Annotated in this window: 115 protein-coding genes (2 of these 115 only partly in view); 27 read left to right on the forward strand and 88 right to left on the reverse strand. The window is 38.3% G+C overall.

Annotation, left to right across the window (positions count from 1 at the left end; genetic code table 11):
• Nucleotides 1-482: the 5' portion of a hypothetical protein gene (locus tag AC4NPH_RS21775; RefSeq protein ID WP_074896293.1), read on the reverse strand. 199 nt of this gene lie to the left of the window's left edge; only the first 482 of its 681 coding nucleotides appear in the window; its start codon is at nt 480-482; its stop codon lies off the left edge, out of view.
• A gap of 331 nt (nt 483-813) precedes the next feature.
• Here AC4NPH_RS21775 and AC4NPH_RS21780 point away from each other — a divergent pair, with 331 nt between their 5' ends.
• Nucleotides 814-2,211 carry an amino acid permease gene (locus tag AC4NPH_RS21780; protein ID WP_491938923.1) on the forward strand — a complete coding sequence of 466 codons (1,398 nt, stop codon included), beginning with the start codon at nt 814-816 and terminating at the stop codon, nt 2,209-2,211.
• Between the two features lie 37 nt (nt 2,212-2,248).
• Here the strand turns inward: AC4NPH_RS21780 and AC4NPH_RS21785 are convergent, their stop codons facing one another.
• Complete coding sequence (locus AC4NPH_RS21785) at nt 2,249-3,961, reverse strand: high affinity choline transporter 1 (RefSeq protein ID WP_098196945.1); 1,713 nt, start codon at nt 3,959-3,961, stop codon at nt 2,249-2,251.
• A 618-nt stretch (nt 3,962-4,579) separates the two neighbouring features.
• Here AC4NPH_RS21785 and betB point away from each other — a divergent pair.
• Both betB and gbsB read left to right on the forward strand, forming a co-directional pair.
• Nucleotides 4,580-6,070 carry a betaine-aldehyde dehydrogenase gene (gene betB / locus AC4NPH_RS21790; RefSeq protein WP_170959546.1) on the forward strand — a complete coding sequence of 497 codons (1,491 nt, stop codon included), beginning with the start codon at nt 4,580-4,582 and terminating at the stop codon, nt 6,068-6,070.
• A 21-nt stretch (nt 6,071-6,091) separates the two neighbouring features.
• The gene (gbsB, locus tag AC4NPH_RS21795) at nt 6,092-7,294 is read left to right on the forward strand and encodes a choline dehydrogenase (RefSeq protein ID WP_016765895.1); all 1,203 of its coding nucleotides are present in this window, start codon (nt 6,092-6,094) and stop codon (nt 7,292-7,294) included.
• A gap of 42 nt (nt 7,295-7,336) precedes the next feature.
• Here the strand turns inward: gbsB and cudC are convergent, their stop codons facing one another.
• The 15 genes from cudC to AC4NPH_RS21870 all read right to left on the reverse strand — a co-directional run bounded on the left by cudC (nt 7,337) and on the right by AC4NPH_RS21870 (nt 19,225).
• Nucleotides 7,337-7,891 (reverse strand): choline uptake/conversion transcriptional regulator CudC, encoded by a 555-nt coding sequence (cudC, locus tag AC4NPH_RS21800; protein ID WP_013059759.1) that lies wholly within the window; start codon nt 7,889-7,891, stop codon nt 7,337-7,339.
• 228 nt (nt 7,892-8,119) lie between these two features.
• Nucleotides 8,120-8,350, reverse strand: coding sequence for a carbon storage regulator CsrA (gene csrA, locus AC4NPH_RS21805; RefSeq protein WP_013085431.1), 231 nt, complete (start codon nt 8,348-8,350; stop codon nt 8,120-8,122).
• Nucleotides 8,351-8,374: 24 nt separating this feature from the next.
• The gene (gene fliW / locus AC4NPH_RS21810; protein ID WP_013059761.1) at nt 8,375-8,797 is read right to left on the reverse strand and encodes a flagellar assembly protein FliW; all 423 of its coding nucleotides are present in this window, start codon (nt 8,795-8,797) and stop codon (nt 8,375-8,377) included.
• Between the two features lie 81 nt (nt 8,798-8,878).
• Nucleotides 8,879-9,760, reverse strand: a complete 882-nt coding sequence (gene flgL / locus AC4NPH_RS21815) for a flagellar hook-associated protein FlgL (protein WP_025752533.1) — start codon at nt 9,758-9,760, stop codon at nt 8,879-8,881.
• Nucleotides 9,761-9,762: 2 nt separating this feature from the next.
• Nucleotides 9,763-11,286 carry a flagellar hook-associated protein FlgK gene (flgK, locus tag AC4NPH_RS21820; protein WP_098196943.1) on the reverse strand — a complete coding sequence of 508 codons (1,524 nt, stop codon included), beginning with the start codon at nt 11,284-11,286 and terminating at the stop codon, nt 9,763-9,765.
• An 18-nt stretch (nt 11,287-11,304) separates the two neighbouring features.
• Nucleotides 11,305-11,766, reverse strand: coding sequence for a flagellar protein FlgN (locus AC4NPH_RS21825; protein WP_223269021.1), 462 nt, complete (start codon nt 11,764-11,766; stop codon nt 11,305-11,307).
• A 21-nt stretch (nt 11,767-11,787) separates the two neighbouring features.
• A complete protein-coding gene (gene flgM, locus AC4NPH_RS21830) occupies nt 11,788-12,042 on the reverse strand; it encodes a flagellar biosynthesis anti-sigma factor FlgM (protein WP_029319359.1) in 255 nt (84 codons plus the stop codon).
• Nucleotides 12,043-12,201: 159 nt separating this feature from the next.
• Nucleotides 12,202-12,615, reverse strand: a complete 414-nt coding sequence (locus AC4NPH_RS21835) for a TIGR03826 family flagellar region protein (RefSeq protein ID WP_013059766.1) — start codon at nt 12,613-12,615, stop codon at nt 12,202-12,204.
• Nucleotides 12,616-12,676: 61 nt separating this feature from the next.
• A complete protein-coding gene (locus tag AC4NPH_RS21840) occupies nt 12,677-13,270 on the reverse strand; it encodes a ComF family protein (RefSeq protein ID WP_231101679.1) in 594 nt (197 codons plus the stop codon).
• Between the two features lie 95 nt (nt 13,271-13,365).
• Complete coding sequence (locus AC4NPH_RS21845; RefSeq protein ID WP_491938924.1) at nt 13,366-14,874, reverse strand: ATP-dependent helicase ComFA; 1,509 nt, start codon at nt 14,872-14,874, stop codon at nt 13,366-13,368.
• Nucleotides 14,875-14,952: 78 nt separating this feature from the next.
• A complete protein-coding gene (locus AC4NPH_RS21850) occupies nt 14,953-15,798 on the reverse strand; it encodes a DegV family protein (RefSeq protein ID WP_098196941.1) in 846 nt (281 codons plus the stop codon).
• A 106-nt stretch (nt 15,799-15,904) separates the two neighbouring features.
• Nucleotides 15,905-16,342 (reverse strand): YaaR family protein, encoded by a 438-nt coding sequence (locus AC4NPH_RS21855; RefSeq protein WP_013059770.1) that lies wholly within the window; start codon nt 16,340-16,342, stop codon nt 15,905-15,907.
• Nucleotides 16,343-16,461: 119 nt separating this feature from the next.
• Nucleotides 16,462-16,893 (reverse strand): flagellar export chaperone FliS, encoded by a 432-nt coding sequence (gene fliS / locus AC4NPH_RS21860; RefSeq protein ID WP_098196961.1) that lies wholly within the window; start codon nt 16,891-16,893, stop codon nt 16,462-16,464.
• 422 nt (nt 16,894-17,315) lie between these two features.
• The gene (locus AC4NPH_RS21865) at nt 17,316-17,999 is read right to left on the reverse strand and encodes a response regulator (protein WP_013059772.1); all 684 of its coding nucleotides are present in this window, start codon (nt 17,997-17,999) and stop codon (nt 17,316-17,318) included.
• A 77-nt stretch (nt 18,000-18,076) separates the two neighbouring features.
• Nucleotides 18,077-19,225, reverse strand: coding sequence for a sensor histidine kinase (locus AC4NPH_RS21870; protein WP_013059773.1), 1,149 nt, complete (start codon nt 19,223-19,225; stop codon nt 18,077-18,079).
• A gap of 439 nt (nt 19,226-19,664) precedes the next feature.
• Between AC4NPH_RS21870 and AC4NPH_RS21875 the strand changes: the two genes are divergently transcribed.
• Both AC4NPH_RS21875 and AC4NPH_RS21880 read left to right on the forward strand, forming a co-directional pair.
• The gene (locus tag AC4NPH_RS21875; protein ID WP_029319369.1) at nt 19,665-20,300 is read left to right on the forward strand and encodes a YigZ family protein; all 636 of its coding nucleotides are present in this window, start codon (nt 19,665-19,667) and stop codon (nt 20,298-20,300) included.
• A 196-nt stretch (nt 20,301-20,496) separates the two neighbouring features.
• Complete coding sequence (locus AC4NPH_RS21880) at nt 20,497-21,495, forward strand: LCP family protein (protein WP_097812342.1); 999 nt, start codon at nt 20,497-20,499, stop codon at nt 21,493-21,495.
• A gap of 38 nt (nt 21,496-21,533) precedes the next feature.
• Here the strand turns inward: AC4NPH_RS21880 and AC4NPH_RS21885 are convergent, their stop codons facing one another.
• Nucleotides 21,534-22,586, reverse strand: a complete 1,053-nt coding sequence (locus AC4NPH_RS21885; protein ID WP_013059776.1) for a glycosyltransferase family 4 protein — start codon at nt 22,584-22,586, stop codon at nt 21,534-21,536.
• A 629-nt stretch (nt 22,587-23,215) separates the two neighbouring features.
• Between AC4NPH_RS21885 and AC4NPH_RS21890 the strand changes: the two genes are divergently transcribed.
• Both AC4NPH_RS21890 and floT read left to right on the forward strand, forming a co-directional pair.
• Nucleotides 23,216-23,749, forward strand: coding sequence for an NfeD family membrane protein (locus AC4NPH_RS21890; protein ID WP_013059777.1), 534 nt, complete (start codon nt 23,216-23,218; stop codon nt 23,747-23,749).
• A gap of 20 nt (nt 23,750-23,769) precedes the next feature.
• Nucleotides 23,770-25,299 carry a flotillin lipid rafts scaffold protein FloT gene (gene floT, locus AC4NPH_RS21895; RefSeq protein ID WP_013059778.1) on the forward strand — a complete coding sequence of 510 codons (1,530 nt, stop codon included), beginning with the start codon at nt 23,770-23,772 and terminating at the stop codon, nt 25,297-25,299.
• Nucleotides 25,300-25,335: 36 nt separating this feature from the next.
• On the opposite strand, the gene AC4NPH_RS21900 is transcribed toward floT, so the two are convergent.
• The 3 genes from AC4NPH_RS21900 to galU all read right to left on the reverse strand — a co-directional run bounded on the left by AC4NPH_RS21900 (nt 25,336) and on the right by galU (nt 28,523).
• Entirely contained in the window at nt 25,336-26,043 is a 708-nt protein-coding gene (locus AC4NPH_RS21900; protein WP_013059779.1) for a WecB/TagA/CpsF family glycosyltransferase, read from the reverse strand.
• Between the two features lie 66 nt (nt 26,044-26,109).
• Nucleotides 26,110-27,393: a nucleotide sugar dehydrogenase gene (locus AC4NPH_RS21905; RefSeq protein WP_013059780.1), complete on the reverse strand. Its 1,284-nt coding sequence runs from the start codon at nt 27,391-27,393 to the stop codon at nt 26,110-26,112.
• A gap of 245 nt (nt 27,394-27,638) precedes the next feature.
• Complete coding sequence (gene galU, locus AC4NPH_RS21910; protein WP_063670704.1) at nt 27,639-28,523, reverse strand: UTP--glucose-1-phosphate uridylyltransferase GalU; 885 nt, start codon at nt 28,521-28,523, stop codon at nt 27,639-27,641.
• A gap of 241 nt (nt 28,524-28,764) precedes the next feature.
• Here galU and AC4NPH_RS21915 point away from each other — a divergent pair, with 241 nt between their 5' ends.
• The 3 genes from AC4NPH_RS21915 to AC4NPH_RS21925 all read left to right on the forward strand — a co-directional run bounded on the left by AC4NPH_RS21915 (nt 28,765) and on the right by AC4NPH_RS21925 (nt 34,295).
• Nucleotides 28,765-30,327 (forward strand): replication initiation protein, encoded by a 1,563-nt coding sequence (locus tag AC4NPH_RS21915; RefSeq protein WP_097812341.1) that lies wholly within the window; start codon nt 28,765-28,767, stop codon nt 30,325-30,327.
• The gene (locus AC4NPH_RS21920) at nt 30,320-32,950 is read left to right on the forward strand and encodes a DEAD/DEAH box helicase (protein ID WP_013059783.1); all 2,631 of its coding nucleotides are present in this window, start codon (nt 30,320-30,322) and stop codon (nt 32,948-32,950) included. Before AC4NPH_RS21915 ends, AC4NPH_RS21920 begins: the two co-directional genes overlap by 8 nt.
• A gap of 298 nt (nt 32,951-33,248) precedes the next feature.
• The gene (locus tag AC4NPH_RS21925; RefSeq protein WP_097812340.1) at nt 33,249-34,295 is read left to right on the forward strand and encodes a C40 family peptidase; all 1,047 of its coding nucleotides are present in this window, start codon (nt 33,249-33,251) and stop codon (nt 34,293-34,295) included.
• Between the two features lie 537 nt (nt 34,296-34,832).
• On the opposite strand, the gene ssb is transcribed toward AC4NPH_RS21925, so the two are convergent.
• Nucleotides 34,833-35,195: a single-stranded DNA-binding protein gene (gene ssb / locus AC4NPH_RS21930; RefSeq protein ID WP_013059785.1), complete on the reverse strand. Its 363-nt coding sequence runs from the start codon at nt 35,193-35,195 to the stop codon at nt 34,833-34,835.
• Between the two features lie 96 nt (nt 35,196-35,291).
• Here ssb and AC4NPH_RS21935 point away from each other — a divergent pair, with 96 nt between their 5' ends.
• Nucleotides 35,292-35,729, forward strand: a complete 438-nt coding sequence (locus AC4NPH_RS21935; protein WP_014457773.1) for a YwpF-like family protein — start codon at nt 35,292-35,294, stop codon at nt 35,727-35,729.
• Nucleotides 35,730-36,252: 523 nt separating this feature from the next.
• On the forward strand, nt 36,253-36,675 hold the full coding sequence (locus AC4NPH_RS21940; RefSeq protein ID WP_097812339.1) for a helix-turn-helix domain-containing protein: 423 nt from the start codon (nt 36,253-36,255) through the stop codon (nt 36,673-36,675).
• A 28-nt stretch (nt 36,676-36,703) separates the two neighbouring features.
• Here AC4NPH_RS21940 and fabZ read toward each other — a convergent pair whose 3' ends face one another.
• The 41 genes from fabZ to AC4NPH_RS22145 form a co-directional block, all read right to left on the reverse strand.
• A complete protein-coding gene (gene fabZ / locus AC4NPH_RS21945; RefSeq protein ID WP_013059788.1) occupies nt 36,704-37,138 on the reverse strand; it encodes a 3-hydroxyacyl-ACP dehydratase FabZ in 435 nt (144 codons plus the stop codon).
• Between the two features lie 83 nt (nt 37,139-37,221).
• Nucleotides 37,222-38,043, reverse strand: coding sequence for a flagellar hook-basal body protein (locus AC4NPH_RS21950; RefSeq protein WP_013059789.1), 822 nt, complete (start codon nt 38,041-38,043; stop codon nt 37,222-37,224).
• 23 nt (nt 38,044-38,066) lie between these two features.
• Nucleotides 38,067-38,891 carry a flagellar hook-basal body protein gene (locus tag AC4NPH_RS21955; RefSeq protein ID WP_029319385.1) on the reverse strand — a complete coding sequence of 275 codons (825 nt, stop codon included), beginning with the start codon at nt 38,889-38,891 and terminating at the stop codon, nt 38,067-38,069.
• A 114-nt stretch (nt 38,892-39,005) separates the two neighbouring features.
• Nucleotides 39,006-40,007, reverse strand: a complete 1,002-nt coding sequence (locus AC4NPH_RS21960; protein ID WP_013059791.1) for a rod shape-determining protein — start codon at nt 40,005-40,007, stop codon at nt 39,006-39,008.
• A 186-nt stretch (nt 40,008-40,193) separates the two neighbouring features.
• Nucleotides 40,194-40,457 carry a sporulation transcriptional regulator SpoIIID gene (gene spoIIID, locus AC4NPH_RS21965; protein ID WP_013059792.1) on the reverse strand — a complete coding sequence of 88 codons (264 nt, stop codon included), beginning with the start codon at nt 40,455-40,457 and terminating at the stop codon, nt 40,194-40,196.
• Nucleotides 40,458-40,732: 275 nt separating this feature from the next.
• Nucleotides 40,733-41,563, reverse strand: coding sequence for a stage II sporulation protein SpoIIQ (spoIIQ, locus tag AC4NPH_RS21970; RefSeq protein WP_028409695.1), 831 nt, complete (start codon nt 41,561-41,563; stop codon nt 40,733-40,735).
• A gap of 162 nt (nt 41,564-41,725) precedes the next feature.
• On the reverse strand, nt 41,726-42,748 hold the full coding sequence (spoIID, locus tag AC4NPH_RS21975; protein WP_013059794.1) for a stage II sporulation protein D: 1,023 nt from the start codon (nt 42,746-42,748) through the stop codon (nt 41,726-41,728).
• Between the two features lie 162 nt (nt 42,749-42,910).
• On the reverse strand, nt 42,911-44,215 hold the full coding sequence (murA, locus tag AC4NPH_RS21980; protein ID WP_013059795.1) for a UDP-N-acetylglucosamine 1-carboxyvinyltransferase: 1,305 nt from the start codon (nt 44,213-44,215) through the stop codon (nt 42,911-42,913).
• Between the two features lie 31 nt (nt 44,216-44,246).
• Nucleotides 44,247-44,987, reverse strand: a complete 741-nt coding sequence (locus AC4NPH_RS21985) for a YwmB family TATA-box binding protein (protein WP_098196938.1) — start codon at nt 44,985-44,987, stop codon at nt 44,247-44,249.
• Between the two features lie 160 nt (nt 44,988-45,147).
• Entirely contained in the window at nt 45,148-45,384 is a 237-nt protein-coding gene (locus AC4NPH_RS21990) for a DUF1146 family protein (protein WP_013059797.1), read from the reverse strand.
• A gap of 274 nt (nt 45,385-45,658) precedes the next feature.
• Nucleotides 45,659-46,063 carry a F0F1 ATP synthase subunit epsilon gene (locus AC4NPH_RS21995; RefSeq protein ID WP_013059798.1) on the reverse strand — a complete coding sequence of 135 codons (405 nt, stop codon included), beginning with the start codon at nt 46,061-46,063 and terminating at the stop codon, nt 45,659-45,661.
• 26 nt (nt 46,064-46,089) lie between these two features.
• Nucleotides 46,090-47,511 (reverse strand): F0F1 ATP synthase subunit beta, encoded by a 1,422-nt coding sequence (gene atpD, locus AC4NPH_RS22000; RefSeq protein WP_013059799.1) that lies wholly within the window; start codon nt 47,509-47,511, stop codon nt 46,090-46,092.
• A 36-nt stretch (nt 47,512-47,547) separates the two neighbouring features.
• The gene (locus tag AC4NPH_RS22005; protein WP_013059800.1) at nt 47,548-48,405 is read right to left on the reverse strand and encodes a F0F1 ATP synthase subunit gamma; all 858 of its coding nucleotides are present in this window, start codon (nt 48,403-48,405) and stop codon (nt 47,548-47,550) included.
• Nucleotides 48,406-48,510: 105 nt separating this feature from the next.
• Nucleotides 48,511-50,019, reverse strand: coding sequence for a F0F1 ATP synthase subunit alpha (gene atpA, locus AC4NPH_RS22010; RefSeq protein WP_013085461.1), 1,509 nt, complete (start codon nt 50,017-50,019; stop codon nt 48,511-48,513).
• Nucleotides 50,020-50,034: 15 nt separating this feature from the next.
• A complete protein-coding gene (locus AC4NPH_RS22015; RefSeq protein WP_013059802.1) occupies nt 50,035-50,580 on the reverse strand; it encodes a F0F1 ATP synthase subunit delta in 546 nt (181 codons plus the stop codon).
• Nucleotides 50,577-51,095, reverse strand: coding sequence for a F0F1 ATP synthase subunit B (locus AC4NPH_RS22020; protein ID WP_013085463.1), 519 nt, complete (start codon nt 51,093-51,095; stop codon nt 50,577-50,579). The genes AC4NPH_RS22015 and AC4NPH_RS22020 overlap by 4 nt, the downstream gene beginning before the upstream one ends.
• Nucleotides 51,096-51,197: 102 nt before the next feature.
• Nucleotides 51,198-51,410, reverse strand: coding sequence for a F0F1 ATP synthase subunit C (gene atpE, locus AC4NPH_RS22025; RefSeq protein ID WP_013059804.1), 213 nt, complete (start codon nt 51,408-51,410; stop codon nt 51,198-51,200).
• A 90-nt stretch (nt 51,411-51,500) separates the two neighbouring features.
• The gene (gene atpB, locus AC4NPH_RS22030) at nt 51,501-52,211 is read right to left on the reverse strand and encodes a F0F1 ATP synthase subunit A (RefSeq protein WP_013059805.1); all 711 of its coding nucleotides are present in this window, start codon (nt 52,209-52,211) and stop codon (nt 51,501-51,503) included.
• A gap of 18 nt (nt 52,212-52,229) precedes the next feature.
• Nucleotides 52,230-52,601: an ATP synthase subunit I gene (locus AC4NPH_RS22035; protein WP_013059806.1), complete on the reverse strand. Its 372-nt coding sequence runs from the start codon at nt 52,599-52,601 to the stop codon at nt 52,230-52,232.
• A gap of 6 nt (nt 52,602-52,607) precedes the next feature.
• Complete coding sequence (locus AC4NPH_RS22040; protein WP_013059807.1) at nt 52,608-52,829, reverse strand: AtpZ/AtpI family protein; 222 nt, start codon at nt 52,827-52,829, stop codon at nt 52,608-52,610.
• Nucleotides 52,830-53,126: 297 nt separating this feature from the next.
• The gene (locus AC4NPH_RS22045; RefSeq protein ID WP_098196937.1) at nt 53,127-55,319 is read right to left on the reverse strand and encodes a S8 family serine peptidase; all 2,193 of its coding nucleotides are present in this window, start codon (nt 55,317-55,319) and stop codon (nt 53,127-53,129) included.
• Between the two features lie 68 nt (nt 55,320-55,387).
• Nucleotides 55,388-56,539, reverse strand: coding sequence for a non-hydrolyzing UDP-N-acetylglucosamine 2-epimerase (gene wecB / locus AC4NPH_RS22050; RefSeq protein ID WP_025601419.1), 1,152 nt, complete (start codon nt 56,537-56,539; stop codon nt 55,388-55,390).
• 22 nt (nt 56,540-56,561) lie between these two features.
• On the reverse strand, nt 56,562-57,191 hold the full coding sequence (gene upp / locus AC4NPH_RS22055; RefSeq protein ID WP_013059810.1) for a uracil phosphoribosyltransferase: 630 nt from the start codon (nt 57,189-57,191) through the stop codon (nt 56,562-56,564).
• Nucleotides 57,192-57,404: 213 nt separating this feature from the next.
• Nucleotides 57,405-58,649 (reverse strand): serine hydroxymethyltransferase, encoded by a 1,245-nt coding sequence (gene glyA, locus AC4NPH_RS22060; protein WP_013059811.1) that lies wholly within the window; start codon nt 58,647-58,649, stop codon nt 57,405-57,407.
• Nucleotides 58,650-58,766: 117 nt separating this feature from the next.
• Nucleotides 58,767-59,318: a TIGR01440 family protein gene (locus AC4NPH_RS22065; RefSeq protein ID WP_029319400.1), complete on the reverse strand. Its 552-nt coding sequence runs from the start codon at nt 59,316-59,318 to the stop codon at nt 58,767-58,769.
• Between the two features lie 35 nt (nt 59,319-59,353).
• Complete coding sequence (rpiB, locus tag AC4NPH_RS22070) at nt 59,354-59,815, reverse strand: ribose 5-phosphate isomerase B (protein WP_013059813.1); 462 nt, start codon at nt 59,813-59,815, stop codon at nt 59,354-59,356.
• An 80-nt stretch (nt 59,816-59,895) separates the two neighbouring features.
• Nucleotides 59,896-60,324 carry a low molecular weight protein arginine phosphatase gene (locus tag AC4NPH_RS22075; protein WP_013059814.1) on the reverse strand — a complete coding sequence of 143 codons (429 nt, stop codon included), beginning with the start codon at nt 60,322-60,324 and terminating at the stop codon, nt 59,896-59,898.
• 50 nt (nt 60,325-60,374) lie between these two features.
• Entirely contained in the window at nt 60,375-60,530 is a 156-nt protein-coding gene (locus AC4NPH_RS22080; protein ID WP_155660731.1) for a hypothetical protein, read from the reverse strand.
• A 22-nt stretch (nt 60,531-60,552) separates the two neighbouring features.
• Nucleotides 60,553-61,113 (reverse strand): manganese efflux pump MntP, encoded by a 561-nt coding sequence (locus AC4NPH_RS22085; protein ID WP_013059815.1) that lies wholly within the window; start codon nt 61,111-61,113, stop codon nt 60,553-60,555.
• A 67-nt stretch (nt 61,114-61,180) separates the two neighbouring features.
• Nucleotides 61,181-62,221, reverse strand: a complete 1,041-nt coding sequence (locus AC4NPH_RS22090; RefSeq protein ID WP_013059816.1) for an L-threonylcarbamoyladenylate synthase — start codon at nt 62,219-62,221, stop codon at nt 61,181-61,183.
• A gap of 192 nt (nt 62,222-62,413) precedes the next feature.
• A complete protein-coding gene (locus AC4NPH_RS22095) occupies nt 62,414-62,860 on the reverse strand; it encodes a GNAT family N-acetyltransferase (RefSeq protein ID WP_013059817.1) in 447 nt (148 codons plus the stop codon).
• Between the two features lie 85 nt (nt 62,861-62,945).
• Complete coding sequence (gene spoIIR, locus AC4NPH_RS22100; protein ID WP_055991595.1) at nt 62,946-63,836, reverse strand: stage II sporulation protein R; 891 nt, start codon at nt 63,834-63,836, stop codon at nt 62,946-62,948.
• Nucleotides 63,837-63,956: 120 nt separating this feature from the next.
• Nucleotides 63,957-64,817, reverse strand: coding sequence for a peptide chain release factor N(5)-glutamine methyltransferase (prmC, locus tag AC4NPH_RS22105; RefSeq protein WP_491938925.1), 861 nt, complete (start codon nt 64,815-64,817; stop codon nt 63,957-63,959).
• The gene (gene prfA, locus AC4NPH_RS22110) at nt 64,817-65,884 is read right to left on the reverse strand and encodes a peptide chain release factor 1 (RefSeq protein WP_013059820.1); all 1,068 of its coding nucleotides are present in this window, start codon (nt 65,882-65,884) and stop codon (nt 64,817-64,819) included. The genes prmC and prfA overlap by 1 nt, the downstream gene beginning before the upstream one ends.
• A gap of 138 nt (nt 65,885-66,022) precedes the next feature.
• On the reverse strand, nt 66,023-66,637 hold the full coding sequence (locus AC4NPH_RS22115) for a thymidine kinase (protein ID WP_153252841.1): 615 nt from the start codon (nt 66,635-66,637) through the stop codon (nt 66,023-66,025).
• Nucleotides 66,638-66,841: 204 nt separating this feature from the next.
• Nucleotides 66,842-67,042, reverse strand: a complete 201-nt coding sequence (gene rpmE / locus AC4NPH_RS22120) for a 50S ribosomal protein L31 (RefSeq protein ID WP_013059822.1) — start codon at nt 67,040-67,042, stop codon at nt 66,842-66,844.
• A gap of 154 nt (nt 67,043-67,196) precedes the next feature.
• Nucleotides 67,197-68,471 carry a transcription termination factor Rho gene (rho, locus tag AC4NPH_RS22125; RefSeq protein ID WP_013059823.1) on the reverse strand — a complete coding sequence of 425 codons (1,275 nt, stop codon included), beginning with the start codon at nt 68,469-68,471 and terminating at the stop codon, nt 67,197-67,199.
• A gap of 526 nt (nt 68,472-68,997) precedes the next feature.
• The gene (murA, locus tag AC4NPH_RS22130; protein ID WP_013059824.1) at nt 68,998-70,284 is read right to left on the reverse strand and encodes a UDP-N-acetylglucosamine 1-carboxyvinyltransferase; all 1,287 of its coding nucleotides are present in this window, start codon (nt 70,282-70,284) and stop codon (nt 68,998-69,000) included.
• Between the two features lie 207 nt (nt 70,285-70,491).
• Nucleotides 70,492-71,136: a fructose-6-phosphate aldolase gene (fsa, locus tag AC4NPH_RS22135; RefSeq protein ID WP_063670712.1), complete on the reverse strand. Its 645-nt coding sequence runs from the start codon at nt 71,134-71,136 to the stop codon at nt 70,492-70,494.
• A 137-nt stretch (nt 71,137-71,273) separates the two neighbouring features.
• Nucleotides 71,274-72,131 carry a class II fructose-bisphosphate aldolase gene (locus AC4NPH_RS22140; RefSeq protein ID WP_013059826.1) on the reverse strand — a complete coding sequence of 286 codons (858 nt, stop codon included), beginning with the start codon at nt 72,129-72,131 and terminating at the stop codon, nt 71,274-71,276.
• A 224-nt stretch (nt 72,132-72,355) separates the two neighbouring features.
• Nucleotides 72,356-72,730, reverse strand: coding sequence for a response regulator (locus AC4NPH_RS22145; protein WP_087944205.1), 375 nt, complete (start codon nt 72,728-72,730; stop codon nt 72,356-72,358).
• A gap of 237 nt (nt 72,731-72,967) precedes the next feature.
• Between AC4NPH_RS22145 and AC4NPH_RS22150 the strand changes: the two genes are divergently transcribed.
• Nucleotides 72,968-73,498 carry a DUF2529 family protein gene (locus AC4NPH_RS22150; RefSeq protein WP_061859839.1) on the forward strand — a complete coding sequence of 177 codons (531 nt, stop codon included), beginning with the start codon at nt 72,968-72,970 and terminating at the stop codon, nt 73,496-73,498.
• A gap of 39 nt (nt 73,499-73,537) precedes the next feature.
• Here the strand turns inward: AC4NPH_RS22150 and pyrG are convergent, their stop codons facing one another.
• From pyrG to AC4NPH_RS22195, 9 genes are all read right to left on the reverse strand, one after another.
• Nucleotides 73,538-75,145 carry a CTP synthase gene (pyrG, locus tag AC4NPH_RS22155; protein ID WP_013059829.1) on the reverse strand — a complete coding sequence of 536 codons (1,608 nt, stop codon included), beginning with the start codon at nt 75,143-75,145 and terminating at the stop codon, nt 73,538-73,540.
• A gap of 320 nt (nt 75,146-75,465) precedes the next feature.
• Nucleotides 75,466-76,002, reverse strand: a complete 537-nt coding sequence (rpoE, locus tag AC4NPH_RS22160; protein WP_013059830.1) for a DNA-directed RNA polymerase subunit delta — start codon at nt 76,000-76,002, stop codon at nt 75,466-75,468.
• Between the two features lie 350 nt (nt 76,003-76,352).
• Entirely contained in the window at nt 76,353-79,595 is a 3,243-nt protein-coding gene (icmF, locus tag AC4NPH_RS22165; RefSeq protein ID WP_057275277.1) for a fused isobutyryl-CoA mutase/GTPase IcmF, read from the reverse strand.
• The gene (locus tag AC4NPH_RS22170) at nt 79,592-80,236 is read right to left on the reverse strand and encodes a TetR/AcrR family transcriptional regulator (RefSeq protein WP_013059832.1); all 645 of its coding nucleotides are present in this window, start codon (nt 80,234-80,236) and stop codon (nt 79,592-79,594) included. The genes icmF and AC4NPH_RS22170 overlap by 4 nt, the downstream gene beginning before the upstream one ends.
• Nucleotides 80,237-80,263: 27 nt before the next feature.
• Complete coding sequence (locus AC4NPH_RS22175) at nt 80,264-81,397, reverse strand: acyl-CoA dehydrogenase (RefSeq protein ID WP_491938926.1); 1,134 nt, start codon at nt 81,395-81,397, stop codon at nt 80,264-80,266.
• 11 nt (nt 81,398-81,408) lie between these two features.
• The gene (locus AC4NPH_RS22180) at nt 81,409-82,536 is read right to left on the reverse strand and encodes an acyl-CoA dehydrogenase (protein ID WP_013059834.1); all 1,128 of its coding nucleotides are present in this window, start codon (nt 82,534-82,536) and stop codon (nt 81,409-81,411) included.
• 12 nt (nt 82,537-82,548) lie between these two features.
• Nucleotides 82,549-83,403 carry a 3-hydroxybutyryl-CoA dehydrogenase gene (locus AC4NPH_RS22185; RefSeq protein ID WP_013059835.1) on the reverse strand — a complete coding sequence of 285 codons (855 nt, stop codon included), beginning with the start codon at nt 83,401-83,403 and terminating at the stop codon, nt 82,549-82,551.
• Nucleotides 83,404-83,418: 15 nt separating this feature from the next.
• Nucleotides 83,419-84,582 (reverse strand): acetyl-CoA C-acetyltransferase, encoded by a 1,164-nt coding sequence (locus tag AC4NPH_RS22190; protein ID WP_098980408.1) that lies wholly within the window; start codon nt 84,580-84,582, stop codon nt 83,419-83,421.
• Nucleotides 84,583-84,686: 104 nt separating this feature from the next.
• Complete coding sequence (locus tag AC4NPH_RS22195; protein ID WP_013059837.1) at nt 84,687-86,798, reverse strand: (Fe-S)-binding protein; 2,112 nt, start codon at nt 86,796-86,798, stop codon at nt 84,687-84,689.
• A 195-nt stretch (nt 86,799-86,993) separates the two neighbouring features.
• Between AC4NPH_RS22195 and cls the strand changes: the two genes are divergently transcribed.
• Together cls and uvsE are read left to right on the forward strand one after the other, a co-directional pair.
• A complete protein-coding gene (gene cls, locus AC4NPH_RS22200; protein WP_231101682.1) occupies nt 86,994-88,190 on the forward strand; it encodes a cardiolipin synthase in 1,197 nt (398 codons plus the stop codon).
• 24 nt (nt 88,191-88,214) lie between these two features.
• Nucleotides 88,215-89,168, forward strand: a complete 954-nt coding sequence (uvsE, locus tag AC4NPH_RS22205) for a UV DNA damage repair endonuclease UvsE (RefSeq protein WP_098196935.1) — start codon at nt 88,215-88,217, stop codon at nt 89,166-89,168.
• Nucleotides 89,169-89,200: 32 nt separating this feature from the next.
• Here the strand turns inward: uvsE and argS are convergent, their stop codons facing one another.
• The 4 genes from argS to speE all read right to left on the reverse strand — a co-directional run bounded on the left by argS (nt 89,201) and on the right by speE (nt 93,277).
• Nucleotides 89,201-90,871, reverse strand: a complete 1,671-nt coding sequence (argS, locus tag AC4NPH_RS22210; protein WP_025601750.1) for an arginine--tRNA ligase — start codon at nt 90,869-90,871, stop codon at nt 89,201-89,203.
• Nucleotides 90,868-91,308: a YwiB family protein gene (locus AC4NPH_RS22215; RefSeq protein WP_014457736.1), complete on the reverse strand. Its 441-nt coding sequence runs from the start codon at nt 91,306-91,308 to the stop codon at nt 90,868-90,870. The genes argS and AC4NPH_RS22215 overlap by 4 nt, the downstream gene beginning before the upstream one ends.
• A 187-nt stretch (nt 91,309-91,495) precedes the next feature.
• A complete protein-coding gene (speB, locus tag AC4NPH_RS22220) occupies nt 91,496-92,374 on the reverse strand; it encodes an agmatinase (protein WP_013059842.1) in 879 nt (292 codons plus the stop codon).
• Nucleotides 92,375-92,449: 75 nt separating this feature from the next.
• Entirely contained in the window at nt 92,450-93,277 is an 828-nt protein-coding gene (gene speE, locus AC4NPH_RS22225) for a spermidine synthase (protein ID WP_013059843.1), read from the reverse strand.
• 266 nt (nt 93,278-93,543) lie between these two features.
• On the opposite strand from speE, the gene AC4NPH_RS22230 reads away from it, so the two are divergent.
• A complete protein-coding gene (locus AC4NPH_RS22230; protein WP_013059844.1) occupies nt 93,544-95,610 on the forward strand; it encodes a transglycosylase domain-containing protein in 2,067 nt (688 codons plus the stop codon).
• 37 nt (nt 95,611-95,647) lie between these two features.
• Here the strand turns inward: AC4NPH_RS22230 and AC4NPH_RS22235 are convergent, their stop codons facing one another.
• Nucleotides 95,648-96,160 carry a YwhD family protein gene (locus tag AC4NPH_RS22235; protein WP_013059845.1) on the reverse strand — a complete coding sequence of 171 codons (513 nt, stop codon included), beginning with the start codon at nt 96,158-96,160 and terminating at the stop codon, nt 95,648-95,650.
• A 19-nt stretch (nt 96,161-96,179) separates the two neighbouring features.
• Nucleotides 96,180-96,824 (reverse strand): site-2 protease family protein, encoded by a 645-nt coding sequence (locus AC4NPH_RS22240; RefSeq protein ID WP_013059846.1) that lies wholly within the window; start codon nt 96,822-96,824, stop codon nt 96,180-96,182.
• A 274-nt stretch (nt 96,825-97,098) separates the two neighbouring features.
• Between AC4NPH_RS22240 and thmT the strand changes: the two genes are divergently transcribed.
• Nucleotides 97,099-97,284, forward strand: coding sequence for a 2-hydroxymuconate tautomerase (gene thmT, locus AC4NPH_RS22245; protein WP_013059847.1), 186 nt, complete (start codon nt 97,099-97,101; stop codon nt 97,282-97,284).
• A gap of 46 nt (nt 97,285-97,330) precedes the next feature.
• Here thmT and AC4NPH_RS22250 read toward each other — a convergent pair whose 3' ends face one another.
• The 3 genes from AC4NPH_RS22250 to AC4NPH_RS22260 form a co-directional block, all read right to left on the reverse strand.
• Nucleotides 97,331-97,840, reverse strand: a complete 510-nt coding sequence (locus AC4NPH_RS22250) for a YwgA family protein (RefSeq protein ID WP_013059848.1) — start codon at nt 97,838-97,840, stop codon at nt 97,331-97,333.
• Nucleotides 97,841-97,863: 23 nt separating this feature from the next.
• Nucleotides 97,864-99,171, reverse strand: coding sequence for an HD domain-containing protein (locus AC4NPH_RS22255; RefSeq protein ID WP_013059849.1), 1,308 nt, complete (start codon nt 99,169-99,171; stop codon nt 97,864-97,866).
• Between the two features lie 193 nt (nt 99,172-99,364).
• The gene (locus AC4NPH_RS22260; protein ID WP_013059850.1) at nt 99,365-99,589 is read right to left on the reverse strand and encodes a YuzB family protein; all 225 of its coding nucleotides are present in this window, start codon (nt 99,587-99,589) and stop codon (nt 99,365-99,367) included.
• A gap of 201 nt (nt 99,590-99,790) precedes the next feature.
• On the opposite strand from AC4NPH_RS22260, the gene AC4NPH_RS22265 reads away from it, so the two are divergent.
• Together AC4NPH_RS22265 and lipL are read left to right on the forward strand one after the other, a co-directional pair.
• Nucleotides 99,791-100,465, forward strand: coding sequence for an RsfA family transcriptional regulator (locus AC4NPH_RS22265; RefSeq protein WP_013059851.1), 675 nt, complete (start codon nt 99,791-99,793; stop codon nt 100,463-100,465).
• A 128-nt stretch (nt 100,466-100,593) separates the two neighbouring features.
• Nucleotides 100,594-101,445, forward strand: coding sequence for an octanoyl-[GcvH]:protein N-octanoyltransferase (lipL, locus tag AC4NPH_RS22270; protein WP_013059852.1), 852 nt, complete (start codon nt 100,594-100,596; stop codon nt 101,443-101,445).
• Nucleotides 101,446-101,476: 31 nt separating this feature from the next.
• Here lipL and pta read toward each other — a convergent pair whose 3' ends face one another.
• Nucleotides 101,477-102,448, reverse strand: a complete 972-nt coding sequence (pta, locus tag AC4NPH_RS22275; RefSeq protein WP_013059853.1) for a phosphate acetyltransferase — start codon at nt 102,446-102,448, stop codon at nt 101,477-101,479.
• 276 nt (nt 102,449-102,724) lie between these two features.
• Between pta and hemQ the strand changes: the two genes are divergently transcribed.
• The 3 genes from hemQ (at nt 102,725) to gerQ (ending at nt 104,574) form a co-directional block, all read left to right on the forward strand.
• A complete protein-coding gene (hemQ, locus tag AC4NPH_RS22280) occupies nt 102,725-103,468 on the forward strand; it encodes a hydrogen peroxide-dependent heme synthase (protein ID WP_013059854.1) in 744 nt (247 codons plus the stop codon).
• A gap of 177 nt (nt 103,469-103,645) precedes the next feature.
• Nucleotides 103,646-104,068, forward strand: a complete 423-nt coding sequence (locus tag AC4NPH_RS22285) for a cell wall hydrolase (protein WP_016765947.1) — start codon at nt 103,646-103,648, stop codon at nt 104,066-104,068.
• Nucleotides 104,069-104,094: 26 nt separating this feature from the next.
• Nucleotides 104,095-104,574 carry a spore coat protein GerQ gene (gene gerQ, locus AC4NPH_RS22290; protein WP_013059855.1) on the forward strand — a complete coding sequence of 160 codons (480 nt, stop codon included), beginning with the start codon at nt 104,095-104,097 and terminating at the stop codon, nt 104,572-104,574.
• 24 nt (nt 104,575-104,598) lie between these two features.
• On the opposite strand, the gene AC4NPH_RS22295 is transcribed toward gerQ, so the two are convergent.
• From AC4NPH_RS22295 to AC4NPH_RS22305, 3 genes are all read right to left on the reverse strand, one after another.
• A complete protein-coding gene (locus tag AC4NPH_RS22295) occupies nt 104,599-104,970 on the reverse strand; it encodes a DUF423 domain-containing protein (RefSeq protein ID WP_013059856.1) in 372 nt (123 codons plus the stop codon).
• Between the two features lie 15 nt (nt 104,971-104,985).
• Nucleotides 104,986-105,291: a YwdI family protein gene (locus tag AC4NPH_RS22300; RefSeq protein ID WP_234014979.1), complete on the reverse strand. Its 306-nt coding sequence runs from the start codon at nt 105,289-105,291 to the stop codon at nt 104,986-104,988.
• Nucleotides 105,292-105,406: 115 nt separating this feature from the next.
• Nucleotides 105,407-106,081, reverse strand: coding sequence for a uracil-DNA glycosylase (locus tag AC4NPH_RS22305; RefSeq protein ID WP_013059858.1), 675 nt, complete (start codon nt 106,079-106,081; stop codon nt 105,407-105,409).
• Nucleotides 106,082-106,258: 177 nt separating this feature from the next.
• On the opposite strand from AC4NPH_RS22305, the gene AC4NPH_RS22310 reads away from it, so the two are divergent.
• Together AC4NPH_RS22310 and zwf are read left to right on the forward strand one after the other, a co-directional pair.
• On the forward strand, nt 106,259-106,705 hold the full coding sequence (locus AC4NPH_RS22310) for a staygreen family protein (protein ID WP_013059859.1): 447 nt from the start codon (nt 106,259-106,261) through the stop codon (nt 106,703-106,705).
• A gap of 305 nt (nt 106,706-107,010) precedes the next feature.
• Nucleotides 107,011-108,513 carry a glucose-6-phosphate dehydrogenase gene (zwf, locus tag AC4NPH_RS22315; RefSeq protein ID WP_013059860.1) on the forward strand — a complete coding sequence of 501 codons (1,503 nt, stop codon included), beginning with the start codon at nt 107,011-107,013 and terminating at the stop codon, nt 108,511-108,513.
• Between the two features lie 42 nt (nt 108,514-108,555).
• Here zwf and gnd read toward each other — a convergent pair whose 3' ends face one another.
• Nucleotides 108,556-109,968 (reverse strand): NADP-dependent phosphogluconate dehydrogenase, encoded by a 1,413-nt coding sequence (gnd, locus tag AC4NPH_RS22320; RefSeq protein WP_013059861.1) that lies wholly within the window; start codon nt 109,966-109,968, stop codon nt 108,556-108,558.
• A 396-nt stretch (nt 109,969-110,364) separates the two neighbouring features.
• Here gnd and AC4NPH_RS22325 point away from each other — a divergent pair, with 396 nt between their 5' ends.
• Nucleotides 110,365-111,600, forward strand: a complete 1,236-nt coding sequence (locus tag AC4NPH_RS22325) for a PucR family transcriptional regulator (protein ID WP_013059862.1) — start codon at nt 110,365-110,367, stop codon at nt 111,598-111,600.
• Nucleotides 111,601-111,842: 242 nt separating this feature from the next.
• Nucleotides 111,843-112,976 (forward strand): alanine dehydrogenase, encoded by a 1,134-nt coding sequence (gene ald, locus AC4NPH_RS22330; protein WP_013059863.1) that lies wholly within the window; start codon nt 111,843-111,845, stop codon nt 112,974-112,976.
• 62 nt (nt 112,977-113,038) lie between these two features.
• Here the strand turns inward: ald and AC4NPH_RS22335 are convergent, their stop codons facing one another.
• A complete protein-coding gene (locus tag AC4NPH_RS22335) occupies nt 113,039-113,728 on the reverse strand; it encodes a hypothetical protein (protein WP_231101683.1) in 690 nt (229 codons plus the stop codon).
• A gap of 364 nt (nt 113,729-114,092) precedes the next feature.
• On the opposite strand from AC4NPH_RS22335, the gene pdxK reads away from it, so the two are divergent.
• The gene (pdxK, locus tag AC4NPH_RS22340; RefSeq protein WP_013085513.1) at nt 114,093-114,917 is read left to right on the forward strand and encodes a pyridoxine/pyridoxal/pyridoxamine kinase; all 825 of its coding nucleotides are present in this window, start codon (nt 114,093-114,095) and stop codon (nt 114,915-114,917) included.
• Between the two features lie 33 nt (nt 114,918-114,950).
• Here the strand turns inward: pdxK and AC4NPH_RS22345 are convergent, their stop codons facing one another.
• A protein-coding gene (locus AC4NPH_RS22345) for a Cof-type HAD-IIB family hydrolase (RefSeq protein WP_013059866.1) crosses the window boundary here: on the reverse strand, nt 114,951-115,343 show its final stretch. 477 nt of this gene lie beyond the right edge of the window; the window shows 393 of its 870 coding nt (coding positions 478-870); its start codon lies beyond the right edge, outside the window; it ends in the stop codon at nt 114,951-114,953.

Consider the following 115,343-nt stretch of genomic DNA (forward strand, 5'->3'; position numbering starts at 1 on the left):
TCTTTATCTACCGTGACATCAGAAGCCTTATCAATATTTAAGCGATCCCATACAAGAGACATCGGAATCGGCATTCTTCCTAAATGCACGCTATTCACCTTTAAAACAAGCTTTCCATTTTCGGCATTTGGTGTTACGTCAACTACAAACTGTGATTCCATAAAAGATACTACATGTTTATTAATATAAAATTTTATATGTTTTGGAAGCAACACGGCTTCTGCTCCGTCAACCGTTTCATCATTTTCGTAAAGGTAGCTGCGCAAATAATCATTAACATCGCTCTCGCTTAATCGGTATCCTAAAATAGGAGAGCCTCCGTTCAGTTCTAGCGACGTCGCATGAGCGGATTTTTCTTGTGCCAGTGAAGATAATGAAGCAGTCTGATCAAGTTTTTCAATATTTCTGACTGGACTAACGAAAAAGTACAACCCAACTAAAAGGATAATAAATAGAAAAATAACAGCTATAAATTTTCTCAAACACATGCACCCTCTCAAACATTCTTCTTGGAATATAATACCGATTTCTCTTTTATCATACAAGATAAATAAGATGTATGTCGAAAATTTGTATAAAATGTACGTATATACCAGACATCCCAAACAGCGAATAAGTCTATAATGAATAAATCGAGTCTTTACCGACTTAAAAAACAACAATTTTAGTAACTTAAAGTCGATTTTTATAGGAATTTGATAATTGGCACACTTCTTGCTTATTATAAAGGTAAGGGGAGGAATTTCTATTTATATTTTCAGAATTTACTTTATTTTCTAATAGTCTTTCGATAATTTTAAAGGAGTGAATACGATGGGAAACAAAACAGAATCACACGGAAAATTAAAGCAACGTCACGTTTCCATGATTTCCATTGCAGGTATTATCGGAGCCGGCTTATTTGTAGGAAGCGGATCCGTTATTAATGCAACAGGCCCAGCAGCAGTAGTTTCATATGCAGCAGCCGGACTGCTAGTCGTTCTATTGATGCGTATGCTCGGTGAAATGGCTATGGTAAACCCAGATAAAGGCTCATTCGCAACATATGCTCAGCAAGGAATTGGCGCATGGGCAGGTTATGCTGTCGGATGGCTTTACTGGTTTTTCTGGCTAATTGTAATTGCGATTGAAGCCACTGCAGGAGGAGCAATTGTTCATGAATGGCTCCCTTCCGTACCAATTTGGCTTTTAAGCTTAATCTTAACCTTTGCATTAACTTTAACAAACTTGTTCTCTGTCAAATCATTTGGAGAATTTGAATATTGGTTTGCTATGATTAAAATTGTGGCAATCGTTGCTTTTATGGGAATCGGTTTAGCTATTATTTTCGGATTAATCCCAGGTACATCTTCACCTGGTCTAGCTAATTTAACGGACCACGGAGGCTTTATGCCAAAAGGTACGAACTCTATCTTTTTGGGAGTTATTACCGTTATTTTCTCTTATTTCGGGGCTGAAATTGCGGCTATTGCAGCTAGTGAATCAGAAAACCCAGCAAAAGCTATCACAACTGCTATTCGCAGTGTCGTATGGCGAATTTTAATTTTCTATATTGGTTCAGTTGCTATTTTAGTAACTCTTTTACCTTGGAACTCAGCTGATTTACTAAAAAGTCCATATGTAACAATGTTAGAAATGGTCAATATTCCAGCAGCTGCACAAATTATGAATTTAGTCGTATTAGTATCCGTTTTGTCTTGCTTGAACTCTGCTTTGTATACGAACTCACGAATGATTTTATCATTAGCTCAAAAAGGACAAGCTCCTCGCGCTTTAGCAAAAGTAAGCAAATCAGGCGTGCCGGCAAGAGCTGTATGGATTAGCACAGCTGCCGCATATGTATGTGCTATCTTTAGCTTCGTTTCGCCGGATAAACTCTTTTTATTCTTAGTTAATGCATCGGGAGCCATTGCTCTTATTGTGTACTTAGCTATCGCTATTTCTCATTTACGCCTGCGTAAGAAAATGAATCGAGCAAACCAGCCAATTAAAGGGATGAAAATGTGGTTGTTCCCGTATTTAACATACGTAACAATTGCTGTTATTACCGTGATCTTCTTATCAATGGCATTTATTGATTCGATGCGCTCACAGTTTTTCTTAACTCTTGGATTAACCGCTGTGGTTCTTCTTTCATACTCGTTCATCAAAAAAACAAACAACAAGCGACCTGACGATCAATTTTCCGAGTCAGAAAATATTGCAAAATAAAAAAGCCGCAGATGCGGCTTTTTTATTTTGCTTTTGATTATTTCTCAACCGATATGTCACGATGAAGATTTCGAAGCGGCTGAGGAGGGCAAATACGTCGCGTCGCGTAAGAAACGATAAGAATGGTTAACAACCCGCCTGCCATCGCAAATGTACGAAACGGAAACATGACCACTCCGTCTTCAATCATCGGATACGGAAGTAGCGCTTTTAAATGAAGCAGCGGTTCTCCTCCACCTATTCGAAGAACAAGAGACACAATAAACCCAGCCAAAGATCCGTACCAGTTAGCTCCTTTAAAGAATAAAGCACAAACCAACTGCGGAAAAAGTATACAATACACTAGGTCCCCTGATAAATACCATAAAGAGTAGACACTCTCAGAGTTTAAAGCAATTAGAGTTGCTCCCGTTCCAATGATAATGATAGCACGTTTAATAACTTTATCTAACTGCGCCTGTGTCGCATTTGGTTTTACAATCGGACGATACACGTTCCAGGCTGCCATCCCCGACGCTGAAAGCAACGAAGCCGCTACTGCAGCCATAACGGCAGCAGCTAGGCCTCCAAGCGCAATCGCTCCTACTAAATCGGGCGTTAGGTATTTAAATACATACGTTAAAATCATGGACGCGCTCTCAGGGCTTGACGCTCCAAATGAAGACCAGTCTGCACTATAACCTATCATTCCTATTAATGTTGGAGGCAAGGCCGCTAACGCGCAAAAGATGCCGGCTGTAATAGATAGCCACATTGCTGCTTTTTCATTTTTAGCAGATAACACGCGCTGAAAATAAATTTGCCATGGAATACCACCAAAAATAAGTAAAAATGTGCTATCCCACCATTGCCAATATGTATTTCCCCATTTCGGATCTTCCCAGCCTTTTAATGGAGGAAATAAATGAAGAGAACCAGTCATGCCTTCTGAATAAGTAGAAAAAACGGCTCCCACCCCTCCCGTATTCGAAAATGCAAAGGGAAGCACCAGAAATAGCCCTAAAAACATAATAGAAAGCTGTAAGATATCGGTATGTGCTACTGCCCACAAGCCGCCAATCACGGTGTATGCAATGGCAATAAGTGCGGAAAGAATGATGGAAATTGAAAAACTGAGGCCTAAAATCACACCGAATGTTGTTCCTAAAGCAGTTAAGATAGCTGCGCTCCAAAACAGCTCTCCCAGTATAGCTGGAAAATAAAGAACCGTAGCCATTTTCTTACCGAAACGAGATTCTAGAGGATCGAGCATTGTCATAAACTCAAACCTTCTCATCTTTCTAGCAAAAAAGATACCGCCTAAAATCAAGCTGATTGAATAACACCATGGCGCTTGAGTCCATGTCAGCCCTGAGGAATAAACGGTTTCGGCCGTTCCAGCAATATACCCTCCACCTACCCAAGTGGCGGTCATTGTGAACATTGAAATCCATAGCGGCATAGATCTTCCTGCAACAAGCATATCATCTGATTTTCCTTTTTTACTTGCAGCGGCTCGAGCACCAATAAAATAAATAACACCATACATAATGAACATTAAAATGAGGCCTGGCCAATAGAGATCTGGATTATAGAGAGAATAGATAAATGCGACAACCATAAAGATGGAAAATCCTATAATAGTTGTCCATAAGGGGGTTAGTAGACGGTTGTTCCTGTTTGATTTCCCTGAAAAGTCGGAAGTCTCATTCGACTTTTCAGGCCTGGCTTGTTGTGTGTCTGAACGAAATGGTTTTTTAGCATTTTGCATCGTCTCACATCCTTTAAATTGATAAAGAAATCTAAAGACAAACTTGTCCTCTATTCCTTTTTCCTACCAGCATACAATTAAACCTAAAAATAGATTTTTTAGAATAAAATATAAATAGTTGGATTATAAATACCAATGCGAAGGGGAGAAATTACGTTTATATAATTATATTAAAATAATTTAAATCGACTTTTTTTATTGAATTCACAATTATTTTCATCTTCCATCTAAACTCCTTTCTTAATTTCCACATTCAAAATCCTTTGTTTTTCAAGGTTTGTATGCAAGCAGATATAGTACTATGGTTAATATATCTGAATGTTTAGGATATTGTCAAAAAAGTTTGAGTGTTTTCATATAAAAAAAGAATAATATTCTCATAGCTCATACATAAAAAAACCTTTTGTATCAAGGGACATAGCAATCAGTGATTTTTTATCACTTTTTGTTAAATTTTTTCTTAATATCCGAATGATTAGTCTCTTACAGAGCAGATAATCTAATGAATTCTGAACATTCTGAGTTTTTGCATTTGACTAAATTAAATAACCGATGCTATAATTCGAATTGTTAAGAACGTTAAATATAAATTTAACAAATTCTATTATTTGGAGGTTGATGCTATTGGAACAAACACTTACGCTTGAAAAAATGCACATAAACGGCGAATGGGTTGAAGCACGCAGCGGCGAGAAAAGAGAGATTATAAATCCTTTTAATCAAGAGGTTATCGCTGTCGTTACAGAAGGAAATCGTGCTGATACTGTAGAAGCTATTGAAGCAGCTAGAAAAGCTTTTGATGCAGGTCAATGGTCTAAATTTACAGCGGCCCAAAGGGGTTCTTTACTATTTAAAGTAGTGGAAGAAATTCGTAATGATCGTGAAGAACTCGCAAAACTTGAAACCTTGAATACTGGAAAAACCCTCGTTGAAAGCCTGGCAGACATGGATGGAATTGCTGATGTCTTTCAATACTATGCTGGATTAGCAGATAAAGATGGTGGACAGATGATTGAGTCACCTAATCCCGATTCTGTTAGCCGCGTTGTCCGCGAACCTGTAGGTGTATGCAGCCAAATTACTCCTTGGAATTATCCTTTATTGCAAGCCTCTTGGAAATTGGCTCCGGCACTTGCTGCTGGGAATACAATTGTTATTAAACCAAGCGAAATCACCCCTTTAACAACTATTCATATGATGAAAATTTTTGAAAGAGTTGGCTTTCCAGCAGGCGTCATTAACATTGTACTCGGCCCGGGTGCGACCGTTGGACAAGAAATGGCAGAAAGTCACTTAGTAGATTTAGTTTCCTTTACAGGTGGCGGTGTATCTGGACGTAAAGTCATGCAGGCTGCCGCAGGCAACTTTAAAAAAATCGCTCTTGAACTTGGTGGAAAAAATCCGAATATCGTCTTTGCTGACGCTGACTTTGACACTGCGGTTGACTATGCATTAAATGCGGTCTTCTTTCATGCCGGTCAAGTTTGTTCAGCTGGTGCAAGATTACTCGTTCAAGATGATATTCACGATAAATTTGTTTCAGCAGTTATTGAACAAGCCAAAAAAATTAAGCTAGGAGACGGCATGGATGAAGCTACTCAAATGGGACCCGTCATCTCAAAAGAACACCTAGCTAAAGTGGAACATTACATTGAGCTTGGCAAACAAGAAGGTGCTTCCCTTGTTTTAGGAGGCAAACGTCCAACTCAAGAGTCTTTACAAAAAGGTTTATTCATTGAACCAACTATTTTTACAGACTGTCATGGAGATATGAAAGTTGTCCAAGAAGAGTCATTTGGTCCAATTATGACCATTGAGCGCTTCAGCACCGAAGAAGAAGCGGTGGCACTTGCTAACGATACAATCTATGGATTAGCTGGAGCCGTTTGGACAAGTGATATGAATCGAGCTGAACGTGTAGTGAAAGCACTCCGTATGGGAACAACTTGGATTAACGATTATCATCCCTACTTCCCGCAGGCTCCTTGGGGAGGATATAAGCAATCTGGGATCGGAAGAGAGCTTAGCCACATTGGGCTAGAAGAATATACGGAAATTAAACATATTTATACGAATACAAATCCACAGCCAATGCGCTGGTTTCAATAAAATTCAAGGGGGAATGTAAAGATGTTTATGCGATTTGAAAGAATGGAACGTTTAAAAAGTTTTGAGATGCCAACGGTTGTAAAACATGGAATTGGTGCTGTTAAGCATACTGGAGAAGAAGTAAAAAACCTAGGTGTATCTAAGGTTTTACTAGTAACAGATCCTGGTGTAAAAAAAGTAGGTTTAGCAGATCCTGTAATCGCTAGTTTAAAAGAAGCGGACGTAGACGTTATTCTATTTGACCAAGTAGAAGCCAACCCTTCTATTCACGTGGTAGCAGACGGCACAAAAATGTACAAAGAAAATGGATGCAACGGACTAGTAGCTGTTGGAGGCGGAAGCTCAATGGATACGGCAAAAGCTATTGGTGTAGAAGTAGCTCATAATGCTCCCGTCTTAGATTATGAAGCAGCTGAAGGAAAAAAACCTTTAACAAAACGTATCCCTCCTTTAACAACCATTCCTACAACTGCGGGTACAGGAAGTGAGGTCACACAATGGGCTGTCATTACAGATCCTGTTCGTGAGTTTAAGTTTAATACAGGTGGACCTTTAATTGCTGCTCACTTAACAATTATTGATCCAGAACTGCACGTATCTATGCCTTCACATATTACGGCCGGTACAGGAATTGACGCATTAGCTCATGCAATTGAATGTTATACATGTCACTTTGCACAACCAATGACGGACTCTGTTGCTTTATTGGCTATTGAGTACGTTGGAAAATACTTACGACGTGCAGTTGCAAATGGACAGGATATCGAAGCACGCTATGGAATGGCGCATGCAGCTATGCTTGCTGGCCTTTCATATGGAAGTGAATCTGCAGGAGCAGCTCACGCGATGGCTCAAACATTAGGAGGCATTTATCCAATTGCCCATGGCCCTTGCGTAGCAGCAATGCTAGGTCCTGTAATGGAATATAACTGGATGGGCGAGCCTGAAAAATTTGCGCGCATAGCTCAAGCTTTAGGAGTTAATACACACGAATTAACGCTTGAAGAAGCAGCTCAAGCAGCTGTTCGTGAAGTATATCAACTAGTTAAAGATGTACAAATCCCTTCTTTAGAAGAACAAGGTGTTCCAAAAGAAGCGGTTTCTCGCTTAGCTCAAGAAGCATTTAATGATCCACAAACAGTTGGTAACCCTCGTGATTTAACTGTAAAAAGTTACGAATGGATTTATAACCGCTGTTTTGAAGCTACACCATTAACCGTATAAAAATGATAAAAAGGCTGTTGATTTTTCAACAGCCTTTTTTATTTACTCTTTCGCTAATTCTTCATTTAAAATATCGATGATTCTTCGGTCGTCAAAAACTTTCACTACTTTTTTCAAGAAATGATAATAATGTTTGGACTCTATAATCTGCGCTAAATTACGCTTTGCTTTTACTGCGATCTCCTCAGGCACATCTTCATTATTTAAGAGAATCTGCAGCTTGTTTTCCGCTTCTTCGATTGCCTCTAAATTAACTGAAATTTCTCTTTGCCACTTCTTACAGAAAAATGAAAAAAAGGACTTAGAAAAATCTTTTTCTGCTTCATATAAGTCTTTTCGAACACCTTTTTTCCACACTTTGTGGACCATATCAATATTTTGCAGTGAACGAATGGATGTACTCATCGTTGGTTTACTCATACCCAATTCTTCACTCATTTGATCTAATGTAACAGGCTCATCCATAAAATAAAGCATGCCATACAGCCTTCCTACTGAAGGTGTGACCCCATATAAATCCATTGTATCAGCTAAAGCACTGACAACCACATCTTCTGCTTCTTTTAATAAATCATGATACTCTTGAACATCACTCATTTACTCTTCTCCTCTTTTGTTAAATTTATTTGAATTATATTTAATAAATTTAATGATACACGATAAAAAGGAAAAAAACAGAAATTCAGTTCAATTTTTTTGATAAAAAAGAAGCCTTTCTCTTGAAGAGAAAGGCTTAAGACATAGTGGGGAATACTATATGTTTATCTTTCCCGATTTAGATATTATTTATACCGTATATTTTTGATTATTTTCAAACTGATCGTTTTATTTCTTTTTCGGTAATTGTTTCAGCATATCAATAGCATGTAATGTAATTTGAGAAGCACTTTTATTTTCGTTACGTATTTCTTCATAAATCTCTTGTCTATGAATATCTACAGACTTTGGAGCTTGAATTCCTAACTTTACTTGATCACCATTAACTGCAAGGACGGTCACTTCAATTTCATCACCTATTTTGATTGTTTCATTTAACTTTCGTGTTAAAACAAGCATGGACTCACTCCTTATCTATTCATCTTACTCAAATAACCTGTGCTTCGTTTCGTAAGCTGTATTCATTAAAATCACTTGCTTAGCAAGCTGTTGCTTTGTATTAATAATAACAGGAGCCTGCAAATTAGCCGTTATCTTTTCCACAGAATCTGACATCGTAAGCAATACGTAAACAGCTGCATCTTCCGCTTGTTGTAATTGAAGCTTTTCGATTTCCTGAAGTTCTAGTTGAAAATCATAATCTAAAAAAAACTGAAATGGATCCGTGATAATAAAAGCTAATTCTTTGGTTTGAATAGACTGCAGAACTTGGAAAGCTTCGGCTTCTGGAAGTGGTAAAATAACAAATTCAGTTTCTTCCAAAAAACCTGGAATCCCTTGATTGAATGTCAGTGTTTGCTGATTATCTATTTCTATATCTCCATGATAGCTTGTTGAAATTTTCATCTCATCACACCTTTGCTAATTGATTTTTTCTTGTTATCTTTTTTCATTGTAAAAAAGCTCCTTCTGTTTAGAAGGAACTTTTTAACGCAAGAAATCTAGCAGCGTAGGCTGAATAATTTGAGCCCCTACTCCCAAAGCAGCACGATGCACGCTTTCTTGTACGGTTAAATCCGTAATGACTTTTTCAATATCTGCATCTTCATTATTTGAAAGCATCTTAGTAGCCGTAATTTCCTGTGAATCAAGGCGGTTTTCAATCAGCTCAAGCCGATTACTTCTTGCTCCCAATTCAGATCGCTCCGCTAATAGCGTAGACAGCTGCGTGTCTACCTGTGTAGAGAGATCTTTTAGTGAGTTTACATCGTTTTGTTCAAAAGCTGTTTGAACATTGTTCATTAAGTCGAATGCACCTTGTCCAAAAATATTTTCAGGGTGAATATTGACTCTCAGCTGGATACCTTTTGATACTTCAACTGAAAAAGGATCCAGGTTAATGTTCGATTCTATTATACCGCTTGCATTCTCACTTATAGGCGGTGCTCCTACATTTACACCGTTAAAGATATAGTTTCCTGCCACCTGCGTATTGCCCACTTGCATATAATCCAGCTTTAACTGTTCAATTTCACGTGCAATCGCTTGGCGGTCATCACTTTCATTCGTACCGTTTAACCCTTGCACGACCAGCTCTTTAGTGCGCTGAAGAATGGAGTTGACTTGTTCAAGTCCGGATTCTGAACTATCAAACCAAGACTGAGCTTCTGTTAAATTACGTTTATATTGATTTACTTCAGAAAGATTAGAACGATAAGCCATTCCTTTAGTAGCCACTACCGGGTCATCTGAAGGACGAGTAATTTTCTTTCCCGTTGATAATTGGTTTTGAAGTGTCTCCAGCTTATTATAGCTATTGCTAATCTGTTTTAATGAATTAGCCGCTAACATTCCTTGTGTGACGCGCATCTTTACCTTCCTCCAGTTCCAAGACCGTTTACAATTTTATCAAGCATTTCATCAATCATAGTCACCATACGGGCACTAGCGTTATATGCATGCTGAAACTGAATCATATTGGTCATCTCTTCATCTAATGAAACTGCACTGGTAGACTGGCGCCTTTGCTCTACAGCTCCCTGAAGAGTTTCTGAATTACTTTTTAAGCGGTTGGCTTGTTGGGCATCTACTGACATTTGGCCAATAACAGATTGATAAAAGCCATCTAGGGAAACAGCTTGATTCCCGGAATTAATAAGCACCTTTTGACGAAATTGAGACAATAGCTGAGCATTTTGTCCATCTCCTTTGCGGCCAGTTCCATCATCCCCAGAGGAGGCCGAAGAAGCAGCAGCAATATTGTTTGTGTTTTGTTTAATTTTATCAGCAATAACAATTCCAGCTGCAGCTCCTTCTTTCTGAGAAATCTCATTAAAAAAGGACATACCAGTATCACCATCTAGCGTGACACCTTGTTGGTGCTTATCATTAAACCAATTTACAAATTCATATGCCATTTCATCTAAATCATCAATCATTGAAGCGTAAACACCTGTTTTATTACCACTATTATCTATATATCCAGAAGCCTCAATTAACCCTTTAAGTTTTCCTTGAGGAAATGACTCAGGGTTCCGTATCTCATCCCCTATATGAATTTCCGTCACATAGGAATCTTGATTTGTTTTCAAACTGATGGCATTTACTTGATGAGTTTTCCCATCTAAAAGAGTAATAGGCCCTTGAGACGTTTGAAGCTGAACCGTTACCACTCCTTCTGACGTTGCAGAAGCGTTCCCGCTGCTTTTTGTATACTCTAAAGAAACCGGCATAAATTTAGAAATCTCATCTAGCAGCCGATCTCTTTCATCATACAAATCATTAGGCAAATAGCCATTCGGTTCTACGTTTTGTATTTGTTGGTTCACATTACTTATTTGCTCTAACAAAGAATTCACTTGTGTTACCGCTACGTCACGCTCGTTTTGTAAATCACCTTGAACCGTTTTTAAAGAAGTAGATAAATAAGAGAAAGTATCGCCTACTGCTTCAGCTCGTTCAATCATAACAGACCTGGCTCCTGCTTCTGAAGGGTGTGAAGCTACATCTTGAATGGACCCAAAGAATTGATTAAAAACAGCTGAAAGTCCATCTTCAGTAGGTTCATTCATAATTTCCTCCATTTTTTCAAGAGCACCAGCGCGCGCATCCCAATACCCCACTTTAATGGTTTCATCTCGATACTGGGTATCTAAAAATGTATCACGTATTCGCTCTACCGTGCTGGCTTCTACTCCCATTCCTATTTGGCCCGCAGTTCCAGTCTGATTCATCCCTGGGGCTGGATAAGCTGGGAACGTTTCTAAACTTACTCGCTGACGCGTATAGCCCGGCGTATTTGCATTAGATACGTTATGGCCAATCGTGTAAAGAGCCGCTTGTTGGGCATCCATTCCTCGTTTAGCCACCTGCAAACCATGAAATGTTGAACTCATTCTGCTTTCCTCCGTTCTTTATGCCTTCGAATTAAAAATAGAGTTGGACTGAAACGATCTATTATTTGTTTTTGTGTAATTGAACGAATCCTCTCGTTTCGATGGAACAAGAAGGTCTAGTTCGGTATGAATCAGCTGCAAAGACTGTGTGAGCAGCTGATTGTTTAAGTCATTTGCATACTTTATATCTTGAATTATATCTATTAGCTGTTTTTGAAAGGGTATCAAGATGGAGTACTCAGAGAATGAGCCTGCTATTTCTTCAATGGAGCGAGCAGCATGTCCGCTTTTTTCCATCGCTTCTATACGTTTTGTTTCCAGTGCAGAAATAGCAGCTATATGAGATTGCTCTTTTTGCAAAGAAGCCGTCAATGCCTTTACATCTTGTTTAATAATAAAGTTCGTTTTCTCTTTAACAATAACAGACAAACTTTTGTGAAGCGTTACTTGTTTTTCTAGTATCGTTTGAATTTCTTGCACGTTCAATCAATGTCAGTCCTTTTATTTTTTATAGAAATCTACAATACTTTTAGCAATTTCTTTTCCGTTAATTTCGTATGTTCCGCTGTTAATTTGCTGTTTTAGTTTCTCCAATTTTTCAAGTCTTTCTGGAGATGGTTCATTTCCCTGAAGTTTCTTCGCCTCAGATGAAATATGAATCTGATCTTGTGGATTCTTTTTAGAGACCTGTTCTATTTTTTCTGATTGTTTTTTGTACGGATTTATTCCAAATAAGTTCGATGGATTAATCTTCATCTCTCTCACCTCTTTTTATATTTGTATCCGTTATCTCTATTCATTATATCGGAATTTCCGCCTAAACCTTTAGCATCGGCAAGGAAGTTGAGACCATTTTCACAGTCCACCTTAAACATAGGTCTATAGATAGAGAATCTTCAAACACTCAGCACACTTTCACTCTTTTTTCCTTTCGTTAGAACGATAGGTGGGACGCGTCGGCTCTTCATTTGAACGAATCATCTCACGATTATGCTTTTCTAACCCATGTTTAATTTCTTGAGAGCATGAATGACAAAGTTTCCCTTCTCGAATCTGAGCGTTGCATTGCATGCATGGATAGCTTATATTTGGAAAATTAGTTAGCACTAAGCGACCTTGTCGAATAAATTGATAAATTAACGAATCTGAAACGCCCGTTTCTTTCATCACTTCGTAAGTCGTTGCTGTACGATTTGCTCTCTTCTTCAAGAATGAAGAAACACGTTGAAACAGAGCTTCTTCTTTGTCAAAACATGATTTACATATGTTTATTGATCCACTTTTTACAAATAAATGACCGCATTCCCTGCAATTATCTAACGTTCCCATATTCGAAACTCCTCATTTGTTTTTTATTTTACTATCGGTCAAAGTTTTAAATTATACATCTTCATGCACGAATTAAAGTGAGCGAACGAACTGAATGTGCCCCAGCTTCCTGCAAACAATTTGCCGCTTGGCGCACGGTTGCTCCTGTTGTATAAATATCATCAATCAAGAGAAATTCTTGATTCGTAACCATTGAGGAATCGACTACTTTAAATTCCAGCCTTTCTGCCAGCCGACTTCGCCTATTTTTCTTTGATTGCTTTGTTCCTGAACAGCGAACAAGAGGCATTTCTATGTTGTCACTGATCAGTTCAGCTAGCGCTAAAGATTGGTTAAACCCTCTCTCATATAATCTCTCGTCCGTTAAAGGTATAGGAACTAGTATAGCTTTTGGATTACATTCTTTTTTATAGAACTTATACCACTGCTCCTTGAATGCTTGGATAATTTCATAATCTCCTTGAAATTTAAAACGTTCTATTATGCTTTGCATAAAATCATTGTACGTATAAAGAGAACGGTTGAAAAAAGAAGCATCATTCCATTTCTGACAGTCCATACATGTGTCTAGCTCATAATGAGAAGAAGCGAGGTCTGCAAGAGAACGGCCGCATCCCCTGCAAATGCTACTGGTGATGATGGGACATTTTTTCAAGCAAACAGTGCAAATCCTGTCCGTTGAAGAAGGTTTTAACAATGACCTCCAATCGAAAGAAGAGACAAGAGGTTCAAAACAAATCAGACATATTGTCATCGATCAACCAGCCCTTCCTTATAAGCTAGAGCATTCATATATTCAATATGCTCTTTTGCTTTTCGCATAGACAGAGACTGCCCATAATGAAAAAAGACCACGTCTCCCGTTGGAAATTGAGCACTCCTCCCCACTCTTCCTGAAATCTGAACAAGAGCACTTTCAGTAAAAATCGTTTCTTCTGCTCCTAATACTGCAACATCTATGTTGGGAACCGTTACGCCTCGCTCTAATATTGTTGTCGTTACTAAAATAACTAGCTGCCCTTCTCTAAATTTCATTACTTTTTCTTTCCGCTGGGAATCTTCAGCATGGACACCGTCTACCTTTTCGGTTAGCTTCCGAATCATGTCTGTGATCGGAGCAATCCACTTAATTTGCGGGACGAAGATAAAGCATTGTTTCCCTTCATTTATTCTTTTTTTCAGCCATTTCTCAACATTAGCAGGCAAAGTATCTGTTTTCATTTTTTTCTTCCAATTGCCACACCATTCAAACCGAGGAACAGGAATAAGCATTCGGTGATAGCGGGCTGGAATTTTAACTACTTGTTTTTTCCCTTGCTCAACGTCTTTTTTTAATGATTCATTTGGAGTCGCTGTTAAATAAATCTTTGATGCAGCGTGTTTAGCTGCTTTTGCAACAGCATAGTGCAGCATAGGCTCTGTCGAATACGGGAATGCATCTACTTCGTCAATAATCAGCACATCGAATGCTTGATAATAATGCAGAAGTTGATGAGTGGTGGAAATAATAAGAGAGGATTCATGAAAACGGTCTTCGCTGCCTCCATACATAGCCAGCACAGACATATCCGGAAATGCCGATTGAATTCTTGGCTTTAACTCAATAACTACATCTGTTCTTGGAGTAGCAATACAGACTTTCTTTCCGCTGTTCAATGCTGCTTCAATACCTTTAAATAAAATTTCCGTTTTTCCTGCTCCGCAAACAGCCCAAATTAACAGCTCTTCATCCTTTTTTATAGCTTGAATGAGTTCATTTGAAGCACGTTCTTGAGCTTTAGACAGCATTCCTTTCCAATTCATCACGCTGCTTTTTGGCAGGACATTACTTGTTGGTCCTTCCCAGTTTATAAAAGGTGTGCACTCACTTACTTTCCCCATTACAATACACGCTCGGCAATAGTAGCACTCCTGGTGACATCTACTGCATGGAAATGAAGCAAAATAAAAGGGGCTATCACTTCCACACCGGTTGCATTTATATCCGTTTTCTTTCTGGGTAAGTGCTTTTTGATAGGAAATATATCCGTTTAGATAATGTTCATGAATGAGAGATAAAGGATAGGGAGTCTGAGTTAGTAGAAGTTGCTTTCCGCTTAGAGAACGCTGAAGATCTAAAGAGTAGGGGTATGAAGGATTTAAAGGTGGAGTTCTCCACGTATCGATTTTTGAGAGAGGAAAAGCAGCTGGGCTAGGTACTTGAACGGGATTTAGCAATTCTTGTTTAACAGTAAAAAGCATATCTTCATTCCTTTCCATGTTTATCGTACACATCTATATACGCAAAAAAAGGTGTTTTTTCCTGCAAAAAACCAAATCAAATGATTTGGTTTTCGATTACTTTTTATACCAGCCTATACCGATGGCACCTTCACCTAAATGTGTGCCAATGACAGCGCCAAAATAAGAAAGGCTCCATTCAATATGAGGATATTCTTGTTCTAACTCTCGTTGAATTTCTTTTGCTTCATTTTCACGATTAGAATGAATAACTACAGCCTTCATAGGTACGTTTTCTTTTGCATCCTCATCAAGAAGCTCGGTAATTCGTTTTAATGCTCGTTTACGCGTACGAATTTTTTCAAACGGAACAATTTTTTTAGATTCAAAATGGAGCACGGGCTTTACTTGAAGCAGACTTCCAATAATAGCCTGAGCAGCATTTAGACGACCTCCACGCTGCAAGTGAGATAAATCATCTACCATAAAATACGCACGCATTGATAGTTTCATCTCTTCAAAACGCGCAATGATTTCGTCAGGATGTTTATTTGATTGGACCATCTCGGCTCCTTCAATCGCATAAAAGCCTTGAACCATACAGCTGATTTCTGAATCAAATACGTGCACGTCAAAGTCTTCTACCATGCTACCTGCCGTCAAAGCACCCTGATACGTTCCGCTAATTCCACTAGATAACGTAATAACGATAGCAGCATCGAATTGATCTCGTTTTAACTGTTCAAACAACTCTACAAATTCTCCGATAGCAGGCTGAGAAGTGGTTGGAAGATTTTTTGCTTCTTTAATTTTTTCAAAATATTGATCTGCAGTCATATCTACTTCTTCACGATATGTTTCTTCACCGAAAATAACGCTTAGCGGCACCATATGTATATGATAGTTTGATCGAATTTCCTCTGATATATAGGCGGTACTATCTGTAATAATTGCTGTTTTCATAAGATAGGGATCCATCCTTTGTTATATAAAATAATTTCACTCTATTCTACAACATTTAGGATTAAAATGCATGTAACGAGAGGTTTACCTATTAGTAAAAGCTCCCTCACGTATACATATTAATTAACAAACCTTGAATTTCTCCAACCCGCTTGAGTAAATTTAAACTGTCTTTTTCTTTTTGAAGGATATCATTTGTCAAGTCAACTAGTTTCGTATCCACTTCTTTCACTAACTTATATACTTTAGTCGTTCCTCTATGATTAAATCCTCTTTCTTCATGAAGTTCAAAGCCATTTTTAACCACTTCGTTCATAAACTGCTTCACAAGCGTCTTGTATTTCCGCAAAGAATCAATAGTTTGACTTTTCACTAACTGCTTTCCCTGTTCTTCAATTTTATTTATCACTTGAGTTAAATGTTCATAGGTTAGTTCTTTTTGTTTCTTGGCCATTACTCCTGTAAATGAAACCGAACCACTTACTTCTTTTTCTCTAATGAGATTCATGGAAGAAGAAAGACTGTTAATTCGCTGTACCTCCACTATGTATCTCTCCTTTCTCTGTTAGTATACACTCCATTCAATTTAGACTTTTAGATGTGCTAGCTTGATTAGCTGAAAGTTTCGAGAGGCATCTGATGCGTGGATATGATGATTATCCTTTAGCTAAGAATGATACTTATGTGCTGTTCATAAGAAGACAGCTTGTTTTTTCGGAGCGAAGAGGTAACTTTAGGCGTCGCTTTTAACACTTCATTCCAAGCGTTAGAAAGCTTCTTCATCATTTGTTGAACTTCACATAAAATAAATGTATCTTTTTTTAAATTAGCCCTAATTAATCGCTCAGACATATAGTTGTATAGGGTATCTAACTGCTCTGCAATGATACCTGCTTGATATGCTAAGCCAATTCCTAGCCGATATAAAATATCGTTGCACTGTTTAATTTTTTCATTCGCTGTAAAATAATCGCTGTGTTGAATTGCTATAACAGCTTCATCAATATTTTGAATAAATTTTTCATATATCATAGCTGTTAGCTCTTGCGGAGATTTATGATAGATTAATTCTTCCGTTATAAAATTCAGCTTCATCACCTTCTTGTCTTCTTTAAATCAGTTTTCTATTTATTTCACTAAAAGCTAACTTTTAAATTTTTTAAAGGACACCAGTTGAGGTTTGAATAAATTCTTCTACGACCTCATATGTATCTGAATGTATTAAAGACTTTTTTTACAAGAGCATGCATCAACTTGATGGACATTGTTTTGAGGTATGGATGCTTTCGTCGAAGGTTGTAGGATCCTTAAGATTCCCTTTATGCTTAAACGAAGTTAAAGGACGAGTAAATGTGTAAAGGTATCATCCTTTGCCTTCCTAAAAGATATTTTCTCCCCTTAACTTATCGGTTGTTTTCCTCTCTCATTAAACATGACTTTTTACCTACAATTTCAAAAAAAGTTATAAAAAGAAAAAAAAAGTCCGATATACCTAGTGGTATATCGGACTTTTGAACTTATCTTACTTCTACCCAACCATTTTTGATTGCCACAACAACAGCTTGAGTACGATCATTTACATTCATTTTTTGCAAAATATTACTCACATGGTTTTTAACGGTTTTTTCACTAATATATAATGCTTCTCCGATTCCTCGGTTACTTTTACCATCAGCTAACAGTTGTAGCACTTCGCACTCACGACGTGTTAACAAATGTAGTGGACGGCGAATCTCAATTGGTTCGTGTGGATAAGAAGACGATTGTCCTTGAGCTGCTAGTCGACGGTACTCTTTTACTAAACTATGCGTTACCTTAGGGTGTAAATATGAACCACCTTCTGCAACTACTTTCACCGCCTCAATTAACGCATCCGCATCCATTTCTTTTAGCAGATAGCCTCGTGCACCTGTTTGTAAGGCATGAGTTACATATGTCTCATCATCATGGATAGATAAAATAATAACTTTAGCGTCCGGATTTACTTCTACAAGCTTTTTCGTAGCTTCTACACCATTTACAGCCGGCATGTTAATATCCATGATTACAACATCAGGTTGATGTTCTTCTACAAGGTCAATAACTTCGCTACCGTCGTCACCTTCTGCAACTACTTCAAAATCTTTTTCGAAATCTAAAATTCTTTTTACTCCTTCACGGAATAATTGGTGATCGTCGATTATGATAATTCTTGTCTGCATGTTTGATTCCTCCCCAAATCGAACAACAAATGTTTTACTCTATATTGACCCCTATTTATATACATATCTCTGCCTTTTTAAGCGGCTATAATCGGTACTTTAATCATAACAAGCGTGCCTTGGTTAATTTTCGAATGAACAGAAATAGTCCCATCTAACAAATCAACACGCTCTTTCATTCCTATTAAGCCGAACGAATTCTCTTTTTTCTCTTCTTGATTAAAACCGCAGCCGTCATCTTTGACAAGCAAAATAGCGTGTTCATTGTTGAACTCTATCTTCACTTGGATTTCCGTCGCGTCTGCATGTTTTAATGCGTTCGTTACAGCTTCTTGCACTAAACGAAACAGTGCTACTTCTAATTTTGAAGCAGTTCGCTTCTCTTGTCCAATGGAAATAAACGTAATCCGAGGCTTGCCTTCGTTATAATCTTCGATTGTATCAAGATATTTACGCAGCGTCGGAATTAGACCTAAGTCGTCAAGTGCCATCGGTCTTAAATCATATATAATTCGACGCACTTCGTATAGGGCAGAACGAACCATTTTTCGTAAATCTCGAATTTCTTCCATTGCTTCTTTTGCACTACGTTCCCGGTAAATTCGGTCAATTAATTCCGATCTCATCATAACATTTGCAAGCATTTGAGCTGGGCCGTCATGAATCTCTCTTGACAAACGTTTCCGTTCCTCTTCCTGAGCTTCAATAATCCGAAAGCCAAAATACTCTTTTTGAATGGCATCTTCTACTATTTCCCCTACTTGTTTTAAATCACTTGTTAAATAATTTAACACAACGGAAATTTGACCTACTAGGTGATCTGCACGTTTAATCGTTTCTTCTAATGTAAGCAAGCGTCTTTCTAGTTCATCTCGACGATTACGCAGCTGATATTCGCTTTGCTGATTCATCAGCAGCTTGGTTTGTAATTCGTGTGCTTTTTCATAAGCGTCTTTTACTTCAGGCTCTGAATAAATTTGAAAATGTCGGCTCACATCAGACAAACGCTTTCGAGCCAACCTTGCCTGAGTTTCCAATTTATCGCCTTGCTCTATCGTCTCAAGAACTTTCCCTTTTAACACTTCTAACTCTTCTTTTATTTGCTGATATTCTTGTCTGGCATCTTCAGAAAGGCGATAGACTTCATTTTTACTATCTCCCACTGTGCCAATAATCTTCTCGAAAATTTCATCAAGTGCCTTGCTTGTTAATTTATGTTTCGACATTTACTCACCCCAAACTATACTCACATTCGGAGAAATGTCTATACGTTCATGCTATATATAGTATTCGTATGACCTATCTGAATTGTGAGGATAAGATCCATATTTTCTCCCTATCTGACTTTTTATATCCAAAAAGTAACGGTTGTTTTTAGTACCCTCAAACTCGACATCAATCGACGCTTGACTCGCGTTATTTGAATAGATTACCATTTACGCTCACTCTTCAACAGTGACTAACTGCCTGTTTAAACCATTTCATTATTTAGCTATACAAGCCTGCACACTCTTTTATTATAACGTATATTCTGTATAGCTTGTTCAAGTGATGTTGAATTTGATTAATTGATGTCTTTTCATAAACATTTTATACTAATAGCAAGTAAACAGTACGTAAATACCCGTTTTTCTTCTATTTATAACGCTAAGGAGGATTTTTTGATTGTTATCACAATATTATACCGTAAAACAAGAAGGTTCACATGAAATCACTATTCAAAAATCTAGATTCATTTGTCATATGAAACGTGTAACAACTGAGGAAGAAGCTCAGCAATTTATCCAAGACATTAAAAAACAGCACTGGAATGCTACTCATAACTGTTCAGCTTACCTAATTGGAGAACGAGATCAATTTCAAAAAGCAAACGATGATGGAGAACCAAGTGGAACAGCAGGCGTACCAATGTTAGAAGTGCTCAAAAAAAGAGGCTTAAAAGATACCGTGGTCGTCGTTACGCGCTATTTCGGAGGCATTAAATTGGGCGCAGGTGGCTTGGTGCGCGCGTATGGAAAATCCGTTTCCGAAGCGTTAAATGAACTAGGTACAGTCAAACGAACTCTCATGGCGGTTATGCATACAACCGTCGACTATACATGGCTTGGAAAATTAGAAAATGAGCTTCGCAGTTCCGTTTATCTATTAAAAGAAATCCACTACGCAGATATGGTAGAGATTGAAACATTTGTAGAGGAAGCTCAAACAGAAGCATTTACTGAATGGATGACCGAGCTAACAAACGGCCAAGCAAACATTCGAGCAGGTGAGACTACCTATTTAGAAGAAGATGTAGAATGAATTATTTACTCTTATTAAAAAACATTGTACAATTGATAAATAGCGCAACTATTCTGATGGTTGCGCTACTTGTCAATGAGTAAAAAACCTCGTACAGATGCATAGCTTTGACGAGTTTGATTCATACATTCCAATTTATAACACATACTAAGTGTCACAATAAGTGTTCGAATATACGAATAAAAGGAGAAACCGTATGGCTCAATATAGACGTTTTCAAAAAAGAGTAAACAAACGGAAAAGAAAACGAAGGCTTTTTACATTTTTTCTGTTACCTATCCTTATTTTAGGGCTTTCTGCAACCGCTTATGGCTCTTATTTATTTGTTAAAGCTAAAACAGTAGCTTCTGATTCTTATGAAGGACTTGGAGATCGCGATAATTCTCCTATGCGTGATCGTAAAATCGATCCCAAAAAAGATGATATATCTATTTTATTTATGGGCGTAGATGATAGTGAAACCAGGAAATTCGGAAAATCAGCCCGTACGGATGCTTTAATTTTGGCGACCTTTAACGAAACCAATAAAACCGTAAAGCTTGTAAGCATACCTCGAGATTCGCGGGTTTATATACCTGAAGTGAACAGAAAAGATAAAATTACTCATGCACATGCTTACGGAGGTCCAAAAGCAACTGTAGAAACGGTAGAACAGCTGTTTAATGTCCCTGTTGATTACTATGTTAAAGTGAATTTTAAAGCTTTCACAGACATTGTAGACTCACTTGGGGGAATCGATTTTGATGTACCTTATGCGATGAGTGAAAAGGACTCAAAAGATCGTCATAATGCTATTGTCTTAAAACCAGGAAATCAACATTTAAATGGCGAAGAAGCGTTAGCTGTTGCTCGAACACGAAAACAAGACAACGATATTGAGCGAGGAAAAAGACAACAGCAGTTGATTGAAGCCATGATTAAAAAAGCTGCTTCCATTGGATCACTAAATAAATATGGAAATCTTATCGAAGCTGTTGGCGATAATATGAAAACGAATTTAATGTTCGGTGAAATGCTTTCGTTTTATGATTATGCTTCGAAAAAAGTAGACATCGAAACCATTAACTTAGACGGTAGCGATGAAAAAATTAACGGCGTGTATTACTTTAAACTAGACAATGATTCAGTGGAAAAAGTAAGTGAAAAGCTCCGCAAGCATTTAGGCATTGAATCAATTTCAGATACAACAGAATAATTAAAAAGACCTCTTGGATATCCAAGAGGTCTTTTTAATTAATTTTTTAAACGAAGTCCACGAACCATGTTAAGAATTGGCCTATATGTCTTATCAACTAGTCCTATCTTTTCAACAATAATTTCAATGGCTACAAGGAGGATAGCTAGTACAAGAAAAGACCCCCACATTGTTTGTACCTTTGAGAAGATAACTGCCGCTAAACCAAATATCGCACTCATTCCATAAATAATTAAAACCGTTTGTCTATGGCTGTACCCTAAGCGCAACAAGCAATGATGCAAATGAGATTTATCAGGAGCCGATAGCGGTTGATTTTTTACGATTCGGCGAATAATAGCAAAGAACGTATCTGAAATTGGTACCCCTAAAATAATAACTGGAACAATGAAGGAAATAACCGCTACATTTTTAAATCCTAACAGAGACAATACAGAAATCATATAGCCTAAAAACAGTGCTCCTGTATCGCCCATAAAAATCTTAGCGGGGTGAAAGTTGTAAAACAAAAATCCGAGCGTACTTCCCAATACGATGAAACCCATGCTTGTCACAAATACATTGCCCATCATAATAGCCATACCCGAGATGGTAATCAATACAATAGAGGAAACGCCGGCAGCTAATCCATCCAATCCATCAATTAAATTAATAGCATTGGTAATTCCTACAATCCATAATACCGTAATTGGAATACTTAACATTCCGAATTCTAATTTTCCGCCAAACGGCAAGTTAATGAAGTCAATTTGGACTCCACCGTATACAACAACAATTAATGTCGCTACTAGCTGACCGCCTAATTTGATTTTAGCGGATAGCTCAATCATATCATCTAAGACACCGGTAATGATGATAATGATGCTTCCGATTAAAATCGGCAGCGCATATTTACTGTCAGGCTGTAAAACGAGGTATCCAATAAGAAAACTAAAAAATATCGCCAAACCTCCAAGGCGAGGCATAATTTTTTGATGAACTTTTCGTTGATTTGGTTTATCCGTTGCACCTATTTTAAACGCCAGCTTCTTAACCAGCGGAGTGATCAGAATAGATGTAATAAAACAAATAAACAAGGTCAAATATAGCATGGAGACCCTCCTCAGGTTTATGTTAACCAAAACCATAAAAAATGTATCCAACTTTATATAATTGGATAGTATTTCAAATTGTGTATAACAATAATTACTTACTTATTCCCAAAATGGATTATATCACAATGATTCTACTACTTAAATAGAAATTTATTCTCAAAAATTAGCACATTTACAAACTATCAATAGAAAAGAACTGTATTTTTTGGTGTATAAACAGCTGATTTACTTTATTCTTATGTGGTTATTTTATGTAGAACATTTTCTTTACTATACTTTATGAAAATATAAGCGAACTCCCCCCTTTTCGTCTAATTTATTCGTCATCTCTAACTCTTTTTCCTTTTTATTAAGCATATTTAAACCTTTATTTTTATTTCACATGGCCCCACTCATTATATGAACAAACTTTTGACCTATGCATGTCCACTATTTCAAACTACATTCACTGAATCGTTGTCCTTATCTTATATCATTTAAAAGTTAAAATATAGTGAAATGGATAGAGATGAAATTAAACAAAAAAAGGAATTTTATCAAAAAAATGAAACTTTTTTCGATACGGTTCGTAATACATAGTAGGAACAGCATCAATCATCTTACATAAAGGGGGTGTTGAATGAACTATGTTCGGTCTATCTGTTCAAACAGTGTATTTGTATGGATTAATTATCTGCGGAAGTCTCACCTTCTTATACATTTTATTTAGCGATTTGTTAGATGGATTATCTGAAGCGATACCTTTTTTTAACCCCACTCTTCTTTTTTCTTTTTTAACATTCTTTAGTGCCAGTGGATATTTGTTCACCTATACGTCATTGCAAAATTATTGGATTATTTCGATTTCCGCTCTTATTGCCCTTCTACTCGTTATTTTGCTCAACGTTTTTGTATTGATTCCTTTATCATCGGCTGAAGAGTCTCTTGCTTTTACTGAAGATTCGTTAAAAGGAAGACTTGGTACCATTATTACTTCCGTTCCTGCAGATGGTTATGGAGAAGTATTTATCGAAGGTGTTAGCGGCACTATCTCCAAACCCGCAGCCAGCTTTAAAAACACTGCTATACCTTTAGGCAGCAAAGTGCTTGTTGTAGATATACAAAGGGGCAACGCACTCGTTGTGATTTATGAAGAAGTTATGACCAATCACTCATTATAAATAGTATTAGGGGGAGTTTTATGTTTTCAACACCTATATTAGTTGTCGTTGGAATTGTTGTTTTTTTATTAATTGCGCTGATTGCCGTATTTATTACAAAATACCGTACAGCAGGTCCAGATGAAGCGTTAATTGTAACAGGAAGCTATCTGGGAAACAAAAACGTGCACATCGATGAATCCGGAAACCGCATTAAAATTGTTCGCGGCGGCGGTACGTTTGTGCTGCCAGTTTTTCAGCAGGCTGAGCCTCTGAGCTTGCTGTCAAGCAAACTGGAAGTATCTACACCTGAAGTATATACAGAACAAGGTGTTCCTGTTATGGCTGATGGGGTATCAATCATCAAAATTGGAGGTTCTATTTCAGAAATTGCAACGGCCGCTGAGCAGTTTTTAGGCAAAGCAAAAGAAGATCGTGAAACCGAAGCTAGAGAAGTCTTAGAAGGTCACCTTCGCTCGATTCTTGGTTCTATGACGGTAGAAGAAATTTACAAAAACCGTGAAAAATTCTCTCAAGAAGTACAGCGCGTAGCTTCACAAGATCTAGCTAAAATGGGGTTAATTATTGTATCGTTTACAATTAAAGACGTTCGGGATAAGAACGGCTATCTAGAATCTCTAGGGAAACCTCGTATTGCTCAAGTTAAGCGAGATGCTGACATCGCAACAGCGGAAGCTGAAAAAGAAACAAGAATCAAGCGTGCTGAGGCTCATAAAGATGCCCAAAAAGCGGAACTTGAGCGAAATACAGAAATCGCGGAAGCTGAAAAAATGAATCAGTTAAAAACCGCTGAATACCGTCGCGAACAAGATATTGCCAAAGCTCGTGCTGACCAGGCATATGATCTAGAAACAGCTCGCGCGAAACAAGATGTAACAGAACAAGAAATGCAAATCCGCATTATTGAACGTCAGAAACAAATTGAATTAGAAGAAAAAGAAATTCTTCGTCGTGAGCGTCAATACGATTCTGAAGTAAAAAAGAAAGCAGATGCAGATCGTTACTCTGTTGAGCAATCCGCAGAAGCTGAAAAAGCAAAACAGCTTGCTGAAGCAGACGCCAACAAATATCGAATTGAAGCAATGGCTAAAGCTGAAGCTGAACGCGTTCGAATTGATGGTTTAGCAAAAGCTGAAGCTCAGCGTGCCCAAGGTGAATCTGAAGCTGAGATTATCCGCTTAAAAGGTTTAGCTGAAGCAGAAGCTAAACAAAAAGTAGCTGAAGCATTCGAGCAGTTCGGTCAAGCGGCTATTTTAGATATGATTATCAAGATGCTTCCTGAATATGCAAAACAAGTTGCAAGTCCTTTAGCAAATATCGACAAAATTACGGTTGTGGATACAGGAAGCAACGGTGAAAACAGCGGAGCTAATAAAGTGACTGGCTATGCAACAAACTTAATGTCTTCTCTTCAAGAATCGCTGAAAGCATCCTCAGGTATAGATGTGAAGGAATTGATTGAAAACTTTTCTGGAAAAGGAAATGTGCGACAAAGCTTGCACGAACTAACGGATGAAATCAAGCAACAAAACAAGAAAGAAGATATCTAAAAATAAAAAGCATGCGGACATAATCCGCATGCTTTTTTAACCTCTTAACACTCGGAGAAGAAACCTAGGTAATTCTAACTGACGCTTCCATCTCCATGGTTCTTTTAACAGTCGATAAAGCCACTCTAAACCAAACTTTTGAAAAACAGCAGGTGCTCGGTTCAATCGTCCTGAAATAACATCGAACGAGCCCCCTACGCCTTGATAAACAGAAGGATTAAGTTTCTCTTTATGAGCAATAATCCAATTTTCTTGGGCTGGACTGCCTAAAGCCACAAAAACAATTTCTGCTCCTGAATCATTAATCGTACGTTCAATGACTTCTTCATTTTTTTCGTAGCCATTTAATGTTCCAACAATTAAAATCCCTGGAAACATCTCTTCCAACTTAGCTTTGGCTTCATCTGCAATTCCAGGCTTGGCTCCGTATAAAAAAATTCTTTTACCGTTATTCGTTGCTTCTTTACACAGCTTCAGCATCATATCAATACCCGTTACACGCTCACGAATACGTCCCTTTTTGAGCTTTGAAGCTAAAATCACACCGATTCCATCTGGAATTTGATAAGTCGCTTGATTTAATAGTGACTTTAATTCCCTGTCTTCTTGTGCTTTCATAATTTTTTCAGGGTTGATTGCTACAATAAATGATTTTCGGCCTTTATCTATATCCTGAAGTAACTTTACCGCTAGCTCATCGTACGTGTCGCTACAAACGTCTATTCCTAAGATGTTTTCCTTCATTAAATCACCCGTATGTTGATTTTTTAGTTTTTTACAAACGAAAGACAGGCTGTTCAGCCCGTCTTTTTATAAAGTAGAAACTTTTGAATCACCAAGTAACACTACGTCAAAGCCTGCTGCTTTCCATTGATCACGCTGAATGCAGTTTTTCGTATCAAAAATAACTTTTGTACGCATGTGATTTTCAACAGCTGATGGAAGAAGCTCTTTGAACTCATTATGATCTGTTAAAATAAGAATCACATCCGCATGTGCAACAGCTTCATCCAAACTTTGCGTCTGACGTTCGATTTTATTCTCTTTGATATGAGGATCAAATGCTGTGTAATCAACGCCCAGCTTTTCTAAATGATGAAGTACATCTGTTGATGGACTTTCACGCATATCGTCAATATTTCCTTTAAAAGCTAAACCTAAAACAGCTACACGTCCATGTTGAATGCCCTTTTCATCTAGTAGGCTTTTCGTTTTCAATGCTGTATATTCAGGCATTGAATCATTTGTATGACGAGAAAGAGAAATAATTTTTGCCAGTTCTGGCTGAAGCTCCGTTAAGAACCAAGGGTCAACAGCAATACAGTGGCCGCCTACACCAGGACCTGGTAAATGAATGTTTACACGTGGATGATAGTTCGCTAACTTAATCGCTTCCCACGCATTTACACCAATTTTTTCACTGATTTTTGCCAGCTCATTTGCAAACGCAATGTTCACATCACGATATGTGTTTTCGATTACTTTCACCATTTCAGCTGTTGTAGCATCCGTTACGTGAATATTTCCTTTTACAAATGTTTTATAAAGCTCAACAGTCAAACGACTAGATTCTTCGTTAATACCACCGACAATACGGTCATTATTTACTAGTTCTTCAAATACTTTTCCTGGAATAACGCGTTCAGGTGAATGAGAAACAAATAACTCACTGCCTAATTCTAAACCAGTTTCTTTTAGCACAGGTAGCATAACGTCTTCTACTGTACGCGGAGGAACTGTGGATTCTAAAATTACTAAATTTCCTTTACGAACGTAAGGAACAATCGATTTTGTCGCTTCTCGAACATAGTTCAAGTTTGCCGTTTTATCTTCATTAATTGGTGATGGTACAGCAATAATAAAAATATCCGCCTCTTCAGCTGTTGTGCCTACCGTGAAGTGGCCGTTGTCAACTGCTGATTCTAAACGTTCTTGTAAGCCGTTTTCTTCTATATGAAGTTGCTTATTTTTAATTAATTCTACTGCTTTTTCATTTACGTCGACACCATGTACATATAAGCCGTGATTGGCAAACATAACAGCTGTCGGTAAACCTATATATCCTAAACCAACTACACACAATTTCTTTGTCATTGCAGAAAATCTCCTTTATATGACATGCTTAATAAATAAAACCTATCTGATATTATATCGAAAAATGTCATTTCATGATAGCATTTATATAAAAACATGAAATAATTTCTTTTACTTATTATTATGTAACATTTTATGAGAATTCATCAATAAACGATATAACCATCTTTTGTACAACGATCTCTAACCCAAAAGAACTATTGAAAATCTCCTTGATTCCCAATAGTTCCCCTAGTAAATATATTTTACATATGCCCTTCTTTTTCGACAATTTCTCTAAAATAGCTCACTAACTCTTCTCGCAGCGGTTCTCTTTGCAGAGCTAAATCAATTGTTGCTTTAATGAATCCAAATTTATCTCCAACATCATAACGTTTTCCTTCGAAATAATAAGCAAGAACACGTTGAAATTCATTCAGACGTAAAATAGCATCTGTTAATTGAATTTCTCCTCCTGCGCCAATCTCTTCTTTACTTAAAATATCAAAAATTTCCGGTGTTAAAATATAGCGCCCCATAATTGCATAGCCTGAAGGGGCCTCTTCTGGATTCGGTTTTTCAACGAGCGTTTCTACGTCTAATAATCCTTTTTCAAGAGGCTCTCCTTTAGGACCTACAATTCCGTACTTTGAAGTTTCTTTCCTAGGCACCTCCTGTACACCAACTACAGCGCATTCATATTTTTCGTATACGTCCATTAACTGTTTCAAACAAGGTGTTTCTGATTGAACTACATCATCGCCTAGCATAACAGCAAAAGGTTCATCTCCGATAAAACTTCTTGCACAGTGAATGGCATGACCTAATCCTTTGGGTTCCTTTTGACGAATGTAGTGAACATTAGCCAAATTCGAAATCCCCTGCACTTCTTCGAGCATGTCCCACTTTTCCTTTGCGGCTAATGTTTCTTCTAACTCATATGATTTATCAAAATGATCTTCGATTGCTCGTTTTCCGCGACCGCTTACAATTAAAATATCTTCAATACCTGATGCTACTGCTTCTTCCACAATGTATTGAATCGTTGGTTTATCTACAATTGGCAGCATTTCTTTAGGCTGTGCTTTTGTAGCCGGCAAAAAGCGTGTCCCTAATCCAGCTGCTGGAATAATAGCTTTACGAATTTTCACTTACTTTTCCTCCTGTCAATGTCAATCGTGCTTATTGGTTATAGTATAGTAAGTCTGCGATTGAGTATGTACACAAAGTCATGTTGAGTCCATTTCTTTTTATAAAGAGTCATGTTGGATTCTGCTTTATCATAACAAAAGATTTTGTATAATTCTATTTTTATCATTTATAATGAAAAGAAAATTAATCACTTATAAATATAATTTTATGCTCCACTTATGTATAGAAAGGAATGGGATTATGAGTTCGTTTTCAGATCACTTACAGCACCAATTTATACATCATTTCCCGTACAGTGATGCACGCTATCGTACGAATGCCCAAGCAGGATTAGACCTTTACCGTACCCATTCATTCTTCATTTTGCACAATGATGAACAGATATTAAACGTTAAAATCGATTCGTTTTATGTTGAACTAAACAAGCAGCTGCTCCCTGAAAGTACCTGTTCTTGTCAGCATAACGGATTTTGTGAACACTGCTTTGCAGCGTTTTTTTATATGTATTCATTAATAGAACCGCTTGCGCCCCTATTCAAAGAATGGCGAAATCAGGAAAAAGCAGCTTTGACTATGCTATCTGCCAAACAAGTGTTAAAAAAGCCGAAGGCAACTTTTCAAGAGTGGAGACAAACTTTTGAGGAGCAGTATACGCTTTTTATGCAGGGGCGGAACGAAAATGACCGTTCCATTTATCACGAATATTATCAGTACTATTACCGTGCTTTAGTGAAAAAGGCTCCTGAGCACCCATTGCTTTATGCTTTATTTTGTATGTATGGAGCGGTCCATACATTCTATAAACTATCAGCTCAATTACAGGCACAGCAGCTTTCTACTAACATCGAGGAATCATTTGTATATAGTCACGTCTACAAAATAACAAATGAAATTTATGCTACCGCTGATTCATTAAAGCAAACGAAATACGATGGAGATGCATTATCTATTATAGAGGACAGCATTCCATACATCCGAGAATTATTGCATAAAGATATGCCTTTACAATACGAACGTATTGAGATTTATCGCGTTATTTGGCAAAAAGTCTTCACGTTAGAAAAGTGGCGAAAAACTGAGGAAAGCGAATTAAAAGCCAAGCACGTTTCTTTTATAAACAATACAGCTCTTTCCTATCTTTTATTCCTTCAAGAAAAAGATGGCGAAGCAAAAGAACGTTTGAGCGATGAAACACTACAAATGATTCCCTATCTTATTCCTTGGTTAAATGATTTATTGCACGAAAAAGAAACTGACCGCTTTGCTCAGTGGGGCTCTTATATAATGGCCTATATAGGAGATTATGTACGCACCGTTCCGACTACTTATCAAGGAAGCCGAAACATGGTCTCCATGATTGTAAATTTATTTCAGCACTATAAAGACTTAACGAACGATCAAACTTTGTATACTGAAGCATTACAAACATTACTTCCCTATAGTTTTATTGAATACAGTGATTTTCTATATGCTTCTGACCAATTGAAAAAGTGGGTTGAATTACAGGTGCTTCTTCAATATGACAGCATCAAATATGACGAGCAAACGATAGAAGCCTTAAAACAAAAAGATGAAAAGCTGGTTATTCCTCTTTATCATCAAATGATTTCAAAGCTGATTTATGAAAAAAAGAAAAGCAGTTATCAAGAAGCCTATATCTACTTACAAGAATTAAAGAGACTTTATCTACAAATGAATCGCTCTCTACTATGGGAACATTATATGGAAGAATTAGCGATAAAAACGAAGAAACAGCGCGCGTTTCAACAACTATTAGAAAAAGGAGATTTACTGAATGTTTGATTTGTTTCATTTAACACTTGAAGTCGAACCTGTACACGGTGACTTTTTTCTCTACTGTGTATCACCTAGCGGCCAAATTTTGCTCCCTGATACATGGAAAGATGCGCTGTTTCTATGGCATGAACAGACCTATTACGGAAGCGAAGCTACACAGGTTGAGATTAATGGAAAAAAAGGAATTCTTCTTTCTGCATGGCAAATGTTCACTTTCATACAACTACCTATTCAACAGCATGTGTTGAAACCGGCTTTGTCCGCTTCAGCGGAAGCTTATCAGCAAATTGCAGTCGATATGACAAAGAGGATTATCCAAGGGAAATTTCATTCTCTTCCTTTAAAAAAACAAATGACTGGATCGCTTTCACAAGCTGATGAGCAAGAGTGGCGAGCACAAATTAAAGAGAGCCTGTTAAAAAAAGAAGGAAAGGACTTTTTAATAAGCATAGAAGGCGAGAGCTATAATCCTCCCTTTGACCTTTCATTGCGTATTGTAGAGCCAACGACCGATGGAGATGTATGGATGGCTGAAACATTCGTGATTCCCCACGATGAAGCCAAAGAACCTTTTATACTGGGAAGAACGCTTCCTAAAGAGTGGAACCACTACGAATCATATATCGCTTACGAACACGAACGATGGAAAGCATTGGCTCCTACTTTATACCAAAAAGGCGCGTTTATTCAGTCTGTCCTAACAGATGAGGAAGTATGGGAATTTCTAACTCAAGATAGTGCAGCATTGATTAAACAAGGTGTCTCTATCCATTTGCCAAGCTGGTGGGAATCATTAAAAAAAGCCACCATCAAAGTATCTGGCGCTATAGAAAATACTTCATCTGCATTGTTTGGTAAGCAAGCAATCAGCAGCTTCCGCTGGTCATTTTCTATTGGCGATCAAACTTTCTCAGAAGAAGAGTTTCGGAAATTAGTCGAACAAAAACGCCGATTATTATCTATTAACGGACAGTGGATTCAACTGGATTCTAGATTAATTAAACAAGCGCAGAAAATTGTTAAAGAAGCTAGTAAAAAAGGCGTCTCAATTCATGAAATTTTAAAAACGAAGCTAACCTACATGGCAGACAGTAAAACCGATGAAGAAGAGGTAAAAGTTGAGTTCCAACTCCCCGCTTCCTTTCAATCATTTATTACATCCTTAACGGATTTAGAACGGCTGCCGGAAGTGCTGCCTCCCTCTGAATTTAAAGGTGCATTAAGACCTTATCAGCAGCAAGGTTTGAATTGGCTCATGTTTTTGAGAAAGTTTAACTTAGGAGGATGTCTAGCAGATGACATGGGGCTAGGTAAAACCATTCAATTAATTGGTTATTTAACAAATATTCATCAGTTACATAGCTCTCCTTCTCTTATCGTTTGCCCAACTTCTTTAATTGGAAACTGGGAAAAAGAATTACAGAAATTTGCCCCTTCTCTTCGTGTTCATGTTCATTACGGGCCGAAAAGAACCAACGGATACGCATTTGAGAAGATATGTGAAAGTACTGACGTTGTGATCACGACTTATCAAGTTGCTCTTTTGGATGTCGAATTGTTGAAAGGGTTTATGTGGAACAGCATTTCCTTAGACGAAGCACAACATGTTAAAAACCCGCAGACTAAACAGGCGAGAGCCATCCGTCAGCTGCAAGGAAGACACAAAATTGCGCTTACTGGAACTCCAATTGAAAACCGTCTGCTGGAACTATGGTCATTATTTGAATTCATCAATCCTGGTTACTTAGGAACAATCAATTCATTTAAAAACCGATTTGTAGCAGGCATTGAAAAAGGCGAGAAACCTGAACGAACTGTTGAGCTTAAAGCACTCATTCAGCCTTTCTTATTGAGAAGAACAAAACAAGATAAAAACATCGCCCGCTCACTGCCTGATAAACAAGAACAAAAAGAATATATCCCGCTGACAGCGGAACAAGCTTCACTTTACCAAGAGCTAGTTCAAGGAATGCTTCAAGAAACAGAGGAAAAAACAGGATTTGAACGAAAAGGCATGATTTTGCAAACACTAAATAAGCTAAAATTATTATGCAATCATCCAGCTTTGTACTTAAAGGAAAGTGCAGCTAAACAAACGGTACGGCGATCTCATAAAAGTGAAAAAATTATTGAACTCGTAGAGAGCATTCGCACACAGCAAGAAAGCTGTTTAATCTTTACTCAGTATATTGAAACAGGACTCATGCTGCAAAGAACCTTAGAAAAAGAAATCAACGAGCCGGTTTTATTCCTTCACGGAAGTTTGTCAAAAGAACAACGAGATGCGATGGTTGCTCAATTTCAAGCAAGGAAAAAAGCCATCTTTATCCTTTCTCTTCGCGCAGGTGGAACTGGATTGAATTTAACAGCTGCAAATCACGTTATTCATTTTGACCGATGGTGGAACCCTGCCGTTGAAAACCAAGCAACCGATCGCGCCCATCGAATTGGGCAGAATAAATTTGTTCATGTTCATAAGTTTATTACAAGAGGAACGATTGAAGAAAAAATTGATGAAGTGATGAATCAAAAACAACATCTAAACAATGAACTCATCCAAGGAGATCAATGGGTAACAGAACTTTCTAATAAAGAACTACAAGAGCTTCTTGCATACAGAAATGAATAAGAAAAATTATAAAATGTGTTACAACGTTACTAAAAAGAGGACTTTTTTACTTGTCCTCTTTTTTTATTAGATCATTCGACACAAAAAAAATAAGTGCAAATCATTCTCCAGCTACTGATAAAGATACAAAAAGCGCAATAAATAGCGTTTTTTGAATAAAAAGGTATTTTTATAGCGAAAAAGACCCTTTACTTTCTCTTTAAATTCCAGCATATTTATACATATAATATTTTTGTAATTTAATAGACATATTGGAAAAATAAACACGAAACATTTACATAATTAGGGGGATTTATTAATGAAAAAAAGGCAGCTCGCTTTATCTCTAGGCGCCATTGTTGGCGGGACATTCTTATATCAAGCTTCAGCTGAAGCATCTGCTTCAACTGTTCAAGTGAAAGCTGGAGATACACTTTGGTCATTATCTACCAAATACCATACAACGGTAGAAGCTTTAAAAAGCGTAAATAAGTTATCTTCAAATACAATTCACATAGGACAAACGTTATCGATTCCTTCCGCTTCAACCTCTCAACCATCTAATAAGGAAGAAAAGCCTTCAGCTCCTGCTACTGGTTCGACCTATAAAGTTCAAAGCGGCGATACCCTTTGGAAAGTTGCTACTCGTTTTAATATGAACGTAGAAGAATTAAAACGTTTGAATGCTCTTTCTTCTAACATTATTTATATTAACCAAACGTTAAAAGTAAATGGAAGCAATAGCGCATCGACTCCAACTACGAGTAAACCAGCAGAAACTCCTTCTAAGGATGCAAACGGAACTTACAAAGTTCAGCGTGGAGATAGCCTATCTAAAATAGCTTCGACATTTCACATGAGCGTCAGTGAGCTAAAACAAATAAACGGATTAACGTCTAATACGATTTATGTAAATCAACAATTAAAGGTATCAAAAAGCAGCCAAACAACTACGCCAACAACAAAACCAAGTACATCCACACCTTCAACTTCTAGCGGAACATTAAATGTATCGCAAATGATTTCAGATGCAAAACGTTATATAGGTGTTCCTTACAAATGGGGTGGCACAACTCCTTCTGGTTTTGACTGCAGCGGATTCATTTATTACGTAATGAAACAACAAATTTCTACAACGCGCTATACGACGGCTGGTTATTGGAGTGTATCAACACCCGTCAGTAATCCACAGCCTGGAGACTTAGTGTTTTTTAATACATATTCTAGCGGTCCTACACATATGGGCATTTACCTTGGTAATCGTCAATTTATTCATGCTGGATCTTCTACGGGTGTAACCATCGCAAGCTTAGATAACAGCTACTGGAGCAAGCGCTACTTAGGGGCAAAAAGATTTTCTAAATAATTGATAGAAGCTGAAACAAAAGTATTTTAATTGGAGGAAGATCCGAACGAGTTTGATTCTTGATGGAGAATCAAACTCGTTCGGATTTTTTCATTGGTAGGGTGGACGTAGGTTTCATATATGTAGGTTCTTCTAGCTGTTGAGCGGAGGGCAAAGCGAAGACTCCTGCGAGAAAAGCAGAATAGATGAGACCGCGCGCAAGTGACGAGGAGGCTCATCGGCCGTCCGCGGAAAGCGAATCCTTGCACGGAAATCAACAGTAGTGTAACAAGTGATCCATACTAGCTCACCCCATTTGTTTGTCTTTAGATTGCATTAATTCAGTTATGTCTCAACCTCTTATATACAGCAAAAAAACCGTTAAATGATTTAACGGCTGAAATAGAGGAATAGTTCGGGGGTAGTGAATACTTTAGTTTTCTCTCTTGAGAACATAGAAAGAGCCTTGCTCTTAAAAAGGATCTATCTTCTATTATGATAGATAAGAGGAATTAAAACCTTAGCTGAACTAATCACCCCCTTTCATACTAGATAACTTTATTCTTCTTGTTGATTTGAATCAAATGAAGAAAAACCGGATGGCTTTCCACTTAAAAACTTAACAGCATCAGCCACAACGTCGGTCATATATACTCTTTGCTGAAGATTATTTTCAAATGTGCGCGTTTGTACACGCCCTACCACACCTACAACCGCTCCTTTATCACAGTAAGCAGCCGTATTTTCTGCATTTTTTCTCCACAGAGTAATGTTGACAAAATCAGCATCATATTCACCTTCAACATTTCGAAACGTTCGATTAATTGCTAAAGTAATAGTAGATACTGCAATCCCTTCATGGGTATATCGAAGCTCAGGTTTTTTTGTCAGTCTTCCTACAAGAATAATATGGTTAATCATAGTCTACCACTCCAACTGATTGAATAATGGGAATCTTTAAGCTCATTCATGTTATAATATGGATAACCTACTATTTACGTAAAGGAGGAAACATCAATGAAAACATTTAAACTTGTGTCATTTCAATTGGTTGATGATCAAGAAAAGCGTCAGTCTGTCTCACTAACTAATGGCCTTATTATTAATAAAGAAGACGGCGAAAATAACTGGATTTTAGAAGCAGTTATCGATAAGAAATGGTACGATGAATTTCATGTTTTGTTGAAAGATAAACAAAAAATGACGGTAGAAGCTAAAATTACGAAAGAAACAAATGATCCGGCTACCTTTATAGCTACCGTGGCTTCCATTACTTCAATTGGTGAAAATCGTATTAGTTTGTTGATGAAAGGTGTTTTAAAAGAACGGAGACTTCATTATGCTGAAATGCTCTTAGAGGATTTAATTAACCAAGGGTTATCAGGTCAAGATTTACTTCAACAGTTCAAACTGCAGCTTCGAAACAGACCGATAAAAAGTACATCTAAAAAATAAGTCAAGTCATCTCAAGGTGTCTGGATTTAAAAGAGAGGATTATTGTTTGCGGTCTTTTTCGTTGGTCCATGAGAAGGGTAAAGAAAAGAGAACTCACTGGAGAGGTACCTTTCTTTTTTTCCTAAAAATAAATGAGCACAACTAGAACGTTTGAAGCGATTATCTCTTATGCGAGCGCCTTGCCTTTTCAAATAAAAATTTGTCATTTTTTCACTCCTTTTTCTTTGTAATTCGTATATTAATGCATTTTTCCCCGTTATTCAACCATTTTTTTCAATATACCGAACAAAAAATAGGATTTTTTTACTATAAAAACCTCTATTTTTGTTCTTTTTTTTATATCCATGCAGAAAAATGAATCTTTTTAGAGAAAAAAAAGAAATAAAAACAGGTTTTATTCCCTTTATTGCAGAAGGTAAAGTGTATATGTTTCATATTGTGCGAATTCAGCATGTTACAAAGAACATGAACTACATTCGAACAATAAGACATATACTTATCTTTACGAAATCAGGTGATGCATATGAAGGATTTTGGAGAAAGAATTAAATATTTCAGACTAAAAGGAGGATTTTCACAAGAAGAATTAGCAAATCAGTTGAATGTTTCTCGTACAACTATTTCAAAATGGGAATGTTCGAAACAAACGCCTTCCATTTTTGATTTTCTATCTCTATGTAATTGTTTTCAAATTACGCTGGACCAACTTATTGAGCCTTCCTCTTATAAACAAGATCATTTACATGACTTCCAACTTCTTTACTTAACAAGAAAATGTGAATCGGATTCACACGACGAGACCATTTTAACCCTCATAGATAAACAGCCCTTATTGAAACATGTGCTCTTACAATTTTCATCTCTGTCACCAACACTTCAAAAAGAGTTGCTAATGGATATTATACCTTTATTAAAGAAACTTTTTTCTGCTTTGCAGCGTCAATAAAAAAAGCTGCATCAGCAGCTCTTATGTACTATTCTTTTTTATCGCCTAAAGCAAACATAATATCTGTTTCGCAGACTAACTCTCCATCTACAGTTGCGATACCTTTTCCTTTGCCAATAGATCCACGCGCACGTACAATTTCAACCTCTAAACGCAGTTGATCACCAGGTCTTACTTGCTTTTTAAAACGGCAGTTGTCAATGCCTGCAAAAAATGCTAAACGTCCTTGATTTTCTTCTTTTTTTAGCATAGCTACTGCTCCTACCTGAGCCAAAGCTTCTACAATTAAAACCCCTGGCATCACAGGATAGTCAGGGAAATGCCCGTTAAAAAATTCTTCATTGGCAGATACGTTTTTTAAACCAACTGCTTTTTTTCCCTCTTCCACTTCTAAAATGCGATCGACCAATAAAAATGGATATCGGTGTGGAATAATTTCTTTAATTTGTTCAATATCAAGCATAAATAAGTCTCCTTTCAAACCGCATGTAACATACGATACTATTATCAATATACAGAATGCTCAATTGAGAAGCAACTACTTGCTTAGGCTCTGATTCCATTAACCAAGCCCATCATTTGATCTGCAATTGAAATAGAGCGGGAATTAAATTGATACGCACGTTGAGCAATGGACATATCAGTAAGTTCTTTACTCAAATCTACATTTGACTGTTCCAATTTCCCTTGCTCTACGCCTGCTGTTTCTCGAGCTTTTCCAGTCAAATCTGTAAACATATTCGGTTGGTTCATCCCTGCTGGAAAGGCAAATAGATTTTCTCCTTTAGCTTCTAGCACCTGCGGCTTTTGGACATTTGTTAACCCAAGTGTAAACTGGTCAACGCCCGTATTCGTAGTAACCGTTATCGTTCCACTTCCATCAATTTGTATATCTTTGAACGCGTTATTGAAAATAATAGCTTGACCATTTTCCCCCAGCACATCCTGACCAGAACCGTTTACTAATTTAACATCGTTCGGGCCTTCAGGGCTAAGATGAAAAGAACCATCTCGCGTATACTGTACAGGCTGTTGGGAATCGTTTACGGCAACTTGAAAATAAACGTTTGGATTTGAGGCAGCTACATCTAATAGTTTATCTGTATTCTGAAAAGCACCCTGCGTCATATTCAAGCTCGTTTGATCTAAATAAGCGCCTGTGCCTTGCCGAATTCCGGCTGGCGTAAGCCGCTTTTCTGTTCCCTTATCTTCTTGATTGTTTACTTGTTGATACAGCATATCATTAAATGAAGCATCTCTCGCTTTATATCCTGGCGTATTTGTATTAGATAGATTATGACCAATGACATCAAGCTGCTGCTGCAGCTGTCCCATCGTATTGGCCGCTGTTATCATTGTACGGTTCATCCTTCTCATCTCCCCCGTTGCTTTTAGCGCACACGCCCAATTTCATTTGCCGCTTTATCCATGCTTCTATCGTAAGCTTGCATTATTTTTTGATTTGCCTCAAAAGCTCTGTAAGCCGTTAGTAAATCAGTCATACTTTGAGCAGCATCTACATTGGAACGTTCAACAAATCCTTGCTTTAACTGATAAGAAATGCCTGGATTATTCCTTGCTGAAGGCAAGGGCTGATTGTTCAGCGTTTCATACAATCCATTCCCTGCCTTTTTAATCGTTTGTAAGTCACTAGCATAAGCAATATCGATTTGTGCAACCTGCTGATTATTTTCCGTTACGTTACCTTGTGAATCAACTGTAAAGTTTTCACTTTTTAGTTGAATTGGTTGATTATTTGTATTTAATACATAAGCTCCGGTAGACGTAGTTAAAAACCCTTCCTGATCTAATGTAAAATTACTGTTTCTTGTATATTGAGGCGTATTATCAGGGCTTTGTACCACAAAAAATAGTCCGCCCTCTTTTGTAGGCATATTTTGCTCCATCAATGCAATATCAGTTGATTGAGACGTTTGCTGAAGATCACCTTGTGTAAAATTTGGAACTGTTTCTTGCATATACACGCCCGTATTAATCGCACCTATGTCTTTTTTGTTCTGAACAGAGATGCTACGGTCAGTAGGTAAATCTTCAGATTCCATTCGCTGCAGCAACATATCAGGAAATGCCTTTAACGTACCTTGATCTGCTTTAAATCCTGGCGTATTAGCATTTGCTATGTTATTCGTTAATAAGTCAGTTTGACGCTGTTGAGACAGCATACCCGCTGCTGCCGTGTAAAACCCTTTAAACATACTTCATCCTCCTTACAAGTAAACGTTGTTCGTTATAGCCAGCTCACAGAGTATAATAGATAAAAGAAGAGACTCCTCTGTATGAAACGAGCCAATAGAGGAGTCTTCATTTATTTAAACAATATTGCGACGAGATAGTTTATCAATATTATCGAGCATAATACCTGTTCCAACAGCTACACAACCCATTGGATTTTCTGCAATTAGCACAGGCACCTTTAATTCTTCCGCTAACAGCTGATCCATACCGTGAAGCAATGCTCCACCGCCAGTTAAAATAACGCCTCTGTCTATAATATCGGCAGAAAGTTCGGGAGGTGTACGCTCTAATACACTTTTCGAAGCTTGTACAATTACGCTGACAGACTCTCTAAGTGCCTCCTCTACTTCTTCAGAATAAACAGTAACCGTACGAGGTAGGCCTGAAACCATGTCTCGCCCTCGAATGTCCAACTCTTCATTACGAGCTTTAGGAAACACCGTACCAATTTTCACTTTAATTTCTTCTGCTGTACGCTCTCCGATTAAGAGCTTATATTTTTGCTTAATGTACTGCAAAATTTCGGCATCAAAACGATCACCAGCCATCTTAATAGAAGCTGCTGTTACGATATCGCCCATTGAAAGGACGGCCACATCGGTTGTACCTCCACCAATATCTACGACCATATTTCCGCTCGGCTGAAAGATATCCATTCCAGCGCCAATAGCCGCGACTTTTGGTTCTTCTTCCAAATAAATAGTTTTTCCACCGCTCTTTTCAGCAGCTTCGCGAATTGCTTTTTGTTCAACAGAAGTAATATTTGTTGGACAACAAATTAAAATGCGCGGCTTGGATAAAAAACCTTTTACATTTAATTTGTTAATAAAGTGTTTGAGCATAGACTCTGTAATTTCGAAGTCAGCGATAACACCATCTTTTAAGGGACGAATGGCAATAATATTACTGGGCGTTCTTCCTACCATACGTCTCGCTTCTTCCCCTACTGCTAGCACTCTATTTGTATTTTTATCAATCGCCACAACAGACGGTTCATTTAACACAATTCCTTTGCCTTTAACGTGAATTAAGACGTTAGCTGTACCTAAATCGATACCAATGTCTTTTGCTAACATACCTTAAATCCTCCTTCTATTTACATATCTTTGCATGATAACCATTCTTTTTTCCTAATTTACTATTTTATCACAATTTGTATATGTATGTTGTTATTAGCAAAAATATTTATTATATACCTATTTTATCCAAAAAATAAAATGCCCTATACTACCTCTATAAAAAAGGCAATATTGGGCATTTTTTCATTTTACAGTTTCTTCTTCCTTTTTGTACTTTAATTTTGTTGCTTCTCCTCCACGCAAATGCCGAATAGATTTATGATAATCAAGAATTTCTTTTACTTCATTTGCTAACTCAGGATTTATTTCTGGTAGACGCTCTGTTAAATCTTTATGGACAGTACTTTTCGAAACGCCAAATTCTTTCGCAATTACACGAACTGTTTTCTTTGTTTCTACAATATACTTTCCAATCTTGATAGTTCTCTCTTTGATGTAATCGTGCACACTACTCGCCCTCCCCAAATTGGATATGAGAAGTATCCAAGGGAATGTATATATTATCCCTTTTCTAACATTCTCTTTATAGGTTTGTAACAGTTTATTAGCTTGTGTGCAGATATATGCTAGAAAAGTCAGTAAGGACAAGTGATTTCTTATATTTTTTTGAAAATTTAGTGTTTTTTATTTACTTTTTTAACATAATGCATCTCATTTTAGAAAAATTCATAAAAAAAGAAGCTCGATTTTATCCAGCTTCTTTTCATATTTATGGTCTTGCCTTATGCATTTGGTTTAGACGTATCTGTTGAAGGTTGTTTTGAATCTTTATCTTCTTTAGTCTTTTCATCAGATGATTTTTCGCTATCCTTTGATTCTTCAGAAGAAGAGTCGTCTTTTGGTTCTGTCACTTCAGCTGCTTTGACTTCTTTAATAGAACTAACAGATTTTCCAAAATAACTGCTTGGATTAATTGCTACACCATCTTTACGAACTTCAAAATGCACATGTGTTTTTGCTTCTTGATTATATAAGCTTTTTCCAGCTTTTGCGATCGTTTGGCCTTGTTTAACAATATCTCCTACTTCTACATCAGCTTTCTCAAGAGATTGATACTGTGTGACTAAACCATCTTTATGATCAATTTCTACTACATAACCTAGTAAAGGATCTTTTGTTGCTTTTGTTACTGTACCGCTAGCTGCTGCTACAACATCAAATGATTTATCTCCCTTAACAGCTAAGTCAACACCTGTATTTGGATGATACGTATTGTTGTAGAAAACTAGTGCTTCTTCTTGCTGTTTTTCAGATGCTTGATCGTCGTAGAAAGGCTTTTTCACGATAGCTGATGCTTCACTAGCAACTGGCATTTTTAAATTTTCAAGCGAAGCATTTACCTCTACAGCGTCGTCTCGATAAGCCGTACCGTCTTGGCTATAGCCGCTTTTGTCTTCTTTGCTAATATCGTTTCCATTAGCTTGAAACCAAAGGACTGCTGTAAGAATAATTGCTGCACTCGCTAAATAGATAGCCGGGAACACCCAACGCTTTCTAACTAATTTTTGAACTTTCGATTTTGGAGAAGTACGTTTCTTTTCTTCCTCTCTCATATATCATCACCTCAGCAATCAGTCTGAACACAATTGAATGAATATATACACAGCGATAAAAAATTTTTTTCGATTATTTTTCAACAGATGAATCTAAAATATACATTTTATTTAAAAAAAGTGAAAACCATAAAAAAAGACCCTGCTATAAGGGTCTTTGAATTAGCGTTTAGCTGTCAATTGTGCAACAAACTGATCGTTAGGGGTAATCGCAACACCTGTATAATAATGAGTAACAATATCTTTATACGTTTTTCCTTCTAGTGCCATACCATTTGCTCCGTACTGACTCATCCCAATACCATGTCCATATCCTTTTGTGTTGATGATAATTTCATTACCTTTTTTTGTCCAATGAAAGTCGGCTGACGATAAACCCAGTTTTTCCCGAACATCTTTTCCCGACAGTTCTTTACCGTTTATCTTTACGTAATCTACGCGCTGCCCCGGCGTTCTAGAGACGATTTCACCTACTGATCCACTGTTTGTTAATTTCACTCCAAGCCTCTGTTCAAAGCTAGCAACAGACATTACTTTCTGATTTGTAAATTCAGGGGACTTTTTATCCCATGGACTAGCTACACTTTTTAGATAAGGAATGGAATTCTTCCAATACGCTTCTGAATTTTCAGTGTAACCATTGCTGGTAGAAAAGAACGTAGCATTAATTGGCTTATTTTTATACGTAAGAATTTGACCTTGGGTGTCCTTCACTGCTTCTTGAATTTTTTTGATTTTCCAATCATAGTCTTTGTTCCATCTGCTTCTTAGCTCATCTTTATTTAAATATACTTGGTACTCTACGGTATCAGTCACATCCGCTCCTTGGGGAAGATGACTATTTCCATTCATCATAGTTTGCACAATATAGGTTCTGGCTGCCAAACTTTGAGCCTTAAGTGCTTCAAGCTCAAAAGTAGCAGGCATTTCAGCTGCTACTACCCCTACAAGATAGTCTTCGAGGGGCAGTTTTTCTACTTTTTTCGTTTCCGTACGATAAACACTGACGTCAAGAGGAGACGCTGTCACTTTTTGTAGTTTTTCGGTTTTTGGGGTCTGTTTGACATTTTCATGTAGCTTTCCATCTGTCTTTTCAGTAAAAGGAACAACGAGAAGTGTTGGGATGAGTAACACAACGAAAAAAAAGATGACTCCTAGTACGACGATTGGCTTTGCTTGTTTCATGAACGCCTAGCCTCCATATCTATTATTTTGACAAGGAACACCTATATCCCTATATTCCATATGTATGGAGGTGGACAACCTTTTATGACAGCAAACCGGCCATAAGGGTCGTCCAACGACAAAAAAAGCATCTCGCTATGAGATGCTTTTTTTATGACATATTTATTTGACGTCTGAAGCCTGTTGAGTTTGTTCTACTTGCTTTGTTTCGTCATTTACACGTTCAATATCAGCGCCTAAAGCGGCTAATTTATTGTGGAAATTTACATAACCACGATCAAGGTGTTTTAATTCCGTTACACGCGTATAGCCGTCTGCTACAAGTCCTGCTAATGTTAACGCTGCTGCTGCACGAAGATCTGTTGCTGCTACTTCAGCGCCTTGTAGTTGAGAAGGTCCGTTAATAATAACAGAGCGCCCTTCAATTTTAATATCAGCGTTCATGCGGCGAAACTCTTCTACGTGCATAAAGCGGTTTTCAAAAACTGTTTCTGTAATCATACTTGTGCCTTCTGCTGCTAATAATAATGCCATCATTTGAGATTGCATATCCGTAGGGAACCCTGGATGAGGCATTGTTTTAATATCTACTGATTTTAGCTTTTCAGGTCCTACAACACGTAAGCCGTCGCCTTCTTCAGTAATTTCAACACCCATTTCTTCCATTTTAGCAACAAGTGAACTGATGTGCTCTGCTACTGCACCGCGTACAAGTACGTTTCCACCTGTAATAGCTGCTGCTACCATGAATGTTCCAGCTTCGATACGATCTGGAATAATTGCATGTTCTGCACCATATAATTTATTAACACCTTCAATACGGATCGTACCAGTTCCTGCACCGCGAACTTTAGCGCCCATTGCGTTTAAGAAGTTTGCTAAGTCGACAATCTCAGGTTCTTTTGCTACGTTTTCCATAATTGTAGTGCCTTCCGCTAATGCTGCTGCCATCATAATATTTTCTGTGGCACCTACACTTGGGAAGTCTAAATAAATTTTAGCACCTTTTAGTCTTCCTTCAACTTTTGCATCAATAAAACCATTTCCTACTTGAACTTTAGCACCCATTGCTTCAAAGCCTTTAAGATGCTGATCAATCGGTCTTGATCCAATCGCACATCCGCCAGGTAAAGCTACACGAGCCTCACCTGTACGCGCCAATAAAGGACCCATTACAAGTACTGAAGCGCGCATTTTTCTTACATATTCAAAAGGTGCATCTGTTTTTAACTCTCTTGATGCATCTACAACTACACGATTTGTTTCAAAATCTACTTCTGCATTCAGATGTCTTAAAACTTCGCCAATCGTAAATACATCGGAGAGAGCTGGTACATCATTTAGAATTGTTTTTCCTTCACTAGCTAATAAGGTTGCAGTGATAATAGGTAAAACGGCGTTTTTTGCTCCTTCAACTTTAACTGTACCGCTTAATCTATTTCCACCGCGGACGATGATTTTTTCCAAGGTATTCCCCTCCGCGTCCATTTTCTCTATATTAATATTCAGACGTAATGATAGGTGTGCCAACAACTATGGTTGTTTGACCGCCCATTCTTGTCTTGCGTAATGCAATTTGTAAGTTCATTTCCTGCTTTTTCGTTTGAAGAGCTTCTTCCCACAGTCCAGTATATGCTGAAACAGAGGTAAATGACTCTTCCACTAGAGATTCCACTGGTTTAGCATTGAAAGCTCGTAATAGGTCTTGAATTTCAACAGACAAAACACTTTCCATCTTATCATTGATTTCCCCCGTTGCACAAGAGAAAATTATGGGTTCTGATAGGAAAATTTTTTCATAATTTGTCTGAAATACATTTTGAAAATGGGTCATATTTTTTTCTTTTAAACCTTGTCCCGTTACATGATACGATATGTACGCATTGCTGTGTTCATCGATCGCATAAGTTAACAGAATGACTTCGTTCACATCTTCACTTTTGCGTGTACCTATTGCTTTCCATAGGTCTCTTTCCCTCTTCACTTCCCATTTAAAACCTCTAAAATTACTTTTAATACTTTTAGCTTGCGAATAAAAGGTTTTTTGGTCAGTAACAGCTTTTACTTCTTCTCTTGCATACAACGATACTTCAGTTAACGAAACATGCTGCTTATTTAAGGTGTGAACAATCTTCTCAATAGTAGTTTCATTGTTTTGGGCATTGCTCACATAACTTCCATGATATACGAATAAGCCAGTAATGAAAATAGCCAAAAAGACACTAATTTTTTTAAACATTTCGCCACTCCCTCTCCGTACTCATCAGTCTTTCCAGAAGGCGATGATACATACATGAAAAGGGTCGTCATATTTAGACATAGCGACATACATTAGCGTATAAATTCGTATATCTTCAATGAATGAACGTCTATTTTATCATAGACTCATAGCTTGCCAATCATTGAAAAAATGAGGGAATGCGCTGTGACCAAAATAAATAATCCAAAAAGAAATTACTTACTGTTGATGAAATCGTAATGGTCAATAAAATAAGCATTAATTTTGCTTGAAACACATGATTAGGTTTCATCAGCTTTTCAATTTGAAAGCCCTGCAAAGCATACCAAGTAATCACAATAAAAATCAAATGTGAAATCATGGTTAGTAACGTTTGCTGTTCAATTCCTCCAAACAATAAAAGCACTCCTTTTAAACACCATATGAAAAGAAGAGACGATCATCGTCTCTTCTTTTCATATTAAAGCACACTTATGCAAATTCGTAAACGGTAACATGAAAAACATTTATTTTATTCCCTATTTTAAGATCCTTTTCCATTATTGAACAAAATAAAGAAGATGGATGCGCTTAGTTAAATGGAATATATAATCATAGATCAATGCTATTTGCTCTTCCCCTTGTGTATAATAGAGCAAAAAAGCCCTCTCATTCGTTTGAGAGGGCTTTTTTTAGAACTTACGTTGACTAATATCTAAACGATTGACTGCCCGTTTCAAGGCAATTTCAGCACGCTTAACATCAACGTCATCTTGTTTGCTATCAAGGCGCATTTCAGCGCGCTTTTTCGCTTCTTCTGCACGAGCTACGTCAATCTCTTCAGCTGTTTCAGCAGCCTGTGCAAGAATTGTTACTTTGTCAGGTCTTACTTCAAGAAATCCTCCGCTAACAGCCACAAGTTCTGTACTGCTTGCTTTCTTCAAGCGGACGGCTCCAATTTGTAAAGGAGCAACCATCGGAATATGGCCATGTAAAATACCAAGCTCACCGCTCTGTGCTCGGGTACTTACCATTTCCACTTCTGATTCGTAAACTGGGCCATCAGGAGTCACTACACTGACATGGATTGTCTTCATTTAAAAAACCTCCTATGTCCCTTAAATTAAACTTCTACTCCCATACGTTTCGCATTTTCAATAACTTCTTCAATGCGACCAACTAAACGGAACGCATCTTCAGGTAAATGATCGTATTTACCTTCCAAGATCTCTTTAAATCCTTTAACAGTTTCTTTTACAGGAACATAAGAACCTTTTTGACCTGTAAATTGTTCTGCTACGTGGAAGTTTTGAGACAAGAAGAATTGAACGCGACGAGCACGTTGTACAACAAGTTTATCTTCATCAGATAACTCATCCATACCTAGGATTGCAATGATATCTTGTAACTCTTTATAACGCTGTAACGTTTGTTGAACTTGACGCGCAATTGCATAGTGCTCTTCTCCAACAATTTCAGGAGATAAAGCGCGAGATGTAGATGCTAATGGATCTACCGCAGGGTAAATACCCATCTCTGATAATTTACGCTCTAAGTTTGTTGTTGCATCTAAGTGAGCAAATGTTGTCGCTGGAGCTGGATCCGTATAGTCATCGGCTGGTACGTAAATCGCTTGAATCGATGTTACAGAACCTACGCTTGTTGACGTGATACGCTCTTGAAGCTGACCCATTTCCGTCGCTAATGTTGGCTGATAACCTACTGCTGATGGCATACGGCCAAGTAATGCTGATACTTCTGAACCCGCTTGTGTGAAACGGAAGATATTATCGATAAAGAATAATACGTCTTGACCTTGTTCGTCACGGAAGTATTCTGCCATTGTTAATCCTGTTAATGCAACACGTTGACGTGCACCAGGTGGCTCATTCATTTGTCCAAATACCATAGCCGTCTTCTTAATAACACCGGAATCTGTCATTTCATGGTATAAGTCATTACCTTCACGCGTACGCTCACCTACACCAGCGAATACCGAAATACCGCCGTGCTCTTGAGCAATGTTATTGATTAACTCTTGAATTAATACTGTTTTACCTACACCGGCACCACCGAATAGACCGATTTTTCCACCTTTAATGTAAGGAGCTAATAAGTCTACTACTTTAATACCTGTTTCAAGAATTTCAGCTTGTGTAGATAGATTTTCGAACTTTGGTGCTTGACGGTGGATTGGATCACGACGTGCACCTGCATCGATTGGGGCGTCTAAGTCGATTTTTTCACCTAATACGTTGAATACACGACCTAACGTAACGTCACCAACTGGTACTGAGATTGCTGCACCTGTATCTTCTACTTCTAATCCACGAACTAAGCCGTCAGTGGATGACATTGCTACTGTACGAACTGTGTTATCACCTAAGTGAATCGCAACTTCTAATGTTAATTCGATTGCAACTTCACTTGCACTGCTCGGTTTATGTGAAATTTTAAGGGCGTTATAAATTGCTGGAAGGTGTCCGTTGTCAAACTTTACGTCTACAACTGGACCCATGATTTGAGTAACGCGTCCTTTTGTCATCGTGTTCCCTCCTAACTTGCTTTTCCATTAAACTTTCTATTCTAACGCTGCCGCTCCGCCAACAATTTCCGTAATTTCCTGGGTAATTGCCGCTTGACGTGCACGGTTATATGACAATGTAAGATTATTGATAAGATCTTTTGCGTTGTCTGTTGCACTTTTCATCGCTGTCATACGAGCAGCATGCTCACTTGCTTTTCCATCAAGCAGGCCGCCGTAAATTAAACTCTCTGCATACTGAGGAAGTAATACTTCTAAAATCTCTTCTTGTGATGGTTCAAATTCATAACCAACAAGTTTACCAGAAGGTTGAAGATCTGTTAGAGGCAATAGCTTCTTCTCCGTCACTTCTTGTGAAATCGTATTGATAAAGTGATTGTAGTATAAGTAAAGTTCATCAAACGTACCGTCCGCAAACATTTGAACTGTTTGTGAAGCGATTCCTTGAATGTCAGCAAAAGCTGGCTGATCTGCTAAGCCTGTGATTTCAAGCAAAACCGGAATACCGCGTTTTACGAAGAAATCTCTCCCTACTCGTCCAATTGCAATCACACCATATTCATCAGGTGATTGATGGCGTTCTTCAATAGCTTGAGATACTTTTCGCAAAATATTACTGTTATATGCTCCTGCTAGACCGCGATCTGAAGTGATTACGATATAACCAGTCTTCTTCACGCTGCGCGCAGTTAACATTGGATGTGAAGCGCCTCTGCTGCCAAGGGCTACGCTTGAGACTACCTCTTGAATTTTTTCCATATATGGAACAAACGATTTTGCATTTTGTTCCGCTCTATTCAGCTTTGCAGCTGAAACCATTTCCATTGCTTTCGTAATCTGGCTCGTTTTTTTCGTCGATGTGATTCGAGTTTGTATATCACGTAATGATGCCAAAGGTTTCACCACCTTGTTTTAGAAGATCACGTGGTATGAAAGGTGAACAAATGTTCACCTTCACCTTATTGAAAGATTGTCTTAACATACCATGCTGACAATATATTATTCAGATGCAATAAATGTTTTCTTGAATTCTTCAAGTGCTGATTCGAATACGCCAGCTTCAGGAAGGCCACCAGTTGTACGGATTGATTCAAGTACTTCTTTACGGTTTGATTCTAACCATGTTAAGTACTCGTCTTCAAAGCGTGTAATATCTGATACTGGAACATCATCTAAGAAGCCTTTTGTTAATGCGTAAAGCACAGCTACTTGTTTTTCTACGCGAAGCGGTTTGTGTAAACCTTGTTTTAAGATTTCAACTGTACGCGCTCCTCGATTTAATTTTGCTTGAGTCGCTTGGTCAAGATCAGAACCGAACTGAGCAAATGATTCAAGCTCACGATACGATGCAAGGTCTAGACGCAGTGTACCTGCTACCTTTTTCATCGCTTTAATTTGTGCAGATCCACCTACACGTGATACAGAAAGACCAGCATTAATCGCAGGACGTACACCTGAGAAGAATAGATCTGACTGTAAGAAAATTTGTCCGTCTGTAATCGAAATTACGTTCGTTGGGATATAAGCAGATACGTCTCCTGCTTGCGTTTCAATAAATGGAAGAGCTGTTAATGAACCTCCACCTTTTGCGTCCGATAACTTTGCCGCACGCTCTAATAAACGAGAGTGCAGGTAGAATACATCCCCTGGATACGCTTCACGACCTGGAGGACGGCGTAATAGTAATGAAAGTTCACGATAAGCTGATGCTTGTTTTGTTAAGTCATCGTAAATAACAAGTACGTGCTTACCGTTATACATAAACTCTTCACCCATTGTTACTCCAGCGTATGGTGCTAAGAATAATAGTGGAGCTGGTTGTGAAGCTGATGCTGTTACAACGATTGTGTAATCTAGAGCACCGTGTTTACGTAATGTCTCTACTACGTTACGAACTGTTGATTCTTTTTGGCCAATCGCTACATAGATACATACCATATCTTGATCTTTTTGGTTTAAGATTGTATCGATTGCTACCGATGTTTTACCCGTTTGACGGTCACCGATAATTAACTCACGCTGTCCACGACCGATCGGCACAAGTGCGTCAATCGCCTTGATACCTGTTTGAAGCGGCTCATGTACTGATTTACGATCCATAACGCCAGGTGCAGCACCTTCAATTGGACGTGTTTTTGTTGTTTCTACTGGGCCTAAGCCGTCTACTGGCTGACCTAATGAGTTAACAACACGACCGATTAACTGCTCCCCTACTGGAACTTCCATGATGCGTCCTGTACGGCGAACTTCGTCACCTTCACGAATTTCCGTGTATGGTCCTAAAATAATGATACCTACATTGTTTTCTTCTAAGTTTTGTGCCATTCCCATGACACCATTTGAAAATTCAACCAGTTCTCCAGCCATGACATTGTCGAGGCCATGAGCACGTGCGATACCGTCCCCAACTTGGATAACAGTACCTACATCACTCACTTTAATCTCAGACTGATAGTTTTCAATTTGCTGCTTGATCAGCGCACTAATTTCTTCAGCTTTGATGCTCATGAATTTCACCCCTATCTACGATCTGTGTGCAAGAAGTCCTCGGTGGATCGTTTCTAATTTGCTGCTAATGCTGCCATCATAGATACGATTACCAATGCGAAGCTTCACGCCGCCGATTAGGCTTTTATCTACTATATTTGAAATATTTAACGTATGTTTTCCAACTTTAGAAGCAAATGATTGCGAGATTGCTCTTTTCTCATCTGCACTTAAAGGTTTGACAGAATAAACAGTTGCATCTGCCACGCCACGTACTTCGTTCGCTAGGAAACGATACTCTTTTACCATTTCGCTAACAATTTGAATGCGGTGACGCTCTAATAATAGAAGAACCGTATGTTGAACAGTTGGTGAAAGTTCAGCAAATGCCTCACTTACAAACTGTTTTTTTCGCTCAATTGTAATTTTTGGATGAGTTAATACATCCATTAATTCAGGTGTTTTAGCAAACACCTCTTCAACGATTTGTAGCTGGTCTTGCATTTCATCGATCATCTGTTTTTCTGTTGCTAATTGAAAAAGAGCTAGTGCATAGCGTTTGGCTACAGCTGGTTGACTCATCGTACATCCCCTACTTCTTGGATATATTCATGAATTAACTTCTCTTGATCTTGTTCAGAAAGTTCTTTTTCAATAACTTTCGACGCAATTAAAACAGATAATGAAGCAACTTGCTCACGTAACGCAGCAACTGCTTGATCTTTTTGCTGTTCGATTTCTTGTTTTGCTGCAGCTTTTAGACGCTCAGACTCTTCGCGTGCTGCCGCAATGATTTCTTCTTTTTTATCTTCTGCAGACTTTCTAGCGTTTTCCATCATTACTTGCACTTCTTGACGAGATTGCTTTAAGATTTCACGCTGCTCTTCAACAAGCTTCTTCGCTTCCTCATTTTGCTTTTCTGCTTCATCAATCTCACCGGCAATATGCTCTTCACGTTTTTTCATGATTCCCATTACAGGACCAAACGCGAATTTTTGAAGTAACGCAAGTAGGATAAGGAACATCACTAATTGGAAAAGAATATCTCCACCATTAATGCCTGCTGCTCCTAACACAAACATGTTCGACACGGCCATGTTCACTCCCTTCAGAGACTCCACATATATAATTTACTTATTAAAGACATAAAGTAATGGCGAAGGTTCTTTTGAATGATCTTCGCCACATGTAACACATTATTATTTACCTTGTACCATGAATGCAATAACTACGGCGATAATTGGAAGCGCCTCAACTAAGGCAACCCCAACGAACATCATTGAAGTTAATGTACCACGTGCTTCTGGTTGGCGAGCTGTGCCTTCAATCGTCTTAGAAACGATAAGACCGTTACCAATACCAGCACCTAGTGCCGCTAAACCAATCGCAATTGCAGATGCTATTAAACCCATTTTATAAAGTCCTCCCTTAATATATATGATTTTGTTTAACTAAGTTTTGTTTTGTCCAAATTGGGTATTACTTGAACAAAGCTTTATAAATTAATGGTCGCTACTCACTTTGTGAGATAAATAAACCATCGTTAACATTGTGAAAATGAAGGCCTGAATTGCGCCTACAAAAATACTGAATCCTTGCCATAAAAGCATTGGAATAGCAGCTCCAATTGTACCTAAGAAGCCTGTTGTTGCTAAACCAGCTAGCAAGCTTAACAAAATTTCCCCAGCATAAATATTACCGTAAAGACGAAGGCCAAGCGTTAACGTATTGGCAAACTCCTCGATAATCTTAAGCGGGAATAAAAATGCCATTGGCTTGAAGTAATCTTTCGTGTATGCAGAGAAACCTCGCATTTTAATACCATAATAATGTGATAATACAACTACCATAACGGCTAACGTCAGCGTAATTGCTGGATCAGCGGTTGGCGATTTCCACCATAAGTTATGGTCAATCACGATGGCAAATGGAAGACCCAACATATTTGACACAAAAATGTACATAAGTAAAGTTACACCTAGCGTCAAAAAGCGGCCACCTGTTTTCCAATCCATATTGCTATTAACGAGTCCTTTAACAAAATCTAAGACCCATTCAATAAAGTTTTGTGCACCGCTTGGCTTCATAGCAAGAGTACGAGTACATAAAACTGCAATTAAGAATACAATAACAGAAGCTACGGTAACCATAAGCAAGTTACTTTGACTAAAAGTAAGGCCTAGAAACTCTATAGTTGGTGATTCATGACCCAACTGTGTTCACCTCTCTTTCTATCTTCTACGCATATTTTGAACAACTAAATCTATGATAATGACAACGTAATACGTCATTAATCCCACAACTACACTAATAATATGAAAGGTTTTTGGATAAGAGATGGTAATCACAACTGCGAGAGCAGCTGTTGCAAATCTTACAACAGTCCCAATTGAACGGGGCTTTTTCCCCTCATCCAACGCCTGTCCAAACTGCTCAAACTTTCTTACTAAGTTCCACAAATTATACAAACTCAGGGCGGTTCCTAAAATTAAACCTGCAAAAACAGCCTTATAACTTGTAAATCCCCAGCCGAGAACGTATAATGCTAACAAATACAATATGTATGAACGAAGTCTTGGAAAAACGTGCTGCAAATCCTGCATGAATTATTAATCTCCTGAAAAAAAATGGTGGACTGTCCGCAGCATCATAAAAACACCTGCTGCTAGCCCTAAAAGAAGGCCTAAAATCAAAAATAGTGGTTCGGTGTCAAGCCATTGATCAGCCCATCTTCCAGAGAATAAGCCAATTAAGACTGAACCTGCTAACTGTGATAGAATGATTGACACTAATGCCATCGCTTGCAAAGGATGACGGTTGCGATCTTTCATAAGCTCATACCCCTTTTGCAAAATTTTCTTTTTTCCGAATTCTCTATCGTTTTTATAGCTCAATATATGATAGAAAGGCAAAAAAAATTGCTAAAAAAGGTAAAAACAGCTAATAAAATACGCAGAAATATCAACGGTTTTCACAGGTTGAAAACCTTATCATTTATATTCCCTGTAAGCATACAATAGCGTATATTTAATGTCAATGTGTTTAAGCTAAAAACTTCACAATCTCTTCTTATTGTTCACATTTCTGCCACACATAAAACCTCTTCAAATGAAAACATTTAAAGAGGTTCATTCAATCGTTATTGTACTTTGTACAACCTGCTCTTGTCTATGCTTTTTCACAAATGCAAATATTTGGTACGACCCCGGTACAAGCGATTCATCAATCGTTATTTTTCGTTTTCTCATGCCTCTTTCTACATCAACGTCAACATCTAAATACGATACAAACTGTAAAGACTGCTTATCAAAAAGAGCCACGCCTAATTGATCTGCTCCTTCAGGCAAAAACAGTTCATAGCTATACGTATTTTTCTCTTTTTCCGCTGCTACTTGCAATCCCATGACACGAGGATAATCTGGAATGCTAACCATGTACATATAAGGAAGCGAAAATGTTTCACGTGAATCATTTATTTCCAAATATCCGTCATATATACCTTTATTTTTAAAACGGGGCTGCACCGATAAAGTGACAGCTATTTCTTTTGTCTGATGGGGCTGCACCGTGACGGGTAATGGAACATCCCAGTTCACTCCTTCATCCCTTTTTGGAACGTTTAAGCGATACGTTTTTGCTTTATCAGACTGATTATCAATTTTAAATGATAAGACTTTCTTTGATGGGCGCGTAAAAATACCGAAAGATAAAGAAGATGGATAAAATAAAGAGTCTGCTGTGACAGCTTTTGCTATTTGAATTCTCCCGGCTCCTTGTTCATATACTCGATACGTTTGGCCATTTAGCTGCTTCATTACTTTACTTGTGTTCATCAATGAAGCTTTGACTTGTTCAGGAGACCAGTTCGGGTGTGCTTGTAAAATAAGAGCGCACGCTCCAGCTACATGGGGCGCAGCCATACTTGTTCCATGCATGCGTTCATATCCCCCAGGAACTGTACTATTAATGGAGTAACCAGGTGCGACGACGTCCGGCTTGATTCCCCAAGTAGTCGTTACAGGTCCTCTTGAACTGAAAGATGTGAGCAAGTCTTGCACCACTTGCTTGCCAGTGCGTAAGTATGGCTGTTGAGACTGAATGTGTTGATTAATGGTATCACCGCTTTTTTTACTTACCCATATCACTGGAATATTTACTGACTCTTGTAGTTTACCGATTATGCTTTTTTCAGTCGGGCTATATAAAAGAACAGCTTTTGCTCCAGCCTGTTCAGCTTGTTTAATCTTTTTTTCAACCGCATTTCCTTCTGCTTTTAGCAAAATGACGTTACCCAACGCATGCTTTTGCTCTTTGGAGTATTCTTCATTTATTACACGCAGCGTTTGATTAAACGTCCATGGACGAGACCCTTCTACTGGAGCCATCATAATTTTTTCTTTGTTAAATCCAATTGTTAGAAATTGAACTGTTGTCGGGGAAACAGAAGCGCCAACGGAAATAGCTTTTCCCGCTGTACCTGGAGAGCCCACGGTCCATAAACCTGGACCTGAATTGCCGCTAGATGTGACCGTTACAATTCCTTTTTCAACAGCCCGATCTAATGCTAAGCTTGTTGGTAAATCAGGACCATTCACATCATTTCCCAATGATAAATTAATAATATCTACATCATCTTGAATTGCTTTTTCGATAGCTAGAATAACACTTTCAGACGTTCCAGCTCCTCCAGGTCCAAGAGCTCGGTATGCGTAGATCTCTGCTTCAGGTGCTACACCTTTAATATTTCCATTTGCTGCAATAATACCAGCTACATGAGTGCCATGCAGAGTAGGCTCTCCTTGCTCCCGAGTGGTTTCCATCGGCTCATAATCTTTATCTATTACATCATACCCTCCTCTGTAGGTTTGTTTTAAATCGGGATGAGAATAATCAACACCCGTATCGATGACGCCTACTTTGATCCCTTTTCCTGTTAAGCGCTGATTATAAGTATCAAATAAGCCTCTTACCTGTTCTGAGCCAATGAAGGTTACGCTATTTTCTTCTGCAACCTGGTAGTTTTTAATAGAATGTGAACTAATAATAGAAGGATTATGAGATAGGTTTTCCAAATCCGAAATGGAGCCGTTTAACGAAAGTCCTGTAAACACCGTATGAAATTCGCTCTTAATCTTTATATTAGGATAATTTTTTTGTAGCTGACTTTTAAATTTGGCGAATTTTTCTTTTTTAATCATGACAATTATTGATTTTTCTTGATGATGCATTTCTTGTTTTATAGAAGGAAATGTGGGATTGAGCGACATTTGCCCTCCCCCGCTTCCCAATATAAAGCTAATCATTAACCATTTAATCCACATAAAAAAAACACCTCTCACACTATCGTGTCTCAAAGAGACACTTTTCATGTGAAAGGTGTTTAGAAATCTTACGAAAGCGGATTAAAAGCTTCCGGTCTGTTTTCACGACGGTTGAAATAGTAGCTAATAGCATCACAAATGCGTTTAGAAGCTAAGCCGTCTCCGTAAGGATTCGATGCTTGTGACATTTGCTTATATACGTCTTCATCTATTAACAGCTCTTTTGCTAGCGCATAAATCGTTTCTTCTTCCGTTCCTGCTAGTTTGAGCGTTCCTGCTTCAATTCCTTCCGGTCGCTCTGTTGTATCACGAAGTACCAATACAGGTACGCCTAATGAAGGAGCTTCTTCTTGAACACCGCCCGAATCTGTCAAAATAATATGAGCGCGCTCAGCGAAGTTATGGAAGTCAATTACATCTAACGGTTCAATTAAGTGAATGCGTGGGTCATTTCCTAAGATATCGTTTGCTGTTTCTCTAACTACTGGATTCAAATGAACAGGATACACAACTTGCACATCTTCATGTTCATCCACAATACGTTTAACAGCACGGAACATGTTTTTCATTGGTTCGCCTAAATTTTCGCGGCGATGCGCCGTTAATAAAATAAGACGATCATCTCCCAATTTCGTTAACACCTCATGCTCATATGTCTCTTTTACTGTCGTTTTTAACGCATCGATAGCTGTGTTTCCAGTCACAAAGATTCGCTCTTCTTTTTTATTCTCTGCTTGCAAATTAGCTGCAGACTTATCTGTCGGAGCAAAGTGCAAATCAGCGAGAACGCCTGTAAGCTGACGGTTCATTTCTTCCGGATATGGAGAATATTTATTCCATGTGCGCAAACCTGCTTCAACATGTCCCACCTGAATTTGATTATAAAAAGCTGCTAGTCCGGCAATAAACGTCGTAGTTGTATCGCCGTGTACAAGTACGATGTCCGGCTTTACTTTTTTCATTACGTCGTCCAAACCTTCTAATCCTCTGGTCGTTACGTCCATAAGAGTTTGGCGATCTTTCATAATGTTAAGGTCATAGTCAGGCTGAATGTCAAAAATGCTCAATACTTGGTCTAACATTTCACGGTGCTGAGCCGTTACTGTAACAATCGCTTCGAACTCCTCCGGCCGCTTTTTAAGCTCTAGCACTAGAGGGGCCATTTTAATTGCTTCTGGTCTTGTCCCGAATATCGTCATTACTTTAATTGGCTGCTTCATGTTCATCACCCGAATCTACAAATTATTTTGTACCGAATAAACGATCCCCTGCATCACCTAAACCTGGAACAATATATCCATGGTCATTTAACTTTTCATCTAATGCTGCAATGTAAATATCTACGTCAGGGTGTGCTTCTTTTACGATTTCCACACCTTCAGGAGCAGCAATTAAACACATAAATTTAATGTTTTTGGCGCCTCTTTTTTTAAGAGAGTTGATTGCTTCTACAGCTGACCCTCCTGTTGCAAGCATAGGATCTACTACAATAAAGTCACGCTCTTCTACATCATTAGGCAGCTTTACATAATATTCAACAGGCTGTAATGTTTCTGGATCACGATATAAGCCAACGTGTCCAACTTTAGCAGCTGGCATTAGTTTTAAAAATCCATCTACCATGCCGATACCAGCACGAAGAATTGGAACGATACCAAGCTTTTTCCCTGCAATAACTTTTGACTTTGTTTTGCAAACCGGTGTTTCAATTTCAACGTCTTCTAGCGGTAAATCACGTGTCGCTTCAAAAGCCATTAAGCTTGCCACTTCATCAACTAATTCACGAAACTCTTTCGTTCCCGTTTTTACATCGCGTATGTAAGTTAATTTGTGTTGAATAAGCGGGTGATCAAATACGTATACTTTGCCCATTGATATCTCTCCTTATATATAAAGATGTACACATTAAAATACCATTCAACGAATTGAATGGTACGTACTAGTAAAAACATATCTCTTGCTAATTAAATTTATACATTGCATTCATTTTACAGAAAAAAGTTTTTGAGTTCAAGCATTATTCAAAAAATGATTGAATTGCTACCACTTTCTCCATAAAAAAACAGGCACAAAGGCCTGTCTCTCTTAAAGTGATTTATACATTTCAAACTTGCTTGTTAAAGCTTCAACGCGTGTTTTAGCTTCAGCTAGCTTTTCTTCATCTTCAATATTTTTAAGCGTTAATCCGATGATAGAAGCAATTTCATCCATCTCTTCTAAGCCAAATCCGCGAGTTGTAACCGCAGCTGTACCAATACGGATACCGCTTGTTACAAATGGGCTTTGCTCATCGTAAGGAATTGTATTTTTGTTTGTTGTAATACCTACATCATCAAGTGCTTTTTCAGCTACTTTACCTGTCAAATTCATTGAACTTACGTCGATTAACACAAGGTGATTGTCTGTTCCTTCAGATACAAGAGCAAATCCTTCTTTCTTTAATCCTTCTGCTAAACGATTAGCATTGTCGATGATATTTTGAGCATAGTGCTTAAATTCATCTTGTAATGCTTCACCAAATGCTACTGCTTTTGCAGCGATAACGTGCATCAATGGACCACCTTGAATACCAGGGAAGATTGACTTATCAATCTTTTTCGCAAATTCTTCTTTACATAAAATCATACCGCCGCGTGGTCCACGTAGTGTTTTATGTGTTGTAGTTGTAACGAAATGAGCATGTGGCACAGGATTTTGATGAAGTCCTGCAGCTACTAGACCAGCAATATGAGCCATGTCTACCATTAAATAAGCGCCTACTTCATCAGCGATTTCACGGAAACGCTTGAAGTCGATTGCGCGTGGATATGCGCTTGCACCAGCCACAATTAATTTTGGCTTATGTGTACGAGCTTTTTCTAATACATCATCGTAGTTAATACGATGTGTTTCACGATCTACGCCATATTCGATGAAATTGTACTGAACACCACTAAAGTTAACAGGACTTCCGTGCGTTAAGTGACCGCCGTGCGATAAATTCATACCAAGTACTGTGTCTCCAGCCTCTAAAACAGTGAAGTATACAGCCATGTTTGCTTGTGCACCTGAGTGAGGTTGAACATTCACGTGCTCTGCTCCGAAAATTTCTTTTGCACGATCACGAGCTAAGTCTTCTACTACGTCTACGTGTTCACAACCGCCGTAGTAACGTTTAGCTGGATAGCCTTCAGCATATTTATTTGTTAAAACTGAACCTTGTGCTTCCATTACCGCTGTTGTTACAAAGTTTTCTGAAGCAATTAGCTCAATCTTAGTACGTTGTCTTTGTAATTCATCCTTGATCGCATTATAAACTGCTGGATCTTGTTGCATTAGTTGTTTCTCCATCAAAATCCTCTCCTCATTTCGTATTCGCAATGTTCGTTATTTGTTGATTCAACTACATTGTAACATGATTTATTTAGAATAAAAAAGAAAAAATGTGTATTATTTTAATATATTTAATTACGAAAGTTCGTAAAACGCTCTCATTCCACCAATTAGTTTTGGACGCGTCTTTGCTACAGTAACATGAGCGTGTCCAACTGCGTTTAACGTACAACGAACGGGTACTGCGACATGCTTTAAATGCATACCAATGAATGTATCTCCAATATCAATACCGGCATCAGCTTTAATAAACTCTACCAAAACAGGATCTTTAAGCTGACCATAGGCCTGTGTAGCCATCGCTCCGCCTGCTTTATGGATAGGAACAACACTAACGATTTCTAAACGCTCTTTGCGAGCTAATTCTCTTTCTACTACCAGTGCTCGATTGAGATGTTCACAGCATTGAAATGCTAAGTGGACACCCGTTTTTTTTCGAAAATCTGCTAGTGTATCAAAAATCATTTCTGCGACTTCCATTGCGCCTGCGGTTCCTATTTTTTCACCAATTACCTCGCTTGTACTGCATCCAATGACAAGTGTATGTTCTGAAGACAACTGCACTTGTGCTAAAAAATCAGATAAAACTGTTTCCAACTGCTCTTTCCATTTCGTAAGTTCAGACACGTTTTTCTTCCTTTCTTTCATTGAATACGTTCACATTATACAGTTACTGTTGCATCGCTTTGGTGCTCATACTGTTTAATTTTATTCACGCGATTTTCATGTCGGCCGCCTTCAAATTCTGTCATTAACCAAATTTTCGCAATTTCACGTGCAAGTCCCGGCCCAATGACACGTTCACCCATTGCCAAAATGTTGCTGTCATTATGTTCTCTTGTTGCTTTTGCACTGAACGTATCATGCACTAGAGCGCAGCGAATTCCTTTTACTTTATTAGCTGCTATACTCATACCGATGCCTGTTCCACAAATAAGAATGCCTCGACTTACTTCTTGGCTCGCCACTTTTTGAGCAACGGGAAGTGCATAATCCGGATAGTCTACAGACGCTGTGCATTCACACCCTAAATCCACATATTCAATATTTAATTCTTCCATTAAAGAGATAATTTCCTGTCGCAAATTTATACCTCCGTGGTCAGATGCAATAGCTACTTTCATCTTTGTTTCCTCCTCATACATACCTTCGTCTTATATTAAATTTCTGTTCATTTTAAGTCAGCAAAAATTTATGGAACCTTTTATAATTTGTCGACTATTTTGTTAATCATACGCTCTAACTCTTCTAAAGTCTGTTCGTACGTCTGTAATGATCCGCCAAACGGATCAGATACTTCACCTTGCTCGTCGGCAAATTCTTTTAGCGTAAATAATTTATCACTTACGTATGGAGCTTGGTTCAAAATCAGCATTTTATGCTGATCCGTCATCGTAAAAATATAAGTAGCCCACATCAATTGTTCTTCCGTTAATGCTGCCGAAGCATGAGAACAAGCTATGCCTTTCTGGTGAAGGGCAACTTGTGCATGAACAGAAGCTTCACTTCCATTTGAAGCGAATACACCTGCAGACTTCACGTTTATTCCATCTATCTCTTTAGCTTTGAGCAACGCTTCTGCCATAGGGCTGCGGCACGTGTTTCCTGTACATACAAATAAGATGTTTTTCAAGATACATCCTCCCTTGCTTTCACTATGTTCGACTATGTTGATATTCCACCCTATTGTATCTCTATTGCTTGCATAAATCCAGTTAGCTTTTCCGGATATTTTTTATCCATTACCGCTTCATCCATCTCGAAAAAACGACTTCGCTTTCCTTCTTTTATCGCTGCAATCCAAAAGAAGCAAAAAAAGACCATAACCTGAATGGTCATGATCCTTTACCTATTTATATAGTTAAAAAGGTAGTAACAATTTGATTCCAAAAGCTAATAAAATGCTTCCGCCCAGTGCCTCACTATATGAACCAAGCCAGCCTTGCACTCTTCTGCCTAGCAGCAGTCCTAACCAAGTTAATAGCATACTCACTACGCCAAAAACAATAATGGTCAAAAACGTTCTTGCTCCAAAAATACCTAAGCTAAGTCCAACAGAAAAACTATCTAGACTCACGCTGAGCGCAAAAAATAACAGTCCAAAGCCAACTGGTTTGATAAACGGCGTATCGTCATGCTTAAAGGAGGAATAAATCATCTGCGCCCCAAGAATCAGCAATAAAATTCCACCGCCATAGGTAGCAAACATTCCAAGTTTATCAGACAAAAGTCGTCCAATAAACATGCCTAACAGCGGCATCCAAATATGAAATACACCGATAACAACACCAATGTAGAAAATTTGGCGAAAGCGTAAACGAATTAATCCCATTCCCAAACCAACTGAGAAAGCATCCATTCCTAAGGCAAACGCCATAATGACTAACGTGATCATTTCACTAATTAACTGAGATACATTCATCTTTACCCTCCTCGGACGTGCTCCTATTTCAAAATATGCACATTCGAAAAGGTTTAGAAGATGAATTTTATTGCTTAATCACGTGATGTCCTGCAGCTTTCATTAATCGGTTCATAACGGCATGACCGACTCCTTCTTCAGAAAAACTTTCACTAACGATAATATCTACGTCACACTCATTAAATGAACGAAGCGACTCGTATAAATGGCTAGCAACCGTCTCTAAATTTGAACGAGATCCACATGTGATAACCGCATCCGCTTTATACGCATCTTCATGTTCAGATGTCGTTAATACCCCCACTCGCTTACCCTGATCTTTATAGCCATCAATAATAGACTGGAAAAAATCTGAACTGCCGTCAACGATGACAAGCGGTGCATCAGGTGCGTAATGCGTGTATTTCATACCTGGAGATTTTGGCGCTTCTTTATCACTTAGTAACGCTCGATCTACTTTTACGGGACCAATGACATTTTCCAACTCTTTCTGAGTAATGCCGCCCGGCCGTAAAATGATAGGAATCTCTTCTGTACAATCAAGGACAGTTGACTCTACTCCTACCCCTGTTGCTCCTCCATCTACAACTCCGCTAATACGCCCTTCTAAATCATTCATCACATGATGAGCTAGAGTGGGACTTGGCTTGCCGGAAAGGTTTGCACTAGGAGCTGCGATAGGCAAAGCCACTTTTTTTAATAATGCGAGGGCTACTGGATGTGAGGGCATTCTCACTGCGATGCTGTTTAAACCAGCCGTAACCTTATCTGAAACTCGATCTTTTTTGGGTAATATTACTGTAAGAGGACCCGGCCAAAAAGCATCGATCACTTTCTCTGCTTTTGAAGGAATCGACTCTACAAATGTATGAAGCTGCTCTTTATCTCCAATATGAACAATAAGAGGGTTATCACTAGGACGTCCTTTCGCTGCAAAAATTTTATCCACAGCTTTATCCGATGTTGCGTCTCCTCCTAATCCATACACCGTCTCTGTAGGAAAAGCAACCACTTCGTGATTGCGCAGCAAATCTGCTGCTTCTTCTATCTGTGGATAAATATCTTTTTCGTTCGTAAAATTATCCACAACCCATAACTTAGTTTCCATCTTCTTCAACTCCTTTTTCTTTCTATATCTAGGTTTTTTTTACTTTAAAAGTACAATATGTATCAAAGATAGTAAAATACATGCATTCATTATATCAACAAACAAGCTTTATCCACAAAATGTGGATAAAGCTTATGTTTTTGTGAATAACATTGTGGATACCCTATTAAAATGATTTATCCACATTTTCTTTTAACTAGCTGCATAAAACATCACATAGACATCCTGAGGGTTTGGTAACTTTTTTAAATAAGAATGTTCTTTTAACAACTCAGGCAGTGCACTGTAAGATGTTTGCTGAAAATTCATCATTTGAAAAAAATGTAGAGAAGATGCCTTATTTGTTAGTAAATATAGTTGCTTCACGCCATGCTTTTGAGCCAGCTGGACGATGCTTTTAAATAGCAGCAGAATATCAGATTGCATTAAAGAAGGAGACACCACAAGGGAGCGGAGAATTCCATCCACACCTTCTTTTTCAAACCCAACTGTTGCTAGTAGCTCGCCTTCTTCATTTTCCATTATGACAAATTGATGAATATGCTCTTCCACACCAGCTGTGCTGATGCCCGCTTTTTGTAAAAACTGCTGAATTCGAATATAATCATTTTCACTGGCAATTTTTAATTGTTCTCTCATTTTAATCACCTCAACTTGTTTTCTAGTAACAAATCTATGAGATGATTAAAAAAAGTAGAACTGAATTTTATTTTTAATGATTCTATTAATTAAATACTGACGATACCCATTCCACTACAAAAAACTTAACTTCTACAGAATCTTCTTTTGATTTAGAATCAGCTTTTTTCTTAGATGAAACAGACTTTTCAGCTTCTTTACTTTCCTTTTTTTCAGCCTTAGCACTTGTGTCTTCCTTTACTGTACTTGTATCTTTTGCAATTGCTTCTTTAGAAGATACTGTTGGTTGAGAAGATTCCTCAGCTTTCTGCTCAATAGAATCCGATGTAATAGTTGCAGATTGAATTTCTGTTTTCACTGCAGGCTCTTTACTTTCAGCCGATTTGTCATCTGTTTTGTCTGCAGATTTTGATTCAGAAGCTGCTGGTTTCTCTTTTTCTTCCTTTGGCTCTTCTTCAGATGGCTCCGGCGCTTTTACCGCTTCACCGTTTGAGAAATCTAAGAAGCATAAAGGAGGAAATAGTACACACCACCAGTTTGCTCCCTCTCCTTTGCCAAGAGTAATAAGCACGGCTTCATACTCACCTGCTGGATATAAAAACTGACCGTACAACTTAGTAGGAAACTCTACTTTTCCGAATTTAACATGAACAGATTCATTTACGCCCTCTTCTTTTAGCACTTCTTTCGCAATTGTTTCAAGCGCCGGCAAATTTTCTTTAATTGTTTTTCGAGCTACAGTTACAGATGTTAAATCTTTTACCCATTCTGTGATTTGTTCGTTCACGCGGTCACGAATCAGACGTTTTACGTACTGGTCTTTTTCACCGTCGCTGTTTGCTAAAATGCGCAGTCGAATTGCCTCGTCTGGAATGACTGCAGGCTGATCTGCCTGCACTTGGTTATGTGTATATATAAGTTGAGCATTTGCTCCAATAATTAATAAAATAAAATAAATGATAGCATATTTCTTCATTTCGGCCACCGCCCTTTCATAGGAACAGTATGGCCGAAAGCAAGATATCTTAAACTAGTAATTTAGTAAAAAAATGCATGATTTTCAAAAATCAAAGGGAAAATTATTCCCTCTGATTTTTTAGTTCTCGCGAAGTTGTGCAAAAACCATTCGATCTTTTCCATTAATATCATATACACATTCTACAAAAGCTGTCGGAAACGTTTTTTGCAGCATCTCAGCTACATCTTTTGTCTGTCCGGCCCCAACTTCAAATCCAATAATACTATTTGACTTCGTCACATATGGCAACTCTTCCATGAAACGTCGATAAAAATCCAGGCCATCTTTTCCACCAAAAAGAGCTCGGTTTGGCTCATGATCTTTTACCACTGTGGACAACTCATCATCTGCTGGAATATAAGGCGGATTAGACACAATTACATCAAATTTCTGATTCGATAATAGAAATGGTTGTAATAGATCTCCCTGTATAAACGTGACAGCAGCGTCCAAGTTTTGAGCATTTTCTTTGGCTACGCTTAAAGATTCTATAGCTATATCTGTTGCTGTAACTTCCACTCTGTCAAGTCTGTCAAGCTCCAAAGCTAAAGTGATAGCAATTGCCCCACTTCCCGTTCCAATATCTACAAGCTCAATAGGCTGGTGTTGAAATTCTTTTTTTATTCGAGAAATCATTCCGTATACCAGCTCTTCCGTTTCGGGTCTTGGAATTAATACATGTTCGTTTACAATAAATGAACGCCCGTAAAATTCTTCTGTCCCGATTAGATATTGTACAGGCATACCTGCTTTATGAGCATGAACATCTTGTTCAAATCTTTTTAGGATTTCTTCTTCTAGTTCTTCCTGCAGAGAACCTAGCAAATGAGTTCTCGTCATCTGCAAGTGATGGCGAAGCAAGAGTTCTCCCGCGTTTTCATCTCGCTTTGCCTCTTTCAAAAAAGAAGAAGCCCACTTAAGGGCTTCAAATACTTTCATTAGTTCGAATCTTCCATTCGGCGCGCTTGGTCTTCCATGACTAATGCATCGATAATTTCATCAAGCTTGCCTTCTAAGATTTGATCTAGCTTTTGAATCGTCAGACCAATACGGTGGTCCGTTACGCGATTTTGCGGGAAGTTATACGTACGGATACGCTCGGAGCGATCTCCTGATCCAACTGCTTGTTTGCGCGTTGCATCGTACTCTGCTTGTGCTTCTCGCTGGAACTTATCGTACACGCGAGCACGCAATACTTTCATTGCTTTTTCTTTATTTTTAATCTGAGACTTTTCATCTTGACATGATACCACTGTATTTGTTGGTAAATGCGTTAAACGAACGGCTGACATCGTCGTATTAACACTTTGGCCACCAGGTCCACTTGAAGCAAATGTATCTACACGGATGTCTTTTTCATGAATGTCCACTTCGACTTCTTCCGCTTCAGGAAGACATGCTACCGTTGCTGTAGATGTATGAATACGACCGCCTGATTCTGTTTCAGGAACTCGTTGAACACGGTGTGCACCGTTTTCAAATTTCATCTTTGAGTACGCACCTTTACCGTTAATCATAAAGATAATTTCTTTATAACCGCCTACTCCAGTAGTCGTTGCTTCCATTACTTCTGTTTTCCAGCCTTGTGATTCAGCAAAGCGCGAATACATGCGGTACAAATTAGCTGCGAATAATGCTGCTTCATCTCCACCAGCCGCTCCACGAACCTCCATGATTACGTTTTTATCATCGTTTGGATCTTTCGGAATTAATAAAATACGTAGCTTTTCAACTAGCTCTTCTTGCTGCGTTTCTAACTCGGCAATTTCTTCTTTTACCATGTCACGCATATCTGCATCAAGCTTATCTTCAAGCATCGTTTTCGCTTCTGATAACTGCTCTTTTACATCTTTGTATTCCTGATAAGCGGCTACCGTTTGTTGTATATCTGATTGTTCCTTCGAATATTCTCTCAACTTAGAGGGGTTGTTTACGATCTCAGGGTCACTCAGAAGTTCGTTTAACTTCTCATAGCGCGCCTCTACCGCTTCTAAACGATCAAACACGTCATTCACCTCATTCTTTATCCATAACATTGTAATTATAGTATAGCTTTAAAATAGAGTCAAAACCTTGTTAATACACGTATATGAACAAAAAAACAGAACTGCGCGTTCTGTTTTTATCATCATAAAATTCTTGCTTTATTTTTCGACCATTTCGCTTGAGTCCACAGACACAGCTTGTCCTTTAGACTTTTGCACAACGTGGCAATGACGACATCTTGGTTCGTACGATTCCGACGCACCGACTAAAATAATAGGGTCGTCATAAGAAGCAGGCTCACCGTTAATCAAACGCTGCGTACGGCTCGCAGGAGAGCCACATGAAGCGCACACGGCCTGTAGCTTTGTTACCGACTCTGCAATAGCCATTAACTGCGGCATTTGTCCAAAAGGTTCACCTTTGAAGTCTTGATCTAACCCCGCTACAATCACACGAAAGCCTTGATCTGCTAAAGATTGAACAATTTCTAAAATATCTGTGTCAAAAAACTGTACTTCGTCTATCGCTACTACGTCTGTCTCTTCATTTACTCGCTTTAAAATATCGCGCGATGCCGAGATTGAATAAGCCATAACAGATGTACCATTATGTGAAACGACAGCTTCTTCGCTATATCGATTATCAATTGCAGGCTTGAATACTTGTGCTTTTTGTTTAGCAAACTGCGTACGGCGCACACGTCGAATCAACTCTTCTGATTTCCCTGAAAACATACTGCCACAAATTACTTCTATCCAACCGCTTTGTTTCATTACGTACACCACTGCGGGACTCTCCCTTCTTCTCGTTCCGTTTCTGAGCGAACCGCTACTAACTTAATCTACGTCTTCTATGTAGATCTTATTCTTATGATAAAGTACCCACTTTTTTATCAAGCAGACACTGTTTTTCTACTTTTATAAGCAAAAAAACAGGCAAGAAGTTAAGCTACTTGCCTGTTTGTTTCGACAATGTGATTATTTAATACCGTATTTTTTGTTGAAGCGATCAACACGGCCACCAGCTTCAGCGAATTTTTGACGACCAGTGTAGAATGGGTGACATTCAGAACAAGTCTCAACGCGGATCTCTTCTTTTACAGAACCACTTTCAAATTCGTTTCCGCAAGTACATTTAACCATAACTGTTTTATAGTTTGGATGAATTCCTGTTTTCATTCGTTTCATCTCCTTCCGCCCTGAATCATTCTGAAACAGAGTTTATTGATAAAGATAGTGATGAAATAATAACTATTTCACTGTGTACTTTATCAACACACATGATGAAATTATAACAAGGGTTGTATGCTTTTGCAACCACATGTTTTATAACTTATCGTTTATTTGCTAGAAGCGTTTTTTTCTCTTCCGTTAACATCGAGAAGAACTCTTCATTTGTCTTTGTTTGACGTAAACGTTTTAAGAATTTTTCTGCAAAATCAGGAGCATCTGCCATTGATTTACGAATTGCCCATAAGTGGTCTAAATGCTCTTTTGGAATTAACAGCTCTTCTTTACGTGTGCCTGAGCGACGAATATCAATCGCAGGGAAGATACGTTTTTCAGCTAGCGAACGATCTAGATGCAGTTCCATGTTACCTGTACCTTTAAATTCTTCATAAATAACATCATCCATACGAGAGCCTGTATCAATTAAGGCTGTTGCTAGAATGGTTAAGCTGCCTCCATCTTCAATGTTACGAGCAGCTCCAAAGAATCGTTTTGGACGGTGAAAAGCAGCTGGGTCAATACCCCCTGATAGTGTACGACCGCTCGGTGGAATAACTAAGTTATATGCACGAGCAAGTCTTGTGATGCTATCCATCAAAATGACAACATCTTTTTTGTGTTCGACTAATCTCATCGCACGTTCAAGGACAAGTTCCGCTACTTTAATGTGGTTTTCTGGCACTTCGTCAAATGTAGAACTGACAACATCACCGTCAACCGAACGCTCAATGTCCGTCACTTCCTCAGGACGCTCATCGATAAGAAGGACAATCAATTCTGCATCAGGATGATTTGTTGTAATGCTATTAGCAATTTCTTTTAACAGCATCGTTTTACCTGCTTTTGGCGGCGCGACAATTAGTCCCCTTTGCCCAAATCCAATTGGTGAAATCAAGTCAATAATACGCGTAGAGAAACTTCTTGGCTGAGTTTCTAGCAGCATTTGCTCATTTGGATAAATTGGCGTTAGCGCTGGAAAATGCACGCGATCTTTTGACGTTTCCGGATCTTCTCCGTTTACTGCTTCTACATGTAATAATCCGTAGTAGCGCTCATTTTCTTTTGGAGGACGAACTTTCCCCGATACCTTGTCTCCATTACGCAGATCGAAGCGACGAATTTGTGAAGCTGAGATATAAATATCTTCTGAACTCGGTGAATAGTTAATTGGTCGTAAGAAACCGAATCCTTCTGACTGAATAATTTCAAGAACGCCTTCCATAAATAAAAGCCCATCTTGTTCAGCTTGAGCCTTTAAAATAGCAAAGACAAGTTCTTTTTTCGTTAATTTACTATAGTACGAAACTTTATACTCACGAGCATGTTCATATAGCTCTTTTAATTTCATATTTTCTAAACTGGATAATGTTAAGTTCATTAGGACACCACGCTTTATAATGAATAATTTTTAACCGTTCCTCCCATATTAAATTCAAATATAAAATTGAGAGATGATATGGATGGAATAAATCTGTGAAAATGGAGAATATAACCTTTGAAGTATAATAAGTAGAATCAATTGATTAACTATACACTTTTAGAAGAATAATTCCGACATAAAACCATTTATATTATCTTGATAAATTTAACGTAGCAATTTATATTCTAACCTTTTTCTATCTTTTTAATCAATCTTTTTTTACTTTAGAAGATGAATAAAAAAAAGGAAATTTAATAGCTTACGAGAAGCGAGGAAAACCTTTTCATAATTTCACATTAAAGGAAATAAACTGGACGTTAAAATTAAGAAGTGAAATTTATCTTTTAGCTTCCCTTTTTATCTATTTACCCTATTCATAAATATATAAGCTACACAGACATAGAAGAACGCTCCTACGCCTGTGTAGCTTATTAAAAAGCTCATTTCTAAACTTTGCTTTCATGACTGTGGCACCGATTTGCCTCTATGAATTTTGAAATTGCTCAATTTCCTCTTGAGTCATCTCTTCACGCCAAATCATTGCCCCTAAATCCGATAGCTTGTCTACTAAATGACTGTAACCTCGGTCAATGTGCTCTAAACCCGTTACCTCTGTAATCCCTTTGGCCATTAAGCCAGCGGTTACGAGAGCTGCTCCTGCTCGTAAGTCCGACGCTTTCACACGTGCACCTTGTAAGTGAATGGGGCCATTAATAATAGCAGAACGTCCTTCTACCTTAACAGATGCATTCATTCGTCTCAGTTCATCAATATGCTTAAACCTTGCACCGTAAATTGTATCCGTCACAACGCTTGTACCAGACGCTCTTGTTAGAAGCGTCGTAAATGGCTGCTGTAAATCAGTTGGAAAACCTGGATATACTAGCGTCTTAATATCTACGGGCTTCAATAGCTGACGAGTCGCTACAAGAATCTGATCTGAGCTTGTTTCGATATGAATACCCATCTCACGCATTTTAGCCGTTAATGACTCCAAATGCTGAGGGATAACGTTGTCAACAACAACTTCTTTTCCCATACTCGCTCCCATGATCATATATGTGCCTGCTTCAATTCGGTCTGGAATGATGGAATGACGGCATCCTTTTAATTGATCTACTCCATCAATTCGAATAACATCTGTACCTGCACCTTTAATACGGGCACCCATACTTGTCAGTAACGTAGCTACATCAATAATTTCAGGCTCTTTGGCAGCATTCTCAATAACGGTACGCCCTTTTGCTCTTACAGCAGCGAGCATAATATTGATTGTTGCTCCCACGCTAACAACGTCTAAATAAATTCGAGCACCAATCAGTTCCTCAGCTCGAATGTAAATAGCTCCTTGTTCATTTGTTACTTTAGCGCCAAGAGCTTCAAAGCCTTTAATGTGCTGATCGATTGGTCTAGGACCAAGGTAACAGCCTCCTGGAAGCCCAACTACCGCTTTTTTAAAGCGTCCCAACATCGCCCCCATTAAATAATAAGAAGCGCGTAATTTTTTTACTTTCCCGTTCGGTAAAGGCATTGCAACCATTCCGGATGGATCTACTGTTAATTCGTCGTTATCAATGGTTACTTTCCCACCAATTTCTTCAACTAAATCCCCTAATAACTGCACGTCTGAAATATCGGGCAGACCTTCAATTGTAACAGGTGACTCGGCTAAAATTGTTGCTGGAATAAGCGCAACGGCACTATTTTTAGCACCACTGACGCGGACGGATCCACTTAAGGTAAAGCCACCTTGTATTTTTAACTTTTCCATTTATAGCTCCCTTCTAGTGAAAGAAAGTTTCTCACCTAGTAATTGAGGAAAATTTTGGTACAAAGAATACCTAAAAGAATGGTTATTTTTCCTATTACCTACTAGTGTACACGAAAATGAAAAAATCATGTATAGTTTCGACAAGATAAAAGAAAAATATGGCATTCACCTGTCAGGATGGTAAATGCCACACAAATTTATACATGTTTAGACATTTCGTTTTTCCCAATCTGCCAAAAATTGGTCAATCCCTGCGTTTGTTAACGGATGTTTGAACAATTGCATTAAAACTTTGTAAGGAATTGTCGCAATATGTGCTCCATTTTTTGCAGCTTCTGTTACGTGCATCGGATGACGAATAGATGCTGCAATAATTTCTGATGGAATGTCATGAATCGCAAAAATATCTGCGATATCTGAGATTAAATCGAGACCATTAAAACCAATATCGTCTAATCTTCCTAAGAAAGGCGATACGTAAGTAGCACCTGCTCTTGCTGCCATTAACGCTTGGTTAGCTGAGAAAATAAGCGTAACGTTTGTCTTAATACCTAAACTAGTAAATTCTTTTACTGCTTTTAAGCCATCTGGAGTCATCGGTACCTTGATTGTAATATTCGGCGCAATCGCAGCAAGCTCTTTTCCTTCGCGAATCATGCCTTTTGCATCAAGCGCAATCACTTCTGCACTTACAGATCCTTCAACGAACTCTGTAATTTCACGAAGACGATCTTCAAACGTGATGTTCTCTTTAGCTACTAAACTAGGATTTGTTGTAACCCCCGCTAACAAACCTAATGAATGCGCTTCCTTAATTTCGTCTAAATTAGCCGTATCAATAAAAAACTTCATGAATGCCATCCCCCTGTGTTATGTATTCAGAATGATAAGAAAATTATAGTAAAAATAAAACCGCCTTACAATAAAAATAAGACGGTTTTATTTTTCAGACTCAACTAACTGCAAACAGGCAATCCGAAGATTTCAAATTATGCTTTGTTAGAAGAACCGAATTCACGCATTTTACCTTGAACCGTTTCTTTGATTGCTTCGCGAGCAGGTCCTAAGTATTTACGTGGATCATATTGTTCAGGTTGCGCAGCTAATACTTCACGAACAGCTTTAGCTGAAGCAATTTGGTTTTCAGTGTTTACGTTGATTTTAGCAGTACCTAAAGAAACTGATTTTTGGATATCTTTTGTTGGAATACCAGTTCCACCGTGTAAAACTAATGGTAAGCCTGTACGATCTCCGATTTCTTTCATTTCAGCAAAACCTAGGTTTGGTTCACCTTTGTATGGTCCGTGAACTGATCCTAATGCTGGAGCTAAGCAATCGATACCTGTACGGTTAACAAGTTCTTCACACTCGTTAGCATCTGCATAGATAACGCCCTCAGCAATAACGTCGTCTTCTTGTCCACCAACAGTTCCTAGTTCTGCTTCTACAGATACTCCGTGGAAGTGAGCTAGTTCAACTACTTTAGAAGTAATTGCAATGTTTTCTTCAAATGGGTGGTGAGAAGCATCGATCATTACAGAAGTGAATCCAGCATGGATTGCTTTTGCACATGATTCAAAGCTTGAACCGTGGTCTAAGTGAATTGCAACTGGTACTTGAACGTCGTAATCTTCGATTAGAGCTTCAACCATTGCTACAACAGTTTTGAAACCGCCCATGTAGCGTGCTGCACCTTCAGATACACCAAGAATAACTGGAGAGTTTTCTTCTTTTGCTGCTTGAAGAATAGCTTGAGTAAACTCTAAGTTATTTAAGTTAAATTGACCTACTGCATAGCCTTGTTCTTTTGCTGTAATAAGCATTTCTTTCATTGATACTAAAGGCATATTGAAATCCTCCTTAAAATCAACCTTAGATTAGATGCTAACCAAAAGGCACACTCAAATAGTATGCTCTTGAATTGAGTGTTTCATGTAGAAACAACGCGCATCTTTACATAATAGATTGTCGAATTATGAATACAGTAATTAGGATACCAACTAACAATGAAAACAGCAACATTTTTAGGCTGATATTCAAAATTTGTTAGGATGAAAACCCTACCAAAACCTTAATTCGACTTTACTGGTATATATTCCCTAACAACTTTTCGGATTTCATCAATATCAAACGGTTTTGCAAAGTGTGTTAATGCTCCTAAATCTTTTGCTTCTTGAATCATATCCAATTCACCATAAGCGGTCATAATGATGACTTTAATCGTTTCATCGTGCTGCTTTAACCTTTTTAAAATTTCAATTCCATCCATTCCTGGAATTTTCATATCTAATAAGACAAGATCCGGTGCTTGCTCTTTTGTAATATCAATCGCCTGGAAGCCGTTCGCCGCTTGAAATGTCGTATAGCCTTCTTTTTGCAGCACTTCCGTTAATAAAATACGTATACCATACTGATCATCAACAATTAAAATTTTCTCTGCCAATATAATCCCACCTTTTATATTCCTCTTCTACAGACAAAACTAACATATGTATTTCGCCTTTAAAACAAAAATCCCTGCTTATTAGAGAAATTGTTACAAAACATAGCTTTTTTTGTCATCCATCTAACTTCATCGCACTTTACTTTCATTGTAGCCCATTTCAAGATAGAATACAGATAGCTTTTTTCGTTATAATGTGTAGATAGACGGCTTTAGCCGCTTAAATCGAAGGGAGATTCTATGCTTAAAATTTTCACAACTCAACTTTCAGGTTTTTTTAAACGAATTGAAGAACAAGAAGAATTCCAATTTGAAGATGCCGCGCGTATTTTAGCACAGGCCTCTGTCGGAGAAGGATTTATCTATATTTATGGTGTAGAAGAAATGCACGCCATTACGCTTGAAGCACTAAGCAGTGCGGAACCTTTAAGTCAGGCAAAAGCTTTGCCTTTACATGAATTAGATCAGCTGACTAGCGTTGATCGCGTACTGCTTGTCTCTCGATTTTCAACAGATAATAAAGCAGTGAAAATAGCTGAACGTTTAAAGAAACAGGATATTCCATTTGTTAGCATTGCTGCTGTTCCTAAAGAGATAGCCGAACCTTCTTTAACAGCACTCGCAGATGCTCATATTGATACAAAATTGTTAAAGCCGCTTATTCCTGGAGAAGACGGCTCAAGATTTGGTTTTCCAGCAATGATAGTCGCTTTATACGCGTACTACGGTTTAACTTTCACATTAAAAGAAATCGTAGAAGAATATGAATAAAAAACACGCTGTCTAAAGACAGCGTGTTTTTTATTTCACTTATTTGTTTTGGCTTGACTCCATTGATGCGCGAATAAATTCTCTGAACAATGGTTGCGGTCTTGTTGGACGAGATGTGAACTCTGGGTGGAATTGTGAAGCCAAGAACCATGGGTGATCTTTTAGCTCTACAATTTCAATTAAACGGCCGTCTGGGCTTGTACCAGAGAAGATAAAACCTTTCTCTTCCATTTGTTGACGGTATTCGTTATTAAATTCATAACGGTGACGATGACGCTCATATACCACTTCATCTTGATATGCTTCATATGCAAGCGTATCTTCAGACAATTTACAAGGGTATAGTCCTAAACGCAGTGTACCGCCTAGGTCCTCTACGTCTTTTTGTTCTGGTAATAAGTCGATAATTGGATAATTTGTTTCAGGTGCAATTTCCGCTGAATGTGCGCCTTCTAATCCTAATACATTACGTGCAAACTCAACTGATGCCAGCTGCATACCTAAGCAAATACCTAAGAATGGAACCTTTTGCTCACGTGCATATTGTGTTGCTACAATTTTACCTTCAATTCCACGATCACCAAATCCACCTGGAACTAAAATACCGTCTACATCGCCAAGTAAATCTTGAACATTTTCTTTTGTTACAAATTCAGAATTTACCCACTTGATGTTTACATCTGCATCGAATGCATATCCAGCATGTTTCATTGCTTCTACGACAGAAATATAAGCATCTTGAAGCTCTACATACTTACCAACCAATGCAATTTTTGTCGTATTTGAAAGTCCTTTTACTTTCTCAACCAGTGCTTTCCACTCAGTCATTTCTGCTTCTTTGCAATCTAGTTTCAAGTGATCGCATGTGATTTGATCTAGGTGCTGCTCTTGTAGAGATAGTGGAATTTCATATAATGTTTCAGCGTCTGCACACTCAATAACCGCTTTTGGATCAATGTCGCAGAATAAAGCTAGCTTGTCTTTCATATCTTCAGAAATTGGCATTTCCGTACGAACAACGATAACATTTGGCTGAATACCTAAGCTACGTAATTCTTTTACACTATGCTGTGTTGGTTTTGTTTTCATTTCACCAGCAGCTTTTAAATATGGCACAAGTGTACAGTGGATATACATAACGTTGTCACGGCCAATATCGCTTTTGATTTGACGAATAGCTTCTAGGAAAGGAAGTGATTCAATATCTCCTACCGTTCCGCCGATTTCAGTAATAACAACGTCCGCATTTGTTTCTTTACCTGCACGGAAAACGCGTTCTTTAATTTCATTTGTGATGTGCGGAATAACCTGAACTGTTCCGCCTAAATAATCACCGCGACGCTCTTTTTTCAATACTGTTGAATATACTTTACCTGTTGTTACGTTGCTGTAGCGATTTAAGTTGATATCGATAAAACGCTCATAGTGACCTAAGTCTAAGTCTGTTTCCGCGCCGTCATCCGTTACGAATACCTCACCGTGTTGGTATGGACTCATTGTTCCTGGGTCTACGTTAATGTATGGATCAAACTTTTGAATCGTTACGTTCAACCCACGGTTTTTTAATAAACGGCCTAAAGAAGCTGCTGTAATCCCTTTTCCTAGAGATGATACAACACCGCCTGTTACGAAAATATACTTTGTCATCTATACTTCCCCCTCTAAATAATTTGAACTGTACAATATTAAAAGTTTTCACATAAACAATCACAATTCATTCATTGTGCATGCGAAATTATAAGAAACCTTATGAATGTGAAACGTTCAAGAACCAAAAGAAAGTTTCTATCAAGGATTTATAAGAACATATCGGGGTGTAAAACATGGATAGATAAAATAAAAAAATTGCTCCCAATACCAAAACTGGATTGGGAGCAATAGTCTATTTTAAATAAAAACTTTTTAAATGCTTGTTTAAAGAGCCCAAAAAAGATTCTACCTACTTCGCTTGAAAAAGTCAAGAAGGATTATTTTTCTTTTTCGTCCTCATAATCTTCTTCTTCGTCTTCCTCATCATCGTCTAGATCATCTTCTAAATCGTCAAAATCGTCTTCTGCAAGATCATCTTCATCTTCTTCTAGCTCGTCAATGTCTTCAAAATCTTCTTCTTCGTCTAGATCATCAACATCTTCATAATCCAAATCTTCTTCTAAATCATCAAAATCTTCAACTTCTTCAACAACAGCTTTTTTCGCTTTTTTCTTTTTAGGTTTTGCAACCGGAATAACTTCTTCTTCAGCTTGGTCAAAAGGATACCATCCACGAAGACCCCAGTGGTTGTCCCCTACTGTTAAAAAGCGACCATCAATATTAATATCTGTATAAAACTGAGCTAATCTCGTTTTTAATTCTTGATCTGACATTTCAGCTGCTGCTTTAATTTCAGCAATAATTTCTTGGAATGACATTGCTTGACGATCTGTTTTTTCTTCTAGAAGCGCATAAGCAATCTCAATCATCGACATTTCTTTTAAATCCGTTTTTGAGTACTGTGCTAAACTCAAATCTGGCACATCCTTTCTATGGCTATGTATATCGAAAATCTATTAAATCAATTCATCATATGTGTAAATGATGGAAACGAATAAATACATACCATTCATTATAAACAAATTCAATACATTTATGCTAGCCTCGTTTCTAAAATTCTCGAGAATTTCGCATAAAACAACGAAAAAACAGACATTTTATCACTATAATACATTCTACTTAATACGCCAACAGCATCCTTTAACCAAAAGGAATTCACCATCAGTTATTCTGACTCCGCTAGGGTTAGGTCTATAAAAGCCGAGATGACCAACAAACGGTCATCTCGGCTTTTAATATATCACTATATACTAACGATACATTATTACATATTTCGGCGATATTGCCCACCGCATTCATATAAAGCTCGCGTAATTTCTCCTAAGCTGGCTACTTTAACGGTCTCCATTAACTCTTTAAAAATGTTCTCTCCTTCTGTTGCAGCTTTCTTTAACCTTTTCAGCGCATCTTCTCTTTTTTCTTCATGCTGCTGTTGAAACTTCTGAAGCTGATTAATTTGATGATTTTTTTCTTCTTTTGATGCGCGGGCTAACTGCATGTCATCAACTGAGGAATTTTCCTCTTCATTTGGATTAATATACGTATTTACTCCTATAATAGGTAAAGCTCCCGTATGTTTTTGCATCTCATATTCCATCGATTCATCTTGAATCTTACCTCGCTGATACTGCATTTCCATCGCACCTAAAACGCCGCCTCGATCATTTAAGCGTTGGAACTCAGCCAAGACCGCTTCTTCTACCAAGTCTGTTAGTTCATCAATAATAAAAGAGCCCTGTAGTGGATTTTCGTTTTTAGTTAATCCATGCTCTTTTGTAATGATTAATTGAATGGCCATCGCTCTTCGTACAGATTCCTCTGTCGGTGTTGTAATTGCTTCATCATACGCATTGGTATGAAGAGAGTTGCAGTTGTCATGAAGAGCCATTAAGGCTTGCAGCGTCGTACGTATATCATTAAAATTAATTTCCTGTGCATGAAGCGATCGGCCGGATGTTTGAATATGATACTTAAGCTTTTGACTGCGTTCATTCGCGCCGTATTTATCACGCATCACAATTGCCCAGATTCTTCTCGCTACACGTCCGATAACCGTGTATTCAGGGTCAAGTCCATTACTAAAGAAAAAAGATAAATTAGGAGCAAAATCATCAATGTGCATGCCTCGGCTCAAGTAATATTCCACGTACGTAAAACCGTTGGCTAATGTAAACGCGAGCTGAGAAATTGGATTGGCTCCTGCTTCAGCAATATGATAGCCTGAAATAGAAACAGAATAATAGTTGCGCACTTTCTCGTCAATAAAGTACTGCTGAATATCTCCCATCATTTTTAATGCAAATTCTGTGGAAAAAATACACGTATTTTGCCCTTGGTCTTCTTTTAATATATCCGCTTGAACGGTTCCTCTCACTTGTTTCAACGTACCCGATTTTACGTCCTCGTATTCCTCTTCTGTTAAAGGACGCTTCAGCTCCTCTTCCTTCTTTTCCACCTGCTGACTGATAGCTGTATTCATAAACATAGCTAGTAATATTGGAGCCGGCCCATTGATCGTCATCGAAACGGAAGTCGACGGATGGCAAAGATCAAATCCCTTATACAAGAGTTTCATATCATCAAGCGTACAGACATTTACGCCGCTTTCGCCAATTTTCCCGAAGATATCCGGCCTTGGATCCGGATTTTCTCCATAAAGCGTTACAGAATCAAACGCTGTACTTAAACGCTTAGCCTCATCATCTTTTGACAAATAGTGAAAGCGGCGATTTGTTCGTTCTGGTGTTCCTTCGCCTGCGAATTGGCGCTTAGGATCTTCTCCTTTTCGTTTAAACGGAAAAACACCTGCTGTATAAGGAAACGCACCCGGCACATTTTCTTTATAAAGAAAACGAAGAACTTCCCCGTATTCTTCAACTTTTGGAAGGGCCACGCGCGGAATACGCAGTCCTGATAGGGTATCAACTTGCAGAGAGGTTTTAATTTCTTTATTTCTTATCTTTGTAATAAGTTCTTCTTGCCCATACTGACTTTTTAATTTAGGCCAGTTTTCCAGCTTTTCAATCGATTCAGCCGTTAGCTGTTTTTGATATTTCTCCTTTAGCTGAGTGAGCTCTTGCTTGGCCGTTTCTGTTTCCACTTCCTCCAGAGCACCCTCTAGCTGATAAAATTTACGCGCTGTTTGCACTTGAACATCCGTATTGCGGTGATAAGAGCGAACGCTGTTTACAATCTCCTGTAAATATTGCTGTTGATCATTAGGAATGATGGTATATTTCTTTTCACTTACGCGCTCTGATGATTTTTCTACGTGCCAAGACGTACGGCATGTTTGATGCAGATGATTTACAAGATCTTCAAATAAAATATTTGTTCCCCCGTCGTTGAACTGACTCGCAATTGTTCCGTAAATCGGCATAGTAGAGAGATTATTTTCAAACAGCTGATGATTGCGCTGATATTGACGCTGCACTTGTTTTTTTGCGTCTTCGGAACCTTTTTTTTCAAATTTATTGATTACAATAAAGTCTGCGTAATCAATCATTTCAATCTTTTCTAACTGCGACGGCGCGCCAAATTCGCTTGTCATTACATAAAGAGAGACGTTTGCAATATCTTTAACTTGAGCATCAGCTTGCCCGATGCCGCTTGTTTCGACAATGATAATGTCGAAACCCGCTTTTTTCACGACGGCAATTCCATCTCGAATGGCCGCCGATAGCTCATGTCCAGATGAACGTGTGGCCAAACTTCTCATATACACACGAGGAGACGCTGCGATGTTCATGCGAATTCGATCCCCAAGAAGCGCTCCTCCGGTTTTTTGTTTAGTTGGATCAACGGATAAGACAGCTACATGAATATCTGGAATATGTTCAATAAACCTCCTTACTAATTCATCCGTAAGCGAACTTTTCCCCGCTCCTCCTGTTCCTGTGATTCCAATAACCGGTATTTTTTGATCCGTCTCGCTTTCGATTACACTTTCTCGGATTTCTTCAAGAGCGGCTGCATGCTCTTTTGTGTATTCATAGGCCTCATTTTCAGCGCATGTAATAAGCTGGGCAATTAAACGGTCATTAGCCGGCGTTAAGGTTCGATCCTTCGGCAGTGCAGGGGGATTGGTGTAATAACAATCATCGATCATAAATTGAATCATGCCTTCTAAACCCATTTTTCGTCCATCTTCCGGAGAAAAGATTTTAGAAATGCCGTAATCATGAAGCTCTTGAATCTCACTCGGAATAATTACCCCTCCTCCTCCGCCATAAATTTTAATATGAGAAGCCTGTTGTTCTTGGAGTAAATCGTACATATACTTAAAATATTCTACGTGGCCGCCTTGATAAGAAGAAATGGCAATCCCCTGAACATCCTCTTGTATGGAAGCGTTAACAATTTCTTCAACAGATCGGTTATGCCCCAGGTGAATGACTTCTACCCCCTTGGCTTGAAGAATTCGTCTCATAATATTAATGGACGCGTCGTGGCCGTCAAACAGGCTAGAAGCGGTTAAAAAACGAAGCGGTCTTTTGCTTGTATTCAAACTGTCTCCCCCTCACACAGTTGTTGAAATGAAAAATTTTTAAGTAAAAAATCTAACTGCATATTTGTATATTCTTCTAATGAATAATGCTTTTGCAGCCACCATCTGCGAAATGCCCACATCTGACCTTGAACAAATAAATGATGAGCAAACAGCGAAATTTCTTTATCCGTAAGTGCAAATTGATTGTTTTCTACGCAGCCCTCGATAATAACCTTAAACATTTCAACCATATCTAGCTCTTTTTTTAATACATATGGAAGCGCATCTTTAGACAACGATTTCGCTTCTTGGTACATGACTAATACTTCATCTTGAAGCTCATCCACAACTTTAAAATAGTGCTGAATCGCTTGTTGAAGCTCAGCGATTGTATAACGATCCACTACCATCTCTTCTAATCGCACTCTCACTTCATCGTAAATATTGTCACATACAAGATATAAAACATCTTCTTTAGATTGAATATATTCGTAAAGCGTACCAATGCTGAACCCAGCGGCTTTGGCAATTTCCCTTGTTGTTGTTCGGTGAAAACCTTTTTCCTTAAATAGCGTGACGGCCCCTTTAATCATTTGATTACGACGCTCTACAATCAGCTTTTCATCTTTAATGGATGTGAGAACTTCTCTCTTTTTCATTTTTTCACCTCTCCTACAACAAGTGTTTTATTTAGCAAGATACCTAGAAATGACAAGACGCTGAATCTCTTGTGTCCCTTCATAAATTTGCGTGATTTTTGCATCTCTCATAAAACGTTCTACTGGATAATCTTTTGTATAACCGTACCCTCCAAATACTTGAACAGCTTCTGTCGTTACTTTCATTGCTGTATCCCCAGCATATAATTTTGACATGGCTGATTCTTTGCCATATGGCAGCCCTTGGGACTCCAGCCAAGCAGCTTGATAGGTTAACAGTCTTGCAGCTTCTATACTCGTGGCCATGTCGGCTAACTTAAAAGCAATTCCTTGCTGAGAAATAATTGGCTTACCAAATTGCTGACGTTCCTTGGCATAAGCTACGGCCGCATCTAACGCCCCTTGAGCAATTCCTACAGCCTGCGCTGCAATGCCATTTCGGCCGCCATCTATTGTCATCATCGCAACTTTAAATCCTTCTCCTTCATTTCCTAGCAAATTTTCTTTTGGAACACGGCAGTCCTCGAAAATAATTTCTGTGGTAGGTGAAGAGCGAATGCCCAGTTTCTTTTCTTTTTTACCAACTGAAAATCCCGGCATATCTTTTTCAATAATAAAAGCGCTCGTGCGTTTTTCATTGGGGTCGATGCGAGCAAATACAACGTAAATATCCGCTTCGCCGCCGTTTGTAATAAAGATTTTAGAGCCATTTAAAATATAATCTTCTCCGTCCTTTACAGCGAGCGTTCTCATTCCTCCTGCGTCTGATCCAGCACTCGGTTCGGTTAATCCATAAGCACCTATTTTCTCACCCGTTGCCATAGGTTTCAGGTATTTTTGTTTTTGTTCTTCTGTTCCGAATGTATAGATTGGCCAGCCGGCTAGAGAAGTATGAGCCGACAAAGTAACGCCTGTCGATGCACATACTCTAGACAGTTCTTCAACGGCAATGCAATAAGCTAGATAGTCACTGCCAATTCCTCCGTATTGCTCCGGCCATGGAATACCTGTTAATCCTAGATCAGCCATTTGCGTAAAGATTCCTCTGTCAAAACGTTCTTCTTCATCTCGTTGTGCAGCTGTCGGAGCCACTTCGTTTTTGGCAAAGTCCCGCACCATTTTTCGAATCATTTCGTGTTCTTCTGAAAGTTTAAAAAACATGATTATTCCCCCTATAATTGACTGCTAATGACGATGCGCTGAATTTCGCTTGTACCTTCGTAGATTTCGCATACTTTGGCATCGCGAAAATACCTCTCTACTGGATAATCTTTCATATAACCATAACCTCCCAAAACTTGAATCGCATCGATTGCTACATTCATCGCTGTTTGGGAAGCAAATAATTTCGCCATTGAGGCTTCTTTTTTACAAGGAAGTTTTTGATCATATAAAAAAGCGGCTCTATACATTAAAAGCTTCGCTGATTCAACAGCCGTTTCCATATCAGCCAGCTTAAAGGCAATACCCTGCTGAGATAAAATCAGTTTTCCGAATTGATATCGTTCATTTGCATAGTTTTTAGCTGCCGTTAACGCACCTTCAGCAATTCCTACCGCCTGAGCAGCAATACCAATTCTTCCGGCATTTAAATTAGCCATCGCAATTCGAAAGCCTTCACCTTCTTCTCCGAGACGATTTTCTACAGGTACCTGCATATTTTCAAAGTGCAGTTGAACCGTTCGAGAACCGTGAAGACCCATCTTATGTTCATCTTTTCCTACTGAAAATCCCTCCATCGTCTTTTCAACGATAAAAGCGCTCATCCCTCTCGACCCGCGTTCGGGGTTCGTTTTAGCAAATACAATATACGTATCCGCTTCTCCGCCGTTTGTAATGAAAAGCTTTGAGCCATTTAAAAGATAGTGGTCTCCTTTTCGTTCTGCCTTTGTTTTTAAGCTTGCAGCATCAGACCCTGCACTAGGTTCTGTTAAACAAAAAGCACCTAAATATTCACCTGTCGCCAGTTTTTTTACATATTTTTGTTTTTGATCTTCCGTCCCAAATACGACAATAGGATTCGTACCTACAGAAGTATGAACAGACAAAATGACGCCGAGGGCTGGACTTACTTTTGATATTTCGTGGATGGCAATCATGTACGACACAAAGTCCAGTCCGCCCCCTCCGTATGCTTGAGGAACGGGAATGCCCATCAGGCCAAGATCAGCCATCTGCTTTAATAAACCTCGAGGAAATTCACCCTTTTCCATGTTTGGCACAGCCGCAGCGACTTCTTTTTCACTAAAATCAGCTACCATCTTTTTAATCATGTGTTGTTCAGACGTAAAAAAGATCATTTCGCCACTCCTTTATGTTTCGTACGTAAAAAATCCTTTTCCTGTTTTTCGACCAAGCCACCCTGCCTTTACATATTTCCTAAGCAATGGACAAGGACGATATTTGTCATCACCAAACCCTTTATGAAGCGTTTCCATAATAAATAAACATGTATCGAGGCCGATGAAATCTGCTAATGTCAAAGGTCCCATTGGATGGTTCATTCCTAGTTTCATCACTTGATCAATATCCTCCTCGTTTGCTACACCTTCATAGAGCGTAAACACAGCTTCGTTAATCATTGGCATTAAAATTCGATTTGAAACAAACCCTGGAAAATCATGAACTTCCACCGGGGTTTTATTTAATTTTTTCGTTGTTTCATAGACTGCTTGATACACTTCATCGGTAGTAGCCAGCCCTCTAATAATTTCAACGAGTTTCATCACCGGAACAGGATTCATAAAGTGCATGCCAATTACTTTTTCAGGTCGAGTGGTCACAGCTGCAATTTCAGTAATAGGAAGCGAAGACGTGTTGGTTGCTAAAACAGTATGACTCGGGGCTAACGAATCCAACTCCGCAAAAATGGCTTGTTTGACTTCCATCTTTTCCACAACCGCTTCGACAATTAAATCTGCTTTTTGTGCTGCTGTTATTTCATTTGCCAGGTGAAGGCGCTCCATAATTTCTTCATATTCCTTAGCTGAGAGAGAACCTTTTCCCACCTGCTTTTTCAGACGTTTATCAATACCTTCTATTCCTTTTTGTGTATTTTTTTGATCAACGTCATACAAAGAAACTTGATATCCGCTCGCAGCAAATACTTGTGCAATTCCTGCTCCCATCTGACCTGCTCCAATAACCATAACTGTTTCAATATTCAAGTTGGTATCCCCCTTTTACACTTCTACCATGATGGCATCACCTTGGCCGCCGCCGCTGCAAATAGAAGCAATGCCCAGGCCGCCGCCTCGTCGTCTTAATTCATGAATGAGCGTTACAACAATACGGGCACCGCTTGCTCCAATTGGATGTCCAAGTGCTACTGCCCCCCCGTTCACATTTACTTTTTCAGCCGGAAGTCCCGCAATCTCCATACTCATCAACACTACTGCTGAAAAAGCTTCATTGATTTCAAACAGCGCAATATCGTCTGCTGTTTTATTTGTTTTTTGCAGTAGCTTGTTAATAGCAAACCCAGGCGTTTTCGGAAATTCCCTTGGCTCCATCGCAAGAGAAGTATGGTTTACAATCGTAGCCAACGGCTCATAGCCATTTGCTTTTGCTACATCTTCATCCATTAGCATGAGCGCAGCTGCTCCGTCATTCACGCTAGGTGCATTTCCTGCTGTAATAGTTCCGCTGTGACCAAATACAGGCCGAAGAGATGAGAGTTTTTCTAACGACGTATCTTTTCTTGGTCCTTCATCTTTTTGAACCGTTATCGTTCCTTTTTTAGACGGAATATCAACTGAAATTCTTTCTGCAGTCCATATCCCTTTCTCTTCTGACTCCACCGCTAATTGATGACTGCGAAGGGCCCATTCATCCTGCTTTTCTCGGGAAATATTCATTTCAGAAGCTATTTCATTTCCATACGTACCCATTTGAACTCCTGTAAAGCTGCATGTCAATCCGTCATGAACCATCAAATCCGTCACAACACTATCTCCCATACGGAATCCCCATCTTGCTTTTGGAAGAAGATACGGTGCGTTACTCATCGATTCCATTCCACCTGCAATGATTGTTTTTGCTTCTCCTAATCGAATCAGCTGATCAGCAGTTGTAATGCTGCGCATGCCCGATGCACAAACTTTATTAATGGTTTCCGTCTCTACTTGCCACGGTAAACCTGCATAATGCATGGCTTGCCTAGAAGGCAGTTGTCCTTGGCCCCCTTGCAGCACGCACCCCATAATAACGGAATCAATTTCTGTACGTCCCTTTGATGCTGCTTGAATCGCTTTCCCGCCTAGTTCTGCCGCTTTTAGTCCACTTACGCTGCCACCTAATTTTCCAAAAGGTGTTCGAACTGCACTCACAATAACTGTTTTCCCCACTATTGTTTCCTCCTCTTTTTCCTAATCTTTGTCCTTCTCGATTGAACGCTTGCTCAATTTCCTTTCTGTAAAAAGTAGAGATGAAGACCATCTCTACTTCTCCTTTATGAAACCTGTTCTTGCACGTCACCATAAATTGACTTTTCAAGCAGTTCTGCTACGTCATACGTATGAACCTGTTCTTCTACTTCTTTTGCTTTTGTTCCGTCACTTAGCATCGTTAAGCAGTACGGGCAACCTGAACTGATAATGCTTGGGTTAACGGCCAAGGCTTGTTCCGTGCGCGCTACATTAATGCGCTGGCCGGTCGTTTCTTCCGTCCACATTAACCCTCCTCCTGCTCCACAGCACATACCATTTTCACGGTTGCGATCCATTTCAATCAAACTAACACCTGGAATCGCTTTCAAAATTTCTCTTGGTGGACTGTATACTTCGTTATATCTTCCTAAATAACAGGAATCATGGAAGGTAATTTTTTCATTAACCGCGTGTTTTGGTGACAGCTTACCTTCTTTCACCAACATAGCTAATAATTCTGTGTGATGATACACTTCTCCTTCAAAACCGAAATCTGGATATTCATTTTTGAAGATATTGTAAGCATGTGGATCAATCGTAACAATTTTTTTGATTTCATTTTTTTCAAATTCAGCGATATTTTTAGAAGCTAACTCTTGGAATAAAAATTCATTGCCCAACCTGCGCGGCGTATCACCAGAATTTTTTTCTTTATTTCCTAAAATCGCAAATGAAACACCCGCTTCATTGAGAAGCTTTGCAAACGATAGAGCGATTTTTTGGCTGCGGTTATCATAAGATCCCATCGAACCTACCCAGAACAAATACTCAAACGTTTCACCGGCTTTACTTACTTCTTTAACAGTCGGAATGTGAACATCTTCTCTTACATGCCGCCATTCTTCACGCTCTTTTCGGTTTAATCCCCAAGGGTTTCCTTGACGTTCAATATTCGTCATGGCACGCTGAGCATCCGCGTCCATCTTTCCTTCGGTTAATACTAAAAAACGTCGTAAATCTATGATCTTATCTACATGCTCGTTCATTACGGGACATTGATCTTCACAGTTTCGGCACGTTGTACATGCCCAAATTTCTTCTTCTGTAATGACATCTCCGATTAAAGCTGGATTATATTCTGCTGTTGCTGCAGCCTCTTCTCCGCCTTGGCTGGCCGCCATCATCGCCAGCTGATTCCCTTTTGTTTTGGAGAATGCATACGTAGGAACCCAAGGTGCCTTAGATGTCACAACCGCTCCTTTTTCTGTTAAGTGATCGCGCATCTTTAAAATTAAATCCATTGGAGATAAAATTTTCCCTGTACCCGTTGCCGGACACATATTCGTACATCGACCGCATTCTACACAGGCATATAAATCAATAAGCTGATGCTGTGTAAATTCTTCAATCTTTCCAACTCCAAACGTCTCCTGCGTCTCATCTTCAAAATCAATCTTTTCAAGCTTACCTGGCTTAGAAACACGGTTAAAAAATACGTTAGCCGGTCCAGCCAGTAAATGAGCATGTTTTGATTGAGGAACATATACTAAAAACGTCAATAACACGGCTAAGTGAATCCACCATGAAACATAAAAAATGGAAATAGCGGCAACATCATTGATTCCCTTAAACAAGATGGCAATAGATGACGCAATCGGTTCTGTCAATGCTGGTTCATGATTATGCCAGATGATTGACATAGCGTTTCCAACCAGCACTGACAGCATAAGTGCTCCAATAAAAATCAGTACTAAACCAGATTTAAACCCTCTTTTTAAACGCACAAGCTTTTCTACGTAACGGCGGTGAAAAGCCCAGACAACTGCTACTAAAATCAAAAACGTCACAATTTCTTGAAAAAATGTAAAGCCGGGATATAAAGGTCCAAGCGGCAAATGTTTACCTGGAAGCAAACCTTTTATAATGAAGTCTAACGCGCCGAACTGAACTAAAATAAACCCATAAAAAAACATGACGTGCATAATTCCACTTTTTTTATCTTTTAACAGCTTCTTTTGTCCAAACACGTTCACCCAAATTTTTTGTAGCCTTTCTTTTAACCGCTGATCAAATTCAACTTTTTTTCCTAATTGAATATACTCAATGCGTGTGCGAATTAAATATACAAACAAAGAAACAGCGTAAGCGGTTACAATAATAAAAAAGAGAAAATTCACCCACAGCAACCCTGTCATCTCGTCCCCTCCTTGAATAATTTGTTACCTTTCTTTCCTCCTGACGACTAAATTTTCTGATAATATATCTGTTTTCATTGTATATAATGAATGAGCATTCAGTCAATATCTTTTCTTTCTTTTGTTCATATTCTATTTAAACAAGGTGACACTAAGAACAACATAAAATGTATTTACATCGGGAAAAGAGGTGACATGATGAGCGGCATGGTTGTAATTTTACTTTTTATTATTTTTATTGCTTGGCTTGCAATTGACCTTGGCGTTGGAAAGAAAGTATTTTCTCAGGCTGAAAATACATTTCCAAAGCGCCGTGCTTCTCTTTTTTTGTTCGCAGACGGGAATGTCTTGTATAAAGATTTATTTCACGAAATAGAAAATGCCTCTTCATTTATCCATTTATCGTTTTACATCGTACAAAATGATGAAGTTAGCCAAGATTTTTTAGATTTACTAGTCCAAAAAGCACAGCAAAATATTGAAGTCCGGTTATTGGTAGACCGTGTGGGAAGCTATAAAATCAAGAAAAACAAAATTGCATTCTTAAAAAAACAAGGTGTTCATTTTGCTTACAGTCGAACGCTACGGTGGCCTTATTTGTTTTATACACTCAACGCACGCAATCACCGTAAAATGGCCGTTATTGATGGGAAAGTGGGCTACATTGGTGGTTTTAATATCGGAAGAGAATATTTAGGACTCGACGCCAAGCTTGGGGTGTGGAAAGATTACCACCTGCGTATGGAAGGTGAAGGTATCCAAGATCTTCAAATGCAGCTGTTGAGCGACTGGTATGCTGCTACCGGCTTAGACCTGCGTAAAATGGAAAGATACTTTCCACCAACCTCTGAAGGAGACTATGTTATTCAGCTACAGTCGACTGAAGGTTTTTCACTTGAAGAAAGCTTTTTATCGATTATCAACCAAGCCAATAGGGAATTGTACATAGGTACTCCTTATTTTATTCCAAGTGAACCTTTGATGAATGCTTTATTGCAAGCTCGTGCACGGGGAGTACAAGTTCATATTTTAATTCCAATGCGTGCAGATCAACCGCTTGTTCATCATGCTGCGTTTGCCTATCTTCCTACATTACTTCAAGCAGGCTGTATGATTTATCAATATTATTACGGTTTTTACCACGCAAAAGTATTAATTGCAGACAATGTTATCTGCGATGTAGGAACGGCTAATTTTGATAAAAGAAGCTTGTTCTTAAACGCTGAAATCAACTGTTTAATCTATGATGCCACATATATTGAAGAGGTAAAGAACAGCTTTAAAGCTTGTATGGGGGAATGCCCGGTTTTGTCTTTAGAAGATGTCAAAAACCGAACATGGAGTGAAAAATTAAAGCAAGGATTTGCAACCTTTATTTCTCCGTTACTTTAATGAACGAAAAGAGGAAGATTTATCATGAAAATTAGATTTGGCTATGTATCACATGCCCTGTCGCTTTGGGACTGCTCACCTGCTAAAACCCTCACGTTTACTAGATGGAAAAAAATGAAAAAAGACGAGAGACTGGATAAGCTTCATCACGTCACAAAACAAAATTTGAATCATACTAAGCGCGCTTTACATTTTAATATTGCTCATGAAATTATGCTGTATCGATTATCATCTTCTCTTGTCCCTTTAGCGACTCATCCTGAAGTAGATTGGAATTACATTGATGCGTTCCAAGACGATTGGTCAGAGATAGGAGAATTGATTCGGAATCATCAGCTGCGCGTGAGTTTTCATCCCAATCAGTTCACATTATTTACAAGCGATAAAAAACATATTACAGACAATGCGGTAAAAGATATGGATTATCACTATAGAATGCTTGAAGCGATGGGAGTAGTCGATCAAGCCCTTATTAATATTCATGTAGGAGGAGCCTATGGCAATAAAGAAAAAGCGATCGGTCGATTTCATGAAAACATTCAAACGCTGCCACCTGTCATTAAAAAGCGCATGACTCTTGAAAATGATGATAAAACATATACAACTGAAGAAACATTAGCTGTATGCGAAAAAGAGAAAGTCCCTCTCCTTTTTGATTATCACCATCACAAAGCAAATGAAGGAGAAGAACCTCTTGAATTATTGCTCCCTCGTATCTTTGACACGTGGAAACATATCGGGTTAAAACCAAAAGTACATATCTCTTCTCCTAAATCTGAAAAAGAATTTAGAAGTCACTCTGATTATGTCTCAACTGATTTTATCGCACCTTTTTTGCAAATAGCTAAAGATATCGGACAAGATTTTGACGTAATGATTGAAGCAAAGTTAAAAGATAAAGCGATGCTAAAATTAGTGGAAGATTTAGCATCAATGAGAGGAGTAAAGCGTACGGGAGGCGCCACGCTTGTTTTTTAAATAAAAAAAAGAGCCAAGAGGCTCTTTTTTTGTTACATTTTTTCAGGTGCTGAAACACCAATTAGTTTTAAGGAGTTTTGAAGCGTTACTTGAACAGCTTTCACTAGTTCAATACGTGCTTTACTTGTTTCTACATTATCGCTGTCTAATACTTTTTCTGCATTATAGAAGCTATGGAACGTAGAAGCAAGATCAAATACATAGTTCGTAATGCGGTGGGGAATACGTTTTGTTGCTGCTTCCGCTACGGCCTGAGGGAACTCTCCGATTTTCTTCAGCAGTTCCATTTCTTTTTCTGCACTAATTAATGAAAGGTCAGCGCCAGATGTTGATTGAATCCCCATCTCTTCACCTTGACGAAGAATACTGCAAATACGGGCATGAGCATATTGCGCGTAGTATACAGGATTTTCATTAGATTGAGAAACAGCTAAATCTAAATCAAAGTCTAAATGTGTATCCGCACTTCTCATCGCAAAGAAGTAGCGAGTTGCATCAAGGCCTACCTCTTCTACTAGATCACGCATTGTTACTGCTTTACCTGTACGTTTGCTCATCTTCATTTTTTCGCCATTTTGATACAGTTGAACCATTTGAATAATTTCTACTTCCAGCGTATCTTTTTCATAACCAAGCGCTTGAATCGCCGCTTTCATACGAGGAATATATCCATGGTGGTCGGCTCCCCAAATGTTAATTAGCTTATCAAATCCGCGTTGAATTTTGTCTTGGTGATACGCAATATCTGGTGTTAAGTACGTAAATGAACCGTCATTTTTAATTAACACACGGTCTTTATCATCACCAAATGTCGTAGAACGGAACCACGTAGCACCTTCTTCTTCATATACATGGCCTTGTTTTTTCAGCGTTTCAAGTGCAATTGAGATTTTATCATTTTTATAAAGAGACGTTTCAGAATACCATACGTCAAATTTCACACGGAACTGTTCAAGATCACGCTTTAATTTAGCTAACTCATAATCTAACCCGTATTGACGGAAGAATTCAAAACGCTCTTCTTCAGAAGCATTTGCATACTTGTCTCCGTGCTCTTTTGCTAGCTCTTTTCCGATGTTTATAATGTCAGCACCATGATAGCCGTCTGCAGGCATTTCTTTCTCTAAACCAAGAGCCTGCATGTAGCGTGCTTCTACTGAATAAGCCAGGTTATTAATTTGGTTACCAGCATCATTGATATAATATTCACGTGACACATCGTAACCTGCTTTTTCAAGAACATTACATAATGAGTCTCCAACTGCAGCACCGCGGGCATGTCCTAAATGTAAATCCCCTGTCGGATTAGCTGAAACAAACTCAACCTGTACTTTTTGTCCGTTCCCTACGTTTGTTTGACCGTACGCTTCACCAGCTTTTACAATCGTTGGGATAAGCTCTGTTAAATAAGAGTTATTCATATAAAAGTTGATGAATCCAGGGCCTGCAATGTCAATTTTCTCGATAGATGCTTTTGATTTATCGAAGTTTGCTACAAGCTCTTCAGCGATAACACGCGGTGCTTTTTTGGCAATACGAGCTAGCTGCATAGCCATATTGGTAGAATAATCACCATGTGTTTTATCTTTTGGGGTTTCTAATAGAACTTCTGGAAGTTCTGCTTTTTCAGCAAGTCCTGCTTTGACCACAGCATCTTGAATTTCAGCTTTTAATTTTTGCTGCACTTGTTCGACGATGTTCATTTTTTCTCCTCCTTGAATGTAATGGTTAACGCATATTTCCCGGTAGGCTGACCCTGTACTTCTAGATCATACGTTAAAAATAATCGACCCTTTTGAGTCATTTGTTTATATTCAATGTTATGAGCGAATGTTAGTAAATCCATACGTCCATAAGGGCTTATATAAGTTCCTTCGATCTGTACCTTTTTACGAAACGATTGCTTCATTTGAACAGCACCGGTTCGATTAATTGATACTTCATCTTCGCTAATTTTCACCATTGTTCTAATATCTCCGATTTCCTCTTGGCGCTCTGTGTATGTAAGATAAATTTTCGATCCTTTTTCATAATACATACCTTTTGCATTTACCGATGTTGTCTCTTTTCGGTGACCATCGCGGATATCCGTCACAATTTTAACTTCAATGGGTTTCTTGACTTCTGAAGCGTTACTCACAAAAGACACTTCCTTATTAAAATGAATACGTTATAACTTAAATAGTATAAACATTCTAAAGAAAGAATTCAATAATACTTCAAAGGAAATATGATAGATACGCCGAGAATTCACCTTTTTACAGGACGTGACGCATTCACATATTCCAAATAAAAAAGGCAGCCACAGCGGCCGCCTTTTACTTTATTTATTTCTTTTGTACCCAGCCTAAGATCATTTCGCGAATAAGCTTGCTTGCTGTATTAGCTGTTTGTTCAGACGGATCATAAATTGGAGCTACTTCTACTAAATCTCCCCCGACAATGCGAAGATCTGATTTAGCAATTGCGTGAATAGAAGCTAAAAGCTCTTTTGACGTGATACCGCCTGCATCTACTGTTCCTGTACCAGGAGCGTGCGCTGGATCTAATACATCGATATCAATTGTTACATAAACAGGACGACCTGCAAGTGTTGGTAGAATCTCTTTTAACGGCTCTAGAACTTCAAATTTTGAAATATGCATGCCGTTTTCTTTTGCCCATTGAAATTCTTCTTTCATTCCTGAACGAATACCAAATGAATAAACATTCTCCGGTCCGATTAGTTCTGCAACTTTACGAATCGGAGTGGAATGAGAAAGTGGTTCTCCTTCATACTCTTCACGAAGGTCTGTATGAGCATCCATATGGATAATGGCCAAATCCGGGTATTTTTTATACATAGCTTTCATAACAGGCCAAGAAACCAAATGCTCTCCGCCCATGCCTAATGGGAACTTGTCTGCTGCTAAAAGCTGGTCGATATACTCTTCAATCATATTTAAGCTGCGCTGAGGATTCCCAAATGGAAGTGGAATATCTCCTGCATCAAAATATTTTACTTCCTCTAGCTCTCGATCTAAATACGGGCTGTATTCTTCTAATCCAATTGATACTTCACGAATACGAGTTGGGCCAAATCGTGAACCTGGACGATAGCTAACTGTCCAGTCCATTGGCATTCCATAAAGAACCGCTTCACTTTCTTCAAAAACAGGGTGACTGCCGATAAATACATTACCTGAATAAGCTTCATCAAAACGCATATTTTGTTCCTCCTTCATTATTCATAGAAAAGATGCCAGCCTTAAACCTCTGGCATCTCACTTGTATGTGATAACTTATTTAATAAGATCTTGCACAAATTTAGGTAAAGCAAATGCGGCTTTGTGCAATTCTTTTGTGTAATACTTTGTATCAATATCGAAGAAACGATCTTCGCTTACTTCTAATGGATCATGTTTCTTTGACCCCATTGTAAATGTCCATAAACCGCTTGGGTACGTTGGAATATTTGCTACGTATAGACGTGTAATCGGGAAGATTTCTCTTACATCACGCTGAACATTTGAGATAAGTTCTGGCGTAAACCAAGGGTTGTCCGATTGAGCAACAAAGATACCATCTTCTTTAAGTGCTTTTGAGATACCTGCATAGAATCCTTTTGTAAATAAATTTACAGCTGGACCTACTGGCTCTGTTGAATCCACTAAAATGACATCGTATTCGTTCTCGCTTTTAGCGATGTGCATAAATCCGTCATCTACTTGTACATCAACACGAGGATCTTCTAGTTTGCCCGCAATTGAAGGTAAGAATTTTTTTGAGTACTCAATAACTTTTCCATCGATATCAACTAACGTCGCTTTTTTTACGCTTGGGTGTTTTAAGATTTCACGGATTACGCCTCCGTCTCCTCCACCTACAACTAGTACGTTTTCTGGATTTGGATGCGTAAATAACGGTACGTGCGCAACCATTTCATGATAAACGAACTCATCTTTTTCTGTTGTCATTACCATACCGTCAAGTAGGAGCATGTTACCAAACTCTTCTGTTTCAACCATGTCTAATTTTTGAAACTCCGTTTGCTCTGTATGTAAAGTGCGATTAATTTTAGCTGTAATACCAAAGTTCTTTGTTTGCTTTTCTGTGAACCATAATTCCATTTCAAACTCTTCCCTTCTATTTTGAGAATTAACCTATGCATAGATTACCCTAACATAATTTATACAAACATGAAAAAAGTATAGATGAATTCAGCAAAAAAGCAAGTAAAATTTTTAGCAATGGAGGTTTAAAACCACCTTTTCTATTTCATACTGATGATAGATACAAGCTTTAGAATCTACTTGCATCGCTCTTTTAATAGAATTTTGTTGTGTTGAAAACAACATGTACGGTGCATAGTGACACATATTGGTGGTGAATAGAAATGGAAACGGTATTAACCGAACATTTAAAAAAGGCAAGACGCATCTTCCGAATTCTTCTCGTCCTTGGTATATTAGCGGGGGCTTTATTATTGTTTGCCTACATAAGCATCTTTCTCTACGCCAAAATCGCTGGCCCCCCTCCGCTAAACGTTTCTCAAACAGCTGTTTTCTACTCAGCAAACGGTAAAGTTCTTGATGAAGTTCACAATGGACAAAAGCGCTACTGGGTTTCACTTAATCAAATTTCACCTTACGTAAAAGATGCGACTTTAGCCGTTGAAGATAAGCGCTTCTATGAGCATCACGGCTTTGATATGCATCGAATCGCCGGAGCAGTTGTAGCTGATATAAAAGCTATGGGAAAAGTACAGGGTGCGAGTACCATTACTCAGCAGTATGCACGAAACTTGTTTTTAGAGCACGACAAAACGTGGACTAGAAAGCTTCAAGAAGCTCTGTATACGATTCGGTTAGAAATGAATTATAGTAAAGACCAAATTCTAGAAGGCTACATGAATACGATTTACTACGGTCATGGAGCTTATGGAATTGAAGCGGCAGCTAGGCTGTATTTTGATAAGCACGCCAAAAATTTGACGTTAAGTGAAGCGAGTATGTTAGCAGGTATTCCAAAAGGCCCTAGCTACTACTCTCCTCTTATTCATCAAGAAAATGCAAAAAAACGACAAAATATCATTTTATCTCTTATGAAAGAGGATGGAATTATTACAGCCAAGCAAGCAACAAAAGCGCTTGTAACACCTCTAGCATTCGCAAAGCCTGCCGAAAAAGATCCTAATAAAGAAGATGCTTCTTACTTTATGGATGCAGCGCTAGCAGAATTAAAGCAAGATTTAGGCATTGATGAAACCATGATTTACACAAATGGACTTCGCGTTTATACAACGCTGGATGAAAAGATGCAGCGAACGGCAGAAGAAAAAATGAAGGATGTTATCAGCAGCTCTTCAGACGTACAAAGTGCATTTGTTGCGATGAATCCTAAAAATGGACAAGTGAAAGCTCTTATTGGTGGAAGAGATTATGAAAAGAGCCCGTTTAATCGCGCGACTCAAGCAATAAGACAGCCTGGCTCAACGATGAAGCCATTTTTATACTATGCGGCGTTAAAAGATGGTTTTACTGAATCTACTCCAATGAAAAGTGAAGAAACGACGTTCAAATTGGAAGATGGCGTTTCGACATACACGCCTAGTAACTATCACAATTATTATGCAGATGCTCCTATTACAATGGCTCAAGCCATCGCACTTTCAGATAATATTTATGCCGTAAAAACGCATTTGTTCATTGGGGAAAACCGCTTGATTGAAACTGCTAAAACACTTGGAATATCATCACCTTTAAAGAAAGTTCCATCTTTAGCTCTTGGAACTTCGCCTGTCAAAGTCATTGATATGGTTAATGCGTACGGCATCTTTGCTAATGGCGGAAAAGAAATTCGTCCAACATTTATTAAACGAATTGAAACCCATGACGGAGAAGTTGTTTATCAAGCTCCTTCCGAACAGAAACAAGTCATTGATAAGCGCTATGCTTTTCTTACTACCCATTTAATGACAGGCATGTTTAATCAAAAGCTAAATGGCTATACAACCGTCACAGGAAAGCCTATTTCTAAATATGTATCTCGTCCTTACGCGGGAAAATCCGGCACAACCTCTACGGACAGCTGGATGATTGGCTACTCTCCTCAGCTCGTTTCAGGCGTTTGGGTTGGATATGATCAAGGAAGGACAATGGATGATGTAGCTGAAAAAGGATACGCAAAAAAAATGTGGGCATTATTTATGGAAGATGCTTTAAAAGGGAAGAAAAAAGAAAAGTTTAAAGCACCAAACGGATTAATGAGCGTAAACATTAATCCTCAAAATGGAAAGTTAGCATCCAAATCATGCCCTGTTCAATATAAAGCTTATTATTTAACTGGAACACAGCCAAAAACATATTGTACTGATCACATCGATCATGCAGCAAAAACGAAGAAAAAAGAGCGTGAAAAAGAAGATAAAAAGTTTCACTGGTTACCCAAATGGTTTGATTAAAAAAAGCTTAAGGCCAAGGCCTTAAGCTTTTTTAGCATTACGATGTTTGAAGCGCTTCTTTTAAGTCATCATTAGATAACGTCCAAATTTCTTCATTATGAGACTTCAAAAACTCACGAAGCAAATCCTTAGACTTGCTATCCATTTCTTCCACCATAATGCGTCGTTTTAAGGATTTATCCATTTTGTTTACATGTTCAGGAAGTGACTTATAGCCGCGGCGTATTTCACGATCAACGGTCATTTCACATGCTGTCATACCTGCGTAGTAAGGTCCTTCTTGCTTGCGATCAATTGTTACCCACACAAGCCAATATAACTTGCCGTTTGGCACCTCGTCTTTATTCGGTAAGAACTTAATTCCTTTTTCCACTACACTTCTTGCATGCATCGCACCGATATCCACAAATACTTCTTCGTCGCTCGGACAAACAAAAACTGGTGAAATGTTTTCTAAACTTAACGCTCCAACCCCGTAACCGCCGTGGCCGTCGGTTGAATCGTCTTTTATGATATTAAATCCTATACTTTTCTTTTTTGACTGAGTCATAGTAAGCCTCCTCTATTCATTAAATCAGTGGTGCTAATATCTGCTGAAAGATATTCATAACAAACATTGCTGCTCCGTTTAGAAGCGGCCAGATCACAATTCGATCCAGAGGTGTAATCACAAGAATCAAAAATACAAAAATGCCCCAAGACTCATACTGCGTCATTTTGGCTCGCGTGGACGGCGGAACGAGATCTTCAATCACGCGGTAGCCGTCTAAAGGCGGAAAAGGCAACAAGTTAAATACACCTAGTGTTAGGTTTATTTGAATAAATAATGTCACAAAACGATAAAGCGCATCATTGTCCACTGCGGCGTTATTCATCAAATAATAAATAAGCAAGCCGATAAATGCCAACACCAAGTTGCTAAACGGTCCCGCTATCGATACTAGAATACCAGCTAAACGTGGCTTTTTAAAGAAATAGCGATTAACAGGAACCGGCTTCGCCCACCCAAAACCTGCGATGATTAACAAAAGCGTTCCAAATGGATCTAAATGAGCCAGCGGAGAAAGCGTTAGCCTTCCTTGCTTTTTAGCCGTGTGGTCTCCAAATAAATAAGCTACATACGCATGTGCAAACTCATGCAGCGTGAATGCAACAATAAGCGTCATTACCACGTAAGGAAGGTCTTGCAATGAAAAAGCTAAAAAATGTTCCACTCTTTATCTCCTTTATTTTAAAATAATTTCTACCTATCACATCTACTAGATGAATCTTTTTTTGCGGTAAGAAAGATACAAGGTTTCTTCAAATATGCCCTAAAAGTTCTCAAAGACCAGCGATGTGCTTCCTTTAGGCACACCTGTTTTTTTATATCGATGTTATTATAAAAGTATACTACAGATTATGGCCTCCATCACTATCTCATACTGTCATTTTATTCAGAAAACGGGTACACTAATCATATAATGATCAAAAAGGAGTGTACACATTATGCCAGTTGTAACTGTTAAAATGCTTGAGGGCCGTACAGATGATCAAAAAAGAGCTCTTGTTGAAAAAGTAACGGATGCTGTTGTTGAAACAACAGGTGCAGCACCTGAAAAAGTATCCATTATCATCGAAGAAATGTCTAAAAACCATTACGCTGTAGCGGGCAAGCGCATGAGCGATCAATAACGCCTACATAAAAAAGATGCCATAGGAATGAACCTATGGCATTTTTTTAATGGACAGACAGCGTTGCCTGAAGTTTTTCAATATATTTGTATGCTTCTGAAATGTCTTCTTCTGTATAGTTTTGCTTACGCTTTAACGTAAACACTTTTTCTTTTACTTCTTCTTTCGGTAAATTATCGAAATATAAAATCGTAGAGACAAGCTCCAAAAATTTCGAGCTTTGTTCGTTCATATCCTTCATACATTCCTGCAAGTGAGGAAGTTCTAAGTCATAGTGGCTTAGAAATCCTTCCCCCGCTTCTGTTAATACGTAGCGATACTGCATATACCCGCCTTTTTTCTCTTTAATTTCACTTAAAAAGCCTAAGTTACACAGCTCTTCAATTCGAAGCGTTAATTCCTCAGAATAAGGTCCAAAAAAGTGAAAATTATACTTTTCATAAAAAGGAAACTTCAGCTTTTTTCCGATAAATATCATCTTTTGTAACTTTTTTCTGCCAACAACTTCTCCCGCCGCGGAAAATACTTTCACAATCTTTGCGTGATCGTTTAACACAGCCCCTTCAACTCCTATACTATTTAACTCTGATCTCCTTTTAGTAAGTTTATAATCTGATCTTTAACTTTTCGCTTAGACGACAATTGATCAATGAGATCTTGTGGAAAATATAATTTATGATCGGTTCTCTTTTTCCCTGAAATTGCTTCAACAATCTCCGACTGACGTGATAATTCACGCACTTCATTATTTGGCATCAACAGATGAATCGGCAAACGCTCTTCCTCTTCACCCGGTCGATAAAAATCGTATGGTAAGTCGCTTGAAGAATCGACGACTAAATAATAATCTGGATTAATGCCCGCTTTTTTAAATAATGTTGTAAGCTCCATCCACATCTTCATTTGTGAATTCGGATTAAACTCAATGTATTTAAAAAGCTGACGATTCATAAATCTTCGGCATAGATCAGATAAAATTTCATCCTCTTCTTCTTCCCACGCTTGAAAATAAAATAAAATAACAGATTCATCTAATTTCAAATACTCTTTTAGCGATATTTCTTCTTCAAAAATCGAATAAAAATGAGTTGGCTCCTGCTTAAACTCATAGTAATGATGATGGAGCTCTTTTGCACGATGTAAAATTTTTGTCAAAATCACTTCAGCACTTCTCGTAACAGGATGAAAATACACTTGCCAGTACATTTGATAGCGGCTCATAATATAATCTTCAACCGCATGCATACCGCTGTGTTTAATCACGGCTTGGTCTTCCCGAGGGCGCATAACACGTAGAATTCGCTCCATATCAAAATGACCGTAGCTTACTCCTGTGTAATACGCATCACGCTGCAAATAATCCATGCGATCTGCATCAATTTGACTGGAAATCAAACTAACGACAAGCTTATTTTCATATGTTTTCGCAATTACTTCAGCCACTTTTTTAGGAAAATCCTTTCCTACTTTCGTTAACACTTGATTTACCTCTGTGTCACCTACGATAATGGCTTGTGTAAATTCTTCATGGTCTAAGTGGAAAACCTTCTCAAACGAATGTGAAAACGGACCGTGACCTAAATCGTGCAGTAAAGCAGCACAAAGACAAAGAAGACGCTCATCTTCATTCCATTCAGGGCGTCCTTGAAAACCGTCATCAATAATACGGCGCACAATTTCATAAACACCTAAGGAATGACTAAAACGGCTGTGCTCAGCCCCATGAAACGTTAAGTATGTCGTTCCTAGCTGTCTAATACGACGCAGCCTTTGAAATTCGGCTGTCCCAATTAGCTCCCAAATAACACGATCTCTTACATGGATATAGCGGTGAACAGGATCTTTAAATACTTTTTCTTCACTGAGTTTTTCATTAGGATATGTCATTTACATACCTCTCTATCTTCACTTTGTTGTTGCTATAATTTTTCGACACTCACTTCCTATTTTCCTATTCAGAATAAAAAATCACCTTGTCAAGCAACCAAGGTGATTTACCTAACAAACAAGGCGATTCTGTTTGTAAGAAGCTCGTTCGACAAATAAGTAGCAGAAAAGCAGCTATTTATTGTTTCACTATCTATTTTTTTACTTTTTTCTCAATCTTCTCGATTAATTCATCCTCTGTTGGCGCTGCTACAGGACGGTTGTTTACAAATGCAAATGACTTTTTACGTCCGGGTCCACAGTAAGACTGGCAGCCGATTTGTACTTCAGCTTGTTCATCTATTTTTTTAAGTCGAGGTAACAACGTTTTGACGTTTGTTGCCTGACAATCATCACAAATTCTAAATTCATTTGCCATGTTGACACAATCCTTTCAAAATTGGTTCATCATTTTGTCTAAGGGGTATTTTACCCCTATTTGAAGTCCGATGCAAGTTAAAGAAGGAAGCAAAATCTATCATACTCCTAGAAGAAATGGTATAAAGTATGGATTTTTTGTACATGATGATACTACAAAACATGATTACTATGAGTCATGGAAAATAGAGGAGTGAACAAAGTGAAAGATAGACAAGATGCTTGGACAGAAGAAAACGACTTATTATTAGCTGAAACAGTATTGCGCCACGTCCGCGAAGGAAGTACGCAGCTGAATGCGTTTGAAGAAGTTGGAGATGAATTAAATCGCACTTCAGCAGCATGTGGATTCAGATGGAATGCTGTGGTACGCCATCAGTATGAAAAAGCACTTCAGCTAGCCAAAAAACAGCGAAAACAGCGCATGCGTGCACTTGGACAAGAGCAAGGCAAAAAGAAATTATTATATACGCCACCAGCATCTGTAGAGCATGTGGAACAAATGATGTCTGCACCTACAGCAACATATAGCTTATCTGAAACACAAGTAGAAAAAAGCAGCAGTGAAGAGCTTTCAATGGCTGACGTTATTCGCTTTTTGCAAACAATGCCAAATCAAACGAGCAATTTACAGGCATTGCAAAGCGAAAACAAACGCTTGATGCAAGAAAATACAGAATTAGCTAAGAAAAACACAGAGTTGGAAAAACAAATCAAACATCTCGAGGCAAATGCTACTACTATTCAAGAAGACTATGAAACATTAATGCAAATCATGAACCGTGCGCGAAAGTTAGCTCTATTCGATGAAGAAGAACGTTCTTCTACTACATTTAAAATGGATCGTAACGGAAATCTTGAGAAAATGGCTGAATAAGCTACACGAACGAAGAAAGAGGGATGTCAAACTTGGCTCTTCTTTCTTCTTTTTCTATTTTACAGCCAATGACACGACGCCTTTATGCTATAATATGTTCGTTTACTGTTTATAAAGGGGTTTGAGATATGCAGCAGAATAGTTTAAAGCTTTTAGCACAGCCCGCTTGGCGTATTATTGATCAATCCAGTCTAGGTCCTCATTTTGATGCCCGTCATTCTTTTGCCATCGATGACACGCTTTGTACAACCGTTGGAAGAGGTGAATCTCCAGCTGTCATGCGCTCATGGGTGCATCACGATACGATTGTATTAGGCATCCAAGATACAAAGCTCCCTCATTTAGCTGAAGGTGCAGCTTATTTACATGAACAAGGATATAAAACAATCGTCCGCAATTCAGGCGGCCTCGCTGTCGTACTTGATCAGGATGTTCTAAACATTTCTTTAATTTTTCCTGATGCAGAAAAAGGAATTGATATTGATCGTGGATATGAAGCCATGTTTGATTTGATTAAGGTCATGTTTGCATCTTACGGGACAGCAATTGAAGCGAAGGAAATCGTAGGCTCTTATTGTCCCGGCAGCTTCGATTTAAGCATTCGCAATCAAAAGTTTGCAGGCATTTCACAGCGACGCGTTCGCGGCGGAGTGGCTGTACAAATTTACTTATGCGTTAAAGGAAGCGGTTCTAAGCGTGCTTCTCTCATTCAAGAGTTTTACAAAAAAGGTCTCCAAAACACGGAAACTAAATTTTCATACCCAGATATCGAGCCTCACACAATGGCTTCTCTATCTGAACTATTACAGATTGAGTTAACTGTATCTGATGTCATGCTGCTTTTATTGCAAACACTGAATAGTATGAGCTCTTCTCTTGTAAATATGCCTTTAAATGCTACTGAACAAGAGCTGTTTGAGACGCAGCTGCAGCGCATGTATGACCGCAACGAAAAAGCATTAGGTTCATTAGCCGAATAAAAAAACTCCGCCCTAGGACGGAGTTTTTTTATTACAATGCTTGAGCTGCTGTGATTAAAGCAAGCTTGTACACATCTTCTTCGTTACAACCGCGAGATAGATCGTTTACTGGTTTGTTTAGACCTTGTAAGATTGGACCTACTGCTTCGAAGTTTCCTAGGCGCTGTGCAATTTTGTAACCAATGTTACCTGCTTCAAGGCTTGGGAATACAAATACATTTGCATCTCCTTTAATCACTGAACCTGGTGCTTTCTTTTCAGCTACAGAAGGAACAAATGCTGCGTCGAATTGGAATTCGCCGTCTAATGTTACGCTTGGTGCTAATTCTTTTGCAATTTCTACTGCGTTTGCTACTTTTTCTGTTTCCGGAGATTTTGCTGATCCTTTTGTTGAGAAGCTTAGCATAGCAACACGAGGATCAATATCGAACATTTCAGCTGTACGAGCACTTTCGATAGCAATTTCAGCTAAATCTTGGCTATCAGGTGAAATATTGATTGCACAGTCAGCAAATACGTATTTTTGATCGCCACGAACCATGATAAATACGCCAGATGTTTTCTTAACACCTTGTCTTGTTTTGATAATTTGTAGAGCAGGTCGCACTGTGTCTGCTGTAGAATGAGCGGCTCCGCTTACAAGACCGTCCGCTTTGTTCATATGAACAAGCATTGTGCCAAAATAATTTTCATCTAATAAAATTTTGCGAGCATCTTCTTCTGTTGCCTTACCTTTACGACGCTCAACAAATGCTGCTACCATTTCATCAAATTCAGAGTAGCTTTGAGGATCTAAAACCTCAACACCGTCTAATTTTACGTTTAGTTCTGCTGCTTTTGATGCTACAGCGTCTTTGTTTCCAACAACGATAGGCTTTAAGATATTGTCGGCAGCTAAACGAGAAACAGCACCTAATACGCGCTCATCTAATCCCTCTGGGAATACGATTGATACATCGCTAGCTGATACTTTTTGTTTTAAACCTGTAAATAAATCACTCAAAGTAAATCCTCCTCGATATGTAAAAAACTTTTCTCATAATAGGATACTCCACTTTTTTTAAAAATCAAAGACATGTCCTTCAAGAATCCATGATTACAAAAAAGTCTTTTAATTCTTAATTTTCCGCTAACACCTAAAATAAAACCTGTTTTTACTTTGCGACAATTGTTTAAAGTTTAGTCACAAAATCACAGGTTTTTCATTCCAGTTCTTCGGACAAACTATGATATAGTAGAATTGGAATTTATCATAATCGGACAATAGGAGTGAAACGAAATGGCAGAAGCAGCACAAACATTAGACGGTTGGTATGCACTTCATGATTTCCGTTCAATCGATTGGGGCGCTTGGAAGCAGTTATCAAGCGACGATCGCCAAGCGGCCATCCATGAATTTTTAGGTTTGATTGAGAAATGGAAAGGAACTGAAGCTGAGAAGCAAGGCAGCCATGCTTTATATACCATTGTCGGCCAAAAAGCAGACTTTATGCTAATGCTTGTTCGTCCTACTATGGAAGAACTAAATGAAATTGAAACAGAATTTAATAAAACAAAGCTTGCTGAGTTTACCATTCCTACTTATTCATACGTATCAGTAGTTGAGTTAAGCAACTACTTACCTGCTGGGGAGGATCCTTATGAAAATCCTCAAATCCAAGCTAGACTATATCCAACTTTACCAAAAGCTAGTCATGTTTGCTTTTATCCAATGGATAAACGTCGTCAAGGAAATGACAATTGGTACATGCTTCCTATGGAAGAACGCCGCAGCTTAATGCGCAGTCATGGAATGATTGGACGTCAATACGCTGGAAAAGTAAAGCAAATCATTACGGGTTCTGTTGGTTTTGATGATTATGAGTGGGGCGTTACTCTTTTTGCAGATGACGTACTTCAATTTAAAAAATTAGTATACGAAATGCGTTTTGACGAAGTAAGTGCTCGCTACGGGGAATTTGGCAGCTTCTTTGTCGGAAATTTATTAAAAGAAGAAGCTATTGCACGTTTTTTACACGTTTAAACTAAGCCGCAAAAGCGCTCATCGCTTTTGTAACGCCTAGAGCAATAAATATCAATGAGCTTTATCTAAAAAACCTGTTTCCAAGTGGAAACAGGTTTTTTATTTTCTAGCCATGGCATATTCGCACTTACAGGACCATATATATACAACAGTGTCACAAGTAAGCGAGGTGGGATAATGGCAGTCGTTGCACACAACGAAGAAGATGTTAAGCTCCTAGCCAGACTCATTCGAGCTGAAGCTGAAAGTGAAGGAAAACAAGGGATGTTACTGGTAGGAAATGTAGGCGTGAACCGCGCTAAAGCTCCCTGTTTAGATTTTAGAAATATAAGAACCATTCGTCAGATGGTGTTTCAAAACCCAGGCGGATTTGAAGCAACTCAAAAAGGCTACTTTTATCAGCGTGCCCGCCAGTCTGAAATTACACTTGCACGACGTGTATTAAGAGGGGAACGTTTTAACCCCGCGGAAAACTCACTGTGGTTTTTCAAGCCCAGCGGCGACTGTCCTGCTCAATGGTATAACCAAAATAACACAGGACGATTTAAATCTCACTGTTTCTTTGCACCAACTCAAGCTGATTGTCCAGGAGTTTACTAATTTCTTTTTGTTTGAAGGAGGTTCCTATGAAAAAACCAAAGTCTAATCAACCGCAACAGCAATATATGCAAAATCCGTATATGAGTCCAAACTACCCTTATTATATGCCTCAGCCGCAGCAGCCCCAGCCAGGCGGCCAGCAGGTTCAAGGGCAAAGCCAAGGAGGTCCGCCCCCTACCTCTTCTGGAGGCAGTGGTGCCCCGCAAGACCCAAATCAACTGCCCATTGAAGAATCATATATTGAAAATATTTTACGTTTAAATCGAGGAAAAATAGCGACTGTATATATGACGTTTGAAAATAATACGCAGTGGAACGCGAAAGTCTTTAGAGGGGAAATTGAAGCAGCCGGACGCGATCATATCATTTTAAGTGATCCACAAACTGGCACTCGTTATTTACTGCTTATGGTTTATCTCGATTACATCACTTTTGAGGGTCCAATCAAATATAATTATCCGTTTAGCGGTGGAGGCCAGCAGTTGAGCAATTATTCTCCGCGTTAAAAAAACCCCTTTTCAGGGGTTTTTTTATAGCCATTTTACAGCTGCAACAACAATTAAAATCCAAGCCACAATAAACGCAACTCCACCTAGCGGAGTAATCGCGCCGAGAACTTTAATACCGGACGTACTTAATACATAGAGACTGCCTGAAAACAGCACAATCCCCGCGAACATAATCCAGCCCGAAGCTGTTAACAGAGAAGATTGAGGAAATTTGCTTAATAGAAACGCAATGACAAACAGCCCCATTGCATGGAACATTTGGTACTGCACTCCCGTTTTCCATACCTCTAAATACTTCTCTGAAATTTTCCCTTCTAACCCGTGTGCTCCAAAAGCACCAAGAGCAACCGCTAACATCGCATTGATTGCACCGATTATTAAAAATAGTTTCATGTTTTTCTCCTCACTTTAGAAATCAAACAGACTATCGCCATTTGCATCATCTGATTTCAATTTCGTTCCCTCAAAATTAGGTTTGGATGACTGAATAATCTGTTGCTGCATAATCTCAGGAGATTGCATCATTTCCGGTGAAGACATTACAACAGGCTTTGAAACCGAGACAGGTTTCGATACTGAAACCTCTCTATTTTGATCTAATGCAAGCTCACACAGTGCTTTTATGGCAACCAATTGATCTCGAACGTTCGCACTATTCGAATGGTGCTTTGCTTTTTGTACTTCTGCACTAATTTTATCAAGGAGCTGCGCCATTTTTATATCCATGTAGACACCTCATCTTACATTCAATATGACTTTATACAGCTATTTTATCAAAAGATGAAATAGGAGGCTATGTCTGAAGCTAATCTTCATGAAATGCTCACTTTTACACATCGTCAATTTGCCAATCAATGGATTGACGTCCGTATTGGAGCAAAAACTCATTTGCTCGTTGAAAGTGATTATTGCCAAAAAAGCCTCGATTAGCCGAAAATGGGCTAGGGTGCGGGCTTTCCAAAATTAAATGGTGCGAATGGTGAATAAGCTCTTTTTTAGCTTGTGCATGCTTGCCCCACAGCAAAAACACAACTGGCTCCTCTTTTTGTGCCACTAATTCAATAATACGGTCCGTCAGCTGCTCCCACCCTTTTCCTTTGTGAGAGTTCGCTTCTCCTCTCCTAACCGTTAAAACAGTGTTAAGCAAAAGAACGCCTTGTTCTGCCCATTTGACTAAATAACCGTTATTCGGAATGTGATAATCCATTTCATTTTTCAGCTCTTTGTAAATATTCACTAAAGAAGGCGGTGTTTTTACTCCTGGTTGAACAGAGAAGCTCAGTCCATGCGCTTGATTTGGTCCATGATAAGGATCTTGTCCCAATATGACCACTTTTACATTTTTATAATCCGTATAGTGTAAAGCATTAAAAATATCATATTTATCAGGGTAAATGGTGTGGTGATTATATTCATCCACTAAGAATTCTCGAAGCTGTATGTAATAGTCTTTTTGAAATTCTTCTTCTAATAAAAGAGCCCAGTCATTTTTTAAAATACTCATTGCTTATCACCTCATAATAATCTTTTTTGTTATTTTATCGTAAACTCTGCCCCCTGCTCAAACGTTGCCTGCTTTAAATATGCTGAGAGCCTGGGCATATTTTAATATTGTCATGTTCAATGAAACTTTGTATACACTTATAAAGAGTGTATTTTTATATTAAAGGAGGGATTCCATATGATCATCAGCAATCCCCACCAAATAGACGTAACCTACAGCCTGGGTGTTACACCCGTTGAACCGATGATACCAAGAAAATACACCGTTTTCCCAGGTCAACACACTTCTGTTCCTTCCATTCAAATCGGCATTGAATTTGCCTACGATCATATGCAAAAAGAGCGGAACGAATATTTAGCATCCTTCGTCTTTGATAAAGGTTTTTATTCCCTTACTGTGTATTATTATATCGGTGCACATACATCAACAGATGGAACCATTACACGCTACCTTCACTTTTTAGAACAGCTCCCTGTTATTCTATCGTCCATCTATTACGCTGATGCTTCTTTTTTCGAAAAACATCCACTTTTAATGCACTGTCCTATTTTTATCATCGCCGATAGCCCTGACTTGCCATTTTCAACAAAAAAATCTATCGGTTCCCTGTATCAATATAAATAAATGAGAAAAGCTACTGTTAAAATAACGGTAGCTTTTTCTCCGTATTCGAAACAAAATACTTTTAAACTTGTTAAAAACATGGAATAATAACTACAAATTGTTTTAATCTATTTGCGTTAACCCTTTAAAATCGTTACAATTTATTAGTAGTTCTATACATAAAGGAAAAGGTAAACAAGCAATCATTCGTTTGTTTATAAAGGCCGAGTTTAACGGGCAATGAATCCCCAGATTTCATTTAAGTGTTGTCTGTTAAAGCGGAAAAAAATTGAACGTAACTACGACAAAGTGAGGTCCTAGAAGTAATGACAAATGTACAACCAAAATCCATTATCGTAATTTTTGGCGCTACAGGTGATTTAGCAAAACGTAAGTTATTCCCCTCTATTTTCCGCTTATATAAAGCGAACAAACTATCGGAAGATTTCGCTGTTGTTGGTGTCGCAAGAAGACCTTGGACTAACGACGAATTACGCGAAAATGTAAAAAAATCAGTGAGCAGTTTCAAAAACAGTGACGCTGACATTGAAAAGTTTGCTTCACATTTTTATTACCAACCGTTTGACGTAACAGATGTCGCTTCTTATCAAGAATTAAAAAGCCTAACAGAAAGCCTTGATGAGCAATACAACGTGCCTGGAAATCGTATTTTCTATCTAGCAATGGCACCTGAATTTTTCGGAACAATTGCTTCGAATTTAAAAAATGAAGGTTTAACACAAACAGACGGTTGGAGTCGCCTAGTCATTGAAAAGCCGTTTGGCCATGATTATCCTTCTGCTAAAGAACTAAATGAACAAATTCGCCATGCATTTAAGGAAGATCAAATTTATCGTATCGACCACTACCTCGGTAAAGAAATGGTGCAAAATATCGAAGTTATCCGTTTTGCAAATGCTCTATTTGAACCGATGTGGAACAACCAATACATTTCAAACATCCAAATTACGTCTAGCGAGACGCTTGGTGTAGAAGACCGTGGCCGTTACTATGAATCTTCAGGTGCCCTTCGAGATATGGTACAAAACCATATGCTTCAAATGGTGGCCCTGCTTGCAATGGAACCGCCAATTAAATTAACACCGGAAGAAATTCGCAGTGAAAAAGTAAAAGTATTGCGTGCTCTTCGCTCTTTATCAGTAGATGAAGTAGATGATTATTTTGTACGAGGCCAATACGGCAAAGGTGTACTTGAAGGAGAAGAAGTGATCGGCTATCGCGAAGGAAACTCGGTTGATCCTGAGTCTAATACCGCTACATTTGTATCTGGTAAGCTTATGATTGATAACTTCAGATGGGCTGGCGTACCAATTTATATCCGTACAGGTAAACGCATGAAAGAAAAAGCAACGACAATTGTTGTACAGTTCAAAGACTTACCAATGAACCTGTACTTCAATAAAGATAAAGAAATTCACCCAAACTTGCTTGTCATTCACATCCAACCGGAAGAAGGCATTACGCTTCACTTAAACGCGCGTAAAACGCCGGGTGCAACATCGTCCACACCAATTAACTTGAACTATTGCAATAACTGTGGAGATAAAATGAATACACCGGAAGCTTATGAGCGCCTTATTTATGATTGCATGCTTGGAGATGCAACGAACTTTACTCACTGGGATGAAGTAGCCCTTTCTTGGAAGTTTGTTGATACCATTTCAGAAGCATGGGAAAGCACAAAAGCACAAAACTTCCCGAACTACGAATCAGGTTCAATGGGACCAAAAGAATCAGACGCATTGCTTGCTGAAGACGGTTTTCACTGGTGGCCAGTCGGCGAAGACAACTTCTCACCTAAAGAGTAAATAAAAAAAGCAGCTGTAGTATACAGCTGCTTTTCTTGTTTTTTATTTTAACCACTCAGTATGGAATACGCCCTCTTTATCAACACGTTGATATGTGTGAGCTCCGAAGTAGTCACGTTGCGCTTGTAAAAGGTTCGCTGGTAACGTTTCTGTACGGTAGCTGTCATAGTAAGCTAATGCACTTGAGAAACTTGGTACAGGAATACCTTGTTTAACCGCAATTGAAATAACTTCACGAAGAGCCGACTGATAGCCTTCTACGATATCCTTGAAGTATGGGTCTAATAATAAGTTTGTTAGATCTGCATCGCGATCGTAAGCTTCTTTAATTTTTTGTAAGAATTGTGCACGGATGATACAACCACCACGGAAGATCATTGCAATATCACCGTACTGTAAATTCCAGTCATATTCTTCAGAAGCTGCTTTCATTTGAGCAAACCCTTGCGCATATGAACAAATTTTACTCATGTACAATGCTTTACGGATTGCTTCTACTAATTCGGTTTTATCACCTTCAAATGCAGCTGCATTTGGACCGCTCAATACTTTGCTTGCTTTTACACGTTCTTCTTTCATAGCTGAAATAAAGCGCGCAAATACAGATTCCGTAATGATTGGTAGTGGTACACCTAAATCAAGCGCACTTTGGCTTGTCCATTTACCTGTACCCTTTTGACCTGCAGTGTCTAAAATAACGTCTACAAGTGCTTTACCTGTTTCTTCATCTTTTTTCGTAAAGATATCAGCTGTGATTTCAATTAAGTAGCTATCTAGCTCGCCTTTATTCCATTCAGCAAATACTTCATGTAGTTCATCTGTTTCTAAACCTAATACGTTTTTCATAATGAAGTATGCTTCACAAATTAACTGCATATCGCCGTACTCGATGCCGTTATGAACCATTTTTACGTAGTGACCTGCACCATTTGGTCCAATGTATGTGCAGCAATCATCGCCTTCAACTTTCGCTGAAATAGCTGTTAAGATTGGTTTTACAAGTTCATATGCTTCTTTTTGTCCGCCAGGCATGATTGAAGGTCCTTTTAATGCCCCTTCTTCTCCGCCGGATACGCCTGTACCGATGAAATGGATACCTAATTCTTCTAGCTCTTTGTTACGACGAATTGTATCCTGGAAGAATGTATTTCCGCCATCGATTAAAATGTCGCCTTTTTCTAAGTATGGTTTTAACGAATCAATTGTTGCATCTGTAGCAGCACCAGCTTTAACCATTAATAAAATTTTACGCGGTTTTTCAAGAGAATTAATAAACTCTTCCACACTGTATGTACCTGCAAAATTTTTACCTTCTGCTTCTGTTTTTAGGAACTCTTCTGTCTTTTCAGGAGAGCGGTTATAAACTGAAACAGAATAGCCTCTGCTCTCAATGTTTAGCGCCAAGTTTTTCCCCATAACCGCTAAACCGATAACACCGATTTGTTGTTTTGCCATGTTAAATTCTTCCCTTCATGTGTAATATGAATTGGTCAACCTAATCGTAACTGAACATATCATAAAGAAAGTTACAGATTCAAGTTTGATATAACCATAATCATACGTTTTATTATACACATTTGAAAAGAATCATGCTCACCGAACATTGATTATTTTGAAGAAAATTTCGATAAAATAAGCGAAATGAACGCAGTTACTAATCATCCGTACATTCTTAACTACCTTTAGACGCATTTTAACATTTTCTTAAACAATTACTTTTGTTAAAATATTAAGCAGTTAATCATTTCAATGAATTAATGATCAACACGGTTGTTACCGTTTTACTATATTTATTGCAGCTAAAAAAGCTGTACTAGTACTTATTTTGTTTTATGAAGAGGGATTTTATATATGACGAAACCAATCAAAGATCCGTTCAAGGAAAATTTTGATACGCTTGAAGAATTCGCTGATCGCATTAGCGAAGTATTGAACTGTCCTATTACCATTGAAGATGCTAATCATCGCTTATTAGCTTATAGCACCCATGACGAAAGAACGGACCAGGCGCGTATTGCCACGATTATTGGAAGAAGAGTTCCGGAAAAAGTCATCAACAACTTATGGAAAGAAGGCATTATTCCTAAACTGCTTGAGACAAATGAACCTGTGCGTGTGAAAAATATAAATGAAATTGGACTTGGAGATCGTATAGCTATTTCCATCTGGAAAAATGAAGAAGTTCTAGGATTCATCTGGGCTGTTGAAATTGAGAAAGCCTTAGGCAACGAAGAAGTAGAGCTATTAAAAAAAGCTGCGAATGTATTAAAAAATAAATTGCTACAGCTTCAAATTCGAAAGTATAAACGAGAGGAACGTTCACAGGAATTCTTCTGGAAATTATTAACTGGTCACATTAAGTCTCGCCAGGAAATTTCAGAAGCGTTTTATGAAGCTCAAATTACAGCTCCATCAACGTTTTCCATTGCTATCTTCCGCTTCCAAGAAGATATTACGCCTGAAGCTGAACGTCAAATCTCGTATATGCTAAAAACGATGCATCGCTTGAAAATCGTTCTTTATACGATTGATTGCAATGACTTAATCTTACTGCTTTCTTTGGATGCGGTTGAAAACCCTCTTGATGAACAGCGAGATTTTGCAGACTATTTTAGAGGCAACATGTATGAACGCTTTGATGTTACTCAAATTAAAGCCAGCTGCAGCAGTATTTATTCATCGCACGATCATATCGAAAAAAGTTATAAAGAAGCCTTGAACGTATTAGATATGAAAAGTAAGTTTCCAGAAGAAACGAAAGAGATTATTAACTATCAGGAATTAGGTATTTATCAGTTTCTTGATGTTATTTTAGAGAAGCGCGTGCAAGATCAATTTGAAAACCATTCTTTAAAGAAGCTAACTGATTACGATCTTCGTCATAATAGTAACTTGGTGGAGACTCTCGAAGTATTTTTAAATAATGATAATAACATTAACGAAGCAGCAAAAGAATTAAATGTGCATATGAATACACTTAGCTATCGATTAAAGCGAATTTCAGAGATTGGTGATATTAACTTAAAGGACGTTAATCAAAAAATGACTCTTTATATTGATATTAAGTTAATGAAATATAAAAAATAACAGATAATGTAACTTCTTTTAACATTGAGCTATTCGTTTATTAGAAAATAAATGAATAGCTCTTTTTATTCCCTTATGATGTTAGATATCCTTACATAAAAATTAAAAATTCTAATAAGTAAGCGTTTACATTTGTGTGTTTAAACAAAAACCACTTCTTCAATTCTTCTTTCTAGACAAAGAAATTTCATAAAACTTTCTTTATACTAAAGGTACACAAACGACCAAGGGGGAAATTAATCATGATTATTGGCGTACCAAAAGAAATCAAAAACAACGAAAACCGAGTAGCGATTACACCAGCAGGCGTAGCATCATTTGTTGGTACAGGTCATCGTGTATTAATTGAAAATGAAGCGGGTATTGGAAGTAACTTCACAAACGAAGATTATGTAAAAGCTGGAGCTGAAATTGTTGAGACAGCAGCTGACGTTTGGGCACAAGCTGAAATGGTTATGAAAGTAAAAGAACCACTAGCAAGTGAATACGGCTATTTTAGACCAGGTCTTATCTTATTCACATACCTTCACCTAGCAGCTGAACCAGCACTAGCAAAAGCATTAAAAGATAGCGGCGTAACAGCCATTGCTTATGAAACAGTAGCAGTAAATCGTACATTGCCTCTATTAACACCTATGAGTGAAGTAGCAGGACGTATGGCTGCTCAAATCGGTGCTCAATTCCTTCAAAAATCAAATGGTGGAAAAGGAATTTTATTAGCGGGTGTTCCTGGAGTTAGCCGCGGAAAAGTAACGATTATCGGAGGCGGCGGTGTTGGTACAAATGCTGCAAAAATCGCAATCGGTCTCGGTGCTGATGTAACAATTATTGATTTAAGTCCTGAACGCCTACGTCAATTAGACGATATCTTTGGCAACCAAATCAATACGCTAGTGTCAAATCCTTACAATATTGCGGATGCAGTAGCAGAGTCAGATTTAGTGATTGGCGCAGTATTAATCCCAGGTGCAAAAGCTCCAAAACTAGTAACAGAAGAAATGGTGAAAACAATGAAGCCAGGTTCTGTTATTGTTGACGTAGCAATCGACCAAGGTGGTATCGTTGAAACAATCGACCACATTACAACACACGATCAGCCGACTTATGAAAAGCACGGGGTTGTACACTATGCAGTTGCAAACATGCCGGGAGCAGTTCCTCGCACATCAACAATTGCTTTAACAAACGTAACCGTACCTTACGCACTTCAAATTGCTTCTAAAGGTGTTCACAAAGCAATCGCTCAAAACGAAGCGTTAAAATTAGGAGTGAACGTTGCAAACGGAGCCATTACGTACGAAGCAGTTGCACATGATTTAGGTTATGATTATGTGTCAGTAGACGTAGCTCTTGAAAAAGAATTAGCTTCTATCTAATAAATAGTGAAAAACGTCCTTAACCCGCTGTTAAGGGCGTTTTTATTTTGCATGAACAACAATTAGCTATAAAAAACACGACTATTTAAAGCTTTGTGTATCTGTTCACTGGTAATCTCCGGTACTATTGGCCAGAATTCAGGAGTAGGAAACATAAGGTTACTAGGCGTTCTATTATGATTTCCATCTAGTTCATGAAAAGGTTCTGGATCATCCGTCTCGTTAAAACGATTCGTAATAAACATAAAATGACCCAATTCATGTGCGAGAAGATACTCATCTGTACTTGCATTTGTCATAATAATAAGCGGAAAAGAATTATAAGTTACAGCGAGAGTAGATGAATAATCAAAATTAACAGGCCCAAATCTATTTCCATTCATGTAAAATACATACACATCAGCATTTTGACAAACTTTTCGGCCAGTTTTAAGCATTGCTTGTACCATTGTAAGATGACTAGACCCTCCAATTGGAAAATTTTCCGCATTACTAACAATGCCACTGATGTTTTCCAAAAAAACAACTGAACGTGTAATAGTAAATGTAACACCTTGGATTAATCGGTTTTTCTCATATTGTTTCCATATTTTATTAGCAGCCGCTATGTCTCTTTTTACACGATTGGGAACTATAGACTGATTATCTGTGGAGTTTCTATCAACTTTAGCTCCTGGTAATACAATTATACAAACATTTAAAGTGCCTGCCTTAACAGTTCGGAAGTGATTGTTTGTTAAATTTGAATTCATATAATAATCTTTGTGGTTTTTTTTGCGAGGTTGTGATTTATTGAAAGAATACGAATCGTCTTTATAACTGTCATGATTAGAATGTTTTTTTATGTGAATCACCCTTTCTTAAGTTTCTCTTTATTTTATTCATGAAAAGAAAGAGTGCTTGTGCCATAAGTTAAAAGAGGCTAAGACAAAAGTATACACTTAGGATTCATACAGTTTTTAGAAATTGAATATCTACATTAAAAGCGATAAAATAAAAGAAAAAGTGAAAAGTGAATGGAAGAAATTTATCTAAAACACATTGGGCAGCTAAAAACCGACCGGTGGAAGTTTTACTCTATTTTCTCTATGAACTTAAAATACGGGAGGATTTTTTATGACAATGAATAAAGCATTAACCATTGCGGGTTCTGACAGCAGCGGCGGAGCTGGCATTCAAGCAGATTTAAAAACATTCCAAGAACTAGGTGTTTACGGAATGACAGCTTTAACAACAATTGTAACAATGGATCCCGATAACAGCTGGTCTCATAACGTATTTCCACAAGAAGTTTCAACTGTTGAACAGCAGTTGAAAACAATTGTAAAAGGCGTAGGCGTACAAGCTCTAAAAACAGGTATGCTTGGCTCAGTGGAAATTATTGAGCTAGCCGCAAAAACAATTGAAGAATATGGTTTAAAAAATGTCGTAGTAGATCCTGTGATGGTATGTAAGGGAGAGGACGAAGCGCTTCACCCCGAAACAACTGTCAGCTTGCGTGATGTACTAGTTCCAAAAGCAACAGTCGTAACGCCTAACTTATTTGAAGCTAGTCAATTAAGCGGACTTGGTCCTATCAAAACGGTGGATAAAATGAAAGAAGCAGCCGTCAAAATTTTTGACCTTGGTGCCGAATATGTATTGATTAAAGGCGGAAGTAAATTGGCGCATGAAAAAGCAATCGATTTGCTTTATGATGGAAAGACGTTTGAGATCTTAGAGTCTGAACGTATTGAAACGACATTTACGCACGGTGCTGGATGCACATACTCAGCTGCGATTGCCGCTGAATTGGCAAAAGGCAGTGACGTCAAACAAGCTATTTATACAGCAAAAGAATTTATTACAGAAGCAATTCGTCATTCGTTTGCTTTAAATCAATATGTTGGACCAACAAACCACGGTGCATACCGTCGTAACAAGGAGAAAGTAACAAACTAAAAAGCATGCCTAAAGGCATGCTTTTTAGTTTGCTTATTGTTTAACTGTTTCAAGCGCATTTAAAATAGCTTGAGCTACGCCGTGCTCGTCATTTGTTCCTGTTACGATATGGGCAAATTCTTTAATTTCTTGAGGGGCATTCCCCATCGCTACAGCACGTCCAACTCGCTGAAACATCGATACGTCGTTATAATTGTCTCCAATGGCCATCGTTTCTTCTAAAGAAATATGGCGCTCTTGAACAAATGATGTAACTGCAATTCCTTTTTGAGCATTTTCATCATTTATTTCAATATTTTCTTTACCAGATGCACTGACTGCAATCGAATCTAACTTCACAAGTTCTATTTTTGCCTGTTCTAACTTTTCTTCGTCAAAAGAGAAAGCAAGCAGCTTATAAATGTCCTTGTTTGGATCTTGAAACAA

Source organism: Priestia sp. MDV22-iso46 (assembly GCF_058629175.1).

What these genes read in the sequence shown, in the direction of transcription:
- AC4NPH_RS21780 (WP_491938923.1), top strand. Translation starts at nt 814, where the DNA reads ATGGGAAACAAAACAGAATCACACGGAAAATTAAAGCAACGTCACGTT.
- AC4NPH_RS21785 (WP_098196945.1), bottom strand. Translation starts at nt 3,961, where the DNA reads ATGCAAAATGCTAAAAAACCATTTCGTTCAGACACACAACAAGCCAGG.
- betB (WP_170959546.1), top strand. Translation starts at nt 4,580, where the DNA reads ATGCTATTGGAACAAACACTTACGCTTGAAAAAATGCACATAAACGGC.
- gbsB (WP_016765895.1), top strand. Translation starts at nt 6,092, where the DNA reads ATGTTTATGCGATTTGAAAGAATGGAACGTTTAAAAAGTTTTGAGATG.
- cudC (WP_013059759.1), bottom strand. Translation starts at nt 7,891, where the DNA reads ATGAGTGATGTTCAAGAGTATCATGATTTATTAAAAGAAGCAGAAGAT.
- csrA (WP_013085431.1), bottom strand. Translation starts at nt 8,350, where the DNA reads ATGCTTGTTTTAACACGAAAGTTAAATGAAACAATCAAAATAGGTGAT.
- fliW (WP_013059761.1), bottom strand. Translation starts at nt 8,797, where the DNA reads ATGAAAATTTCAACAAGCTATCATGGAGATATAGAAATAGATAATCAG.
- flgL (WP_025752533.1), bottom strand. Translation starts at nt 9,760, where the DNA reads ATGCGCGTCACACAAGGAATGTTAGCGGCTAATTCATTAAAACAGATT.
- flgK (WP_098196943.1), bottom strand. Translation starts at nt 11,286, where the DNA reads ATGAGTTCAACATTTCATGGTTTGCAGGTGGCTAAACGAGGAATGGAT.
- flgM (WP_029319359.1), bottom strand. Translation starts at nt 12,042, where the DNA reads ATGAAGATTAATCCATCGAACTTATTTGGAATAAATCCGTACAAAAAA.
- AC4NPH_RS21835 (WP_013059766.1), bottom strand. Translation starts at nt 12,615, where the DNA reads ATGGGAACGTTAGATAATTGCAGGGAATGCGGTCATTTATTTGTAAAA.
- AC4NPH_RS21845 (WP_491938924.1), bottom strand. Translation starts at nt 14,874, where the DNA reads ATGGAAAGGAATGAAGATATGCTTTTTACTGTTAAACAAGAATTGCTA.
- AC4NPH_RS21850 (WP_098196941.1), bottom strand. Translation starts at nt 15,798, where the DNA reads ATGAAAACAGCAATTATTACAGATAGTACCGCCTATATATCAGAGGAA.
- fliS (WP_098196961.1), bottom strand. Translation starts at nt 16,893, where the DNA reads ATGAAGCTGAATTTTATAACGGAAGAATTAATCTATCATAAATCTCCG.
- AC4NPH_RS21865 (WP_013059772.1), bottom strand. Translation starts at nt 17,999, where the DNA reads ATGCAGACAAGAATTATCATAATCGACGATCACCAATTATTCCGTGAA.
- AC4NPH_RS21870 (WP_013059773.1), bottom strand. Translation starts at nt 19,225, where the DNA reads ATGTCGAAACATAAATTAACAAGCAAGGCACTTGATGAAATTTTCGAG.
- AC4NPH_RS21880 (WP_097812342.1), top strand. Translation starts at nt 20,497, where the DNA reads ATGGCTCAATATAGACGTTTTCAAAAAAGAGTAAACAAACGGAAAAGA.
- AC4NPH_RS21885 (WP_013059776.1), bottom strand. Translation starts at nt 22,586, where the DNA reads ATGCTATATTTGACCTTGTTTATTTGTTTTATTACATCTATTCTGATC.
- AC4NPH_RS21890 (WP_013059777.1), top strand. Translation starts at nt 23,216, where the DNA reads ATGTTCGGTCTATCTGTTCAAACAGTGTATTTGTATGGATTAATTATC.
- floT (WP_013059778.1), top strand. Translation starts at nt 23,770, where the DNA reads ATGTTTTCAACACCTATATTAGTTGTCGTTGGAATTGTTGTTTTTTTA.
- AC4NPH_RS21900 (WP_013059779.1), bottom strand. Translation starts at nt 26,043, where the DNA reads ATGAAGGAAAACATCTTAGGAATAGACGTTTGTAGCGACACGTACGAT.
- AC4NPH_RS21905 (WP_013059780.1), bottom strand. Translation starts at nt 27,393, where the DNA reads ATGACAAAGAAATTGTGTGTAGTTGGTTTAGGATATATAGGTTTACCG.
- AC4NPH_RS21915 (WP_097812341.1), top strand. Translation starts at nt 28,765, where the DNA reads ATGAGTTCGTTTTCAGATCACTTACAGCACCAATTTATACATCATTTC.
- AC4NPH_RS21920 (WP_013059783.1), top strand. Translation starts at nt 30,320, where the DNA reads ATGTTTGATTTGTTTCATTTAACACTTGAAGTCGAACCTGTACACGGT.
- AC4NPH_RS21925 (WP_097812340.1), top strand. Translation starts at nt 33,249, where the DNA reads ATGAAAAAAAGGCAGCTCGCTTTATCTCTAGGCGCCATTGTTGGCGGG.
- ssb (WP_013059785.1), bottom strand. Translation starts at nt 35,195, where the DNA reads ATGATTAACCATATTATTCTTGTAGGAAGACTGACAAAAAAACCTGAG.
- AC4NPH_RS21935 (WP_014457773.1), top strand. Translation starts at nt 35,292, where the DNA reads ATGAAAACATTTAAACTTGTGTCATTTCAATTGGTTGATGATCAAGAA.
- AC4NPH_RS21940 (WP_097812339.1), top strand. Translation starts at nt 36,253, where the DNA reads ATGAAGGATTTTGGAGAAAGAATTAAATATTTCAGACTAAAAGGAGGA.
- fabZ (WP_013059788.1), bottom strand. Translation starts at nt 37,138, where the DNA reads ATGCTTGATATTGAACAAATTAAAGAAATTATTCCACACCGATATCCA.
- AC4NPH_RS21950 (WP_013059789.1), bottom strand. Translation starts at nt 38,043, where the DNA reads ATGAACCGTACAATGATAACAGCGGCCAATACGATGGGACAGCTGCAG.
- AC4NPH_RS21955 (WP_029319385.1), bottom strand. Translation starts at nt 38,891, where the DNA reads ATGTTTAAAGGGTTTTACACGGCAGCAGCGGGTATGCTGTCTCAACAG.
- AC4NPH_RS21960 (WP_013059791.1), bottom strand. Translation starts at nt 40,007, where the DNA reads ATGTTAGCAAAAGACATTGGTATCGATTTAGGTACAGCTAACGTCTTA.
- spoIIQ (WP_028409695.1), bottom strand. Translation starts at nt 41,563, where the DNA reads ATGAGAGAGGAAGAAAAGAAACGTACTTCTCCAAAATCGAAAGTTCAA.
- spoIID (WP_013059794.1), bottom strand. Translation starts at nt 42,748, where the DNA reads ATGAAACAAGCAAAGCCAATCGTCGTACTAGGAGTCATCTTTTTTTTC.
- AC4NPH_RS21985 (WP_098196938.1), bottom strand. Translation starts at nt 44,987, where the DNA reads ATGTTTAAAAAAATTAGTGTCTTTTTGGCTATTTTCATTACTGGCTTA.
- AC4NPH_RS21995 (WP_013059798.1), bottom strand. Translation starts at nt 46,063, where the DNA reads ATGAAGACAATCCATGTCAGTGTAGTGACTCCTGATGGCCCAGTTTAC.
- atpD (WP_013059799.1), bottom strand. Translation starts at nt 47,511, where the DNA reads ATGACAAAAGGACGCGTTACTCAAATCATGGGTCCAGTTGTAGACGTA.
- atpA (WP_013085461.1), bottom strand. Translation starts at nt 50,019, where the DNA reads ATGAGCATCAAAGCTGAAGAAATTAGTGCGCTGATCAAGCAGCAAATT.
- AC4NPH_RS22015 (WP_013059802.1), bottom strand. Translation starts at nt 50,580, where the DNA reads ATGAGTCAACCAGCTGTAGCCAAACGCTATGCACTAGCTCTTTTTCAA.
- AC4NPH_RS22020 (WP_013085463.1), bottom strand. Translation starts at nt 51,095, where the DNA reads ATGGCCGTGTCGAACATGTTTGTGTTAGGAGCAGCAGGCATTAATGGT.
- atpE (WP_013059804.1), bottom strand. Translation starts at nt 51,410, where the DNA reads ATGGGTTTAATAGCATCTGCAATTGCGATTGGTTTAGCGGCACTAGGT.
- AC4NPH_RS22035 (WP_013059806.1), bottom strand. Translation starts at nt 52,601, where the DNA reads ATGCAGGATTTGCAGCACGTTTTTCCAAGACTTCGTTCATACATATTG.
- AC4NPH_RS22040 (WP_013059807.1), bottom strand. Translation starts at nt 52,829, where the DNA reads ATGAAAGATCGCAACCGTCATCCTTTGCAAGCGATGGCATTAGTGTCA.
- AC4NPH_RS22045 (WP_098196937.1), bottom strand. Translation starts at nt 55,319, where the DNA reads ATGTGGATTAAATGGTTAATGATTAGCTTTATATTGGGAAGCGGGGGA.
- wecB (WP_025601419.1), bottom strand. Translation starts at nt 56,539, where the DNA reads ATGAAGCAGCCAATTAAAGTAATGACGATATTCGGGACAAGACCAGAA.
- upp (WP_013059810.1), bottom strand. Translation starts at nt 57,191, where the DNA reads ATGGGCAAAGTATACGTATTTGATCACCCGCTTATTCAACACAAATTA.
- glyA (WP_013059811.1), bottom strand. Translation starts at nt 58,649, where the DNA reads ATGGAGAAACAACTAATGCAACAAGATCCAGCAGTTTATAATGCGATC.
- rpiB (WP_013059813.1), bottom strand. Translation starts at nt 59,815, where the DNA reads ATGAAAGTAGCTATTGCATCTGACCACGGAGGTATAAATTTGCGACAG.
- AC4NPH_RS22080 (WP_155660731.1), bottom strand. Translation starts at nt 60,530, where the DNA reads ATGACCATTCAGGTTATGGTCTTTTTTTGCTTCTTTTGGATTGCAGCG.
- AC4NPH_RS22085 (WP_013059815.1), bottom strand. Translation starts at nt 61,113, where the DNA reads ATGAATGTATCTCAGTTAATTAGTGAAATGATCACGTTAGTCATTATG.
- AC4NPH_RS22090 (WP_013059816.1), bottom strand. Translation starts at nt 62,221, where the DNA reads ATGGAAACTAAGTTATGGGTTGTGGATAATTTTACGAACGAAAAAGAT.
- AC4NPH_RS22095 (WP_013059817.1), bottom strand. Translation starts at nt 62,860, where the DNA reads ATGAGAGAACAATTAAAAATTGCCAGTGAAAATGATTATATTCGAATT.
- spoIIR (WP_055991595.1), bottom strand. Translation starts at nt 63,836, where the DNA reads ATGAAGAAATATGCTATCATTTATTTTATTTTATTAATTATTGGAGCA.
- prmC (WP_491938925.1), bottom strand. Translation starts at nt 64,817, where the DNA reads ATGAAAGTATTTGAAGCCCTTAAGTGGGCTTCTTCTTTTTTGAAAGAG.
- AC4NPH_RS22115 (WP_153252841.1), bottom strand. Translation starts at nt 66,637, where the DNA reads ATGAAACAAAGCGGTTGGATAGAAGTAATTTGTGGCAGTATGTTTTCA.
- rpmE (WP_013059822.1), bottom strand. Translation starts at nt 67,042, where the DNA reads ATGAAAACAGGAATTCATCCAAACTATAAAACAGTTATGGTTAAATGT.
- rho (WP_013059823.1), bottom strand. Translation starts at nt 68,471, where the DNA reads ATGAACTTAACATTATCCAGTTTAGAAAATATGAAATTAAAAGAGCTA.
- murA (WP_013059824.1), bottom strand. Translation starts at nt 70,284, where the DNA reads ATGGAAAAGTTAAAAATACAAGGTGGCTTTACCTTAAGTGGATCCGTC.
- fsa (WP_063670712.1), bottom strand. Translation starts at nt 71,136, where the DNA reads ATGAAGTTTTTTATTGATACGGCTAATTTAGACGAAATTAAGGAAGCG.
- AC4NPH_RS22140 (WP_013059826.1), bottom strand. Translation starts at nt 72,131, where the DNA reads ATGCCTTTAGTATCAATGAAAGAAATGCTTATTACAGCAAAAGAACAA.
- AC4NPH_RS22150 (WP_061859839.1), top strand. Translation starts at nt 72,968, where the DNA reads ATGCTTAAAATTTTCACAACTCAACTTTCAGGTTTTTTTAAACGAATT.
- pyrG (WP_013059829.1), bottom strand. Translation starts at nt 75,145, where the DNA reads ATGACAAAGTATATTTTCGTAACAGGCGGTGTTGTATCATCTCTAGGA.
- AC4NPH_RS22170 (WP_013059832.1), bottom strand. Translation starts at nt 80,236, where the DNA reads ATGAAAAAGAGAGAAGTTCTCACATCCATTAAAGATGAAAAGCTGATT.
- AC4NPH_RS22175 (WP_491938926.1), bottom strand. Translation starts at nt 81,397, where the DNA reads ATGTTTTTTAAACTTTCAGAAGAACACGAAATGATTCGAAAAATGGTG.
- AC4NPH_RS22180 (WP_013059834.1), bottom strand. Translation starts at nt 82,536, where the DNA reads ATGATCTTTTTTACGTCTGAACAACACATGATTAAAAAGATGGTAGCT.
- AC4NPH_RS22195 (WP_013059837.1), bottom strand. Translation starts at nt 86,798, where the DNA reads ATGACAGGGTTGCTGTGGGTGAATTTTCTCTTTTTTATTATTGTAACC.
- cls (WP_231101682.1), top strand. Translation starts at nt 86,994, where the DNA reads ATGATGAGCGGCATGGTTGTAATTTTACTTTTTATTATTTTTATTGCT.
- uvsE (WP_098196935.1), top strand. Translation starts at nt 88,215, where the DNA reads ATGAAAATTAGATTTGGCTATGTATCACATGCCCTGTCGCTTTGGGAC.
- argS (WP_025601750.1), bottom strand. Translation starts at nt 90,871, where the DNA reads ATGAACATCGTCGAACAAGTGCAGCAAAAATTAAAAGCTGAAATTCAA.
- speB (WP_013059842.1), bottom strand. Translation starts at nt 92,374, where the DNA reads ATGCGTTTTGATGAAGCTTATTCAGGTAATGTATTTATCGGCAGTCAC.
- speE (WP_013059843.1), bottom strand. Translation starts at nt 93,277, where the DNA reads ATGGAATTATGGTTCACAGAAAAGCAAACAAAGAACTTTGGTATTACA.
- AC4NPH_RS22230 (WP_013059844.1), top strand. Translation starts at nt 93,544, where the DNA reads ATGGAAACGGTATTAACCGAACATTTAAAAAAGGCAAGACGCATCTTC.
- AC4NPH_RS22235 (WP_013059845.1), bottom strand. Translation starts at nt 96,160, where the DNA reads ATGACTCAGTCAAAAAAGAAAAGTATAGGATTTAATATCATAAAAGAC.
- thmT (WP_013059847.1), top strand. Translation starts at nt 97,099, where the DNA reads ATGCCAGTTGTAACTGTTAAAATGCTTGAGGGCCGTACAGATGATCAA.
- AC4NPH_RS22255 (WP_013059849.1), bottom strand. Translation starts at nt 99,171, where the DNA reads ATGACATATCCTAATGAAAAACTCAGTGAAGAAAAAGTATTTAAAGAT.
- AC4NPH_RS22260 (WP_013059850.1), bottom strand. Translation starts at nt 99,589, where the DNA reads ATGGCAAATGAATTTAGAATTTGTGATGATTGTCAGGCAACAAACGTC.
- lipL (WP_013059852.1), top strand. Translation starts at nt 100,594, where the DNA reads ATGCAGCAGAATAGTTTAAAGCTTTTAGCACAGCCCGCTTGGCGTATT.
- hemQ (WP_013059854.1), top strand. Translation starts at nt 102,725, where the DNA reads ATGGCAGAAGCAGCACAAACATTAGACGGTTGGTATGCACTTCATGAT.
- AC4NPH_RS22285 (WP_016765947.1), top strand. Translation starts at nt 103,646, where the DNA reads ATGGCAGTCGTTGCACACAACGAAGAAGATGTTAAGCTCCTAGCCAGA.
- gerQ (WP_013059855.1), top strand. Translation starts at nt 104,095, where the DNA reads ATGAAAAAACCAAAGTCTAATCAACCGCAACAGCAATATATGCAAAAT.
- AC4NPH_RS22295 (WP_013059856.1), bottom strand. Translation starts at nt 104,970, where the DNA reads ATGAAACTATTTTTAATAATCGGTGCAATCAATGCGATGTTAGCGGTT.
- AC4NPH_RS22300 (WP_234014979.1), bottom strand. Translation starts at nt 105,291, where the DNA reads ATGGCGCAGCTCCTTGATAAAATTAGTGCAGAAGTACAAAAAGCAAAG.
- AC4NPH_RS22305 (WP_013059858.1), bottom strand. Translation starts at nt 106,081, where the DNA reads ATGAGTATTTTAAAAAATGACTGGGCTCTTTTATTAGAAGAAGAATTT.
- AC4NPH_RS22310 (WP_013059859.1), top strand. Translation starts at nt 106,259, where the DNA reads ATGATCATCAGCAATCCCCACCAAATAGACGTAACCTACAGCCTGGGT.
- zwf (WP_013059860.1), top strand. Translation starts at nt 107,011, where the DNA reads ATGACAAATGTACAACCAAAATCCATTATCGTAATTTTTGGCGCTACA.
- gnd (WP_013059861.1), bottom strand. Translation starts at nt 109,968, where the DNA reads ATGGCAAAACAACAAATCGGTGTTATCGGTTTAGCGGTTATGGGGAAA.
- AC4NPH_RS22325 (WP_013059862.1), top strand. Translation starts at nt 110,365, where the DNA reads ATGACGAAACCAATCAAAGATCCGTTCAAGGAAAATTTTGATACGCTT.
- ald (WP_013059863.1), top strand. Translation starts at nt 111,843, where the DNA reads ATGATTATTGGCGTACCAAAAGAAATCAAAAACAACGAAAACCGAGTA.
- AC4NPH_RS22335 (WP_231101683.1), bottom strand. Translation starts at nt 113,728, where the DNA reads ATGAATTCAAATTTAACAAACAATCACTTCCGAACTGTTAAGGCAGGC.
- pdxK (WP_013085513.1), top strand. Translation starts at nt 114,093, where the DNA reads ATGACAATGAATAAAGCATTAACCATTGCGGGTTCTGACAGCAGCGGC.